Annotated in this window: 89 protein-coding genes, 1 tRNA gene and 3 pseudogenes (1 of these 93 only partly in view); 29 read left to right on the top strand and 64 right to left on the bottom strand. The window is 55.5% G+C overall.

Annotation, left to right across the window (positions count from 1 at the left end; translation table 11 throughout):
* Positions 1 to 707, bottom strand: partial view of a cystathionine beta-synthase gene (locus KCQ76_RS08480; protein WP_046202954.1) — the 5' portion only. It extends 676 nt beyond the left edge of the window; only the first 707 of its 1,383 coding nucleotides appear in the window; the start codon lies at positions 705 to 707; its stop codon lies beyond the left edge, outside the window.
* Between the two features lie 70 nt (positions 708 to 777).
* Positions 778 to 3,660 carry an excinuclease ABC subunit UvrA gene (gene uvrA, locus KCQ76_RS08475; RefSeq protein ID WP_046202955.1) on the bottom strand — a complete coding sequence of 961 codons (2,883 nt, stop codon included), beginning with the start codon at positions 3,658 to 3,660 and terminating at the stop codon, positions 778 to 780.
* 346 nt (positions 3,661 to 4,006) lie between these two features.
* Here uvrA and KCQ76_RS08470 point away from each other — a divergent pair, with 346 nt between their 5' ends.
* Both KCQ76_RS08470 and KCQ76_RS08465 read left to right on the top strand, forming a co-directional pair.
* Positions 4,007 to 4,600 carry an MBL fold metallo-hydrolase gene (locus tag KCQ76_RS08470; RefSeq protein WP_235428824.1) on the top strand — a complete coding sequence of 198 codons (594 nt, stop codon included), beginning with the start codon at positions 4,007 to 4,009 and terminating at the stop codon, positions 4,598 to 4,600.
* Between the two features lie 100 nt (positions 4,601 to 4,700).
* The gene (locus KCQ76_RS08465) at positions 4,701 to 7,124 is read left to right on the top strand and encodes a HelD family protein (RefSeq protein ID WP_046202956.1); all 2,424 of its coding nucleotides are present in this window, start codon (positions 4,701 to 4,703) and stop codon (positions 7,122 to 7,124) included.
* Here the strand turns inward: KCQ76_RS08465 and KCQ76_RS08460 are convergent.
* From KCQ76_RS08460 to KCQ76_RS08440, 5 genes are all read right to left on the bottom strand, one after another.
* Positions 7,100 to 8,101, bottom strand: coding sequence for an alpha/beta hydrolase (locus KCQ76_RS08460; protein ID WP_046202957.1), 1,002 nt, complete (start codon positions 8,099 to 8,101; stop codon positions 7,100 to 7,102). The genes KCQ76_RS08465 and KCQ76_RS08460 overlap by 25 nt on opposite strands.
* 137 nt (positions 8,102 to 8,238) lie before the next feature.
* Positions 8,239 to 8,679, bottom strand: coding sequence for a universal stress protein (locus KCQ76_RS08455; protein ID WP_012731464.1), 441 nt, complete (start codon positions 8,677 to 8,679; stop codon positions 8,239 to 8,241).
* A 121-nt stretch (positions 8,680 to 8,800) separates the two neighbouring features.
* A complete protein-coding gene (gene uvrB / locus KCQ76_RS08450; RefSeq protein ID WP_046202958.1) occupies positions 8,801 to 10,990 on the bottom strand; it encodes an excinuclease ABC subunit UvrB in 2,190 nt (729 codons plus the stop codon).
* A 119-nt stretch (positions 10,991 to 11,109) separates the two neighbouring features.
* The gene (gene coaE, locus KCQ76_RS08445; RefSeq protein WP_082089878.1) at positions 11,110 to 12,072 is read right to left on the bottom strand and encodes a dephospho-CoA kinase; all 963 of its coding nucleotides are present in this window, start codon (positions 12,070 to 12,072) and stop codon (positions 11,110 to 11,112) included.
* 174 nt (positions 12,073 to 12,246) lie between these two features.
* Positions 12,247 to 13,551 carry an acetyl-CoA C-acetyltransferase gene (locus tag KCQ76_RS08440; RefSeq protein ID WP_012731461.1) on the bottom strand — a complete coding sequence of 435 codons (1,305 nt, stop codon included), beginning with the start codon at positions 13,549 to 13,551 and terminating at the stop codon, positions 12,247 to 12,249.
* 110 nt (positions 13,552 to 13,661) lie between these two features.
* On the opposite strand from KCQ76_RS08440, the gene KCQ76_RS08435 reads away from it, so the two are divergent.
* Positions 13,662 to 15,005 (top strand): 3-oxoacyl-ACP reductase, encoded by a 1,344-nt coding sequence (locus KCQ76_RS08435; protein ID WP_046202959.1) that lies wholly within the window; start codon positions 13,662 to 13,664, stop codon positions 15,003 to 15,005.
* A gap of 1 nt (position 15,006) precedes the next feature.
* A complete protein-coding gene (locus KCQ76_RS11105; protein ID WP_052723072.1) occupies positions 15,007 to 16,041 on the top strand; it encodes a MaoC/PaaZ C-terminal domain-containing protein in 1,035 nt (344 codons plus the stop codon).
* Between the two features lie 130 nt (positions 16,042 to 16,171).
* On the opposite strand, the gene KCQ76_RS08425 is transcribed toward KCQ76_RS11105, so the two are convergent.
* From KCQ76_RS08425 to KCQ76_RS08395, 7 genes are all read right to left on the bottom strand, one after another.
* Positions 16,172 to 18,283: a glucose PTS transporter subunit IIA gene (locus KCQ76_RS08425; protein ID WP_046202960.1), complete on the bottom strand. Its 2,112-nt coding sequence runs from the start codon at positions 18,281 to 18,283 to the stop codon at positions 16,172 to 16,174.
* Positions 18,284 to 18,561: 278 nt separating this feature from the next.
* Positions 18,562 to 20,028 carry a 30S ribosomal protein S1 gene (gene rpsA, locus KCQ76_RS08420; protein ID WP_046202961.1) on the bottom strand — a complete coding sequence of 489 codons (1,467 nt, stop codon included), beginning with the start codon at positions 20,026 to 20,028 and terminating at the stop codon, positions 18,562 to 18,564.
* Positions 20,029 to 20,317: 289 nt separating this feature from the next.
* Positions 20,318 to 23,092 carry a DNA polymerase I gene (gene polA / locus KCQ76_RS08415; protein WP_046202962.1) on the bottom strand — a complete coding sequence of 925 codons (2,775 nt, stop codon included), beginning with the start codon at positions 23,090 to 23,092 and terminating at the stop codon, positions 20,318 to 20,320.
* A gap of 109 nt (positions 23,093 to 23,201) precedes the next feature.
* Positions 23,202 to 24,308 (bottom strand): sulfurtransferase, encoded by a 1,107-nt coding sequence (locus KCQ76_RS08410; RefSeq protein WP_082089879.1) that lies wholly within the window; start codon positions 24,306 to 24,308, stop codon positions 23,202 to 23,204.
* 206 nt (positions 24,309 to 24,514) lie between these two features.
* A tRNA-Leu gene (locus tag KCQ76_RS08405) sits at positions 24,515 to 24,588 on the bottom strand.
* A 180-nt stretch (positions 24,589 to 24,768) separates the two neighbouring features.
* Positions 24,769 to 25,656, bottom strand: a complete 888-nt coding sequence (locus tag KCQ76_RS08400) for an SGNH/GDSL hydrolase family protein (RefSeq protein ID WP_046202963.1) — start codon at positions 25,654 to 25,656, stop codon at positions 24,769 to 24,771.
* 244 nt (positions 25,657 to 25,900) lie between these two features.
* On the bottom strand, positions 25,901 to 27,223 hold the full coding sequence (locus KCQ76_RS08395) for a threonine/serine exporter family protein (protein WP_052722310.1): 1,323 nt from the start codon (positions 27,221 to 27,223) through the stop codon (positions 25,901 to 25,903).
* A gap of 224 nt (positions 27,224 to 27,447) precedes the next feature.
* On the opposite strand from KCQ76_RS08395, the gene KCQ76_RS08390 reads away from it, so the two are divergent.
* The 10 genes and pseudogenes from KCQ76_RS08390 (at position 27,448) to KCQ76_RS08345 (ending at position 40,477) form a co-directional block, all read left to right on the top strand.
* The gene (locus tag KCQ76_RS08390) at positions 27,448 to 28,785 is read left to right on the top strand and encodes a DUF4921 family protein (RefSeq protein WP_046202964.1); all 1,338 of its coding nucleotides are present in this window, start codon (positions 27,448 to 27,450) and stop codon (positions 28,783 to 28,785) included.
* A gap of 135 nt (positions 28,786 to 28,920) precedes the next feature.
* Complete coding sequence (locus tag KCQ76_RS08385; RefSeq protein WP_012731451.1) at positions 28,921 to 29,226, top strand: urease subunit gamma; 306 nt, start codon at positions 28,921 to 28,923, stop codon at positions 29,224 to 29,226.
* An 18-nt stretch (positions 29,227 to 29,244) separates the two neighbouring features.
* The gene (locus KCQ76_RS08380) at positions 29,245 to 30,441 is read left to right on the top strand and encodes a sirohydrochlorin chelatase family protein (protein ID WP_052722311.1); all 1,197 of its coding nucleotides are present in this window, start codon (positions 29,245 to 29,247) and stop codon (positions 30,439 to 30,441) included.
* Between the two features lie 33 nt (positions 30,442 to 30,474).
* On the top strand, positions 30,475 to 32,664 hold the full coding sequence (ureC, locus tag KCQ76_RS08375) for an urease subunit alpha (protein ID WP_082089880.1): 2,190 nt from the start codon (positions 30,475 to 30,477) through the stop codon (positions 32,662 to 32,664).
* A gap of 28 nt (positions 32,665 to 32,692) precedes the next feature.
* Complete coding sequence (locus KCQ76_RS08370; protein ID WP_221914841.1) at positions 32,693 to 33,496, top strand: urease accessory protein UreF; 804 nt, start codon at positions 32,693 to 32,695, stop codon at positions 33,494 to 33,496.
* A 32-nt stretch (positions 33,497 to 33,528) separates the two neighbouring features.
* Positions 33,529 to 34,176 carry an urease accessory protein UreG gene (ureG, locus tag KCQ76_RS08365; protein ID WP_046202966.1) on the top strand — a complete coding sequence of 216 codons (648 nt, stop codon included), beginning with the start codon at positions 33,529 to 33,531 and terminating at the stop codon, positions 34,174 to 34,176.
* A 3-nt stretch (positions 34,177 to 34,179) separates the two neighbouring features.
* Positions 34,180 to 35,235 carry an urease accessory protein UreD gene (locus tag KCQ76_RS08360; protein ID WP_146003177.1) on the top strand — a complete coding sequence of 352 codons (1,056 nt, stop codon included), beginning with the start codon at positions 34,180 to 34,182 and terminating at the stop codon, positions 35,233 to 35,235.
* A gap of 143 nt (positions 35,236 to 35,378) precedes the next feature.
* A complete protein-coding gene (locus tag KCQ76_RS08355; RefSeq protein ID WP_046202967.1) occupies positions 35,379 to 37,061 on the top strand; it encodes a purine-cytosine permease family protein in 1,683 nt (560 codons plus the stop codon).
* Positions 37,062 to 37,284: 223 nt separating this feature from the next.
* Positions 37,285 to 39,078: a hypothetical protein gene (locus tag KCQ76_RS08350; RefSeq protein WP_046202968.1), complete on the top strand. Its 1,794-nt coding sequence runs from the start codon at positions 37,285 to 37,287 to the stop codon at positions 39,076 to 39,078.
* A gap of 123 nt (positions 39,079 to 39,201) precedes the next feature.
* A pseudogene (locus KCQ76_RS08345) lies at positions 39,202 to 40,477 on the top strand (amidohydrolase).
* 123 nt (positions 40,478 to 40,600) lie between these two features.
* Here the strand turns inward: KCQ76_RS08345 and pyk are convergent.
* From pyk to KCQ76_RS08260, 18 genes and pseudogenes are all read right to left on the bottom strand, one after another.
* Positions 40,601 to 42,028: a pyruvate kinase gene (pyk, locus tag KCQ76_RS08340; protein WP_046203140.1), complete on the bottom strand. Its 1,428-nt coding sequence runs from the start codon at positions 42,026 to 42,028 to the stop codon at positions 40,601 to 40,603.
* Positions 42,029 to 42,186: 158 nt separating this feature from the next.
* Positions 42,187 to 42,996 (bottom strand): prolipoprotein diacylglyceryl transferase, encoded by an 810-nt coding sequence (lgt, locus tag KCQ76_RS08335; protein WP_231725397.1) that lies wholly within the window; start codon positions 42,994 to 42,996, stop codon positions 42,187 to 42,189.
* A 118-nt stretch (positions 42,997 to 43,114) separates the two neighbouring features.
* On the bottom strand, positions 43,115 to 43,918 hold the full coding sequence (gene trpA / locus KCQ76_RS08330) for a tryptophan synthase subunit alpha (RefSeq protein WP_046202970.1): 804 nt from the start codon (positions 43,916 to 43,918) through the stop codon (positions 43,115 to 43,117).
* Positions 43,918 to 45,216 carry a tryptophan synthase subunit beta gene (gene trpB, locus KCQ76_RS08325; protein ID WP_180962432.1) on the bottom strand — a complete coding sequence of 433 codons (1,299 nt, stop codon included), beginning with the start codon at positions 45,214 to 45,216 and terminating at the stop codon, positions 43,918 to 43,920. The genes trpA and trpB overlap by 1 nt, the downstream gene beginning before the upstream one ends.
* Positions 45,217 to 45,264: 48 nt before the next feature.
* On the bottom strand, positions 45,265 to 46,080 hold the full coding sequence (gene trpC / locus KCQ76_RS08320) for an indole-3-glycerol phosphate synthase TrpC (protein WP_046202972.1): 816 nt from the start codon (positions 46,078 to 46,080) through the stop codon (positions 45,265 to 45,267).
* Between the two features lie 112 nt (positions 46,081 to 46,192).
* On the bottom strand, positions 46,193 to 47,011 hold the full coding sequence (locus tag KCQ76_RS08315) for a TIGR02234 family membrane protein (RefSeq protein ID WP_052722313.1): 819 nt from the start codon (positions 47,009 to 47,011) through the stop codon (positions 46,193 to 46,195).
* A gap of 193 nt (positions 47,012 to 47,204) precedes the next feature.
* Positions 47,205 to 48,782, bottom strand: coding sequence for an anthranilate synthase component I (locus KCQ76_RS10895; RefSeq protein WP_046203142.1), 1,578 nt, complete (start codon positions 48,780 to 48,782; stop codon positions 47,205 to 47,207).
* A gap of 129 nt (positions 48,783 to 48,911) precedes the next feature.
* Positions 48,912 to 50,018 (bottom strand): annotated as a pseudogene (hisF, locus tag KCQ76_RS10890) (imidazole glycerol phosphate synthase subunit HisF); the annotation flags it as partial.
* Positions 50,019 to 50,151: 133 nt separating this feature from the next.
* Positions 50,152 to 51,024: an inositol monophosphatase family protein gene (locus tag KCQ76_RS08305; RefSeq protein WP_046202973.1), complete on the bottom strand. Its 873-nt coding sequence runs from the start codon at positions 51,022 to 51,024 to the stop codon at positions 50,152 to 50,154.
* Between the two features lie 73 nt (positions 51,025 to 51,097).
* Positions 51,098 to 51,835: a bifunctional 1-(5-phosphoribosyl)-5-((5-phosphoribosylamino)methylideneamino)imidazole-4-carboxamide isomerase/phosphoribosylanthranilate isomerase PriA gene (gene priA / locus KCQ76_RS08300; protein ID WP_046202974.1), complete on the bottom strand. Its 738-nt coding sequence runs from the start codon at positions 51,833 to 51,835 to the stop codon at positions 51,098 to 51,100.
* Between the two features lie 42 nt (positions 51,836 to 51,877).
* Positions 51,878 to 52,690, bottom strand: coding sequence for an imidazole glycerol phosphate synthase subunit HisH (locus tag KCQ76_RS08295; RefSeq protein WP_046202975.1), 813 nt, complete (start codon positions 52,688 to 52,690; stop codon positions 51,878 to 51,880).
* Positions 52,691 to 52,692: 2 nt separating this feature from the next.
* Positions 52,693 to 53,349: an imidazoleglycerol-phosphate dehydratase HisB gene (gene hisB, locus KCQ76_RS08290; protein WP_235428819.1), complete on the bottom strand. Its 657-nt coding sequence runs from the start codon at positions 53,347 to 53,349 to the stop codon at positions 52,693 to 52,695.
* Between the two features lie 5 nt (positions 53,350 to 53,354).
* Entirely contained in the window at positions 53,355 to 54,515 is a 1,161-nt protein-coding gene (locus tag KCQ76_RS08285; RefSeq protein WP_236881218.1) for a histidinol-phosphate transaminase, read from the bottom strand.
* A gap of 193 nt (positions 54,516 to 54,708) precedes the next feature.
* A complete protein-coding gene (gene hisD, locus KCQ76_RS08280) occupies positions 54,709 to 56,040 on the bottom strand; it encodes a histidinol dehydrogenase (RefSeq protein WP_046202976.1) in 1,332 nt (443 codons plus the stop codon).
* A 61-nt stretch (positions 56,041 to 56,101) separates the two neighbouring features.
* Positions 56,102 to 56,638 (bottom strand): hypothetical protein, encoded by a 537-nt coding sequence (locus tag KCQ76_RS08275; RefSeq protein WP_146003176.1) that lies wholly within the window; start codon positions 56,636 to 56,638, stop codon positions 56,102 to 56,104.
* 47 nt (positions 56,639 to 56,685) lie between these two features.
* On the bottom strand, positions 56,686 to 57,006 hold the full coding sequence (gene bsaP / locus KCQ76_RS08270) for a biotin synthase auxiliary protein BsaP (RefSeq protein WP_231725387.1): 321 nt from the start codon (positions 57,004 to 57,006) through the stop codon (positions 56,686 to 56,688).
* Positions 57,007 to 57,015: 9 nt separating this feature from the next.
* Entirely contained in the window at positions 57,016 to 58,080 is a 1,065-nt protein-coding gene (bioB, locus tag KCQ76_RS08265) for a biotin synthase BioB (RefSeq protein WP_082089884.1), read from the bottom strand.
* Between the two features lie 110 nt (positions 58,081 to 58,190).
* The gene (locus tag KCQ76_RS08260; protein WP_046202978.1) at positions 58,191 to 58,916 is read right to left on the bottom strand and encodes an Rv0361 family membrane protein; all 726 of its coding nucleotides are present in this window, start codon (positions 58,914 to 58,916) and stop codon (positions 58,191 to 58,193) included.
* 235 nt (positions 58,917 to 59,151) lie between these two features.
* Here KCQ76_RS08260 and KCQ76_RS11100 point away from each other — a divergent pair.
* From KCQ76_RS11100 to KCQ76_RS08220, 10 genes and pseudogenes are all read left to right on the top strand, one after another.
* A pseudogene (locus KCQ76_RS11100) lies at positions 59,152 to 59,244 on the top strand (TetR family transcriptional regulator); the annotation flags it as partial.
* Positions 59,245 to 59,317: 73 nt separating this feature from the next.
* Entirely contained in the window at positions 59,318 to 59,563 is a 246-nt protein-coding gene (locus KCQ76_RS10880) for a hypothetical protein (protein ID WP_235428826.1), read from the top strand.
* Complete coding sequence (locus KCQ76_RS10875) at positions 59,557 to 59,979, top strand: hypothetical protein (RefSeq protein WP_235428827.1); 423 nt, start codon at positions 59,557 to 59,559, stop codon at positions 59,977 to 59,979. Before KCQ76_RS10880 ends, KCQ76_RS10875 begins: the two co-directional genes overlap by 7 nt.
* 10 nt (positions 59,980 to 59,989) lie before the next feature.
* Positions 59,990 to 62,305, top strand: a complete 2,316-nt coding sequence (gene glgX, locus KCQ76_RS08250) for a glycogen debranching protein GlgX (protein ID WP_235428820.1) — start codon at positions 59,990 to 59,992, stop codon at positions 62,303 to 62,305.
* Between the two features lie 60 nt (positions 62,306 to 62,365).
* Positions 62,366 to 64,033, top strand: a complete 1,668-nt coding sequence (locus tag KCQ76_RS08245; RefSeq protein ID WP_052722315.1) for an exonuclease domain-containing protein — start codon at positions 62,366 to 62,368, stop codon at positions 64,031 to 64,033.
* A 480-nt stretch (positions 64,034 to 64,513) separates the two neighbouring features.
* The gene (locus tag KCQ76_RS08240) at positions 64,514 to 65,404 is read left to right on the top strand and encodes a fructose bisphosphate aldolase (protein WP_046202979.1); all 891 of its coding nucleotides are present in this window, start codon (positions 64,514 to 64,516) and stop codon (positions 65,402 to 65,404) included.
* Positions 65,405 to 65,620: 216 nt separating this feature from the next.
* On the top strand, positions 65,621 to 66,535 hold the full coding sequence (locus KCQ76_RS08235) for a hypothetical protein (protein ID WP_046202980.1): 915 nt from the start codon (positions 65,621 to 65,623) through the stop codon (positions 66,533 to 66,535).
* A 49-nt stretch (positions 66,536 to 66,584) separates the two neighbouring features.
* Positions 66,585 to 69,107, top strand: a complete 2,523-nt coding sequence (treY, locus tag KCQ76_RS08230; RefSeq protein ID WP_060941948.1) for a malto-oligosyltrehalose synthase — start codon at positions 66,585 to 66,587, stop codon at positions 69,105 to 69,107.
* Positions 69,108 to 69,184: 77 nt separating this feature from the next.
* On the top strand, positions 69,185 to 70,255 hold the full coding sequence (locus KCQ76_RS08225) for a GTP pyrophosphokinase (protein WP_046205226.1): 1,071 nt from the start codon (positions 69,185 to 69,187) through the stop codon (positions 70,253 to 70,255).
* A gap of 157 nt (positions 70,256 to 70,412) precedes the next feature.
* Complete coding sequence (locus KCQ76_RS08220; RefSeq protein WP_156441630.1) at positions 70,413 to 70,562, top strand: hypothetical protein; 150 nt, start codon at positions 70,413 to 70,415, stop codon at positions 70,560 to 70,562.
* A 28-nt stretch (positions 70,563 to 70,590) separates the two neighbouring features.
* Here KCQ76_RS08220 and KCQ76_RS08215 read toward each other — a convergent pair whose 3' ends face one another.
* From KCQ76_RS08215 to KCQ76_RS08200, 4 genes are all read right to left on the bottom strand, one after another.
* The gene (locus KCQ76_RS08215) at positions 70,591 to 70,992 is read right to left on the bottom strand and encodes an Hsp15 family ribosome-associated heat shock protein (protein WP_046202982.1); all 402 of its coding nucleotides are present in this window, start codon (positions 70,990 to 70,992) and stop codon (positions 70,591 to 70,593) included.
* A 9-nt stretch (positions 70,993 to 71,001) separates the two neighbouring features.
* On the bottom strand, positions 71,002 to 71,238 hold the full coding sequence (locus KCQ76_RS08210; RefSeq protein ID WP_046202983.1) for a hypothetical protein: 237 nt from the start codon (positions 71,236 to 71,238) through the stop codon (positions 71,002 to 71,004).
* 125 nt (positions 71,239 to 71,363) lie between these two features.
* Positions 71,364 to 72,320, bottom strand: a complete 957-nt coding sequence (locus KCQ76_RS10870) for an ABC transporter substrate-binding protein (protein WP_221914839.1) — start codon at positions 72,318 to 72,320, stop codon at positions 71,364 to 71,366.
* Between the two features lie 33 nt (positions 72,321 to 72,353).
* Positions 72,354 to 73,115, bottom strand: a complete 762-nt coding sequence (locus KCQ76_RS08200) for an IMPACT family protein (protein ID WP_046202984.1) — start codon at positions 73,113 to 73,115, stop codon at positions 72,354 to 72,356.
* Positions 73,116 to 73,192: 77 nt separating this feature from the next.
* Between KCQ76_RS08200 and treZ the strand changes: the two genes are divergently transcribed.
* A complete protein-coding gene (gene treZ / locus KCQ76_RS08195) occupies positions 73,193 to 75,376 on the top strand; it encodes a malto-oligosyltrehalose trehalohydrolase (protein ID WP_052722317.1) in 2,184 nt (727 codons plus the stop codon).
* Positions 75,377 to 75,481: 105 nt separating this feature from the next.
* Here treZ and dnaE read toward each other — a convergent pair whose 3' ends face one another.
* A complete protein-coding gene (gene dnaE, locus KCQ76_RS08190; protein ID WP_046202985.1) occupies positions 75,482 to 79,060 on the bottom strand; it encodes a DNA polymerase III subunit alpha in 3,579 nt (1,192 codons plus the stop codon).
* A gap of 301 nt (positions 79,061 to 79,361) precedes the next feature.
* Between dnaE and KCQ76_RS08185 the strand changes: the two genes are divergently transcribed.
* Positions 79,362 to 80,858 carry a type III PLP-dependent enzyme domain-containing protein gene (locus tag KCQ76_RS08185; RefSeq protein WP_236881213.1) on the top strand — a complete coding sequence of 499 codons (1,497 nt, stop codon included), beginning with the start codon at positions 79,362 to 79,364 and terminating at the stop codon, positions 80,856 to 80,858.
* Positions 80,859 to 80,896: 38 nt separating this feature from the next.
* On the opposite strand, the gene rarD is transcribed toward KCQ76_RS08185, so the two are convergent.
* From rarD to lspA, 4 genes are read right to left on the bottom strand one after another with little or no spacing between them, the layout of a single operon-like run.
* Positions 80,897 to 81,775: an EamA family transporter RarD gene (rarD, locus tag KCQ76_RS08180; RefSeq protein ID WP_046202986.1), complete on the bottom strand. Its 879-nt coding sequence runs from the start codon at positions 81,773 to 81,775 to the stop codon at positions 80,897 to 80,899.
* A 31-nt stretch (positions 81,776 to 81,806) separates the two neighbouring features.
* Positions 81,807 to 82,916, bottom strand: coding sequence for a hypothetical protein (locus KCQ76_RS08175; RefSeq protein WP_221914838.1), 1,110 nt, complete (start codon positions 82,914 to 82,916; stop codon positions 81,807 to 81,809).
* Positions 82,909 to 83,850: an RluA family pseudouridine synthase gene (locus tag KCQ76_RS08170; protein ID WP_012731408.1), complete on the bottom strand. Its 942-nt coding sequence runs from the start codon at positions 83,848 to 83,850 to the stop codon at positions 82,909 to 82,911. Before KCQ76_RS08170 ends, KCQ76_RS08175 begins: the two co-directional genes overlap by 8 nt.
* A 19-nt stretch (positions 83,851 to 83,869) precedes the next feature.
* Positions 83,870 to 84,346 (bottom strand): signal peptidase II, encoded by a 477-nt coding sequence (lspA, locus tag KCQ76_RS08165; RefSeq protein ID WP_046202988.1) that lies wholly within the window; start codon positions 84,344 to 84,346, stop codon positions 83,870 to 83,872.
* 79 nt (positions 84,347 to 84,425) lie between these two features.
* Here lspA and KCQ76_RS08160 point away from each other — a divergent pair, with 79 nt between their 5' ends.
* Both KCQ76_RS08160 and KCQ76_RS08155 read left to right on the top strand, forming a co-directional pair.
* Positions 84,426 to 85,364, top strand: coding sequence for a DUF6263 family protein (locus KCQ76_RS08160; protein WP_231725396.1), 939 nt, complete (start codon positions 84,426 to 84,428; stop codon positions 85,362 to 85,364).
* A gap of 10 nt (positions 85,365 to 85,374) precedes the next feature.
* Positions 85,375 to 86,376 carry an asparaginase gene (locus tag KCQ76_RS08155; protein ID WP_046202989.1) on the top strand — a complete coding sequence of 334 codons (1,002 nt, stop codon included), beginning with the start codon at positions 85,375 to 85,377 and terminating at the stop codon, positions 86,374 to 86,376.
* Here the strand turns inward: KCQ76_RS08155 and KCQ76_RS08150 are convergent, their stop codons facing one another.
* On the bottom strand, positions 86,377 to 87,879 hold the full coding sequence (locus tag KCQ76_RS08150; RefSeq protein WP_046202990.1) for a DNA polymerase IV: 1,503 nt from the start codon (positions 87,877 to 87,879) through the stop codon (positions 86,377 to 86,379).
* A gap of 72 nt (positions 87,880 to 87,951) precedes the next feature.
* On the bottom strand, positions 87,952 to 91,194 hold the full coding sequence (gene ileS, locus KCQ76_RS08145; protein ID WP_221914845.1) for an isoleucine--tRNA ligase: 3,243 nt from the start codon (positions 91,192 to 91,194) through the stop codon (positions 87,952 to 87,954).
* A gap of 64 nt (positions 91,195 to 91,258) precedes the next feature.
* On the opposite strand from ileS, the gene KCQ76_RS08140 reads away from it, so the two are divergent.
* A complete protein-coding gene (locus tag KCQ76_RS08140) occupies positions 91,259 to 91,522 on the top strand; it encodes a hypothetical protein (protein ID WP_146003173.1) in 264 nt (87 codons plus the stop codon).
* Between the two features lie 66 nt (positions 91,523 to 91,588).
* Here KCQ76_RS08140 and KCQ76_RS08135 read toward each other — a convergent pair whose 3' ends face one another.
* The 21 genes from KCQ76_RS08135 to KCQ76_RS08035 all read right to left on the bottom strand — a co-directional run bounded on the left by KCQ76_RS08135 (position 91,589) and on the right by KCQ76_RS08035 (position 115,283).
* Positions 91,589 to 91,783 carry a hypothetical protein gene (locus tag KCQ76_RS08135; protein WP_046202992.1) on the bottom strand — a complete coding sequence of 65 codons (195 nt, stop codon included), beginning with the start codon at positions 91,781 to 91,783 and terminating at the stop codon, positions 91,589 to 91,591.
* Between the two features lie 106 nt (positions 91,784 to 91,889).
* Entirely contained in the window at positions 91,890 to 92,942 is a 1,053-nt protein-coding gene (locus tag KCQ76_RS08130; protein WP_046203154.1) for a DivIVA domain-containing protein, read from the bottom strand.
* 343 nt (positions 92,943 to 93,285) lie between these two features.
* Positions 93,286 to 93,591: a YggT family protein gene (locus KCQ76_RS08125; RefSeq protein ID WP_046202993.1), complete on the bottom strand. Its 306-nt coding sequence runs from the start codon at positions 93,589 to 93,591 to the stop codon at positions 93,286 to 93,288.
* 58 nt (positions 93,592 to 93,649) lie between these two features.
* Complete coding sequence (locus tag KCQ76_RS08120; protein WP_046202994.1) at positions 93,650 to 94,174, bottom strand: cell division protein SepF; 525 nt, start codon at positions 94,172 to 94,174, stop codon at positions 93,650 to 93,652.
* Between the two features lie 28 nt (positions 94,175 to 94,202).
* Positions 94,203 to 94,952 carry a YggS family pyridoxal phosphate-dependent enzyme gene (locus KCQ76_RS08115; RefSeq protein ID WP_046203155.1) on the bottom strand — a complete coding sequence of 250 codons (750 nt, stop codon included), beginning with the start codon at positions 94,950 to 94,952 and terminating at the stop codon, positions 94,203 to 94,205.
* 99 nt (positions 94,953 to 95,051) lie between these two features.
* A complete protein-coding gene (pgeF, locus tag KCQ76_RS08110; RefSeq protein ID WP_046203156.1) occupies positions 95,052 to 95,795 on the bottom strand; it encodes a peptidoglycan editing factor PgeF in 744 nt (247 codons plus the stop codon).
* A gap of 75 nt (positions 95,796 to 95,870) precedes the next feature.
* Entirely contained in the window at positions 95,871 to 97,286 is a 1,416-nt protein-coding gene (ftsZ, locus tag KCQ76_RS08105; RefSeq protein WP_046202995.1) for a cell division protein FtsZ, read from the bottom strand.
* Between the two features lie 236 nt (positions 97,287 to 97,522).
* Positions 97,523 to 98,365: a cell division protein FtsQ/DivIB gene (locus tag KCQ76_RS08100; RefSeq protein WP_046202996.1), complete on the bottom strand. Its 843-nt coding sequence runs from the start codon at positions 98,363 to 98,365 to the stop codon at positions 97,523 to 97,525.
* Positions 98,366 to 98,406: 41 nt separating this feature from the next.
* Positions 98,407 to 99,969 carry a UDP-N-acetylmuramate--L-alanine ligase gene (gene murC / locus KCQ76_RS08095; protein WP_046203157.1) on the bottom strand — a complete coding sequence of 521 codons (1,563 nt, stop codon included), beginning with the start codon at positions 99,967 to 99,969 and terminating at the stop codon, positions 98,407 to 98,409.
* 103 nt (positions 99,970 to 100,072) lie between these two features.
* A complete protein-coding gene (gene murG, locus KCQ76_RS08090; RefSeq protein ID WP_046202997.1) occupies positions 100,073 to 101,176 on the bottom strand; it encodes an undecaprenyldiphospho-muramoylpentapeptide beta-N-acetylglucosaminyltransferase in 1,104 nt (367 codons plus the stop codon).
* Positions 101,177 to 101,249: 73 nt separating this feature from the next.
* Complete coding sequence (gene ftsW / locus KCQ76_RS08085) at positions 101,250 to 102,905, bottom strand: putative lipid II flippase FtsW (protein ID WP_231725385.1); 1,656 nt, start codon at positions 102,903 to 102,905, stop codon at positions 101,250 to 101,252.
* Positions 102,906 to 102,910: 5 nt separating this feature from the next.
* The gene (gene murD / locus KCQ76_RS08080; protein WP_373369115.1) at positions 102,911 to 104,380 is read right to left on the bottom strand and encodes a UDP-N-acetylmuramoyl-L-alanine--D-glutamate ligase; all 1,470 of its coding nucleotides are present in this window, start codon (positions 104,378 to 104,380) and stop codon (positions 102,911 to 102,913) included.
* A 34-nt stretch (positions 104,381 to 104,414) separates the two neighbouring features.
* Positions 104,415 to 105,512: a phospho-N-acetylmuramoyl-pentapeptide-transferase gene (gene mraY, locus KCQ76_RS08075; protein ID WP_046202999.1), complete on the bottom strand. Its 1,098-nt coding sequence runs from the start codon at positions 105,510 to 105,512 to the stop codon at positions 104,415 to 104,417.
* A complete protein-coding gene (locus KCQ76_RS08070) occupies positions 105,512 to 107,041 on the bottom strand; it encodes a UDP-N-acetylmuramoyl-tripeptide--D-alanyl-D-alanine ligase (RefSeq protein WP_046203000.1) in 1,530 nt (509 codons plus the stop codon). The genes mraY and KCQ76_RS08070 overlap by 1 nt, the downstream gene beginning before the upstream one ends.
* Positions 107,042 to 107,093: 52 nt before the next feature.
* Positions 107,094 to 108,674, bottom strand: a complete 1,581-nt coding sequence (locus KCQ76_RS08065) for a UDP-N-acetylmuramoyl-L-alanyl-D-glutamate--2,6-diaminopimelate ligase (RefSeq protein WP_046203001.1) — start codon at positions 108,672 to 108,674, stop codon at positions 107,094 to 107,096.
* Between the two features lie 76 nt (positions 108,675 to 108,750).
* Positions 108,751 to 110,673, bottom strand: coding sequence for a peptidoglycan D,D-transpeptidase FtsI family protein (locus KCQ76_RS08060; RefSeq protein ID WP_046203002.1), 1,923 nt, complete (start codon positions 110,671 to 110,673; stop codon positions 108,751 to 108,753).
* A 222-nt stretch (positions 110,674 to 110,895) separates the two neighbouring features.
* Positions 110,896 to 111,795 carry a cell division protein FtsL gene (ftsL, locus tag KCQ76_RS08055; RefSeq protein ID WP_052722320.1) on the bottom strand — a complete coding sequence of 300 codons (900 nt, stop codon included), beginning with the start codon at positions 111,793 to 111,795 and terminating at the stop codon, positions 110,896 to 110,898.
* Complete coding sequence (gene rsmH, locus KCQ76_RS08050; RefSeq protein WP_046203003.1) at positions 111,792 to 112,964, bottom strand: 16S rRNA (cytosine(1402)-N(4))-methyltransferase RsmH; 1,173 nt, start codon at positions 112,962 to 112,964, stop codon at positions 111,792 to 111,794. The genes ftsL and rsmH overlap by 4 nt, the downstream gene beginning before the upstream one ends.
* Positions 112,965 to 113,165: 201 nt before the next feature.
* The gene (gene mraZ, locus KCQ76_RS08045) at positions 113,166 to 113,597 is read right to left on the bottom strand and encodes a division/cell wall cluster transcriptional repressor MraZ (RefSeq protein ID WP_012731383.1); all 432 of its coding nucleotides are present in this window, start codon (positions 113,595 to 113,597) and stop codon (positions 113,166 to 113,168) included.
* A gap of 696 nt (positions 113,598 to 114,293) precedes the next feature.
* Entirely contained in the window at positions 114,294 to 114,686 is a 393-nt protein-coding gene (locus tag KCQ76_RS08040) for a DUF3040 domain-containing protein (RefSeq protein WP_046203159.1), read from the bottom strand.
* 207 nt (positions 114,687 to 114,893) lie between these two features.
* Positions 114,894 to 115,283 carry an SAV_6107 family HEPN domain-containing protein gene (locus KCQ76_RS08035; RefSeq protein WP_052722321.1) on the bottom strand — a complete coding sequence of 130 codons (390 nt, stop codon included), beginning with the start codon at positions 115,281 to 115,283 and terminating at the stop codon, positions 114,894 to 114,896.
* Positions 115,284 to 115,343 lie beyond the last annotated feature (60 nt).

Genomic DNA, 115,343 nt, shown 5'->3' with positions numbered 1-115,343 from the left:
TCATAGGCGTCGGGCCACATATCCTCACCGACTCCTTCGATGAGATACGGGCGTCCGGAACCACCCGAATAGACCGAGCCCTCGGGATCAGCACCAATGACTTTGACTGCCCCGTCCGAAACCTCCTTGAGGAAACGCCCGGTGCCCGTAATTGTTCCGCCCGTGCCCACTCCTGCGACGAAGTGAGTAATTTTCCCGTCAGTGTCCCGCCAAATTTCTGGCCCGGTGGATTCATAATGGCTAGCAGGCCCATTCGGGTTGGAGTACTGATCGGGTTTAAAGGCTCCGGGTGTTTCGGAAACAAGGCGATCTGACACTGAATAATAAGAGTCCGGACTATCGGGCTCCACGGCCGTCGGGCACACAACGACTTCAGCACCGTAGGCGCGAAGAACATCGATTTTGTCTTTGCCCACTTTGTCAGGGCAGACAAAAATGCACTTGTATCCTCGCTCTTGGGCAACCATCGCTAAACCGACTCCGGTATTTCCCGACGTCGGTTCGATAATGGTTCCGCCGGGCTTAAGTTTTCCTTCTTTCTCCGCAGCATTGATAATCTTTTTCGCTATGCGGTCCTTAGAACTTCCGCCCGGGTTAAGGTATTCAATTTTGGCTGCAACTAAGCCCGCTCCATCCGGAACAACAGACTGCAGCTGCACTAAAGGCGTATCACCAACTGCCTCAGTGATATGTTTCAACAGTTTCATGGGATCGAGTATAGAAACCCCAATCCCAATCAGTTAGACCGACCGGTCTGTAGATCGGATGTAGCTGTAATTACTTACTCTTTCCGGGAAGCATATCCGCCAAATATTTCGCAGTATAGGAACCAGTTTCTTCCCGACGGTCCACGAGATCTTCGGGCGTTCCTTGATCGACGACACGTCCACCGCCGGCACCGCCTTCTGGCCCCATATCGATGACCCAATCTGCCATCTTGATGACATCTAGGTTGTGCTCGATAACGATGACGGAGTTCCCTTTGTCGACGAGGCCCTGAATCACGAGCATGAGCTTCCGAATATCTTCAAAATGCAACCCGGTCGTTGGCTCATCAAGGATATAAACCGTCCGCCCACGAGAGCGTTTTTGCAGTTCGGAAGCTAATTTAACGCGCTGAGCTTCACCGCCGGACAACGTCGTTGCCGACTGCCCCAAACGGACATAACCCAGACCGACGTCGACAAGAGTCGCGAGATACCGGTGGATAGAGGTGATCGGTTCAAAGAAGTCGGCAGCCTCAGAAATGGGCATATCGAGGACTTCGGCAATGTTTTTGCCCTTATATTTGACCTCAAGAGTTTCCCGGTTATACCGCGCGCCATGACAGACTTCACACGGAACATACACGTCGGGGAGGAAATTCATTTCAATCTTAATTGTCCCGTCGCCTCGACATGCTTCGCACCGTCCGCCTTTAACATTGAAGGAAAAACGACCGGCTTTATAGCCGCGCACTTTTGCCTCTTGTGTTTCGGCGAAAAGGTTACGAATCTTGTCAAATACTCCCGTATATGTCGCAGGATTTGATCGCGGTGTCCGACCGATCGGACTCTGATCAACCTGCACCAACTTGTCCAGCTGATCCAGCCCCTCAATCCGACGGTGACGACCGGGAACGACGCGGGCACCATTCAAGTCTCTCTGCAGTGTCGATGCGAGGACACCATTCACCAAAGACGACTTACCTGACCCTGATACTCCAGTGACAACGGTCAAAACGCCGAGCGGGAAAGATACATCGATATTTTTTAGATTATTTTCTTTAGCCTCAATGACTGTGATGTGACGGTCTTTATCGAGTTCTCGACGCTTGTCTGGAACGGCCAACACCCGTCGACGGGACAAATAGTCACCCGTTAACGAGTTCTTACACTTCTCGATGCCATCCGGTCGGCCCTGATAGACCACTTCCCCACCATATTCACCAGCACGAGGGCCAATATCGACCAGCCAATCCGCTGTACGAATCGTTTCCTCATCGTGCTCGACAACAATGAGAGTATTTCCCAGATCGCGAAGCTGTTCCAGAGTGGCGATCAATCGTTGATTATCGCGCTGATGGAGTCCGATCGAAGGCTCGTCAAGAACGTAGAGCACGCCCGCCAGACCTGAACCGATCTGCGTCGCTAGGCGAATACGTTGGGCTTCTCCACCGGAAAGGGTTCCAGCCGAACGAGATAGTGAGAGATACTCCAGTCCGACGTCGAGAAGGAAAGTCAGTCGCGCCTGGACTTCCTTGAGCACTCGGCCGGAAATCATTTCCTCACGGGAGGAGAGCGTTAACGAATTTAAGAACACCGAAGCGTCCGAGATAGATAAATCACTAAGCTCCGCGATGGATAACTCCTGATTGGTGCCATCCGAAGAATCTCCAGCGATCTTGACCGAGAGGACCTCGGGCTTTAAACGAGCTCCATGGCACTTCGGGCACGGTACCTCACGCATATATGCCGTGAACCGCTGTTTTTGCGAATCAGACTCTGCCTGGTCTATCCGCCGATGAAGAAATGGCATGACCCCTTCAAACGGCGCGCTATATTTCCTTACCCTCCGATAAGCATTGCGATAACGAATGGAAATCTGATGATTCGATCCATGCATGATCGTCCGCTTCTGGGACGCAGTCAGGTCTTTCCACGGCGTGCTCGGAGATACTCCCAACTGCTGGGCTATCGCCTCCACCATTTTTGAATAAAACGTTGAATGGTTACTCACCCACGGTGCGATGGCTTCGACAAGGGGCTTTGTATCGTCAGGAATCACTAACGATTCATCAACGGTCAGCTTGCTCCCTAACCCATCACATTCGGGACACGCTCCGTATGGCGAGTTGAACGAGAACGTTCTCGGTTCTAGTTCATCAATGGCTAGTGGATGACCATTCGGGCATGCCATCTTCTCGCTAAAACGTCGGAAACGATAAGGATGATCGTCATCTAAGGAGACAAAATCAAAGATGACTACCCCATCAGCAAGATTCAATGCGGTTTCGACGGAATCAGTTAACCGCTGCTTCTGAGTCGGTTTTACTGACAGACGGTCAATAACAACTTCGATATTATGTTTGACCTGTTTTTCCAATTTAGGGACATCAGAAATGTGATAAGTCGTTCCATCTACGCGGACGCGAACATATCCCTGTGCTGAAAGATTCTCGAATAAGTCAACAAACTCCCCTTTTCGTGTCCGCACAACCGGAGCCAAGATTTGGAATCGGAGTCCTTGTTCCATATCCATAATCTGGTCAACAATTTGTTGCGGTGTCTGACGCTCAATAACTGCACCACAGGTCGGGCAGTGCGGGATGCCAATGCGCGCATAGAGAAGCCGGAGGTAATCATAAACTTCGGTGATCGTCCCCACCGTTGAACGCGGATTATGGTTCGTTGACTTCTGGTCAATGGAAACAGCCGGTGAGAGTCCCTCAATAAAATCGACCGCCGGTTTCTCCATCTGGCCGAGGAACTGACGGGCGTAAGAGCTCAATGACTCGACATAACGACGCTGCCCCTCAGCAAAAATCGTATCGAAAGCAAGGGATGATTTACCGGATCCGGATAAACCCGTGAAAACGATGAGTTCGTCTCGAGGTAAATCGATATCAACACCTTTTAAGTTATGTTCACTGGCTCCCCGGACGATCAGTCGATCTGCCACAGATTTCCCTTCTTATACCGCTCATTAATGGTTTGTGAAACGAATACCGCGCTATTCTACGACCAGTACAGGCAACCCCGCACACAGCGTCACGAAAAAGACCTAGGGTGGACGCATGAGTACTTCCAGCAACACTCCAGAAAACTCGGAAACGTCACACGCAAACACGGATAACGCGGCAGCTCGTACCAACGAACATATAGTTTTTGGCTCGTACACAGGGCATATTGACGGCCCTCGGCAGGCTCAACGATTGGCCTACGAGGCCCCACCTCAATCCCGCGATGGACAGCCCACCTCATCCGAGGCAAGCGTCATATCTATTATCAAAACTTCCGTGGGATCCATGGACAATTCCTGTTATCTCCTGGCAGTGGATAAGGATGCGGTCCTCATTGATGCGGCAACTGACGCGCCTTTTCTCCTTGATCTCGCCGATGCCGCGGGTGTGAAGATAATGGACGTTATCACTACGCATTCACACTATGATCACGTCGGAGCCCTCCAAGAGGTTCTCCAGCAGACTGGGGCACGACATCATGCGTCCGCCGGGGATGCACCTGATTTACCTGCCGATGCTGACCGCGTCGCCAAAGATGGAGAAAGGTTCGACCTCGCCAGTGAGAAGCTAGCTGGCCTTCACTTGTCCGGCATTACTCTCCACGGCCACACACGTGAGGGCCTGGCCATAGCCTTTGACCCGCAATCTTCGCTCGGTATTAAAGCACCAGTTCACGTTTTCACTGGCGATTCACTCTTCCCCGGCGGGGTCGGAAAAACGTCGTCACCGGAGGCCTTCAACCGTTTATTAGACGACGTTACCCACAAGCTCTTCGATGTGTATGATGGGTCAACCTGTATCCACCCGGGCCATGGGGACGATACGACACTGGGTGCCGAATATCCTCATCTCGCCGAATGGCGTGGGCGTGGGTGGTGATCAACGCAACCTACCCCGTGGGCGAACAGTTCTCACGCCCACGGGGTTGATCCGTCACGGATGATTGCTTCGAAAGACCCCTACGTTTATTGGAGAAAAAGTGGGAACCCCCACGACCGATTCTGAACAATCCGCCATCGCCTATGAGCAGCGTGTTCTCGACTCACTCTTCACCTACATCGATCGTGAACGTCGACTCTCTGAGGAGAAACTGAGTTCAGTTCTACGCCGGCGTACTCATGATCCTCGTGGTCTCGTCGAACGAGAAACGGCATATAGCACGTTGCATGACCGGCTTACCATGCTGTCCTCAGCCGAAATTGGCCTGTGTTTCGGCCGTATCGATGTTGTCGAAACCGATGGCGAGGAACCGGAAAACCCATCTCCGGACAACCCTGAGCTGGATCGACGCTACATCGGGCGGATCGGGTTGTCCGATAAAGACGACGATTATCGGACTCTCCTCATGGATTGGCGCGCCCCGGGGGCACGGCCTTATTACTTGGCGACGACTGCACACCCGGAAGGTGTGGCCCTACGACGCCACTTGCGGACGAACGGACGCACGGTAACGGGAGTCAGCGACGAATACCTTGACGCTGAAGCGCTCAACGCGGATGGCGTTAACGCGGACTCATCCCCACGCGGTGCAGGCGACGAATCCCCGCTGCTCTCAGCGCTCAACGCCGCCCGCACCGGGCATATGACTGACATCGTCGCAACAATTCAGCGTGAGCAAGATACCATCATCCGTGATCCTTACCGCGGAGTCACTGTTGTGGAAGGTGGCCCCGGAACTGGGAAAACGGCAGTAGCCCTCCACCGTGTCGCATATCTGCTGTACACATGGCGAGACGTCCTCTCTCCCACCGGCGTGTTAGTCATCGGGCCTAATAGGACGTTTATTGACTACATTTCGCGTGTTCTTCCGACGCTGGGCGAAGGTGGCGTTGTCCTATCGACTATCGGCGATCTCTACCCCGGAGTAACGTCGTCGCGAATTGACGCTGAACTCAGCAGAGAAGTCAAAGGATCCATTGAAATGGTGGAGATCCTAACTAATGCCGTGAAGAACTATCAGCTCGTTCCCGACGAAACGACGTCGTTAAGTGTGGACGGACACCACTTGGACGTCACGCCCGCGATGGTTCGAGCTGCGCGGACGCGGGCTCGTCGTTCGCGAAAAGCACACAACCAGGCGCGCGGTATTTTTCAAGACAAATTCCTGGACCTTCTCGCCGACGCCTTTGCCGATCAAATTGGCGAAGACCCATTAGGCGGGAACAATCTCCTCGATGCCGGCGACCGGATTGCGCTGCGGGAAGACCTGGAAGAGGAGCCTGCAGTCATCGAATTGATGGACAGTCTGTGGCCCGAGCTGGATCCGATCGACGTGCTCGCAACGCTCTTCAGTGACGAGAGTGCACTGCAGCACGCGACCAATGATTATGACGATCTCACGCGTGAGGCTCTCCGCAGAGCCGACGGGCGGAGTTTTTCCACCTCAGATGCTGCACTTCTGGATGAGCTCGCAACGATTATTGGCCTTGCTGATATCGACGAGCAGAGAGCGAAGGAAGAGCGCGAGCGGTCCAAACGCATAGCTGAGGCGCAGGACGCCCTCGATATTTTGGCTGGGTCGGCGTCCCAAGACGTTGATGATCAATTCGATCCCGAAATACTCATGGCCTACGACATCCTCGATGCTGCTGCGCTGGCGGAACGCCAACGTGTCCGGGATAATCGGACGACGGCCGAGCGTGCTCAGGAAGACCGACTGTGGTCCTATGGGCATGTCGTCGTCGATGAAGCGCAAGAGCTCTCCGCGATGGAGTGGCGGATGGTGATGCGTCGGTGCCCTAACCACTGGATGACCTTGGTCGGCGACACCGCGCAAACAGGAAGCCCAGCTGGGGTGGAATCATGGTCGGATACGCTGGAACCGTTCGTCCAGTCGCGGTGGCATCATCATCGGCTGACGATTAACTACCGGACTCCCAAAGAGATCACCGACGTCGTTGACCACATACGCCATCATGTGGCGCCTGATACTTCGTCGGACATTGCTATTCGTTCCAATAGCCGACACCCCACCATGGTCTATGTGCCCGAGTTGGACTCATGCCGTGCCACTAACGCTGAAAGCGCGGGCCATGAGTTAGCAGATTCGGATCACGGCCGCGAGCAAGCCGCTGTTGTCGACAAACTGCGACTCGTCATTTCTGATGTTGCACGATCAATATCGTCAGAGCGCACCATCGCCATTGTGACTGCAGCAAACAACCCTGATCTTCATTCCTACGTCAACCAGGCTGTACAGCAATTAGGCCTCGATCACTCTGTGAGTATCTTGGATCCGTCGGAAACGAAAGGGCTGGAATTTGACGAAGTAATCATCATTGAACCTGAAGATATTGCGCATACGGCGGTCCAAGGGTTTCAAGATCTCTATGTGGCTGCTACGCGAGCCACACAGGGTCTCACCGTTATGTACTCAGGTCAGCCGATGTTCGAAAGCGCTTGATTCATCACACCTTGATCCCAGGCCATCCTTGACCAGGTGTCCCAGCCGTGAACACCTATGGGATCCAGGCGGTAATCAATGTTGACCCCTGCTGCGCGAGCTTGGGCGACAAACTCCGCTGTTTGGACGGTCGCCCCAGCTTCCATGGGGACACCTTCAGTGACGGCGCCGACCAGGTTATCGCCGTAATCGGCAAGAGGATTGATCACACCTGAAGCCGACGTCACGATGATAGGCATCGTCAAATTCTGTAGATTCTCCGAGGGATTAGCCGCCCGTCGATTAGCCAGATTGAACCAGGGCACCGTGTTCACGCCCTCCATCAGAAACGGCTGAAGATCGGTGGTTAACCACTGGTCGGGCATCCTGGAATCGTAGAGGCCGGACATAGCGAGAACGCTCCGGTAAAAATCGGGGCGTTGAGCTGCCAAGCTCATCGCACCCCAGGCTCCCGCCGAGATGCCGGTGACTAGAGTATGCCCTGCTCCCCCACCTGGAACCCCGAAATTGGTGGCAAGATATGCGGGTAATTCTTCAGAAAGAAAAGTCTTATATTTGAATACCCTGCCATCAGCAGTGGGATGATCCCAGTCAGTATAGAGGCTTGCCGAATCCCCCGCGGGGAATACCAAGGTGGCATCCGCCGAGTCCATGTGCTCTAAAGCGTGCCCATCGGTCAGCCACTCATTCGTGTCATTTTTAATACCCATGCCGCCAAGAAACTGGACCACACGTGGGTTATTGGCAGTATGCGAGGGCCGGATGACTACAGAAATGTCTCGGTTCATTGCGGCGGAATGAACAGAGCACTTCACAGCCGTGTCCGCAAAGGGGGCACACCTTTGCCCCGCCGGAGCAGCCGACGCATGGGGCGACGATTGTGGCGCTTGCAAAGCCGGCACACACACCATCGATGCTGCTAAAACAGCACCGTACAAGCGTCGGCGGGTACTACGAAACAATCCAGTGGGGAGCATGCGTCGATCTTATAACGGAGTAACCCCACGGCAAGGGGATGCTTTATTTTGGCACCCAATCAGGTGTAGCGAACTAGGAGCCAATTCCGGCCGGAAATGACGTACCGGCTTCGTCTACATCATGTTTTAGCTAAGTCTTAGTCAACCGTGTGCACGATCATGACATCGCAATTTGATTGACGAGCCACGTCGGCTGGAACCGATCCCAACAATCGTCCGGTCAGAGAGTTAATTCCTCGGTTTCCCACGACCAGGAGATCGGCGTCGACCTCTTTTACGATGGCCATGAGCGCTTCGACCGGTGTTCCCTTCCGAACTGCCGTTTCAATGTTGGTTGCACCGACCCGGCGCGCCGCTTCTACCGCGCTTTCTAGGTTTTTACGTGCGGGGTCGTCGCCAAGGACGGTAACAGAATCTTGGCGGAGGGTCTTCGAGGCTTCTTCTTGGTTTTCGTAGTAGGCGCAACCGATGGTTACTGTGGCGTCCAAGGCCGCTGCGATTTCGGCTGCGCGCTCGACCGCGAGAAGCGACGACTGAGACCCGTCTGTACCAACAACGATTGTCGAGTATTTGCTCATTTCTACCTTCCCAACCTCATTTGTCGACGATGTCGACGGTAACCTTAGCTTTTATGGTACGTCACTTCGTTGTACTTCACTCAGTGACATTGCGCGGGCTGAAGCCACTGGGCTGTTGACACTATTCAACTCCGGCTTCAGTGATTTCCTTGAGTTCTTTCTTGACGCCAACAAGTTCGTCACGGAGCCGCGCGGCGAGTTCGAATTTCAGGTCTCTCGCGGCGTCGCCCATTTGTCGGGTTAAATCATCGCGAAGACGGACAAGGTCATCGCGGGTCATTTCCGTGTAATCCGGTTCTTGGTCCCCGGCGAGTGCAGCATCGGAGGTCAATGAAGCGGTTGACTGAGCCTTCTGACCATTCGCATTCGCAGACGTGTGTGCACTGCCTCCGGCAGTCGTTGCACCAGCGGACTCGTGGTCGTCGGCTTCGCTCTCATTGTCATAGACCTGATCGAGAATGTCGGCAATCTTCTTCCGCAAAGGCTGAGGATCAATGTTGTGCTCTTTGTTAAATGCGATCTGTTTTTCCCGACGTCGCTCAGTTTCGTCAATTGCCTGAGCCATGGAATCGGTGACAGTATCCGCGTACATGTGGACTTCGCCGCTGACATTTCGGGCGGCACGGCCGATGGTCTGAATTAACGACCGCGTGGAACGTAGGAAACCTTCTTTATCGGCGTCGAGAATGGAAACAAGGCTAACTTCGGGGAGATCGAGCCCCTCTCGCAAGAGGTTGATGCCGACGAGAACATCGTATTTTCCGAGCCGCAAGTCCCGGAGAAGCTCGACGCGCTGCAGGGTATCGATGTCCGAATGGAGATAACGAACGCGAATTCCGGCGTCCGCCAGGTAATCCGTGAGATCTTCAGCCATCTTCTTGGTCAACGTCGTGACCAGAACTCGTTCATTCTTGTCTGTTCGTTGACGGATTTCTTCCATGAGATCGTCGATTTGGCCCTTTGTGGGTTTAACCACAATCTTGGGGTCGACGAGACCTGTGGGGCGAATGACCTGTTCGACATATTCACCACCCGCGGCTTCCAACTCATAGTCGCCGGGGGTAGCAGACATATATACGCATTGGCCTTTACGTGCGTCGAACTCGTCCCATGTGAGAGGCCGGTTGTCGATGGCGCTCGGTAGGCGGAAGCCGAAGTCGATGAGGTTTCTCTTGCGCGACGCATCTCCCTCAAACATTCCACCGATTTGAGGAACCGTGACGTGGGACTCATCAATAATCGTCAAGAAGTCCTCTGGGAAGTAGTCGATCAGCGTTGCCGGGGCGCTACCCGCTTCACGCCCATCGATATGGCGTGAGTAGTTCTCGATTCCTGAGCAGAACCCAACTTGTTCAATCATTTCCAGATCGAACTCTGTTCGCATTCGCAACCGCTGAGCTTCGACAAGCTTCCCTCGATTTTCAAGATCTGCTAATCGATCTTTCAATTCCGCTTTAATAGCTTCCTCAGCCTTCGCCATACGCTCGGGTCCAGCCACATAGTGTGTTGCCGGGAAGATTCGTAATTGATCATGGTTATCGATCACTTCCCCAGTCAAAGGATGGATCGTATGAAGGCTATCGATCTCGTCTCCAAAGAATTCGACACGAACGCCCACCTCTTCATAGGCAGGAATAATATCGACGACATCTCCTTTAACCCTGAATGTGCCGCGTGTAAATGCAACATCATTACGCGTGTATTGGACGTCGACCAACAGTCGGAGGAATTGGTCTCTGTCGACTTCCTCTCCGACGCGAAGAGGGATAGAGCGATCTAAGTACGACTGCGGAGTCCCTAACCCATAGATACACGACACCGAGCTCACAACAACGACATCGCGCCGTGATAAAAGATTAGACGTGGCTGAATGTCGTAAGCGCTCAACGTCTTCGTTAATCGAGGAATCCTTTTCGATATAGGTGTCAGTTTGCGCGATATAGGCTTCTGGTTGGTAATAGTCGTAGTAACTGACGAAGTATTCGACCGCGTTATTCGGCAACAGTTGCCGTAGCTCATTGGCTAGCTGAGCTGCCAACGTTTTATTCGGGGCCATAACTAATGTTGGTCGCTGTTGCTTCTCAATGAGCCACGCGGCCGTCGCAGACTTCCCTGTGCCCGTCGCCCCCATCAAAACAACGTCGCGCTCACCGCGACGAAGCCTTTCATCAATTTCCTTGATGGCCTGGGGTTGGTCTCCCGCAGGCTCATAATCGCTAACAACCTCAAAAGGTTTGCTCGTCCGCTCGATGTCTCCGACTGGGCGAAACTCTGATTGCGAAAGGATGGGATGTTCTGCAGCGAATGCCATAACCGCGAGTGTAACCCTCATTCCCCGATGACGCGGTTTCGCACTAGACCATGGAAACGATCACCAACAATCCCAACTAAATAGCGCAGACAGTCCCAAAATCAGCCCATCCATCGTGGTTAAAGGCGGATCGTTGCTGGGTCGATGGGGTCTCCGCTCCTCCACACGTCGAGGGGATACTCGGTGTCATCGAGCACACGTTGGTCGTCGCTCTGGAAGGCTTCGCTCCCCGACTGGCGGCTAAAGCCCAGCCATGAAAGCTTTTCACGAGTACTCCCATCCACTCCACCGGAGCCCCCTTCACCGGAAGCGTGCCGGGACACTGAAGCAACCAGTGGCTTATCAGGATCCCCACCAAACTCAACGTCTGCTTCCGGCCCGAAGACCCACTCGGCCCGCCGCCGGAAACGTTGCTGACGACCCTGACGGTGGAACAGCACGAGACTATCCGTCTCACGGCTGGCACTCTCATCGTGTTCAGTCACACGCCCCCATTGAGCCAAACGGGAATCCCATAATTTATCCACCGACTCCAGAAGATGATCAGGTGTGCCTGAGTTATCCACAATGACGTCGGCGGATGGAGTTCGATCTGCGTCCGACAACTGTGCCCTGATTCGCTGCCGTGCATCATCTTCATCGAAACCCCGTTGCGCCACCAGCCGTTCAACTCGCGTGTCTTCGTCGACAGTCACGACCACAACCAAACCACACATTCGGTCCAGGTTGTTCTCGATCAGCAAGGGCATATCAAACACGACGATCGACGCGTCGGCAGAAGCACGAAAGAGTTCATATGCCCGCTCATGAATCCGTGGATGCATGATAGCGTTCAACGCCTCCGTGCGGTCCTCGGAGACAAACGCGCGCCGGGCCAGTTCTTTACGGTCCAGGGACCCGTCGCTCATGAGAATGTCGGAACCGAATTCTTCAGAGAGCTCCAGCAAAGCGGGTTCTCCCGGTTGCACGATCTCACGGGCTATTTTGTCGCCGTCGACGACGATCGCTCCGTGATCAGACAACCTCTTTGCGACAGTGGATTTACCTGAGCCAATACCGCCCGTCAGACCGACCACAACCACTTTTTCTCACTCTTTCATGCTTTTCTAATCCACGACCGCCAAGGCCGGCATCGTCGGAACCTTGACTACCTCTCGACTGTCAAGGCCAAGACCTTGTCTACCACGACTGCGCACCGCTTCAGGGCCGAAAATAGATTTCCTGCTTGGTGGATAAACACCGAGCAGGAACGGCGATTACCGTTCGAGAATCGCGGTCACGCCTTGACCGCCCGCAGCACAAATGGATACCAATGCGCGGCCGGATCCCTTCTGCTCCAACAGCTTGGCTGCCGTCGCCAAGAGACGGCCACCGGTCGCCGCAAACGGATGACCAGCCGCCAAAGACGACCCCTTAACATTCAGCTTGGAACGATCGATGGCGCCCAGCGGCTCGTCCAAGCCCAAACGCTGCGAGCAGTATTCGGGAGACTCCCAGGCCGCGAGCGTCGCCAGCACCTGGGAAGCGAAGGCTTCGTGGATCTCGTAGAAATCGAAGTCCTGGAGCGTCAGACCATTACGACGCAGTAACCGCGGAACCGCGTAGGTCGGGGCCATCAACAGCCCGTCGGGCGTCAGCCGCCCGCGTCCATGAACAAAGTCGACGGCGGCAGTTTCAGAGTCAACAAGATGTGCCCTGACAGGGAGATTGTGCTGCTCCGCCCAGTCCTCGGACGCTAACAAGACCGCAGAGGCACCATCGGTAAGCGGTGTGGAGTTCCCGGCAGTCATAGTTGCCCGCACACCGTGACGTTCGGCATCCTTCTTACCGAACACAGGCTTGAGCTTTGACAGTTTTTCCACTGTGGAATCCGGCCTCAAGTTGTTATCTCGGCTCAGCCCCAAGTACGGCGTAATGAGGTCATCAAAAAAACCTTCGTCATAGGCAGCAGCAAGTTTCTGATGACTTGAGGCAGCAAACTCGTCCTGCTGCTGGCGGGAAATCCCCATTTCACGAGCAGTAATGGCCGCATGATCCCCCATCGACAGACCCGTGCGGGGCTCCCCATTGCGGGGCTGCTCAGGAACAAGCAGTTGCGGCCGAATCTTCCCCAGAAGCTTGAGCCGCTGGCCCGTCGTTTTGGCCGTAGAGGCCTTAATCAACAGCTTCCGGAGGTCATCATTCAGCGCGATTGGCGCGTCGGAAGTTGTATCAACACCACCGGCTATGCCGGAATCGATGCGTCCCAGCGATATCGCATCTGCCACCTGAATCGCCGCAGCAAGTCCCGTGCCGCACGCTTGCTGGATATCAAAAGCCGGCGTATCCGACGCCAAGTGCGACCCAAGGACACATTCCCTGGTCAAATTGAAGTCGCGCGAGTGCTTAAGTACTGCTCCCGCGGCAACCATTCCTAAACGCTCATCCTGCAGGTGGAACCTGCTCACCAATCCATCGATGGTGGACGTCAGCATATCCTGGTTGGACGCATTCGCGTACCGCCCGTTCGAACGCGCGAACGGAATACGGTTTCCGCCGATAATTGCTACCTTACGAGTCATAGGTTGCCCCTCTCTGAGATTCATATCACTAAAACTCTCTCATATTGTGTATGTTCACCGTAGGCTAATTGAACAGAAACTCGTAAAACGTATCCACGAAGGGATTTTCCATGTCTGACAGTTACGCACAGTTCGTCAATTCGGGGGCAGGATCGCTGCTCGCATCGAAGCTTGGATTACCCAAACCGGAAAAACTCCGCCGGTTTGAACCTGGCCAACCCCCTCTAAACGGGCCCATCATTGTCACGGGATCCGGGTCTCTGGCATCCTCTATCCGGGAGCTTCTCGAGCCGACGTACACCATCATTGACACTCGGGACGACGGCTCCCCTGCAACCGACGGAAAAATCGCTGGCCTCGTTATCGACGCCACAGGCTTCGCCACCCCTGCCGATTCGCTCGAGTTGTATGAAACCGTGAACCCGGTCATTCGAAAGCTAGCTCCGTGCGCACGCCTCGTCGTCATTGGACATACCCCAGAGAGCACGACAACTGCGTCGGCGCGCGTCGCACAGCGAGGACTAGAAGGTTTTACTCGGTCGCTGGCTAAAGAGATGCGGAGGGGTGCAACTGTACAACTGGTCTACACCGAGCCGAACACCCCACTGAGTAGCCTCGAATCCACGTTACGGTTCCTGCTATCCGGGAAATCTGCCTACGTCGATGCTCAGGTGATCCGGCTGAACGAAGCCCCATCTCCCTCGGTTGACTGGGACCAGCCTCTCAAAGGGAAGATTTCTGTCGTCACGGGTGCGGCCCGCGGAATTGGAAAGACGATCGCGCAAACTCTCGCACGCGATGGCGCCCACGTGATTTGCGTCGATATTCCCGCTGCGGGTGAAGCACTGGCTGAAACCGCAAATGAGGTCAACGGAACGTCCCTTGGCCTCGACGTGACTGCGCCCGACGCGGCCGACGCCCTTGCGCGCCATGTCAAAGAACGGCATAAGACCGGTATCGACATCATCGTCCACAATGCCGGAATTACCCGTGACAAGACGATGGCTGGCATGGACGACGCTCGATGGAAATCCGTCATGGCCGTCAATATCACTGCCCCGCTGACAATTACCGAACGTCTTCTCGAGCTCGGGGCCATCAACGACAACGGTCGCGTTATCGGTGTCTCCTCGATGGCAGGTATTGCCGGTAATAGAGGACAAACCAACTATGCCTACAGCAAGGCAGGAGTCATCGGTTTCGTTGACTCGTTTTCAGAGTCTGCCGGCCACGGAATCACTGTTAACGCGGTCGCGCCCGGTTTCATCGAAACGCAGATGACCGCGGCGATCCCGGTCGTTACCCGCGAGGTCGGGCGTCGGCTGAATTCTTTGCAGCAAGGTGGGCTGACCATCGACGTTGCAGAGACGATTGCATATTTCGCGTCGCCCGCGTCGGAGGCGATTAACGGCAACATTGTCCGCGTGTGCGGACAGTCAGTCTTGGGGGCATAACGTGAACGCATCATCTAGTAACGGACTCTCCACCGGAACGACCCCCAGCACCGCGCCCCAGTCGGCTGCAAGCACTGACGGCATCGACACTGATTCTCTGAAAGAGAAAACCATTGTTGAGCTCGACAGAATCCCATCGCTTGGGGATGAGTACCGACGAGCATTGCGCGGACTTCTTCCCGGCGTCCCGTTTTTTTCGAATCGTTCTTCTAGTGGCAAAGGCTCGGTGACCACCGCCCCTTCTCGCGAGTATCGCGTCAATGGGGTCACGATCGATTCCACGAACCTTGCTGAATACTGCGCCGCATGTGGCCTTCGCATCAGCAACGACGTGCCGCTGACGTATCCGTATGCGGTGACTTTTCCCCTCGTGATGAATGCGATGAACTCGCCGGATTTTCCCTTCCTGACAGTCGGGACTATTCACATTCGCAATGTCATCGAGCAGTATTCCCCCATCGCGGTGACAGACAGCATCGATGTGGCGGTGTACACGGAATCGTTGCGACGTCACCGTCAAGGTTTACTGATAGACATCATCACCGAGGTGCGTCGCTCGTCGGCACCCGACGACGTGGTCTGGCGGCAACGATCAACCATGCTGTCGAAGGGCAAAGCTCCCGAGGGGCAACTCCCCGATGATAACTATTCACGAATGAGCGTTGATCTTCCGGAAGACCCGACGACGATCATGCGAGTGTCGACCTCGGACATTAAGAACTACGCCAATGTTTCGGGCGATAAAAACCCGATTCACGTCTCCAGGTTGGGGGCTAAGGCGTTCGGTTTCCCTGCGACGATCGCTCATGGGATGTGGAGCGCCGCTTCGTTATTGAGCGTCGTCGAGGGCGAGATCCCCTCTCGAGCGCGCTACACCGTGGAGTTCGGTAAGCCGATTATCCTCCCTGCAGTCCTGGCGGCATATTCCTCCCGCCACCCACAGAATGACTCAAACGGGCTCTCCTGGGATTTGCGCTATTGCAGTGCGAAGGATTCGTCGAAGATCAATGTGACTGCTCAATTGGCAGAAATCTAAGCGGCCCGTCTTGTAATGGCGGGACACACAAAGAACCCCGGCAGGGTTCCACAATCGACGAGATCGTGGACATCCTAAGCCGGGGGTTATCTATCTCAATACGCGAAACGTGGTGGTCCGCGAGGACGGCTTACGCTTTCACGTCTTGGTTTTTACTTTCCTGAGATTCCTTGTCCTGTGTGCTTTCTTTTGGCACCAGGTTCAAGAGGTCTTCCCCATGCGAAATCTCGCCAGTGGCAATAGTGTCAATTCCGCCAATTCTCTTCCAGTTCGTGATGAGAACCGGGGTGACATCTGGGTGACCGGCCTTCGCAATCTTTTCTTTGTCAAAGGTCATGAGTTTTTGTCCGGCCGATACGCGGTCGCCGCGCTTAACGAATGACTCGAAGCCTTCGCCTTTCATCTCGACCGTATCGACTCCGACGTGAACGAGGAGATCCACACCGAGGTCGAGTTTGACGCCAATCGCGTGTCCTTGAACAGCGAGGATCTTTCCATCGCCGGGGCTATAAATGGTGTCGCCTGTTGGCTCAATAGCGACCCCGTGGCCTACTGCTCCAGCTGCGAAAGCGGGATCGGGTACATCCTTCAAGGGGACAATGGTTCCGTCGAGAGGAGCAACCAGTACTGAGGTTTCCGTGAGAACTGGGCGCTTCTTCTTCGTGGCGGTCGACGTCGCTTGGGCCTGCGATGACTCAGTCTGAGTTTCGGCCCCTGCCACGGCCCCGGCTGGAACAGAAGATGCTGCAGACGAAGCCGAAGCTCCCTCGGTCTGATTAGCAGCCGCCACATTGTCTGCCTCTTCATCAGCGGCAATCTTTGCGCGGACTTCTTCCTTCTCTTCCTTTGAGCGGTAGTCGAAGAAGACGACCAGGAAGAATGAGGTAAAGAACGCCACGACGATACCAATGGTGTATCCGAGCCAAGGTTGGAATGCCGGGATCGTCAAGATCGAGGTGAAGACGAAGGCATTGGCTTTAATGTTGAAGATGCCCATGACCACGCCACCTGTAAAACAGCCAGCGAGTAACCGCGGATACGTCTTCTTGAATCGAAGAACAATACCGTACAACGACGGTTCGGAAATTCCACCAAGAAGACCGGCCATCAAAGCACCAAGCGAGACCTGTTTCATGGCCTTATTGCGTTCACGGAATGAACGGTAGAGAACACCCGCAACCAACCCGAAGCACGCGAAGTTCCAGGCACCCATGGGGCCTTGGATGAAGTCGTAGCCGAGGGAGTTGATGTTCTGAATCATGACGGCGTTCAGCGGCCAGTGCAATCCAAGGGGCACAATGAACGGGTACAACAGCGGAACGACGACGGACAGAATAAACGGCGAAAAGTCATTAATGGCTTTAAGAGCGTTTGAAATGCCGTTACCCAGGCCGATACCGAAGGGGCCAAGCAAGAATGCTGTGGCTGGGATCATAATGATCAGCGAAAAGAACGGCACGAACACCATTTGGACCGCTTCAGGGATGACCTTCTTCAGACCTTTTTCAACCCAGTACAACGCGATGGCCGCGATCAACGGCGGGAAAACCTGACCGCTGTATTCATTCAACACCATCGGAAGGCCAAAGACGTGAACGACGTCTTCACGGTTACCTAGACTCATGAACTCTGGGCTCATGAGGGCAGCGGGAATAGCTGCGCCAACCCATTCGTTAGCGCCTAGTTTCCGAGCAGCTGTTGCGCCCACCATGATCGGCAGGAAGTAAAACACCGACTGGTACATGGCGTGCATGAACTGGTACGTCGGCGGTTGATTCTCTGCACGGAAATCCTGGATCCCCATCGTGTCGAGGAGGACGAGGATCGTGATGATCAGTGAAGCACCGAGGAGAGCCCACAGGATTGGCCGGAACGTGTCAGACAGGAACTCGAATGCGTAATCGACCCAGCCGAACTTTCCGCGGACTCCTCCGTATTCTTTCTTGGAGGATTTTTGCCGATTGCCGCCGCCTTCAGCGCTTTCCGCAACACCCGGGAGCTTGATCAACTCCTGGTAATAATTGGCGACTGCACCCCCCATGACGACCTGCAGCCCGTTGTCCCCCTGAGGAACAACACCTAGTACTGATCCATTCTCGTCGAGGGCTTCTGTATTCGCTTGTGACCGATCATTCAACTGGAACCGCAAGCGAGTCGCACAGTGCGTCACTGACGCTATGTTATCCGCCCCACCGATATTATCCAGGATGAACCGTGAGGTGGTTTCGGTTTGCGAAGCCATCACAATCCTTTCGCATTTATGTCCGATTATGTCTGTTCGGACTGTGTCCGAGATTATCGTACCCCCTATATGCTTGGTTTAATAGCGATTCTTTGTGAGGCTTGCCACAAATTGTGGCTATTAGTTACAAACCACACTATCGGGCTTGATGATAACCACCGACGACAAAAATCCCCCTACCCACACGGATAGGGGGGATGGACCACAGTAACGAGTCTGTAGTTGTGAGGCTGGGTTTAACAGCCTGTTTTTAGTCCGAACGAGTCATCAATCCGGATCTAGTTTTCACCACCGGCGAGCTTCTCACGCAACTTAGCGAGCTGCTCATCAGAAGCCAAGGAACCGGAGTCATCTGCAGCGCTCTGCTCAGCTGGCGCGGAGTCACCCTCAGACTCAGAGGAGTAACCCGAGGCTGCGGCTTCCTTTGCCTCTGCGGCACCGGCACGGTGACGCTCGATCTGGGCGGTGTGCATCTCGTGACGACGCTCCGACTCCGCGTACCGAGCTTCCCACTCGGCGCGCTGCTCTTCGAACCCTTCGAGCCATTCGTTGGTCTCGGGATCGAAGCCCTCGGGGAAGATGTAGTTCCCCTGCTCGTCGTAAGAATCGGCCATTCCGTACTTCGACGGATCGAACTCTTCGGTGTAGTCCTCGTCAGCCTGCTTGAGGGAGAGGGAAATACGGCGACGCTCGAGGTCGATGTCGATGACCTTGACCATGACTTCTTCGCCGACGTTGACGACCTGATCCGGAACTTCCACGTGGCGTTCTGCCAGCTCGGAGATGTGGACCAGACCCTCGATGCCCTCTTCAACGCGAACGAATGCACCGAACGGAACCAGCTTGGTGACCTTGCCAGGAACAATCTGGCCAATAGCGTGGGTCCGGGCGAAGACTCGCCACGGATCTTCCTGGGTGGCCTTGAGCGACAGGGAGACACGCTCGCGATCCATGTCGACATCGAGAACCTCGACGGTGACCTCGTCGCCAACAGCGACAACCTCTGACGGGTGGTCGATGTGCTTCCAGGACAGCTCAGAAACGTGAACCAGACCGTCTACGCCACCAAGGTCGACGAATGCGCCGAAGTTGACGATAGAGGAAACGACGCCCTTGCGGACCTGGCCCTTCTGAAGCTGGTGCAGGAACTCGGAACGAACCTCGGACTGGGTCTGCTCAAGCCATGCACGACGGGAGAGCACAACGTTGTTGCGATGCTTGTCGAGCTCGATGATCTTCGCTTCCAGCTCTTGGCCGATGTAAGGCTGAAGATCACGCACGCGACGCATCTCGACCAAGGAAGCGGGGAGGAACCCACGAAGACCGATATCGAGAATTAAGCCGCCCTTAACAACCTCAATAACGGTGCCGGTGACGGGCTCATCCTTCTCTTTAAGTTCTTCGATGGTGCCCCAAGCGCGCTCGTACTGTGCACGCTTCTTCGACAGGATCAGACGACCTTCTTTATCCTCTTTGGTGAGAACGAGAGCGTCGATCTCGTCGCCGACCTCAACTACTTCGTTGGGGTCGATTTCGTGCTTGATGGACAGCTCACGTGAAGGAATGACACCTTCCGTCTTGTATCCAATATCAAGAAGAACCTCATCGTGATCAATTTTGACCACAGTACCCTCGACGATGTCACCATCGTTGAAGTACTTGATGGTGGAGTCGATGGCAGCGAGGAAATCCTCAGTGGAGCCAATGTCATTGACGGCTACCTGAGGGGTTGTAGAAGTGGGCATATGTTAAGTGCTCCGAAACGGATTGTAATCGAAAAACGGACAGGAACGAGCGCGTCACACATGCAAAGAGCCATTCCGTTTCGCGAAGGCTCTTCAGATGATTAACCTCTTGATCTCCTACCGGCAGTGTGTTCCCGTGGCCGTATCATGGCCGCCAGCTGGAATACCGCGACCATATACAACCGAGTCAACGTCGATAAGAAAAGGGAAATAAGAGGCGGACACACGCGCGTCCTAAAATTTATCTCATTTTCCCTGCACTGGCAAACTTTCCGCTGGTGGAAGGCTGCTAATGGCCTGCTTCATTCCAATCGGCACCGACTGCCATTCCAACCTCGAGCGGGACAGCAAGTTCGATAGCCTCATCCATTTCTCTCTGAATAATGCCTCTCACCTGCTCAAGCTCACCATTCGCGACCTCGACGTCGAGCTCATCGTGAACCTGAAGTAGCACCCGTGATGCCAATTTTTCTTTTTCCAACGCAGCATCGACTCGGATCATCGCGACCTTAATAATGTCTGCCGCGGTACCTTGAATCGGAGCGTTCAGAGCTGCGCGTTCAGCATTCTCTCTCGCCTGCCGATTCATGCTGGCGAGGTCTGGCAAATAGCGCCTTCTCCCGAGCATGGTCGACGTATACTCATCTTTCCGTGCACGATCGACAACTTCATTCAGATAGCGCCGCACACCGCCGAACCGTTCAAAATACTTAACCATAATTTTCTTCGCCTCTCTTACAGAAATATCCAGCTGCTGCGAGAGACCATATTCCGACAGTCCATAGACAAGGCCATAGCTCAACGCTTTGACTCGCCGTCGTAACTCAGGGGTTACCTCGCTCACCGGCACATCAAAAACCTGAGAACCGACGAAATTGTGCAGGTCTTCACCACTGCGATAAGCCTCAATGAGGCCTCGATCCTGCGAGAGATGAGCCATAACACGCATTTCGATCTGCGAATAGTCTGCAGTTAATAACGCTTCATACCCTTTACCTGGGACAAAGGCCGCACGTATTTGACGTCCCTCCTCTGTACGGACCGGAATATTCTGAAGATTAGGGTCAGTCGAGGACAAACGCCCCGTGGCAGTCGCAGTTTGGTTGAAAGTCGTGTGAATACGCCCGTCTGACGCGATCGCTTTAATTAAACCATCAAGAGTGCTGACCCTTTTTTGATATTCCCTATGCGCCAAAAGATGGTCGAGGAACGGGTGCGGATGCTTCTCAGCTAATCGTTCGATGGCTTTAGCTGCAGTCGAATATCCCGTCTTTGTTTTCTTTGTCTTAGGAAGTTCCAGTTTATCGAAGAGGACCTCTTGTAATTGTTTCGGACTTCCTAGATTCAATTTAGGCATGTCGACAAGAGCACGGGCTTCCTCAACTTCTTTGGCCAATTTTTCGGCCGTTGAATCCCTCAACGCCGTCATGCGCTCCCTGTTGACCTTGATTCCAGCGCGCTCCATGCCGAACAAGATCGGGACGAGCGGGATTTCAAGGTTTTCGTAAATTGAGTACAAACCCGCCTCATCGAGCTTCTTCGCCAGTTCAGCGGCAAGCTCAAGAGGTGCTTCCGCATTATCGGCCAACTTAGCCCACTCAGGCCACGAAATCCCGGTAACTGATCGGTCATCCTCACCCTCTGACAGTTCCTCCACTTCTAACGACATTTGCCGTCCGGAACGGTGTTCTTCCTCCCATGACACGACGTCATTGTCATAGAGGTCTCGTCCAAGATGGCGTCGCACAACACTCTGAAGATCGAAGCTCGCTAAGTCAGGACGAATTAAGTACGAGGCGAGCCTCGTGTCATGTTCAATGTTCGAAGCGGTAAACCCTTCGCTACTTAACATGTGAAGAAGACCCTTGCCATCGTGTACCACGATTGGACGGTCGGGACCCTGAAGCCATTCCTTCAGTGCGTCGCGGTCATCATCCGTTATCCGACTCATGTTGATGATCGCCGTTTGTTTACCCTGTGTAATAGCTAGGGCCTTCATGTCTGGCGAAGATGGGAGCTTGCTTCCCCACGCTGCGACCCCTGCGGGTTGGTGATCGGTACCTTTCTCCAACCACTGACGGATCTCCCCTTTTTTCAGACCTACACGTTCATAGGACATTCGCTCATGGCGGTTGTCACCCTCCGCTGATCCACCTTGTGTCAGAATGACGGAAAAAACCCTCTCTCGGAGGTTCGTCCCGAACTGAACATCATCGAAGAAGTCGTTGACGTCATTTCTTGCTGACGGGCGGATTTCGCAGTCCTCGGGGCTGCACTTGATGGGGAGGTCACGGACCATTTCGGTCAGCTCGCGGGCTTGAATCACAGTGTCAATATCCCGCCGAAGTGCATCACCGACTTTTCCGCCGATGTCGTCGATATTGTCAATTAAGTTATTAAGTGACCCGTACTTGTTTATCCATTTCTGGGCGGTTTTAGGCCCTACCCCGGGTACTCCTGGCATATTGTCAGAAGTGTCGCCCCGTAAAGCTGCAAGGTCCGGATATTGTGTCGGGGTCACCCCGTACTTTTCTTCCACAGCGCCGGGAGTGAACCGAGCGAGGTTGCTGACTCCGCGGAGCGTGTACAACACGGTCACGTCATCGGTAACGAGTTGCAGTGAATCCCTGTCACCGGTGCAGATATAGGTGTCAAAGCCCTGCTCGTGGCCCTGGGTAGCGAGCGTCGCAATGACGTCATCAGCTTCGTATCGTTTGTAATCGACGGTGGTGATTCCAAACGTTTGTAATGACTGACGAATGAGCTCAATTTGTCCTTTAAATTCCGGAGGTGTTTCCGGACGCTGGGCCTTATAATCAGCGAATTTTTCAGATCGAAAAGTGGGACCAGCCAGGTCAAAAGCTGCGGCGATATGGGTCGGCTTCTCTTGTTCGAGAAGGGTCACCAGCATGGATATAAAACCATATACAGCGTTCGTATGCTGACCTGACGAATCAGTAAACTTGTCGGCCGGTAACGCGTAAAAGGCGCGGAAAGCCAGAGAGTGGCCGTCGAGAAGAAGCAACTTCTTCTTCGTATCCTCAACCTCGTTGGCAGACACCATGTACTAGGACTCCTTCGCTCTTATTTTCTGTGGCTGGTCGGTGGTTATTCTTCTTAAAATACGACGTGAAACATGGCGGTTTTACATGCGACGACGTACGCACAGACCCTTACCGCGCAGCCCCCTGGGAGATCGGCCGATCGGTTGCCGAGTACTGCGACCACGATCCGGGATACAACCGAGCTTGAATTCCCGCATGAGCCAACGCCACGATTTCATGAGTGGCGGTGACTCCAGATCCGCAGTACACAATGGGTGATTCCGCCAACGATTGCCCCTCCCGCTTCTCGACGCCAGCATCATTCAGACGGGACGCCACATGGTCTGAGTCAAGGAAGTACCCTTTATCATCAACGAGATCACCGTGGAAAAGGTTGAGAGCTCCTGGAATATGCCCAGCGCGACTATCCATCGGTTCATTATCCCCTCGGTAGCGTTCTGGTGCGCGAGCATCAATAACGATTCCCTCGCCGGGGGACGCTGCCGCGTCATCGATAGAGACAATCCATTCGGCATTGAAAGGCTCCGCGGTAAAGGCTCCCGCTTCCTCTGGCTCAGTCACATCGTCACCATCATCAAGGAAGTGCTCAGCCAACTGTCGACTCCCCTGCCCGGTCTCATCGGTCTTATGCGCCTGTTCACAATACTCGATCCATGCGTTAAGCCCTCCATCCAAGACCGCGGCTCGGTGTCCACTCGCCCGTAAGAGCCAGACTAATCTCGACGCAGATGCTCCGCCTGCATCGTCGTAAGCGACAACGATGGTGTCATCCGCGATTCCACTGACTTCCATGGCTGCAGCAAAGCTCTCCTCTAAGGGCAGTGGATGCCTTCCTTCTTCTTTCGAAGCCGGTCCGGCGAGCATGCTATCTAAATCGATGAAGACCGCGCCTGGGATATGTCCCTTTTTGTACGCGTCATATCCTGAACGTCCATCCAGGTACCACCTCACATCAGCGACAACGACGGGGCATGAGGCCAAGGGTTGTGACCGATATAGATCCTTACCCTCTTCCTCTTCGCGGAGGTATTGTTCGAGACGACGGCGCTCTGCTTCAGAGAGGTCATCTGGATGGGCCAAAGCACGCTCGATCCATTCTGATTTCCGACGAGCGGCCTCTCGTTGAGCTTTTCGCTGATGTTCGTGGGCCGCGGAGTCGTGTTGGAGCTTTTGCAGTTCCTGAACGGAAACGACCCAAGGCAACTCATTGTTCATGATTCCATGGTACGAAATGCAACAGAACCGTGCGCTATCGATCTGGGGTGAGGATAATAAGAATTTTGGATATCCCCGTGTGGCTCTATTTTGGCTCTGAAAGAGCTGAGTGAGATATAAAAGATAAGGCCAACACCGTGTGACACAAGCCACGCCTACCAATTTTCCGAAGTAAAAACCGCTGGTAAAACGCTTAAAAAGACTAGTGCCCCGGGTGAGACTCGAACTCACACTGGACGGGTTTTGAATCCGTTGCCTCTGCCAATTGGGCTACCGGGGCTGGGGTCCGGCGGATGCGATTGCTTACCGTCTCCGACGAACACGGGGAAGAAGTATACGGGACCCTACTTCAACAAAGAAATCGGCCGGTCAGGGTGGGAATTTTAACCAAACTAGTTCCACACCCTGTACTACCGCGAGTTGAGTCCCGAATAGTTAAAGGACTGTACTACTACCTGATTTAGACCTGTGCGGAAATCGCATCGGCCATACGTTGCTGTCCAGCAGCGGTTGGGTGGATGGGGAGCGTGTTATCGGGCAGACCAAGCAACGAGCTGCTTGACTGGCTGCCGATGCCACCGTCGCACCAACCCTTTTCCTCGTTCGGAGGAGCAACATACTTCACGCCAGTTTGCTGAGCAGCTTCCTTCATGACGTTGTTCACTTCGTCGATGGTTTCTGCAATGTACGCACGTTCATCACGGGTAGCGACACCATCATTGAGGCACCAGATGTCGGCTTTCGCAGCGTTCATGTATCCAGTGATCACGACCTCCGCATTCGGAGCACGGTGCTTGATGTCGTTAATGATGTCTACTTCGCGCTGCAGCAGGGTACGACCGTCGGGACCGGGTCCGTAAATCGACTGCTTCATGATTGCCTGGGTGTTCGTCCGGCAGTCCACGCCTAGCCCGGTCACAGCCCGGAAGAAGCATGCAGGGAAGGCAAACGCTGTACCGGCGTCGTTACCACCGAGTGTGAGAGTCACCAATTTTGTATCGGGCGTGACACGCTCGCGTTGTCCCGTCAACGCCGAGAATGGAAGGGCATGGTTCTGAGGCAAGTCGTAGTTGAACGTGAATGCCCACGCGCATGTTGCGTCATCCAGTTGGAGTCCACGTTGCTGAGCCAATTTGTGAGCGTAGTTATCAGTGGATGCCACACACCCCGGGTTCTTGGTGAGCTCCGGAGTGGTCAATGAACCCACCGAAGCGTACGAGTCACCCAATGCGACGTATTTGTCACCTTGTTCAAGAGCGCTAGCAGTTGGTGTAGATGCCACAGCTCCCATCACTGCTGTACACACAGCCAAAGCAAGCGAACCGACGATCTTCTTCGGAGATTTCATTTTTCCTTCTTCCAGGCGTGCCAAGGGACGACTAATTCTAAAATGATAGCAACGCCAAACAGAAATCACAGCGAATCTGCAGCTAAACTCGTTAAACAGTAGCGGGTGACAACGGCTCCATAACTTGCGCTACCACGGCTTTTACCGGCCACAACTCATCCCCCATTCGGTTGTAGCCACCTCCCCTGCTACCAGCATTTTCGCAACCGTCGTAGCTTCGCTCTTAGATATGCTTACGCACCTTTTAATCAGCCGAATGATCGGGACGACGCGCAAAATCGATATACCGATGCCGAGCCCAAGAGTCATCGGCAGCGAGCCGCGCAATAACCAGACCCGCCGCAATGGCAAAAACCTGCAACGATGCTGTCACCGTGTGAGTGAGCGCGTCGTTAATATTGCCGTCATTAAGGTAATAAATTCCTCGGAACATTTCCGTCCCTGGAATCATGATGACGACTGCCGGTATCGTCACCGTGATACGTGGAATATACGAGCGATCACGAATTAGATTAGCTATTAATCCGACGCACAGTCCCCCAATTAATCCCGCAACCTGCGTCGGAATCCCTATGAATAAACAGGTAAATTTAACGACGTTCGCAATCGCACCCACTACCGCTGCAATAGCAATCATTCGTCGTGATGAATTGAAAAGCATGGCGAAACCGGCAACACCACAAATACTGGCTATTCCGGCAACGATAAGCCATGACCACTCGGTCGTCCCACTTTGAGCCGGCACTGACGGCTCAAGCCCCGTGCATGCGGAGACAATCCACGCCGCCATGGTTGCTGAGACAATGATCTCAAAAGCGTAAACAAAACGCTCCCACCCCGCGGCAATATCTAATCTGGCCAGGTCAACCAAAGCAGTAAACAGCGGAAAACCGGGAATCAAGAACAACATAGCCGCCACATAGCCCTGGCCCAGCGTCTGCTCCGACCGCCCCCAGGGAGTCACGAAGAAGAGCTGACTCAAACCGAAATACACCAGACAGGCCACTATTCCGGAAACCGCTGTCGTCCCTAATTGATTGAAATGCTTACGCGCAAAATACATCCTTACGGTTTGACCAAATAAGGCGCTAATAGCAACTGCTACAGCCGAATCAAAACTAAACCGATTTAAAATTGCGAACGCCGAACATGCCACCGCCGCAGCACAGGCAAGTGCAACCCGATTCCACCTGGTTCGTCGATTGTTTTCTATTTTATCGAGCTTTTCGTGGACCCACTCTGCGGTAATTTCAGAGGGAAGATGGTGAGTCAGATCTTCGACAGCTTCAATAAGAGAAGAATCGACGCCGTACTTCTCTAAAGTACTGATTTCCGTTCGGAAGTTATTCCCTCTGCGCCCGGTAAAGCGGATACTCGACATCGTGATCGACGCGTCGAACCGATCGAAGCCCAAGGACCGGGCCGTGCGTTTCATCGCCCGAATAACTCGATATACGTCGGTCCCAGCAGAGAGCAAGATCTCCCCCACGCGTAACACAGCATCCGCATCGATCCCCATGCGGGGGTCACGCTCGTGGGGAATAAGCTGCTGACCTTCAGTATCCACTATTCATCGCCCTTTAATGTCTATAGCCGTTGTCTTTTCTTCTTTTTTCCGACAAAACAAGAAATGACCAACACGGTCCAATAATGTTTTAGCAACCGTGCTCATTTAACACCGACATAAGCGCGAGTTAAACACCGACGCACGCGTGAGCGCCGAAACGGCTCCGTCATGTCGTCGGGAACCAAGGTCGCGATCATGTCATCCACCCGCTAAAGTTTTCGCTCGTGAGTACTCCTGTCGCCCTGCCTCTCGCACCTCTAACAACTCTTGCCGATGGAACCATCAAGCAGGTCAACCCTTTTACAGGAACCGAAGTGTGGACTGTACCTGGGCGGGGGAACCGACCAATCTCGCACCCCACCCCAGAAGAGCACCCGGTCACTCCACACGATCGCGACCATGAGTGTGTATTTTGTGCCGCACGATATAGAGAGACTCCTCCGGAGAAAGCACGAGTTGTCGTCGACAACAACAAGTGGGCGACCCTCTACCGGTTAAAAGAGAGTCAACTGAATGACTCAGTCGCCGAGTTCAGGCGTGTTCCCAACCTCTTTGAGATTCTCGGATACGAATATTGGCGCGCAAACCACGGGTTCGCGATGGATCCGGAAACCTCAACCCACATGAACGATTACCTCAGCGAACCTGCAGGAAGGCAACATGTGCTGAACATTATCGCGACACGTCTACGCTCCGCGGGAACACCTGAATCGGAAATCAAAGACACGCCGGAAGCCGAGCTTCTCAAGCGCGCACCCGCCTACTTTGCGGGTGGACACGACGTCATCGTGGCCCGTCGGCACTTCACTGACGACGCCACCTCGAGCGGCCAACTCGCCTCCAGCGGCACGTTAACGCCGGAAGAGCATTACCAATTCATCAACTTCACTGCTGACGCAATGCGGGACCTCTATTCACGCAACCGCTACGCACGATATGTCGCTGTGTTCCAAAACTGGCTGAAGCCTGCGGGCGCAAGTTTCGATCACTTACATAAGCAGCTCGTCGCTATCGACGAGCGCGGGGCACAAGCTGAGCTCGAGATCGCGCGGCTACGGTCCAACCCCAATATGTACAACGAGTGGGCCGTTGATTATGCCGGCTATCACAATTTGATCATCGCCGAGAACACCCACGCCATCGCTTTCGCTGGGTTCGGGCACCGCTACCCGACTATCGAAATTTACTCTCGATCAGCAACCTGTGAACCGTGGAAGCTCAGCGAAGAAGAAATGCGAGACATGAGCGACCTCATTCACGCATGCCACGCGGCAACCGGCTCGGACGTCCCGTGTAATGAGGAATGGCACCACAAACCAATTGACCTCGATATCCCCATGCCATGGCGAGTAATGATCAAATGGCGAGCATCAAACCTTGCCGGTTTCGAGGGATCGACCAAGGTATATCTGAACACTATTTCGCCGGAAAATATCCGGCAGCGCATGTCGAAAAGGCTTAGCCAATTGCGCGAGGAAGGTCGACTGGCTGATTCAGTTCTTATCGCGGGCGAATTGACGTACCGCCGTAATTCGCTGAAATACAATCCGGCTCTTCGGTAAAGATTTACATACTCGCAACATAAAACCAACGATTCATTCTTCACATGATGGCAACGTGAGTGGCGACCATCATGTCGAGCCAGGGTTGTACACATCACACCCGGAGCTTTGTTGCGCGCGTAAGGAGCCATATCAATGAATCTCTCTCCTCGTGAGACAGATAAATTATTAGTATTTCTTGCAGCTCAAGTGGCTCAACGCCGACGGGAACGGGGTGTCAAACTCAACCACCCCGAAGCGATTGCTCTAATTTCCGACGCCGTCATAGAAGCAGCACGCGATGGGAAGAGCGTGGCCGAAGCAATGCACATCGGGACGACGGTCCTCACTGCCGACGAGGTGCTGGACGAAGTCCCAGACATGGTCTCGCTGGTCCAGGTAGAAGCGACTTTTCCCGACGGAACAAAACTCGTCTCCGTCCACGACCCCATCCGCCACTAGACGCGCCGGGAACTACCGATGATTATTCTTTTTTGTGGCGCCGAAGCCCACAATGACGAGCTCATTCGCGAAGTAGCCAGCCGACTCCATCAGTTCCGTCTAGTCGATGTAGCCGAAATTGACACAGCTGGAACGGGCTCAGCGGCCCGTGACTCTATGCCAGGCGGTCATAATCTCGAGCCGATCGTTCTCACTCATTCAACAAGTGAAGTAGCACGAGCCCTCACCGCCGGGCATCACGAGAATCTTTCAAGCGACGATGGCCATTCACCGTCGACCTCACCTGATAATCAGCCTCCCACTGTCATCATCCCTATGACTGCGGGACGAGACCTCCACAGCATTACAGCACTAGCGCAAGCGATCCAATGGTGGAAACGCAGCCGGCCTTCAGCGCGAGTAATTATTTCTGATCCGATCGGGAACTCAACGACACGCGTATCGGCTCTACGTGCAAACATGCGCTCCCATCCAGCACATTCGTACGTCGTCGTATCAGTAGCTTTAGATCCTTTTTTCGACGCCGATCTGTTTCGTGATGCCCGGTTAGCATGGCAGTACAGCAATTCTGAGACTTCTGTGGCCTTTGATGGAGCGGCTCCGGGCCTTCCGGAGGCTATTCACCGTGCTGAGATTCTCTTCGAGGACCAGATGGGCAACCAGGCGAACGAGTCCGGCGTGGAGCGAATCGTCGTTCTTAGAGCAGACCTTCTGCCGCCGAATAAGGGCGGTTATCAAACCGATGGACGAAGCTATCACGAGGTCGCGTTATGGTCGCCGTCGGCACTCGCTGTGCTGATTGAGACAAATGTTGTTCGTGCTCGTGAGGCTGCTGCCGACGTATTCAATTCCTCGGCGGAGAACGATGCAGCTCATGGCATTGATGGCAATCAATCCTCTGACGATCCGTCATCACGCCACGGTGGCCAGTTCTTCCCCGTCGTGGGATTGGAAGAGGCACTGTGGGCTGATCATGACTCGGGCTTCGCGCATAGTCATGCCCATGATGAGGATGACTCCGAGGATGGGCATGCTCACTCACACATACATCCCCACTCCCACATTCATTCACACCACCACCCTCACCCCCATACGCACTCGCATACGCATTCCCATGGGCATGCCCACCACCATCATGTCGGGCATACCCATTCTCACGGCCACTCACACAACTACCTTCACGAACACGAAACGGGTTCGTCTCAGGGCTGTTAGAACAATAAATCGCCACGCAATCACGAGGACATCATGAGCACTGCAAATAGATATATCTACGACGACGGAACAATCACTATTAACCCGGGTAAAAGGACACTCACGCTACGAGTCACCAATACCGGGGACCGGGCCGTACAAGTGGGAAGCCATTTCCATTTCTTCGAAGCCAATCGCGAATTACTCTTCGATCGTCATCGGGCATGGGGTATGCACCTCAATATTCCAGCGGGATTAGCTGTCCGATTCGAACCCGGCGATTCGAAAGAAGTTCAATTAGTTGATTTTGGTGGGCGCAGAATCCTGCATGGCTTTAGTGCTTTGGTGGAAGGTGACCTCGACGATCCTGCCATTCGTGAGCAGGGTTTCCAGCGCGCACAGGAGCGCGGTTTTAAAACAGAATCTGTACCTGACGACGAGTTGCCCGCCGACCGGGGTCCGTACTCTATTTCCAAAGCGGAATATGGTTCCATTTATGGCCCGACGACGGGCGATCGCATTCAGCTTGCCGACACCAACCTCGTTATCGAATTAACTGATGATGCTAATTCGCGATCGTATGGGGACGAATCGGTCTATGGCGGCGGCAAAGCCATTCGAGATGGGATGGCGCAGGACACTCAAGCTTCTGATGCGGAATCCGTTGACACTGTTATTACGAGTGCGCTCATCGTTGATGCGATGACGGGGATCATTAAGGCCGATATCGGGATTAACGATGGGCGAATTGTCGGAATTGGCAAGGCGGGGAACCCGCATACCCAGGATGGCGTTGACCCTCAGCTAATCATTGGGCCCAATACTGAAGTTATCGCAAGCGAACACCGAATTGTGACTGCCGGCGGGATTGATTCGCATATCCATTTTATTTCTCCTCAACAAGCCGAAGAAGGATTATCAAACGGAATTACGACGTTTTTCGGCGGCGGAACCGGTCCTGCCGAAGGAACAAAAGGGACTACCTGCACGCCGGGAGAAAGTTCCATCGGCATGATGCTGCGAGCTGCCGACGATATGCCGGTCAATATCGGAGTGCTTGGCAAAGGATCGGGCTCGCTTCCCGAAGCTTTAGAGTCGCAAATTGCAGCTGGGGCCGCAGGATTAAAGATTCATGAAGACTGGGGAGCAACACCAGCCGTGATTGATAACGCTCTCAAGGTCTGCGACAAGCACGATGTTCAGCTTGCCATCCATACTGACACGCTAAACGAAAGCGGATTCTTCGAAGACACTCGCGATGCCATCGGGGACCGAACCATTCACACCTTCCACTCCGAAGGCGCTGGTGGGGGTCATGCACCCGATATCCTCCGTGTGACGGGAATGCCTTCGGTGCTCCCCGCGTCAACGAACCCCACTCTCCCCTACACGGTCAATAGTGCCGAAGAGCTCCTCGACATGGTGATGGTTTGTCACCATCTGTCTCATGACATTCCGGAGGACGTATCTTTCGCGGAATCCCGCGTCAGACCCGAAACTATCGCTGCTGAAACGGTTCTTCACGATAGAGGGATCATTTCAATTTTCAGTTCGGATTCACAAGCGATGGGCCGTGTTGGGGAGACCTGGACCCGTGCTTTTCAAACTGCACACCATTGCAAAGCAGAGCTCGGTCCTCTCCTCGAGGACTGCCAACCAACCCCTGAGCACTCGGCGTCAACTGAGTCAACAGACTCCACGGACACAGAGTCCACGTCACGCAATGACAACCATCGCATCCTTCGCTACGTCGCTAAAGTGACGTGCAATCCCGCGATCGCCGCCGGGGTCAACGACTACATCGGGTCATTGGAAGTCGGAAAATTCGCCGATATTGTTCTGTGGCCGGTGTCGTCGGTTGCTGCAAAACCGCAGCTCGTGATTCGCAGCGGTCACATTTGCTGGTCCCTGATGGGCGACCCCAATGCCTCTCTCCCTACCCCGGAGCCAGTCGTGTACCGACCCATGTTTGGCAATCGCGGTCATGCGCTTCCCCACAGCCGGATCACGTTCATGTCTTCCGAAGCTATTAACGACGGTGTGCCCGACAAGTTGGGCCTCACCAGCACTGTTTTGCCCGTTCACGGTTGTCGACACATTGGAAAGAAGGACATGGTGAGGAACTGTGAGCTACCGGAAATCACCGTGGACCCCGATACTTACGAGGTTCGGGCCGACGGTGAACCGCTCACCATCGCGCCCGCTAACAAGCTTCCCTTAGCTCAACTGCACTACTTGTTCTAACACGACACATCGGTGACAGCTTTGAATCATGTCTTCTTCCAATAATCTCGACGCGACCGTGAACAGCACTGATAGGTCTGGACGGCAATCGATGTTTCCGACCTTCCTATCAGCCCTCCAATGGACAGACACGGCGTTCCCTTCGGGAATATACACGCTCTCGCACGGGCTCGAAGGGCTGTCTCAGTGCCACTGGTTAGACAGCGCTTCTCTCACAGACACTGTTCGCGAGCTTATTACCGGCGTCGTCGCCCCTACCGATGGAATTGCAGCGGCATTGGCGTGGACCTGGGCGCAGGAGTGGCGACGATCCGCATCAGCCGCGATGCCCGCGAATAGCTCTACACACTCCACAACGGGGACACTTCGAATCATCGACGAGGTCCTCTTGGCAACAAAACCTAGCGATAATGCACGACGCGGGAGTGTGCGCGTCGGAAAGCAATTATTGTCGATGGCCGACGACGTGCTGCACCCCGATGACGACACACCGGTAGGAAAACTGATCAGCGACGTACGCAAAGGAAATGTCATAGGTAACCAGGCGATAGTCGCTGGAGTCATTCATCATCACAATGGATTGTCTCAGGAAATGGCGGTGTCCTGTGAACTGTTCTCATTCGCGGCTGGAGCCTGTTCCGCGGCGGTTCGATTAAGCGTGGCTGACCATATCAGTGCCCAGCAGGTTGTGAATGAGGTGGGATCAGACATCGCCGAATGTGTACAGATGTGCTGCGATTCATCCGTTGACGATATAGGAACACTAAGCCCTGCTTTGGATGTCGCGTGTGCGGCACATGAATCCGCCCCCGCGCGACTATTTATTAATTAATTATTACTAGTACGAAATGTGAGGATTTCGCTATGGCACAGAATGACCCAAGCCATGAAGAACACCCGATTTATCGCATCGGATTTGGCGGTCCCGTCGGCTCAGGAAAGACAGCAATTATCGAGGCACTCGTGCCCACGTTGATCGAGCAAGGTCATAGCGTGGGAATCATCACGAATGATATCTACACCCAAGAAGACGCGAACCACATCCGTCGGGAACTAAATGGAATTCTCGACCCGGCGCGAATTGTCGGGGTAGAAACAGGATCCTGCCCCCACACGGCTGTCCGGGACGATCCGACGATGAATTTGATGGCGGCGGCAGAGATGGTCGAGCGCTTCCCGGATATCGACACTTTGTTGTTCGAATCGGGTGGCGATAATTTAACGCTTACTTTTTCACCGGCGCTTGTGGAAACATACGTGTTTATTCTTGACACGGCGGAAGGTGACAAAATGCCTCGGAAACGGGGACCGGGTGTCACGGAATCGGATCTTCTCATTATCAATAAGACGGATATTGCGCCCTATGTCCGGTGTGATCTGGACAAGATGGTCGCTGATGCGAAAGAGGTGCGAGGTGGTCTCCCCGTGTTACCGACGAATGCGTTAACGGGTGATGGGCTCTCCGAGCTTGCTGAGTTTGTGGAAACACAGCGAAAAGCTCACCAGGGGTAGGGCGTGGCACCCCAGACCACAGTGGAGAGCAACATCTCCTCCCCCACCTTTGCTTCCCTCTACGACGCGGCGGCTACGCTTCCCATTCCGCCAAGGATCGCCAAGGAACTCCGTAGTCAGCCAATGTCCGGTGACCACAGGGCACTTCCGGTCGGTTCCCCTGGCAAAGTCGGTTTTCTGTACGCCAGAGTGGACTCACCTGAGGATAAGTCGGTGGGGAAAAGATCAGTCGTCGCGGAGAAAATCGCGAAAGCTCCGCTTGCTCTTATGCGGCCGCTGTACACGGACCCGCACCAGCCTGGCACACCGCTGCTCTACATCATGACGACGGGTGCTGGGCTTGCTCACAATGATCGGAACCTCGTCGATATTCGCGTCGGCGAAACAAGACCGGCGTCGGCTCTTATCACCACTCAGGCGGCGACGCCTATACATCGAATGGATGTGGGGCTAGCGATACAACACGTCAACCTGACTGTTGGCCCGGGAAGCACTGTCGAATACATGCCTGACCACGTGATCCCCTATGGGGGTTCCCGGGTTCATCTGTCTACGAGAGTAACCGCTGCTCGAGAGGGTTGCGCGATAGTCAGCGATTGTGTTGTGGCGGGAAGGCTCGGTCGCGGTGAGTGGCACCGCTACGACGCGTTGTCCATGGAAACACGAATCGATCAACCGCGTGCCAACCACCCGCATGATTTCGCGCAATTAAGGGAATCCGACTGCAGGCCGCTCGTTATCGATCGCGGACTATTGCGACCGCATACGGGCAGTCGGTTGCTCGGCATGCGCAACTATGGTGCATGGTCCAATGTCTGGATAGTTGCGCCTTCACCGCAATCTACTCGGGTGCTTCTCGACGTGCTCCGATGCTTGCCCAAGTCCGATTTTCCGGCATCAGTTCGGTGGGCTACATCTACTCTCCCCTACGAATCCGGGGTCTGGGTGCGGATTCTTGCTGCCACTGCTGATGAGGCACGAATCGCTCGCGACCGGTTGTGGACCGCGGCGCGGGAAACCCTTCTTTCGGCACCAGCGCCGCGGTTGCGGAAGTACTAATTCTTTACACGTCTTCGTCCCCCGGGTCGCTGGTGATCATTTCCGCGCGGTAACGCGTTGTTTACCTCGGTCACCTAATATTCATACAGTTATTCATACAGTGGGAGCGCGTTCGTGACATTAGCCCCATAGTTTACGTGTCTATGACGATGACAGACACTACCCCGGTACGTCCCGCGACGACGCCGGTCACTCCCCAGAACGCTCCCGCTCCTCACCAGTCCCAATCCAATTTCGGTGACGACTATCCCCTCCGGTTCGCACCACGGCACTACCGGACCTGGGCAACGTCCGCAGTAGCAGCGTCGGCACTTGGTGGCATCGCGTATCTCGCTGATTTCTCTATCGGAGCCGGGATCGGAATTGCGCACGGAACAGTGAACGCAGTCGGCGGAATTCTTATTGCAGCGGTATTAATCTTCCTGTCGAGCTTTCCCCTCGCCGTCTATGCAGCTAAATACAATCTAGACCTCGACCTTATTACACGGGGAAGCGGATTCGGCTATTACGGGTCGGTCGTCACAAATATCATATTTGCTTCGTTCACCTTTATTTTCTTTGCCACTGAAGGTTCAATTATGGGACAAGGGCTCAAAATGGGTCTGGGAATCCCACTATGGGCCGGGTACTTGGTCTCTTCGCTGATCGTCATCCCACTGGTCATGTATGGGATGAAGTCCTTATCAAAGATTCAGAAAGCAACGAATCCACTGTGGATCGTAATGATGGTGCTGCCCCTCATCGTCCTGATTATTCAGCACCCATCGAGTGTCCATACTTTTGCTCACTACGCCGGAAATGGGCCCGGCCATGCGGATTTCGCATCCATGATGTTGGCTGCGGGTGTCTGCCTCTCATTGACAGCGCAAATTGCCGAAAACATCGATTACATCCGTTTTATGCCACCCAAAACCCCGGACAACAAACGCAAATGGTGGACCGCGGTCATCCTCTCAGGACCCGGCTGGGTTATCTTCGGAGCCACCAAGCAAATCATCGGCGTTTTCCTCGCAGTGTACGTCATGGCTGTCCTCAATGACTCTCCTGGAACGGCCAGCGAGCCCGTCCATCAATTCTTCGCCATGTACACGAATATGATGCCAACCTGGCTTGCTATCACCCTCGCCGTGATCCTCGTCGTCATGAGCCAAATCAAAATTAACGTCACAAATGCATATAGCGGTTCACTCGCGTGGACCAATGCATATACACGCTTAACTCGTCGCTACCCCGGCAGGATCGTTTTCGTCTTTGTCAATGTCGGTATTGCGCTATCTCTCATGGAATTCAATATGTTCTCCATGTTGAACTCCATTCTTGGCTTCTATTCCAATGTCGCTATCGCGTGGATTTTCACGGTGGCATCTGACATTGCAATAAACAAATATGTACTTGGCATTTCTCCCCGCTATCCAGAATATCGTCGCGGAATGATTTTCCCGATCAACCCTGTGGGAATCGGGGCGCTCTTACTTTCTGCCACCACCTCAATCGCTGCGTATTTCGGCGTCCTCGGCGCGACCATTCAGCCCTACTCGGCACTTCTCGCAGCCGCCATCGCGGTCGTCGCGACGCCACTAATTGCCATCATCACCCGTGGGCAGTTTTATCTTCGTCGAACCGACGACGGCGTAGACTCCCCTCTTTTCGATGATCACGGGAATCCGTCGGATGAGCTCTTCCGATGCTGTGTCACCGGAGAAATGGTTGAACGTCCCGATGTTCTCGCGTCCGCTGTCCCTTCCCCTACAGGTGAAAAGCAGTACATTTCCTCATTGGCTCTTACCACCGATCGGCAAGGCCGTCATGTTCTTCCGGTTGAGTAACTAACTACAACGGGGGGTATCTCGGTCATCGACTACCCCTGTTTTCTGCTTTCTCGATACAGCTCAGTGCACCACAACATTTCGCATTGTTACAGTAAATAGGGTAAAGCCGTTAAAAAGGTTCCATTGCATACAGTTTTGCCTACAGTTTCCTCGTTCACGCACTGTTCTGTCGTCGCACGATGGGGACACCACTGGTGTTTCAACCCGCAGGAGAAAATACATGTCATCCTCACGTCCTTTTGCCAGACCAGTCACTCGCCGGACATTCTTAACGACAGTGGGCGCGGCCGTCACAGCACTCGGAGCTGCCGGAGTAGCCGGAAGCCTCAGCGGCTGTTCAAGTAGCTCAGGCGGTGGAGGCAATGACACTGTCTCAACGAAGAAGGTCTCGGACAAAACGGACGTCATCGGCGACGACCCCACAGGCACCAAGACGAGTTCGACATTCCTCGACTCAGCAAAAGCCGCTGTCGTCACTGGACCCAATGCCGATTCCGCCACGCGCGCACGGGCCTGCAACCTGGCCGCCAGTGCTGGAGTTCCCGTTTTCCTCATCGACGCGACTAACGAGGACGACTCCCGCAAAGACATTGAGTCCGAACTTGGTCGATTGGGAGTCGACGACATTGTCACCCTTAAAGGCGATTCACTCGGCTCGCTGTCTTCGTCGGCGAAAACTCACGAAACGACGCCTGATTCGTGGCCAGATGGATTAGACAAAGGTCAATACTCTTTCCGCGACCTTGTGGTTATTCCGGATGCCCCCATTGAGGGCGACGGATCCGGGACTGCGCCGGCAGCGGCGGCCAGTGCGGCGGCGAGCACATCGAGTACCACAAGCTCGTCGAAGCCGTCATCCAGCGCTAAAAAGAGCGCGAACAGCAGCGCACCGAGTACTCCCAACCTTCCCACCACATCCGATGGTGCACCGTACACTCCCCGCCCGATTCTCACAGCACCGTGGAACCCGGACAGTAAAGCGGACAAAGAGCCCGACTCTGATGGACACGTCTTCGTCGCTCCCGACACGAGCCCCGCAAGTTTCACGAACGCATCCGTCGCCGGCCGGAACGTCGTCCGCCTCCCCGCAGCCGACCCCCGCGCCACCCATGAGTCAATCGAGATCGTCAAAAAAGACGACCATGTCATTGCGTTGGGCGAATTGTTCGGCGACAAGGACACGCTCTCTCGTCGTATCGACAAAGCCAAGAGCATTGACAAAGAACAGCCAGGTGGAGGCGGACTCGTCACGCCTGGCCGGCACATCGTTGCACTTTACGGCTCCACCGACGGACCCGATCTCGGGTGCCTCGGGGAGCAAGGAAAAGATGCGTCCGTCGCCCGGGCGAAGAAGATGGCCAAGAGCTATGAAGCCTTCACAGACCAACCTGTGACCCCGGCGTTCGAAATCATCGTGACTGTTGCGTCGTCGGAACCAGAAAAGGACAACTCGTACAGCCGCTTCATCGATTCCGACACCGTCGAGCCGTGGATTGATGCTATTAACAAAGCCGGCGGGTATGCGGTCATTGACCTTCAGCCTGGGCGCATGACCCTCCTGGAACAGGCAAAGAAGTACGAGAAGCTGCTCAAGAAGCCCTATGTCGGACTGGCACTCGACCCCGAGTGGCGCCTCTACGGCAACGAACTGCCCATGGAGCAGATCGGTCACGTCGATGCCCAGGAAATCAATGACGTTGTTAAGTGGCTGGACAAGCTCACTGAGGACAACAAACTGCCACAGAAACCCCTGGTCGTTCACCAGTTCAAGGTTCATATGATTCGCAACCGCGACAAGATGATCCCTGGTACCGATAACATTGCGATGGTTATCCACATCGATGGCCACGGATCGCAATCCATCAAGCTGGATACCTGGCACGTGATCCAGCAGGATTTGAGCCCCGAGATCAGCCTGGGGTGGAAGAACTTCTACGACGAAGACAAGCCCATGCTCGATCCGAAGGACACGATGGCGATTAAACCTCGCCCGGACTTCATTAGCTATCAGTAACTCACCCGCTGCCCCGGGGCAGATTGCTGCCTGACTCTATCGAGCATGGTGCGCCTACACTGGTAAAACACATCGCGTTCGATCAGTGAACGGATACGGTTCACCAGAAGATGGAGGAAAAGAATGACAAACACTACAGACATAGAATCCATCGCTCATGTTCATGCCCCAGGTGCAGCCATTGCGGAGTTGCTTGATGCCAACCCGGCCGACCTCAGTTGGCAGCAAGAGTTCTATACCTGGATGCATTCTCATCCCGAGTTATCTGAACGCGAAGAACAAACTGCGATTGCCATACGAGAGCGGTTATCTCACTACAACTGCACTGTGTCGCGTCCCATAGGTGGGCATGGGCTCGTGGCAACGATAGGGGCCGACGATTCTCTCGCGCGCGGATTTCGACGCCTTACCCGTCACCGAAGATACCGGCGCGCCCTACGCTTCCACTGTGCGCACGACTGGGCGTGATGGCAACGAAACTGGTGTCATGCATGCCTGTGGGCACGATATGCACACCACCGCTTTGCTCGGGGCGGTCGCTATTCTCGACGCGACACGTCAGCGCTGGTCAGGAACCTTCCACGCCCTGTTCCAACCTGCCGAAGAAGTCACCGCTGGGGCGGGCGCCATGGTCCGCGATGGCCTGGCCGACGAGATTTCACGCCCTGACCTCTGCCTGGGCCAGCATATTGTTCCCGGAAAAGCCGGCACGATTATGAGTATGCCGGGGGCCGCCCTCGCAGCGTGTGACTCCATCACGGTCACCATTCATGGAACGGGTGCTCACGCGTCGAGCCCTCATCAATCCGTGGATCCCATTTATATTGCGGCACACGTCATTCTTCGTTTACAAGGGATCGTCGGACGAGAAGTCGACCCCGGCGAATTCGCCGTCATCTCTGTCGGGCAAATCCACGCTGGTAATACGAACAATTCCATCCCGGACACCGCTACCCTGACGTTGAATTGCCGGTTCTACAACACCGACGTCCGCGATCACGTTTATCGCGCTATCGAACGAGTGATCCGCGCTGAGTGTGAGGCGTCGGGGTGCCCCACCGAGCCGGACATAGAGTACTGGGCTCACGGCGAACTGACTGACAATGACCCCGCCGTTTTTTCTCATGTCCGCGAGACATTCGATGCTGTCTTTGGGGATTCTTCCATTGATGCTGAGCGGTGGACGGCGTCGGAGGACTTTTCTGAGATACCGCGGCACTTTGATGTGCCCTATTTGTTCTGGACTGCCGGCATCACCCCGGATGAACAATGGGAGAAGCGCAATGAGACGCCCGTCCCCGCCAACCATATGGCGACGTTCCTCCCCGATCTCTCGACTATCTCATCGACGACGAAGGCTGCGGCGGCAGCACCGCTGAGCTTCCTTTTCAAGGAGTAGCGTTCGGTATAGAAAAACCGGGCCGCACATGTAATAGTGCGACCCGGTTTCGCGTTGTGATTGGCATCCGTCACACCCTGCCATCGCGAATCTCGCAATAGCTACGGTGTGGGAACCGACAATCTAGCGCTCGTGGCCTTCGAGGTCTTCACCCAACATGTGAACGTGAATCATGTTGGTGTTGCCTTCAACTCCGGGAGGAGAACCGGCAGCGATGACGACTGTGTCGCCGCGCTCATAACCGTCGATAGCCAGCAGGGCTTTATCGACCTCGGCAACCATCTCGTCGGTTGTCTTGACCTCAGGAGTCAAGAATGTCTCCGCGCCCCACGTGACAGCCAACTGAGACCGCACGGCGGGGTTCGGGGTGAACACCAACAATGGGAGGAAGCTGTGGAGACGAGCCACACGACGTGCTGTATCGCCTGAACTGGTGAACGCAACAACTGCACGAGCATTCAGACGCTCCGCAATATCGCGCGCCGCGTACGACACGACGCCACGCTTGGTGCGAGGAACGTGGCTGAGCGGCGGCACTGTGCCGTCCTGCTCGGCAGCCTTCACGATGCGGGCCATGGTCTTGACGGTTTCTACCGGGTACTTACCGACGGAAATCTCGCCGGACAGCATGACCGCGTCCGTGCCGTCCAAGACAGCGTTAGCAACGTCGGACGCTTCAGCACGCGTCGGACGTGAATTCGTGATCATCGAATCCAGCATCTGCGTTGCCACAATGACTGGCTTAGCGTTTTCACGAGCAATCTGGATGGCGCGCTTCTGGACCATCGGGACGTCTTCAAGCGGAACCTCGACACCCATGTCACCACGGGCAATCATGATGGCGTCGAAGGCCATGATGATCGGCTCCAGGGCGTCGATGGCTTCAGGCTTCTCCAACTTCGCGATGACCGGAAGTCGACGGCCTTCCTCGTCCATGATCTTGTGGACGAGCTCAACATCTGCCGGCGAACGGACAAACGACAGAGCGATAACGTCGACACCCAAGCGAAGTGCGAAGCGAAGGTCCTCAATATCTTTTTCAGATAATGCCGGGACGGAAATATCCATGCCAGGAAGGGACACGCCCTTGTGGTCTGACACGGGGCCACCCTCAGTGACCTCACAGATCACATCGTTGCCCTCAACGGCCTTGCAGACCAGGCCAACCTTGCCATCGTCGACGAGAAGGCGTTCGCCGGGCTTAGCGTCCTTGGCGAGGTTCTTGTACGTCGTGGATACACGATCGTGCGTACCCTCGATCTCGTCAACGGTAATGCGCACCGTTTCGCCGGTTTCCCACATTTCCTCGTGGTTCTTGAACCAGCCCAACCGGATCTTGGGACCCTGGAGGTCAGCCAAAATCCCGACGGCGCGGCCGGTTTCGTCGGAAGCCTGCCGAACCCACTTGTAGTTCTGTTCGTGGTCTGCGTGAACGCCGTGTGAGCAGTTCAGTCGTGCTACGTCCATTCCTGCGTCAACCAGAGCACGGATCTTTTCCGCACTGGCTACCGCCGGACCCAATGTACAAACAATTTTCGTTCTTCTATCCACGAGCACCAGGTTAGCCCGCTCCACCCGGATTAGCTACTACAAAACGGTCGAAATAAGCTTTACGGCGCCACGGCGAAAAACGAAAAAAGTCGGTGACCAGGGAAAATTATTTTCCGATACGGTCACCAAAATCACTTTTTTCCTAGATTTATGCCCGATTATGTCCGAAGTTCTTCGGGGGTCTCGCGACGACGTGATCGCGTCCACACCAGGAAAATCACTGCGCCCACGAAGCACACGGCCGACGTGATGGTATTAATGCGGAGCCCAAACACATGCGTTGCGGTGTCCGCACGCAGAAGCTCGATCCAAAATCGACCTGCTGTGTACCCGGCAACGTACAAAGCAAAAACTCGGCCGCCCCCCAACCGGAACTTGCGGTCAATCCATACGATCAGAGCGGCGATGGCAAAGTTCCACAGCATCTCGTAGAGAAACGTCGGCTGAACAACCGCGATAACGTGGCCGTTCGAATGCCCGAGTACTGGGTCCAGGACACCGTGGTCGTCGACGCGCTCAAAAATCTTTAGCCCCCAGGGCAGATCGGTGGGCCGACCATATAATTCCTGGTTAAACCAGTTGCCTAGGCGTCCAATGCCCTGCGCGACCAAAATCGGTGGTGCCACGGAATCGGCAAACGGCGCCAGTGCTAAGCGCTTCCATCGGAGAACCGCCCAGGCGGCTAATCCACCGCCAATGACGGCTCCCCATATTCCTAGGCCACCGTTGGTGATCTTCCACCAGTCCCCTGGGGTTCCGTTGGGGCCCCAGTAAGTGCGCCAATCCGTCGCTAAGTGGTAGAGGCGGCCGCCGATGATGCCTGCTGGGACAGCGGCAAGTGCCACGTCGAGAACCACCTCGCGGTTACCACCACGGGCGGCATAGCGACGCTGCGACCACAGGACTGCGACGAGAATTCCCACCAGTATCGACAGGGCATATCCGCGGATCGGAAAACCGCCGACCATCCACACACCTTGGGAGGGCGACGGAATAGCTGCCAAAAGCGTCACATCGGGCGAACGCCCACCTAGTCCCACATCGTGAGGAACTAGTCCGTTCTGCTGGACAATAGTGGCCTGGACGTTAGTCACCTCTCACCCCTTCGCTGAGTTCTTTCGCCAACGCCTCGAGCGAGCGGAGCCCGTCCTTCGCAGCGCGGATAAGCGCCGAACCGACGATGACCCCATCGGCATACTGCGAGATCTCCAAGGCTTGCTGCCCATTGCTGACGCCTAACCCGACGGCAACGGGGAGGTCGGTGTGCTCCCGCACGCGATTCACGAGGTCACGCGCACCACTGCTGACCGACTCTTGGGCACCCGTGACTCCCATGTGTGAGGCTGCGTACACAAAGCCATCACCGGCTCCCACCGTGAGGGCCATCCGCTCAGGGCTCGTCGAGGGAGCAACGAGGTAGATAGGCGCCAATCCGTGCTTGTGGCATGCCTCTGCCCAGCGCGCCGATTCTTCGGGGAGGAGGTCGGGAATGATTGTCCCCAATCCTCCCGACTCGGCCAGCTCCTCGGCATATTTTTCCGGGCCATACTGCAAAATCGGGTTCCAGTAGCTCATGACGACGCTTCGACCACCGGCGTCGGTAATCTTGCGAACAGAGCTGAGTGAATCTTTGACGCGAAAACCTGCTTTCAATGCAGCCATGCCGGCTTCCTGGATGACAGGACCGTCCATCATGGGGTCAGAGAACGGAATCCCGACCTCGATGACGTCCGCATAGGACGCCAGGCACGCCATCAACTCGTCAGAGTCGTGCTTCGTCGGGTACCCCGATGGCAGATAACCAATGAACGCAGCTCGTTGTTCACGGCGGGCCTGAGCAAAAAGGTCGCGAAGTGCCCCTGCGGGGGAATCAGAAGAAAATGCCACCATTAGTCCAGCTCCTCCTTGGGTTTAAGGTCAAACCACTTCGCGGCGGTATCCACGTCTTTATCGCCACGGCCCGATACATTGACAATCAGAAGCGGGCCGTCATCTGAATCATGCTCCCACCGATCGGCATACACTCGTGCTGCCGCAAGAGCATGCGCAGACTCAATAGCCGGGATAATTCCCTCGGTCTTACATAAGAGCATGAACGCATCCATGGCCTGTGCATCCGTGATGGGAAGGTACTCGGCACGACCGACATGATGAAGATACGAATGCTCCGGCCCTACTCCCGGGTAATCTAAACCAGCCGAAATGGAATGGGACTCAACGATTTGCCCATCCTCATCTTCCATGAGTGCGGCATACGAGCCCTGGAAGACACCTTCATTGCCTGCGGTAATCGTCGCAGCGTGGCGACCAGTCTCAAAACCGTCACCGCCCGCTTCAGCACCAATGAGCTGAACAGAGGAATCGTCGATAAAACGGTGGAAAAGCCCGATCGCATTCGAGCCACCACCAACACAAGCGACGACGGCGTCGGGAAGGCAGCCTTCCGCCTGCAGAATTTGCTCACGCGCTTCATACCCGATGATTCGCTGGAGATCACGAACCATCTGCGGGAACGGATGGGGACCAGCTGCAGTACCGAAGCAATAGTACGTGTCATCGGCATGCGATACCCAAAAACGCATCGCCTCGTTGATGGCATCTTTAAGAGTCTGGGAACCGATGGTGACAGCTGTGACCTCAGCGCCCCGTAAACGCATGCGCGCAATATTCAAGGCCTGACGCCGCGCATCCACGGCCCCCATGTAGATGTGGCACTCTAAGCCGAGCAATGCACAGGCGGTAGCGGTTGCAACACCATGCTGGCCGGCACCCGTCTCAGCGATGACACGCTTTTTACCCATGCGTTGAGCCAACAAAACCTGGCCCAGGACGTTATTAATCTTGTGGGACCCGGTGTGGTTTAAATCCTCCCGCTTTAAATACACGCGGGCATGAATAGCGTCGGAAAACCGCGACGCATAATACAGGGGCGACGGCCGACCTGAGTAATGGAAATGCAGGTCATTCAACTGCTCAATATACTCAGGATCAGTTCTCGCCTTGTTCCACGCGTCGGTAACTTCGGTAATGACCCCCATCAGGGCCTCCGGAATGTATCGACCACCATACTCACCCCAATGGCCGCAATCATCGGGCTCAGTCGATGTCGTCTCCGCGAACACATCGGCGATAGTAGGCAGATCACTATACGGATTGCGATGAACTGATTCTGAGTTACTCACGCACACCAGTGTGCCTTATCACTCGCATAGACACGGCATCCAGGTGACGGCAGATTATTCAGTGAGATTCTTCGGACATGCCGGGTGGATGCCCGCAGCGACCAAACTCTTGCACGCTAAACCGGGATTACCTGCGGTAACCAGTCCCTCGCCGACCAAGACCGCATCCGCACCGGCACCAGCATAGGCCAGCAAATCATTGCGATCTTTCACCCCCGATTCAGCGACCTTAATGACATCCGACGGCAAACCCGGCGCGATAGTGCCGAACACGGAGGTATCGACATCGAGTGTTTTAAGGTTGCGGGCGTTGACTCCCACGACTTTTGCGCCTGCGGCGATGGCGCGCTCTACTTCCTCTTCGGTGTGAACTTCAACGATGGCAGTCATCCCGAGAGACTCGGTGCGGTCGAGAAGGGACTCAAGCTGAGGCTGCTGCAGTGCTGCCACGATGAGGAGAATGAGGTCCGCTCCATGAACGCGGGCTTCGTGAATCTGGTAAGGGGTGACGACGAAATCTTTTCGGAGGACCGGAATGTCGACGGCTGCTCGTACGGCGTCCAGGTCAGCCAAGCAGCCTTTGAAGCGTCGTTCTTCGGTGAGGCAGGAAATGACTCTGGCACCATTGGCTTCGTATTGCCTGGCGAGTTCGGCCGGTTCGGGGATTCGCGCCAGGCTTCCTTTGGATGGGCTTGCCCTTTTAACTTCGGCAATTACTCCCACACCGGGAGCAGACAATGCGGACATGGCATCGCGAGGGGCGGGCGTGTCGTGCGATTGTGCTTTGATGTCCGCAAAACTGACGCGAGCTTCACGGGTTGCAAGATCGTCTAAGACGCCATCGACGATAGTGTCTAAAACCGAACTCATCTTCGACTCCTCAGCCCGTGTTACATCGGTGTACTTAATCCTAAAGGCAGCACTGACTGGCGCATAAATCGGCACGATGATGCCTGTCTGACATTCCCCGCAGATGTGGACTTTAGTTGTGCAGCCCGCGACGCCGGGCGACATCAACAGCATCGTCTTGTGTTGGGTCAACCCCCGCGTCCATTGCATCCCACAGCACGCGCCCTGATTCTCTATCGTTCTCAAGGTCCGTCGCCAGTGAATCGCGCCGGGCTGAGGCGGTGTCGTATTTACTTCCTTTCACAGTGTCTACTCCTGGCCACAGGAACAGGATGATTGCACCGGCGATGGTGATAACGGACGCGACGAGGGCAAGGATGACCGCTACTTTATGGACGTCGATTCCCGTGACGACGGCCCATTCGGTCAAGGTCTGCGGATCGTTTTTCTTTTGCGTTGCTTGCCCATTGACGAGGAGATTTCGTGCGCGTGTCGTGCTCGGTGAGGTGAGTAGCACATTGAGCGGTGTCCATAAAGACGCGGCACCGATCACCGCCGACACTGCTGCGAGTATCCGTCGACCTGTTCTCTTAAGAACCAAGGTGGCAAGGCATGCTGCAATGAGGGCAATAGCGATCGCGTCAGTGCTGGGGGCCCATGTAGAGCCGACGAGGGTGCGTGTCACTTCACCTTGTTTATCGTCGTTGGCGTGAACGGTCATCCAGGTCATGCGGGATGTTCCACCGATAGCCACCGCCCCAATCGCGACCAGGGCGAGGCCTAACCAGCGTCGCTTGGTTTGAGTAGAACTCGACGTGTCCGTCTCCGTGTCCGCGTTCATCGGCATCGTGTTGACGTCCTCGTGTCCGTGCGCATCGGTCGGGTTTGAGGCCATTTCTTCCGACGCGGCTGCTGCCGTTGCGTCTTCCCGACGCGACTCATGTGAACCCATTGTTCATTCTCCCTAACGTCACCGCACTAGTTCCCTATCGTCACTCGTTTCCCGACGTCACCATGCTCGTCGGGTGTGCCGCCGAGTATCCACCACGTGCTCAATAGGCTACTCAGGGCATATAACGTCGTCACTCTTGGATACTCGCCTTCGGAGACGACGCAGCCAATCCGGAATCCGGGCGGGCGACAAATCACCGAGAGCCATCAACGTCGACAATTGTTTCGGCAGCTGCCGTTGCTCGCAAAACGGCTGCAGCCTTGTTCCGCGTTTCTTCATCTTCGGCAACAGGATCCGAATCGGCGACGATCCCGCCACCGGCCTGGACATACATCGTGCCGTCTTTGAGAACCCCTGTCCTGATGGCAATTGCTTGGTCGGCGTTTCCCGAAAAATCGAAATATCCGACGGTTCCGCCGTAGATGCCGCGGCGAGTGTCTTCCAGCTGGTCAATGATGGTCAATGCGCTGGTTTTGGGTGCCCCGGATAAAGTTCCCGCGGGGAATGCCGCCATGAAGGCGTCGACCGCTGTCATGTCCGGAGCCAACTGCCCCGTGACCATAGAGACCAGGTGCATGATGTGGCTATACCGCTCAATATGGCGGAAATCATCGACTTCGACTGTTCCAGGAATACATACCTTCCCCAGGTCATTGCGCCCCAGGTCAACCAGCATGAGGTGTTCGGAATTCTCTTTCGAGTCGGCGGCTAACTCACACTCAAGCTGCAGATCAGCTTTCCTTGTGGCGCCGCGGGGCCGAGACCCAGCGATGGGGTGCGTCGTCACCACATTGTTGTCGACTGCGATAAGCGACTCAGGCGACGATCCAACGATGGTGAACTCCACCGCCGAAAAGTCGTCCGACGGAATATTCATCAGGTACATGTAGGGGCTAGGGTTCGAATACTTCAGCATCCGATACACGTCACGAGCCCGCACATCCGTGTCAATCTCGAAACGCTGTGACAGAACGATTTGGAACGCGTCACCGGCGCGAATGTGGTCTTTACACAACTCGATCCGGCGCATGTGCTCGTCAGCAGTGCGTTGGCGGCGGACAACCGGTTCGGGCGTCGTAAAACTATTCACCATCGGTTCCCGGGCTGCCTTCAGCCGCTCGGTTAACGAGTCCAATCGGCGGACGGCGTCGTCATAAGCCTCGTCGACATTGTTGTCGGAGCCGTTGAAGTTAAACGCATTAGCAATCAGCCACATCGTCCCTTCATGGTGGTCCAAAGCCACCATGTCCGCGACAAGGAACTGCATCATTTCCGGAATCTTGAGGTCATTGTCGCAGGTATCGGGGATATCTTCGATAAAGCGAATCGCGTCGTGGCCGCAATATCCCACCATTCCCGACGTCATCGGTGGCATTCCCTCGATGGGGTCGGTGTGCAATTCCTTCAGCACGGACTTGAGGGCGTCGAAGGGATTGCCTCCTGTCTGGACACCTTCAGGAGTGGTGCCCAGCCATGCTGCTTGCCCATCGCGGACGGTTAATGCCGATCTTGCTCCTGTGCCGATAAACGACCACCGTGACCAGGAACGTCCCGGTTCAGCCGACTCGAAGAGGAACGTACCTGGCTTGTCCTGGACCAAGGCATTGTATGCGCTGAGCGGTGTTTCTCCGTCGGCTAAGATCTTGCGCGCTACGGGCACGACTCTGTGGTGAGCAGCTAATTCGCGGAACTGTTCCCGCGTCGTCGTTGTGCGGCCGGCTCCGAGATCCGGAACCCCGACGGGTGTCGACGGACGAGCAGAATCGTTCAGTTCCGCGTCGTCTTCAGGCTTTTCAGCCGTGCCGTTAGGCTCACCGGCATTCTTGTTGCCTGACGTATTCTCGACGTCCAACAACCCCGCGTCGGACGTCGATGATGAATCAGTCAATACAAGGTCGCTATCGAAACACGTGTGGGTTCCGGTGTGGCACGCCGCACCCGTCTGATCAACCTTCAGCAGAATCGTGTCCCCATCACAATCCAGCCGAACCTCGCGAACGTCCTGGACGTGACCACTGGTCATCCCTTTGACCCAATACTCAGACCTCGACCGAGACCAGTATGTTCCCCGTCGAGTAGCCAGCGTATAAGCCAATGCGTGGTCGTCCATCCACGCCTGCATCAATACCTCACCAGAATGCACATCCTGGACGACAGCGGGAACCAATCCCCTATCATTGCGCTTCAACCGAGCAGCGATCGACGGGTCCAGTGGGTAGTCGGCGGGACTGGTATGACGGACCTCATGCCCTGCCGCTGCCAAAGCACTCTTCACCTCAGAAATGCTCACATCACCGAAGTGGAAAATCGAGGCAGCTAACACCGCGTTTGCCCCTGAATCAACGGCCGGGGGAAAATGGCTCGCTTCGCCGGCTCCACCCGACGCAATGACGGGGATATGAACCACTTGACGAACGGCGGAAATAAGCTCGCTATCAAATCCTTGCTGAACACCGTCGCTATCCATGGAATTGAGAAGAATTTCCCCGACACCTAATTCTTCACCCCGACGAGCCCACTCGATCGCATCAATCCCGGCGCTTCGGGTACCGCCGTGGGTTGTAACTTCAAAACCACTCGGTTGGGGCGTTCCACCGTCAGGAACGCGCCGGGCATCCACGGACAAGACGACACATTGTGATCCAAAGCGCTGGGAAAGCTCCCGCAGCAACTCTGGCCTCTTAATGGCCGCGGTATTAATGCTGACTTTATCTGCACCCGCACGTAATAGCTGGTCGACGTCGTCAGCGCTACGGACCCCACCACCGACGGTGAGCGGGATAAACACTTCATCCGCAGTGCGTCGAACCACGTCCAGCATCGTTCCCCGTGCTTCCGTCGACGCTGACACGTCGAGGAAGGTCAGTTCATCGGCACCCTCTTTGTCATAGCGGGACGCCAATTCAACGGGATCGCCAGCGTCGCGAAGGTTCTCGAAGTTGACCCCCTTAACGACCCGGCCATGAGACACATCAAGACACGGAATAACTCGGACTGCTACGGACATGAAAACGCCTTTCGGCAATAAGGTAACTATTATTCACGAACGAGATTAATGAATTGCCACGTAAAACAGACACGCGCTAGTAAACCTAGACACGTCCACAATAACTAACCGCTTCACGCGACGACATAACCACCTAGCTTAGTGGTTCGAAAGGCCGTGGAACCGCATGGATCCTCGCTAACAGAGTCGAGTGAATGCTTGGAGATCCTGCAACCAGACCGATTGTTCCAGGTGTCCAAGGCTCACCATCAAGGTTCGTGACAACGCCACCAGCGGCTTGAACTAAGCAGATACCTGCTGCGTTATCCCACAGGTTAGGGCTGAACGTCAGGGTCCCCGCAAAAACACCACCGGCAGTAAAAGCTAAGTCCGCGCCCACAGACCCCGTCACACGCATCCGCGGATATGATTCACCAATACTGAAAAGTAAATTCTGGCGATATTGCCGCGGAACATGACCACGTCGGCCCGACAAAATAGAGCCGAAACCAATTTGGATCACTTCTGGGTCATCTTTCGGCAATGGCGGAAATGGCTCACCATTAACATGTAATGGCCCACCGCGAACAGCGCTATAAAACTGTCCCAACAGGGGTAATGACGTCAACCCAATAACCGGTTCTCCCTTATGAATAAGCGAGACCAAAATGCCGCACATCGGGTTGGCGACGGTGTAATTGGACGTTCCATCCACCGGGTCGATACACCACATTGTTTCGGGCTGCTTACCGCCGCCCATGCTGTTGAGCGAAACATCCCCGGAGGCCGTGGATCCACCCTTCAAACCGAATTCCTCGCCCAAAACGGGGAACCCAGTTTCCTTCACAAGTTGTTCGCGAAAATGCTGTTCTAGTGACAGATCAACGTCGGTTGCGAAATCCTGGAGATCTTCGTTCTTAATGACAGAGGGCTGCGCACCAATATTCACACAAAAAAGATCTTCAGAATCTTTGACTAAGCGCTCGGCAATAGACAAATATGCCACCAAGTCAGAATGTTCAATCACGGGTCCGTCACCTAGCCTTTCACTACCGATTACCCGGGGAGCCTATTTCACAGGCCTCTCAGGAACGGCTCCATCAGGAATCTTGTGCGACTGCTAATGCTTCTTCAAGGGTAAAGTTCCCTGCATACAGGGCCTTGCCGATGATGGCTGAATCAATTCCCTCGTCCACGCAGGCCGCAAGCTGGCGAATGTCGTCGAGAGTTGATACTCCGCCCGATGCAACGACAGCGGCATCTGTGGCCATCGCGACGTCGCGAAGGAGGTCAATATTGGGGCCTTCTAATGTGCCATCGCGCCCGACATCGGTAACGACGAGGCGGGATACGCCCTCCGAATCTAAGCGCTCAAGGACTTCCCACAGATTGCCGCCGTCGGAAACCCATCCCCGACCGCGCAACCGCCACTCGCCGTCGATGAGCTTGGTATCCAAACCGATGGCGACTCGGTCGCCGTACTCCCCGATGATCCGACGACACCACTCAGGATCTTCCAACGCAGCAGTGCCGATATTCACCCGTCGACAACCGGTATCTAATGCCCTGCGCAGCGAGTCGTCATCCCTGATTCCCCCGGATAATTCGATGTTAACGTCCACCCGCTCGATGACATCTTTCAGCAGTTCGTAGTTCGTACCGCGGCCGAATGCGGCGTCCAAATCTACAAGGTGGATCCACTCGGCACCAGCGTTCTGCCACGCCATCGCGGCATCAAGGGGGCGACCATACGTGGTTTCGCTCCCAGCTTCGCCTTGAACGAGACGAACAGCTTGACCGTCGGACACATCTACTGCGGGTAATAACGTTAAAGCCATAGATGAATCATAACGGAGATCACACCTACAACTGATAAAATTTTACAAAGTCTCCACCCAGTTGCGGAGAATCACAGCACCGACCGAACCAGATTTCTCCGGGTGAAACTGCGTCGCCCACAAGGGACCATTTTCTACCGCCGCAATAAAACGACAGTTTTCATGCGTGGACCAGGTCACTTTCGCTGGAGCAACGTGATCATCCGATGCCATATCCCAGTGCTGAGCCGCATAGGAGTGCACAAAGTACACCCGATCATCGGTGGCCACTCCCTTAAACATTCGGGATCCTTCGGGAATGTCGAGTGTGTTCCATCCCATATGAGGCAGCACTTTCGCTGTCAGGCGCTCAACCGTCCCTGGCCACTCACCACAACCGCGAGTACTCAGCACCCCATCATCAGATATCTCTGTCGACGGCACCGTCGGGTCGAGTGGTCGTCCCGTCTCAGGGTCACGGATGACGTCGTCACGTCGGCCCGAGGTCGCGTCGTCTCCATTAACTGGAGCATCTGCCCCATGGAGGGCCTCTGCGTCGTCGTGGACACCGTCGGCAAACTCGACTCCGCTATCGAAAAGCACCTGCATACCAACGCAGATGCCAAGCACAGGACGGCCACCTGCGAGGCGCTGACCGATCAAACGTGGGCCATAGACCGAGCGCAGGCCCTTCATGCACGCTGCGAATGCGCCGACTCCAGGAACTAACAATCCGTCGGCGGCAAGAACACGTTCTGGATCAGCGGTAATCGTGACCTCGGCCCCTGCGCGTTCGATAGCGCGTTCGGCGGATCGAAGGTTTCCCGAGCCGTAATCAAGGATTGCCACTGAAGGACGTGACGTGCTCTGCGCCATATTTACAGTGCCCCTTTCGTGGATGGAACACCATGAATTCTCGGGTCACGCTCAACGGCCTCGCGGAGGGCGCGGGCAACTGCCTTGTATTCAGCCTCCGTAATGTGATGCGGATCGCGTCCATAAAGAACGCGGACGTGTAAAGCAATACGCGCGTGGAAAGCGAGAGATTCGAAGAAGTGCTGGTTAATCACGGTTGCATAGTGATTACCAATCACCGTATTCATCATCTCTTGGGGCTCACCGCGCGTGACGCAATACGGTCGTCCCGACACATCAACGACAGCTTGGGCTAGCGTCTCATCCATCGGGATAAAACTTGACCCGAATCGGCGGATACCGGCTTTATCTCCCAAAGCTTCGTGTAATGCCTCGCCCATAACAATGGCCGTATCTTCCACGGTGTGGTGAGCATCAACATCGATATCACCCTCTGCTTTAACTGTTAAGTCAAAGCTGCCGTGGGTTCCCACCGCATTCAGCATGTGGTCGAAGAATGGCAATCCCGTCGAAATGTCAGTAGCGCCAGAACCGTCGAGGTTAATGTCAACGGTGATTCGCGATTCTTTCGTCTCGCGCTCACAATGGCCCCGTCGGGAGGGGAATTCTCCGCTATTTCTTTCTTGCTGATTCAGACTCTCGTCATTGTTATTGCTCATATGGTTCACCGTAACCCGTTGTGTTCACTCGCATACTGGCCAGCCGCGGAAAGGAACTCATCATTCTCTGTCGGAAGTCCGATGGTCACCCGCAAATATCCGTCGACCCCTACATCTCGGATGAGGACTCCACGATCAAGGAACGCCTGCCACGCTGCTTGTGTGAGCTCGCGACGTGACGCATCTCCATTAGCGGGCGCCGTGCTAGAGGAGTTCGTTGACTCATCGGGAATGACTTTAAAGAAAAGGAAATTAGACTTACTCGGGACAACAGAGAATCCCAGTTTCTGCAATGAATCCTGAACCCGCTCACGTTCGCGAATTATTTTTTCCACCGAGGACAACGTATCGGAAGAATACCGTAGCGCGACAGTCGCAGCAGCCTGCGATAATGCCGATAAGTGGTAAGGAAGCCGGACCAACATAACAGCTTCGACAAAAGCTGGAGCAGCGACAAAATACCCCAACCGACCACCAGCGAAGTCAAATGCTTTACTCATCGTTCGGGATACGACGAGTCGGTCAGGATAATCCTTCAACAATTCACATGCGCTCGGGCCATCATCGAATTCACCATAAGCCTCATCAACAATGACGATGCCATCAACGTCTGGATCAGAAACAACATCCAGCAGGACCCGAATATTATCCAAACTTGTTGTACCGCCAGTCGGATTATTCGGCGTCGTAATAAAGACAACCGACGGACGGTAGTTCTTAATAGCCGCAGTCGCTTCGTCGATATCAATAGAAAAGCCACGAGCTTCTTGTCGTGGGCATTCGACGAACTCCGTGTGCGTCCCAGCGGCAAGAATTGGGTGCATGGAATAACTGGGAGTGAACCCTAATGCTCGCCGACCAGGCCCTCCAAAAGCCTGCAAGAGCTCTTGAAGAACCTCATTGGACCCATTAGCAGCCCATATGTTGTCTTCATTCACAGCCACACCGGTTTGTCCCGACACATACCGCGCAAGCTCCTGGCGCAGAATAATGAAATCACGCTCGGGATAGCGGTTAAGCCCCGACGCCACCTTTTCCACTTCTTTAACGAGATCGGCAACTATTCGTGGCGACGGAGGATACGGATTCTCATTCGTATTTAATCTGACGTCGAGCTCTAATTGCGGGGCCCCATACGCAGTTTCCCCGCGGAATTCTTCACGCAGAGGTAGGGCATCAAGCGTGACATTTCCTCCTAATGTGTGGGACTTATCGGCGGTACTGTTCTCACCACTGCCACGTGATAATTTCTGATCATCATTCGTCGGTGCCACTATGCACTCTCCCCTTTTCTATCCACGTATGGTTGCGAAAAAACTTCGCTCTTCCGCCCCTATCCGTCTCCTTAATTCGTTAGGGTTACTTATTCCCGGCTGTAAGGTCCTCGAACCGAGCACGTACTGCTTCACCATGCGCCGGAAGCTGCTCCGCATTTGAAAGAGCGACGATAGTATCGGCCGTGCCTTTAAGCGCAGCTTCATCGTATTCAATGACATGAACCGACTTGACGAAGGTATGCGTCGATAAACCGGAGCTATACCGCGCCGATCCCGATGTGGGAAGAACATGGTTTGATCCAGCGGCGTAATCCCCCAGCGGAACTGGTGAGAAAGGCCCGACGAAAATAGCCCCCGCATTAAGGATCTGAGCTGCATCCTCACGGGCATTGTGTGTCTGAATTTCGAGATGCTCGGGCGCATAAGCATCAGCCACCCGAATCGCAGCTGGTATGTCGTCGACAAGAATGATGCCAGACTGTTTACCCTGCAAAGCCTGAGCGACACGATCGGTATTCCGGGTAATTGAATACCGCTTCTCTACTTCTTCATCAACTTGCTGAGCAAATGATGCGGAATCCGTTATCAAAACGCTAGCGGCCATCGGATCATGCTCCGCCTGGCTAATGAGGTCATAGGCGACATGAACCGGATCAGCAGTGGAATCAGCGATAATTGCTATTTCCGTCGGTCCCGCTTCTGCATCAATCCCAACGACACTACGACACAAGCGCTTCGCTGCGGTGACGAAAATATTGCCTGGCCCGGTCACCATATCAACCGGCACCAATGGATCATCTGCTCGCTCGTCACCATAAGCCATGAGAGCTATTGCCTGTGCGCCGCCAACCGACCACACTTCATCAACACCAAGAAGACCACACGCAGCAAGAATCGTCGGGTGTGGCCATCCACCACATTCTTTTTGCGGAGGCGAAGCAACGACGAGCGAACCGACCCCTGCCTCCTGCGCCGGCACAACATTCATAATGACACTCGACGGATAAACGGCCTGTCCACCAGGGACGTACAAACCAACTCGGCCGATCGGGATGAATTTTTCAGTCACCACACCGCCCTCGGTGACAGAAATAACGTTGTCAGTGGGCTTAATCGCAGCATGGACCCGTCGAACGCGCTCGATGGCGTGTTCTAATGCCTCTCGCACGGACACATCCAGGGACTCCACAGCGTCGGCAATCACGTTGTGCGGAACTCGGATGCTCTTCGGTACAACACCATCAAAACGCTGCCCATACTCTTGTGCAGCCCTTACGCCGTTTTCCTGCACGGCCTCAACAATGGGCTGAACTGTTGGAATCACTGAATCGATGTCGGTCCCACCCCGAGGCAAAGTGGCACGAAGTTCACTAACAGTCGGGTGAGTTCCACGCATGTCGGTTAGGGCAAGCATTGTTATCCTTAAGTTTTGCCGGGGCCTACGAGACGGCCATTACTGCTTCTTTCGTGTAATGCTAATCTACCGTGCTGTTGTGACGCTCAAGAGAAGGCACTTCATCAGGAAAATCCCCCTTCCCCACGACAGCCGCACACCAATATGTCAGTGACGCCAATAACGGTGGGACAGCAAGAGCCGCTCCTGGAGTAATGTGAGGAGCCCACGTAATAGTTTGGCCGGAATGAACATCGTCAACATCCGGGAGTGGGTGCAAGCTAGAAGCGACAGCGTTTCCCACGTCGGTAAAAATAATCCCCCCGAGCATCGCCACTATAGCTAGGAGCCATATCATGGCTGGACCACGCGAACGTGGCGCCCATCCCCACGCTGCCAGTGCACTGCCCATCGACAGCACAAAAAGGCCAGCAACGAGGGTTACAAAACCGGTAAACTCTCGCCCATCTTGAGTCGGATCTGTCGACAGGTAACCACTGTCCACCGTGGCGGCGGAAGTTGGAATGAAAATTCCCCACACGCATCCACCCACGGCGAAGACAGCAAGGATAGTCACCAAAACTATCAGGGCACGGCGATACCGCTCAGAACGTAACACCGGAACCATTATAGGGGTGGCCACAATAATGGGGATGCGTGGTCAATTTAGCGATGGGGGTCGAGGAGAACAGAATCTAGCTCCCCGTGCCTCGAGCAGACCGCAGTCCATCCATCTGGGCGAACCTGGACCACCATTCGTCGACCACACAACTGGCAAAATCGTGGTGCTTCGAGCCCCGCCCTCATGGAGGGTGAATAGTGGGGAGTCTCGCCGGTACTGAGTTCAGTTCCAGTGAAAGGATCGTAAAGGGGTTTGTCGCCAGCGATGATGGCATCCGCCAACTCGGTGGAGGCAATTTTACGGGGCCGACGCCGAACGGGCTTCTTCTTCGGTACTCCCTCGCGAGCAGTGGTTACTTCCGACATTGCGCCACCTTAGACAGTCGCATTCAGAGCTTTAATCGGCAGGTGCAACCGGTTAAGCATGTCGACGTCGGTTTCCTGGGGGCGACCCAGCGTCGTCAAGTAGTTACCGACGATGATCGCGTTAATGCCACCGAGGAGGCCTTTTTCTGCGCCCAGGTCGCCCAGGGTGAGTTCTCGTCCACCGGCGAACCGCAAAATGGTCTTGGGCAGTGCTAAGCGGAAAGCTCCAATGGTCTTGAGCGCTTCGTTCGATTCCATGACTGGACGGTTGGCGAAGGGCGTGCCGGGGCGAGGATCAAGGAAGTTCATGGGGACTTCGTCGGGGCGGAGTTCAGCCAATTGAGCAGCGAACTCTGCGCGTTGCTCAACGGTCTCCCCCATTCCCACGATGCCGCCACAGCAGACTTCCATGCCTGCGTCACGGACCATCTCGCAGGTCTCGCGACGCTTCTCCCAAGAGTGGGTTGTTACCACGTGGGGGAAGTAGCTCTTCGCGGTTTCAAGGTTGTGGTTGTAGCGGTGGACCCCTGCCTTCGCCAGGCGTTCTACTTGCTCTTTGGTGAGAATGCCGATGGAGGCAGCAACTTCGATGTCGACTTCTGCTTTAATCGCAGCGATGGCCTCTTCAAGCTGGCTCATCAAGCGTTCGTCAGGCCCTTTGACGGCGGCAACGATACAAAATTCCGTCGCGCCCGTCTTTGCTGTTTGTTTAGCAGCTTCCACAAGGGCCGGGATATCGAGCCACGCCGACCGGACAGGCGATTCGAAAAGTCCCGACTGTGCACAGAAGTGGCAGTCTTCCGGGCACCCACCCGTTTTCAGGGAGATGATTCCTTCTGCCTCAACTGCATCGCCACACCAGCGCAGCCGAACCTCGTGCGCCAGAGCAAGGAGTTCGTCGATACGATCGTCGGAAATCGTCATCGCCCGAACAATTTCTGGTTGAGAAAGCCCTTCTCCACGCTCAAGGACCTTTTCGCGGGCCAGGTCCAAAATGTCTTGTTCGGCCGAGGCTGTATCAGTGCTGGTAGCCGACTGACTTGTTCTTGTCTGTTGCGTCGTGTTCTCCGACATAATGCTGTACCTCCATAACCGTGGTGATTCTCCGGATAACCACCATCGTTGTGTTCAAGGTTATTCCATTCCTGAACACTGTTCAATGAGACACAGCAAGGGGGTAATTTCTAGTCAGAGCAGACTTTCCACTGACCATCTTCCTTGGTGAACAACATCGTCCCCGTCGAGGTCGCACCATTGAACGTGGTGTTTACCGACGCAGTCGCCCGGTCACCGTCGACTTTGATGTTGGAGATGTTGTTAAATTTCGGGATCGACCCAGCTAAGCCCATCTTGTCAATTGACTCATTGGGCAGAGAATTGATGTTCTCGTCAGAGAACACTTCCGGATGGGCAGCAATGCGATCCTTGCATGTATAGGCTTTCGTGCTTTCGTAGTAGTGACGCACGGTTCCGGAGGTATCCCCGTAGTGGCCAAGAGCATCCTTAATGCTCTCCACGTCTTGTTCACTACCAGGCTTTCCGTTGATCGGCTTGGGCCCACTTGACGGGGTTTCATTCGAGTCTGGAACGGTGGGAATATCCGCACCGAGTTTCGCACCACCAGACTGCTGATCACCGGCGGCGTTATCTGACTGCGTTGCGGGCGGCTGTGTTGCTTCAGCAGACGATGCGGGTTTCGCAGAAGAACTACTCGACGATGCCTGCGCTGCCGAAGAACTCGTTTCATCATCCGACGATGACCCGTGTGAACAGGCTGCTAATGCCCCACATAGCGATGCAGTCATGAGCGCGGCCCCCCACCGACGTACCTGCGCGCGAGACCGTCCCCTTTTATCGCCCTGATCCGCAGCCTGTACCTCATCTGCTTCTGACAACACTACATCTGGCACGACACATAGCTCCTTTACCACTAAGATACCGCGGTCATTCTACCTTTCCTACTATTAATATCCGCATATTCCCCAAAGCTTCCAGGGTTCTCACAGAGTTTTGACACCTTAGCGCGACACGTCCACTGGCGACACGCTAGCCGACGTCGAATACCCCGGCGACGATTGCCGTCATTGCGAAAAACTACGCTACTTTGCTCGAAACGCAGTCCACGAACGGTTTATCTTTGAAGGCATGCAGCTCACAACGACGGCGATCATCACGAGTGCTCTAAACATTCTGCACGAGTACGGGTTAGGAGATCTCACGATTCGGCGACTCGCCCGCACCTTAGACGTCGCCCCAGCTGCACTGTACTGGCATTTTCCCAACAAGCAGGCCCTCCTCGGTGGAGTAGCTGATGAGCTTCTTTCCCCTCTGGATGACCTTAAGGAGCGACTTCTTAAAAGCGTCGATGACGACGAAGGATCGCACGATTCCGAATTATCACCAATATCGGATGACGTACCGGCGACGACGTCGCAACCCCCTCACCCTCAATGGTATCGACATGCATATATATTCTGCGCCGGATTTTACCGACAATGCATCTGTTGTCGGGACGCTGCAGACCTCATTTCAGCCGCACTACCAGCGGGAATGGTAACCAACGACCCTATCGCCGCATTGTCGCAAATCCTACGTTCTTCTCTTCCTGATGACGACGAGAACGCAATCCTCGACGGCTCAACAACGCTCATCTCCTTCATCCTCGGTCTCGCCATCCGTGAGCAAACAGCGGCGGAGGCGTCGAAAATTGTTGCCTCTTCAGTTTTCACTGCCGACGATGACCACGATGGAAACAACGACGCATCATCCCAAACAGACGACGATGTTTCTTACTCCGCATCAAGCCATCCACGTGCTTCTGAGTGGGACGAACTGCTGACACGTAGCACTGCGAATATTGGCGCGTGGAGAGCACTGCTCAGCGCAAGCGCAAATGCAGGATTACGAATCATCCTCGACGGAATAGCTCAATCTCACGCGGGGAAATCATGGTTTGTCCACCCTCCCCGCTAAAATTAACGTCATGACAAATACACAGGAGCAGGCTTCCGAGAAGATCGTCGATAATGACCACGAGGCCCCAACGATATCCGGGCAAGCAACTTCTCCAGCCACAGATGACGCCACAGACAACGATCGATCGTCGGCGACATCCTCCGATAACGCCCCTGACCCCGTCGTATGGCCGGGAAACTCATACCCTCTGGGATCAACATACGATGGCTCGGGAACGAACTTTGCTCTGTTCTCAGAGGTCGCCGACAAGGTAGAACTCTGCCTGATTGACAGTGATGGCGCCGAGACCCGCATTGATATGCGCGAGGTCGACGCCCACATTTGGCACTGCTATCTACCCGGAATTATCCCAGGACAACGCTACGGCTACCGCGTTCATGGCCCATGGGACCCGCATCAGGGCCTTCGCTGCGACCCGTCGAAAATACTGCTCGATCCCTATGCAAAGGCTTTCGATGGGAAATTCGACGGCGACGCTTCCCTGTTCAGCTATGACATCGATAACCCCGATGAACGCAATACTGACGACAGCTTGGGCCACACCATGTTGTCCGTCGTCATCAACCCCTATTTCGATTGGGGGTCTGATCGGCTACCGCGGCACCCGATGAACAAGACCGTTGTTTACGAAGCTCACGTCAAGGGCATGACCATGACGCACCCTGACGTGCCCGAGAATTATCGCGGTACCTACGCTGGCCTTGCTCACCCCTCGATCGTCAAGTACCTCAAAGACCTTGGTGTAACGGCTATCGAGCTCATGCCTATCCACCAGTTCTATCAGGACGATCGGCTCCACGAGCTCGGTCTCAGCAACTACTGGGGATACAACACCTTCGGCTTCTTGGCGCCTCACCAAGATTACGCAGCTGCCAAGAAACCCGGCGCCGCTGTTTCTGAGTTCAAGAACATGGTGCGGGCTTTCCACGACAATGACATCGAAGTCATTCTCGACGTCGTCTATAACCACACGGCTGAAGGCAACCATATGGGGCCGACGCTGAGCTTCCGGGGTATCGACAACGCGGCCTATTATCGCCTGGTCGATGATGACCGTCAGCACTATATGGACTACACGGGTACGGGAAATAGTCTGAATGTCCGGCATCCCCACACGCTGCAATTGATTATGGATTCGTTGCGGTACTGGGTTACCGAAATGCATATTGACGGATTCCGCTTCGATCTTGCGTCGACCCTCGCGCGTGAACTTCATGATGTCGATCGGCTGTCAGCGTTCTTCGACCTTGTGCAGCAAGATCCCATTGTCAGCCAGGTTAAGCTCATCGCCGAGCCTTGGGATGTGGGCGAAGGCGGCTACCAAGTCGGAAACTTCCCCGCCATCTGGTCAGAATGGAACGGAATGTACCGGGATACTGTCCGGGACTTCTGGCGCGGCGAACCTGCAACATTGGGTGAGTTCGCTTCACGGTTGACGGGATCGTCAGATCTGTACGCTGCAAATGATCGACGTCCTACCGCGTCGATTAACTTCGTAACCGCGCATGATGGGTTCACCCTCCATGACCTCGTCAGCTATAACGAGAAACACAACGAGGCTAATAAGGAAGAGAACCGCGACGGAGAATCTCACAACCGATCGTGGAATTGTGGCGTTGAAGGCCCCACGGATGATCCCGACATTATCCAGCTGCGGGGCCGTCAAATCCGAAACTTCTTGACGACGTTGCTGCTCAGCCAGGGCACGCCCATGATCTGCCACGGCGATGAAATGGGGCGTACCCAAAATGGGAACAACAACGTCTACTGCCAAGATTCGGAATTGTCGTGGGTGGATTGGTCCCAGGCAACAGACAATAAAGATATGATTGACTTCACTCGACGGTTGATCGAGCTGCGCAATGATCACCCCGTGTTCCGCCGTCGGAGGTTCCTGGCCGGTGGCCCGTTGGGGTACGACGTGCAAGATCGAGATATCGCGTGGATGACCCCCGCCGGAACGCTCATGACGACGGCCGACTGGGATCATGACTTCGGACGGTCTCTCATGGTTCACCTCGGCGGAGAAGCGATTGCTGAACCCGACGAGCAGGGGCAAAAAATCTTCGATGATTCATTCATCTTGTGCTTCAACGCGCACCATGAGCGGATAGATTTCACTCTTCCGAAAGATGATGCGGTGAAGGCATCGCGCGATCCAGAGGACACGGATCCGTCGCGCCTCTGGAGCGTCGTCGTCGATACGTCGCTGCCCACTGGATTCTCCGAAGATGACCCGGATGTCTATAAGCCCGAATCAACCGTTCCCGTTGAGAGCCGATCTGTTGTCGTGCTGTGCCGGCGGCGCCGTCACTCGGCATAGCATTCGGCATAAGGCTACCTGCCATCGCTCGGCGTAAAACTGGTTAGAGTGGAGTGCACCATGACGAATTCCGACACTGATATTTCTTCCCCGGGAACTGAAATCCCAGCTGACGCTAGTTTTTCGCAAATTCAGACCGACGATGAGACGACGCCCGCTGAGTATGTTGCCGCAATCCCGATCCTCGGTGGCACGGCATATATCAGTGAAAGCGGGGTCACGATCTCACGGATCCCCGCTGCACAGATTTATCTTGACCCGGAGACGAAGATCGATCGGGATTCAATTCGTGGTTGGTCACGGACCGACCCCACCCCACTTGAACCAGGTTTTATCGATCTATTCCTGGATGGCACTCCCCCGATATCGCGAGGGCGCTCGCGATTCGCGCCTAACGCTCTCCGATTTTCACCGGCTCACTCCGTCGACACATCCATTATTGATTTCGCTAATGAAGCCCTCACTGCGATGCAGGCTGATGACTTGGAGAGCTTGCGTCGGATAGCACGGGCCGTTTCTCATCAGACGGATTCACGGTCGGCATTTGGCGGTCTAGCTGGCAGCAGTGAACGGAACAACAGCACAGCCAGTCTCAGCGCAGAAGGCAACCAAGCAAAATCAACTGAGAAGAAACAGGACGATAGCTCTTCCGCGCGGGATAACAATGCTCAGCGCAGTGGTTTTCCTCAGACTGCCGATGGGAAACTAGACTCCCGTCCGCCCTCATTTATTGCTTTTGACGTCGAAACGGCGAATGAAGCTAATGGTTCGATCTGCCAATTCGGCGTCGTCGTCTATCACGAGGGGAAAGAAGCTGAATCCCACACGTGGCTGTGCCAACCACCTTCGGCGTGGCCAGATTTCACGCCGGCGACCACCGCAATCCATGGGATTACCCCTGATAAAGTCGCCAATGAGCCGTCGTGCCATGACCGGTTAGAGCAACTTGCAGAGCTCCTCAGGAAAGAAAACCTCCCTATCGTCGCCCACAATGCCAAGTTCGATATGGTCGCCCTCCGGGACGCCGCTCGGGCAGAAAAAGTCGACATTCCGGACATTACTTTCGCCTGCACCTACCTCCTTGCACGCGCGCTCCACCCCGAGCTTCCTAATTATAAATTGACGACGGTGGCTCAATCGGCGGGTTCGGACGCATTTCATCATCACGATGCCCTGGCAGATGCTCGCGCGTGTGGCGAAATCATGCTGAGTTTGTGCGGAATTTTTCCTCGCGACACTGAGCCGCCATCAGACGTCCAATCGATGGCGGAGGTCGTCGAATCGGCGGGCTACACGTTCGGAACAGTGAAAGACAATTCGCTGTCACTTTTCCGGAAACCGCGACGATCTCGGTCGGATCACCAGCAGTCATCACGAAATGGGCAAACGCGGGGGAACCGTGGCCCTTCCAACTGGGAATCCGTTGCTACTCCCCGTGACATCCCTGAGACGAATACCGACGCCGACCCCAATGGACCGCTCTTTGGCAAAAACGTGACGTTGACTGGGGAATTCTCTCCGCTGGATAAGGGACAACTGTGGCAAGCGATCGCTCAGGCGGGCGGAACCGTCGGCAAGAATGTGACGAAGAAGACCACTCTCCTTGTCTGTGGAGAATGGAATGGGAAGACGTCGAAACAGAAACGTGCTGAGGAGCTTCAGGAAAAGGGACAAGAGATCGAGATCTGGAATCAAGGCCAACTTCTCGATGCACTAGATCTCAATTAAGGATCGACACCTGGTTCCATGTTTTCCTTCGAGGAGATTCTTCAGGTTCACAGTTGAGACGCGGGGATCGAAGGCCGGGACCTCACCACCGGAGCCTGAAAAGGGACGGGTTGAGCCACATAGCCTGGGTTACACCCCATATAACTCTGTGAGGTTTGTCACAACTTTTTCTCATGCGTCGCAATGCCCGAATAGGGCGATAATGTGCCCGATTAGTTGCGGTTAGCTACGAATGGGCATTACCGCACGTAAACGAACTGACACTCGTCGCAAACTCCACTTCTGCCCTTATCCCACTGCTGTAATCAACGCGCACGACGGTGAAAACTCGCCAAAAATGATCGCAATTTTTTGTCCGATCGGTGTTCATTCAGACATTTTCGGGCTACCATAGAGCGCGACAGATGATCTCCCACAAATAACGGAGAACGTCTACACGACATCGACGTTGCCCATGATGGCAACATAGAAGGAGTTGTAATGAACCAGGAGCAGGCCACTCGCATGACTGAGGCCAAGGGCTTCATCGCTGCCCTTGACCAATCCGGCGGATCCACCCCGAAGGCGCTTCGCGCTTACGGCATCCAGGATGACGCATATTCCTCTGATGCCGAGATGTTTGATCTTGTCCACGCTATGCGTAGCCGTCTGATTACCTCTCCATCCTTCACCTCCGAGAAGGTACTCGCAGCCATCCTGTTCGAAATGACGATGGACCGCGAGATTGAAGGCATTCCTACCGCCCAGTACCTCTGGGAAAAGAAGGGTATCGTTCCGCTTCTCAAGATCGACAAGGGTCTGGCCGACGAAGAAAACGACGTTCAGGTCATGAAGCCCATGCCTGAGCTCGATAAGCTCCTCGACCGTGGCGTCGAGAAGGGCATCTTCGGCACCAAGGAGCGTTCGGTTATTAACGCTGCTAACGCTGAGGGTATCCAGGCTGTTGTTGACCAGCAGTTCGAGGTTGGTAAGCAGGTCCTAGCCAAGGGCATGGTTCCCATCCTTGAGCCCGAGGTCACCATCTCCATCGACGACAAGAAGGAAGCTGAAGAGCTTCTGAAGGCTGCCCTTCTGAAGGGTCTGGATGACATTCCCGAGGGCCAGCAGGTCATGATTAAGGTCTCCATCCCGACCGTCGATAACTTCTACGAAGACCTCATCAACCACCCGAAGGTTATGCGTGTTGTAGCGCTGTCCGGTGGTTACGAGCGTGACGACGCTAACGAGCGCCTTTCCCGCAACAAGGGCCTCATTGCATCGTTCTCTCGCGCTCTCCTCGAGGGACTGACCGCTGATCAGTCGCAGGAAGAGTTCGACAACACCTTGGCTACCACGATTGATGGCATATACAAGGCTTCGATCGCAGGCTAATAGCGACAACACCAGGACTAACTCAGCCCATTGGTGATGGAATTACGGGTGGCAGTGCAGCTGTCACCCGGTTTTTCTATGCGTGGGAGTGTGCGCAGTGTGGAAGCGCCACAGCGCAGTAGTGCCACGCAGCTCTGTAGCGTCACTTCAAAGTGTCCCTCGCCACATATTGAGGTCGCTGGGAACCACACGACGGTCGCGTCGTCAATAAGGAGCATGACACCTCATCAGGCAACTGATTCGCTTCTTTCTTCCCGTCCCGCTTCGTCATTCGATGTAGACAAAACACGCTCTAACACCGGCACACTGAGCAGCTCACTGGGCGATGCGCCCATGCAGAGCCACCAACTCGAACTGCAACCACTGACTCAGGTCTCGCAGTACCGCGACGCGCTCGTTCACCTCGGTGCAGGTCTTGTAGCCCGGCTCACTGATAAACACGGGACGCCCGCCGATCGGGATAGTCTCACGTGCCCAGCGAATCACGCGTGGGGCAGCGCAGCAGATAATTTCCTGGAGTTCTTCTCTACGGAAAAAGGCCTACGAATTCACTACCGCTCTCTTGACGCCACTATTCCAGGTGCAACGGGGTGGGAACTTCGCACACCACCTCCACCCCCACTGGACAGTTGCGACGATTCATCGCTGCAGTTAGAGGCATCATTTCAATCTCGGGCCCAGAGCACCATGACTCGTCCGCAATCGGATGGAGAACAAATAGTACCCAACGCTCATGCCTGGCTGAGCCACCCTATCCTCATGCGAATTCTCCGGGACTACCTCCATGAACAATGGTCTCGTCCCACGGTGATCGGATGCATCAATAACGGAAATCTCATCGCCATACCCATCAACGACACACCGTCTGTTCTCCGTGTCCATCAATGGTTAAACAACCATTGGCCCGATAGTACGTTTGAGGTCTTCCGCCAGCTATGGAAGATTGACAACCGTTTTCCTGAACCCTGGGCCTTTCCGGAAAAGCAAGTACAGTGGAATCCTGGATCGAGCTGTAGCCAAACTGCGCCCATGCTGGACACATCAATCCGCGCAGGTGACAGTGCTCTGTCGCGTCACAATGCCTACGTGCCCACACCGCCTGGCAGCTATTACGGTGCCAGAGAACACTAAAGCCGTGGACATCAACCATCCCACGGGACAATGAGGAAAGAGGTAGACCATGCCACGCCGTTCACTCTCAGCCACGTACCGGCTGCAACTGCGCGGCCCGGATGCAGATCCGCACGGGCGGTCTTTCACATTTGCCGACGCCAAAGCCATCGTGCCATACCTCAACGAACTGGGTGTCTCTCACCTCTACCTCTCCCCCATCCTGACCGCTCCATCGTCGTCGAACCATAATTACGACGTCATCGATCCCACCGAAGTGAATCCCACCCTGGGAGGACGCGAGGGATTCGAGGAATTAGCTCAGGCAGCGCATGAGGAAGGATTGGGAATCATCATTGACATCGTTCCCAACCACTTGGGTATCGACGTACCTAAAGAAAATCCGTGGTGGTGGGACGTCCTCACCTACGGGGAAGAATCACGATTCAACTCCTATTTCGACATCGACTGGTCCCCCGGCAACGGCGCCGATGGGAAGCTAGGCATCCCGGTTCTCGGCAGCCCCGACGACGTCAATGCCATCACTATCGTCCCCGTCGATGAGGACAACGCGCCTGCTCATGTAGAAGGCAGTGGTGAACCCTGCCGATTCCTCCTGGACTACTACGGCAACTACTTCCCTGTTCGCCCCGGTACAGAAGGAGACGACCCCCTCGAAGTCCTCTCAAAACAGCGCTATGCCCTGCGGTATTGGCGCGATGGTGTCATCGGCTACCGTCGTTTCTTCTCTGTGAACGGCCTTGCGGGAATCCGACAAGAAGATCCCGTTGTCTTCGAGCACACACACCGGGTACTTCGGGAACTCATCGCGGCCGGCTTTATCGACGGTGTCCGCGTCGACCATCCCGACGGGCTCGCCGACCCGTTCGGTTATTTGTCACGTCTTCGTGGCGTCGTGGGTGATCATCGATTACTCCTCATCGAAAAGATCCTCGGCAACGCCGAGCCTTTGGATCCGCGGCTCGACGTCGACGGAACGACCGGTTACGACGCGCTTCGTGAACTGGATGGCATCTTTATTAACCGTGCTGCTGAAAGGAGCCTGGGTGCTATCGCGCAGGAAAGGTCTGAATCGACCTGGGATTCCGACAGTTATGAGTCCGCCATCGTCGCTCTGAAACGCGATGTCGCAACGAATGAGCTGGCTGCAGAGGTCCGCCGACTGGCACGCGCCATCCGGCATGACAACTGGTCAACCATCGGCAAGGATGTCACCGATGAGGAACTGACGCTGACCGTCACCGACGTTATTGCCCATATGCCGGTCTATCGTGCCGATTACCTATCGCTTTCGCGATTAACCTCCACTGTTATCCGGAAGATGGCCCACGATAACCCCGAGCGGAGCGCGGCCCTCGACCTCATGACAGCAGGTCTCATGAGCTACGGGGAAGCCTGGACACGATTCGCCCAAGTATGTGGTGCAGTCATGGCGAAGGGGGTTGAAGATACTGCCTTCTATCGCGCGTGCCGGTTAATCGCTCTTCAAGAGGTAGGGGGTTCACCTGGGCTTTTCGGTGTGTCAGCGGCTGAATTCCACCTTCTCCAGTCCGAGCGGGCAAATTTGTGGCCGCGGTCCATGACGACGCTGACAACCCACGACACGAAACGTGGTGAAGATACCCGTGCGCGGATTATCGAGCTCACTGAAATCCCCGATGATTACCGGGGCTTCTTGAACGAATTAGACACCCGCGCTCCTGCTCCGGATCCGGCGACATCACTGTTCTTGATTCAGAACATTATCGGCGTGTGGCCAACATCGGGTCGGATCGACTCACAGCTCATCGATCGACTTCACGAATACGCCACCAAGGCTGTGCGCGAAGCCGGCTTGCACACCGAGTGGACAGATGTCAATGAGGAATTCGAAACGTCCATCCACGAATGGATTGACTCGCTGTTTACAGAAGAGACGGCAGAATTCATCACCAGCTTTGTGCAAAAGATAGCATCAGCTGGGCATATCGTCAGTCTGTCACGGAAACTACTTCAGCTCCTCGCCCCCGGGATACCTGATATTTATCAAGGCACTGAGTTTCCCGAAGACAGTTTGGTCGATCCCGACAACCGCCGTTTCGTCGACTATCACTTACGACGGGCCGCCTTGGCAGAAATCCGCGACGCTGTGTGGCTCGGCGCTCATGTGTCATCACCCGAGGGCCCTAACGTCAACGACATTCCCCTGCTTCCTGATTCCCAGGCTCGCAAGATCGCGGTCACAGCTGTGGCACTAGCGGTTCGTCGCGAACGCCCCTATAGCTTTATCGGGGCCTCCTACGTCCCCGTTTTTGCGCAAGGTCCGTCTGCTCATCACGCTATAGGCTTCGCACGAGGTAGCCGCCATACCGACGTGGACGTCGTCGTTCTGGTCACGCGAAAGCCACTCGAACTCGAACGATCTGGTGGATGGAAAGACACGGCACTATCCCTTCCGGACGGACGGTGGACCGACCGGTTTACGGGTGAACGGTACAGCGGCGACATTGCTCTCGCGGACCTCTTCCACCAGCATCCGTACACTGTTCTGGTTCGTGACACACCGTCATTGCCCGACGAATCTCCGCGCTAAGTTCTAGCCAGACTATGTACTGTCCATAACGGACCACCCGTCGTCACGGATCATACGAAAGGAACCTTTACTCAACCTTGTCCCACCGCCACCACAAGCCGCCCAAGGAAACCTCGAGGCAGCGCGAGGCACGAAAGAAATACGCGACGTGGACCTCCGCGCACCCACTTGCCGCGAAGCAATTCGCTCACACGATCGAGGATCTCCTTGGTGATTCCGGAATAGCTTTCGACGCTGTCACTGCCCGAATCAAAGCGCTGCCCAGCCTGTTAGACAAGGTAGAGAAGAAAACTGCTACCGGTGAGTGGTTCTTCCCCCACGGATTCGATGACGCCTACGACTTTATTGGTGTACGGGTAACAACTTTTCACTCCACTGAGATCCCGGAAATCCGTCGCGTACTCGAACAGCACTTCCAGATCGACCGTGTCGTCGACAAAGCAGCTGAAACCCGAATAGCTGGCGGGTTCGGTTATGGTTCTCTGCATCTCATCTGCCGGATCCCAGACATCACCTCTGACTCCACCAACATTCTGATTCAAGAATTAGCCGAATATTCAGGGCAAATGATGGAAGTTCAAATTCGGACTGTCCTTCAACACGCGTGGGCTGAATTTGAGCATGATGTCCGCTACAAGGGGCCAAATACGGGAAGCGATCCACGAATTGATCGGGCATTCACTCTTGCTGCCGGTCTTATCGAATTAGCCGACCAGCAATTCGACCAAATTGCGTCCATTGCCAACCAAACTCCCCGAGCAACCGATAGTTCCGACGATGCGTCGCTCTCTCCGGAGATTCTGCCGGGCGTGCTTACGGTCATCCTTGGGCCGCTTTTCCCCCGCTCAAAAAGCGAATACTACCGCTACGCGTACGCAATGTTGGCGGCCCACGGGATCACCGACGTCGGTGGTTTACGTGAGCTCCTGTCCGACGACCTTGCCGAGGCGGTCAGGGCAGTCATGCACCCAGATTTTCCTCCAGGGCAAGTCCGCATGGTCGATGATGTTCTCTTGGCACGATATGGGCGTGACCATATCAAGAAAACTGTCGATATCGGGGATCACGGTGAGACCCGCTCGGGCCGCTTGGGCAACCGATGGAAAAAACTTCTTGATGCTGGACTCGGCGCGGCAAGCAAATCGTAGTCTCACCCATTATAGTTAGATTATCTGACGAACTGCGGGTCACCGCTATACTCGACACATCACAGAAGGACTATCACGATTAATCGCCATCCCACCTCATGAACAACGGAGTTCACCCATTACTTCCTCATTACACCGTCAGTGAAGGAGCAGAAAGATGAAATTCCGCGCACAAGACGCCATCCTGATCCTTATTTCAGCGATCTTTTCCCTAGCGTTCTTCCCGCCCAAGTGGGCACTCGTTGTTTTCATCCTCCTTGTGCTCGTCGCCGTCGGGCTCAAGTACTGGAGTGAGCGAAAACAATAAACTAAGCGCCCATCTTCTGATTAGGTCTTTACCGACGTCCCCGCAGCTTCTCCATTTGCCGACGCTCTTTCTTAGTGGGACGGCCAGCACCACGATCCCGGCGCGGCATGGACGCAAGTATTTCGGGTGATGGTGGTGGCGGGGAATGGTCGATATAGCATTCTCGTGCTACGGCTGCGCCTACACGTTTGGTGGGAGTTTTGACGACTTCGACAATGAATTCCCGGTGATGTGACCATGCGCGAACAGTGTCGCCAGGGACGACTGTTTGTGCCGGTTTGATTTGTTTGCCGTTGACTTTGACGTGGCCAGCACGGACTGCGCCGGTGGCAGCGGTGCGGGTTTTGTATAGGCGGACAGCCCATACCCATATGTCGGTACGAACAGCGGAGGTGTTGTCCGCTGCGGAGCTGTGTTTCGTCGGTGACATGACCAGGTTTTATGTCCACGTATCTTCGTGCTTGAGGATTTTCATGACTTTGTAGCCATCCCATGCTCCAGCGGCAACGATGAGAATGCTGATAATGATGAAGAATGTCGAACTTGCTACTGCGCTGGTAATCAGCGCGATAATTCCGACACCGGCGAAAATGGCGCCGCGGGCGGAGTATTTTCTCACATCAGCTTTACGTTGTGCGGGTGAGGCTGCGACGTATCGATCAACCTGAGAACTCATGCTTACACTCTAGCGAAGAAATGGTCACCCGATTTTTGATAGTGCCCAGGGGACGGACAGGGGGTTTGGCATGCTCATGGCTGTTCCGAGTTCTTCTTGGAGAACTTGAGTGCGGCCTTCCTGCGCTACGTCGAGTGAGCTGAACACAGGGTCGTGGAGAAATGCCTCGCTTTTCCTGCGTAATCAATGACGAAAAGTTTGTCGAGACCTCGGAAGATGTCATAGTTTTCGGCCGATATTTCGTGGTAGAACGCCGAACTCTGGCCGCCAGAGCCGTCCCCTTGAACCGATTGAGGGATGGTGTATCCCATATTCGTTACAAATTGTCCCCGACCCGCCGAATCATCGTAAACAGCGGCTTTACCATCGTATGGCATGACGATGGCAGCCTTTTTGTTCTGGATGTCGGGGTGCTTGTCTCGGTATTTCTTAAAAGACTCCTTTACTTTTGCGATCAGCTTGCTTGCTTCCCCTTCCTCATCAACAGCTCTACATACTTCTTTAATCTGTTCATCCCAAGGAATTTCGTAGTCCTGGTACTTATCGGAGTGTGTTGCAATCGGCGCGATGGCAGAAAGACGCTGATGAGCTTGTTTATCTACTGCCGTATTGATCGCCATAATTAAAGACGGATTTTTGTGGGCAATCGTCTCAAGCACGGATGTTGAGAATGCTTCTTGAGTACTATCCAAGACGATGGGGAAATCATGAATATTCCGCGACTGTAAAGCCTCGCGCGTCCAACTGTTGAGAGCCTTCGGCTGAACACCGTACGAGGTAGTTATCACGGGGATAATTCCCAACGCTATAAGAGTGTCTCCATCACCCATTCCTACGGCAGCGACGCGGCTGTCTTTCCCCTTCGATCCTTTCTGGTTAGCTCCCGACGATTGTCCTGCGGAATCATCTGACGAATCTGAGGAACATGCAGCGAGCCCCCAACCCGCTGCCGCAATAAAGCTGGCTCCTGCGACACGAAGAAATGAGCGGCGGTTTATTCCCGGACGTCCGGGCTCGGGATCGGGCCGCCCAACACGACCGCCGGTTTTACTTGTCTGGTTTTGAGATGCGGACCCGTTCACAGCCGAACCGTCACTTTCTGGCAGCATGAGACCTTAGGTGGAACTTTCTCTCCATGTTATTCCGGTTTCATAGGCATTGAATACCCCTTGCGTTAATGCGGCTACTGCAGATACCACGGCATCGACATCGCTTGGGGAAACGACGACGTTGATCTGCGCGATGTTTCCGCTATCCCCGCTACCCTCGTTGCGCTGCGTTGAATTTGTATCCAGTGGATGTGCGTCCTCAGGCGCACCCGCCCCGTACACAGTGGGTTCTACTGACCAGTCATCGCTGCGGAGCGCCGATTCCACGCGGCCTGCGTCGGAAATCGAAACAATAAAGGTAATGCGTAAAGCACGACGACGTCGCGATGTCGGTGCTACAGATACTGTCTGCGCCACCGAATCTGAGTAGGCGCGCACCAGACCGCCCGCCCCCAGCTTGGTTCCACCAAAATATCGGACGACGACTGCGCACACGTTGGTAATTCCCGATTCGCGCAGGACATTGAGCATCGGCTGACCCGCCGTTCCTGCAGGTTCGCCGTCGTCGGAGGAACGCTCAACGAGCATCAGTGGTGCATTCACCTTGTCCGGCATGTCATCAGCTTCATCTGACGCCGCGGTAATAAACGCAGTGCAATGATGACGAGCATCGGGGTATGCCTTACGAATATTAGCAATATGCTTGCGCGCATCATCCTCTGAGTCAGCTCGCCGAAGATGACAAATAAAACGTGATCGTTTGATTTCCTGCTCAGTGGTGTAGTCCCGATAATCCCGCGGGACGACATACGACGGCTGGGTGCTCATAAGAATTTATTGTAAAGCTGGCCTGCTCGCTGAGAACTGACCTGCTCTCCCCGGCATAAATCCCCTACCCTAGATATATGGAAAACACCAGGCCCGCCCAATCCACCGAGACCACAACATCCCCGGAACGCTATTTCCGTTTGTGGTCGCCCGACGCCACCGCCGCACGTGTTCATGTGCGGCGCCTTCATGGACAACAAGACAGTTCCAGCTCACGCGGGCATAGTTCGTCGACACTTACCGCGTCGACTCCTACAGAATCCGACGGCATCACCAGTGACGCCGACACAGTGATCTATCCCTTGCATCGCACCGGGGAATGGTGGATCTCCGATATCCCGGCACAACCCGGTGACCGGTACGCCTTCTCCGTCACCACCGATCCCGCTGCCAGCGACGACACAGAGTCGGGCAAGGATAGCGATGCTATTGAATGGGTCGGGCCGTTTCCTGACCCGTGTTCCGAACGACAACCGGACGGCGTCCACGGATTCAGTGAAATATGGGAGCCCACATACGAATTCACCTGCACCCAGTGGCGTGGCCGCCCCTTGGAAGGATCCGTCCTCTACGAGCTTCACGTCGGAACTTTTACTCCCGAAGGAACATTCGACGGACTCATCGGGAAGCTCCCTTACCTCAAGGATTTGGGGGTAACGACGATTGAGCTCATGCCTGTCGCTCCGTTCGGAGGCACGCGGAACTGGGGTTATGACGGGACCAATTGGTTTTCCGTCCAAGAGTCATACGGCGGGCCGGATGGTCTGCGGAAATTGGTTGATGAGGCCCACCAGCATGGCATGGCAGTATGCCTTGATGTCGTCTATAACCATTTCGGCCCGGACGGATATTATGGCGGCGCGTTCGCGCCCTACACCTCAGGCGGTTCAACCGGGTGGGGCGAGGTAGTCAACCTCGTCGGTGATCATTCAGACACTGTCCGGCGCCTGATCATGGACGCGATCCGGCGCTGGTTCACCGAGTTCCGTATCGATGCTCTACGGCTCGACGCTGTTCACGCGTTCAACGACCCGGGTGCCCACCCGATCCTGGAGCAGATGAACGACGTGGCGCGGGACGTGACAGCCCGTACCGGTATTCCCCGCACGCTCATCGCGGAATCAGACCAAAATGATCCGCGGATCGTGAGCCCCGTCGCAGCCGGCGGCTATGGGTTGGCTGGCCAATGGTGTGATGATGTCCACCACGCCATTCATTCGGCGGTCTCCGGTGAACACCACGCCTACTATGGCGATTTCGGCTCTCCCCAGGTTCTTGCTACGGCATTAACCCGCGCCTTCTGGCATGATGGCCGCTATTCGCAGTTCCGTGGCCGGACGCATGGGCGGCCGATCCACCATGCGACACAACCCGCGTCGTCCTTTGTCACATATACGACGACTCACGATCAGACTGGCAACCGCGCCGCCGGCGACCGGCCGAGCATGAATCTCACGCCGGAGCAGCAAGTCGCAAAAGCAGCGCTTGTTTTCACTTCTCCCTACACGCCCATGCTCTTTGAAGGCGAGGAGTGGGGTGCCTCCACACCATTTCCGTTCTTTGCTTCGCATGAATCCGATGAACTTAATGAGTTGACCAAGGAGGGGCGCAAGCGCGAATTCGCACGCGCGGGATGGAGTGACGACGCCGTGCCTGACCCGTCTGCGCAATCAACATTCGACTCCGCGCGGTTAGATTGGGACGAGCTCACGGAGGGTTCTCATCAGGCCATCCATGATGCGTACCGGAAGCTGATCGCAATGAGGGAAGATTTCCCTCTCCTGCGCTCAGGGAACTTCGCGTCCATCTCAGTGTCCTGGCATGACGATAGCGGAAACCCTGCCGCGGCAGCTCACGGAGCCGATGTCAATGCCTCGGGAGCACTCTCAACCCCGCCGGTTGTCGACGAATCACCGGGACGCGGTAGGTGGATCCGGGTAGATAGGTTCTCTCCCGTCACGAATACGGCTGTCCCTGCCGGTGGGGGTAACACAGCATCGGCCCAGGCCGACGGAGAAAACGCCATATCTGCCTTCATCAACCTTGCCGACGAGCCAGCTGAGGTTCCACTCCCCCACGGCAGCGATATTAACGACTGGAATGTCATCTTCCGGTTTGGTGCGTCGGGAGGAAAAGAAGCGTCGTCACGAACGGACACGGCAACCGCTCCGGAGACGTCGGCCGAGGATAAAAGCGCTGGTAAAGACGAGAAAACACGCGTCACGCTAGCCCCTTGGGAAACGATCATTGTTGCGCGATAGGTCGGCACATTGAGCCAACACGATAGGCCAGCCCAGTAGGGGATATTCAGACTCCCTAGGTCAACACTGAAACTATCGACCTAGGGAGTTAGCCATTAGAAACGACTAGGCCACAATGCCAGCTCCCAACATGGCTTTCAGATCACCCATCAGAGAACTCGAACGGTCAACTCGCAGGTGGTTGCCCAGAACCATCATGGTGGAGTTGGCACCGTCGACAAGGGTCAAATAAACATCGGAGTCGCCCTTATTCTCGACTAAAACTTTCTTTAGCCGGGCAATATTCTCCTTAGTGCATTGGTCAGTGCGCATCTTCAATTTCAGCGGACTCCCTTTGCCACCACCATTGAGGCTCAAATCTGCTTGGGTGAGGTCATCACAAAAGACACTCATCCGGTCATCACGATATTTAATATGCGCCTTAGCTTTAATAATCGTGTCTTCCACAATGAGCGGTGCCACTAATGCATAGAGTTTATTGAAAACGAGGATATCCACAGAAGCGCCATTATGGTCCTCAATAGTGACAATGGCCCATGGCGAACCATCTTTCTTGGAGAAACGACGATCCACGGCGGAGATAATTCCGCCAATAACGATGTCCTGTTTATCCTTCAGCTCACCCGACAGCACGGTGGTCAGTGGCGTATCCGTCTGAGCAGCTAATGTCTCTTCATACCCGTCAAGCGGATGTCCTGAGACATACAACCCGAGCATTTCGCGCTCTAGAGCCAACTTATGCTTACGGTCCCATTCCTGGTCAGGAACCTCAATGGAAAAGGCCGAATCCTCTTCCTCAGCTTCCCCACCTAAACCAGCGAAAAGATCGAACTGCCCCTTATCCGCGGCCTTCTTAGTTGAAGTGACAGAATCGACCGCATCCTCATGGATCAAATAAAGACCTTTACGCGGGTGCCCCATGGAATCGAATGCGCCAGCTTTGATCAACGATTCCGTCACTCGTCGATTACACGCAATAGTATCGATCTTATTCAAATAGTCAGTGAAGTCTTTAAACGCACCTTTCTCCCGTCGCGTCGAGACAATCGACTCCACGACATCTTCACCAACATTGCGGACAGCGCCGAGACCAAAGCGAATATCTTTACCGACGGATTGGAACGTGTATTTCGACGAATTCACGTCGGGAGACAACACATCAATACCCAAATGACGGCAATCCGAAAGATAAATGGCAGACTTATCTTTCTTATCCGACACCGACGTCAAAAGAGCCGCCATGTATTCGGCTGTGTAATTTGCCTTCAAATATGCCGTCCAGAAGGACACTAATCCGTAACCGGCGGCGTGAGACTTGTTAAAGGCGTAACCAGCGAACGGAAGAATAACTTTCCACAGCGTATTAATAGCGTCGTCCGAATAGCCGTTCTCTTTCATTCCGGCTTCGAAACTGACACGCTCTTTCGCCAGAACCTCGGGCTTCTTCTTACCCATCGCTTTTCGGAAGCTATCAGCTTGGCCCGCGGAATAATTGGCTACCTTCTGCGAGATCTTCATGATCTGCTCCTGGTAGACAATCAGGCCGTAGGTCTCCGCCAGGATGTCCCGAAGCGGTTCCTCCAATTCCGGGTGAATCGGGGTTATCTTTTCACGCCCGTTCTTGCGGTCAGCGTAGGACCAGTGCGCACCCTCACCCATCGGGCCTGGACGATACAGCGCCAACGCCGCAACAATATCCGAGAATTCGGTTGGTCCCATGCGTTTGAGCAGCTCACGCATACCACCACTATCCAGCTGGAACACACCGAGAGTATCGCCGCGCGAAAGCAACTCATACGTCGGCTCGTCGACAACAGAAAGACCCTCAAGGTCGAGGTCCTCTCCCCTGTTTTCTTTGATGTTCTCGATGCAGTCGCCGATAACGGTGAGGTTTCGCAGCCCCAGGAAGTCCATCTTCAACAGGCCAATGGCCTCACACGCCGGGTACGGCCAACCAGTAATGATCGCCCCATCCTGGGCACGCTTCCACATGGGGATGTGGTCCAGCAATGGCACCGACGCCATAATCACAGCACAGGCGTGAACACCGGCCTGACGGACGACGCCCTCAAGACCCCGAGCCGTATCGAAAATCTTCTTCACATCGGGATCAGTTTCGATGAGCTGGCGAACCTCAGCGGCCTCACTATAACGGGGGTGCTCCGGATCGACGATGCCGGACAAAGGAATGTCCTTCGCCATGATCGGCGCCGGCAGGGCCTTCGTAATCCGCTCCGCCATTTGGAAACCCGGTTGCCCGAAATGTGCGCGAGCAGAGTCTTTCAACGCCTGCTTCGTCTTCACTGTGCCGAAGGTAATAACCTGAGCGACCTTGTCTTCTCCCCAGTTATCTGCTGCGTAACGGATCATCTCACCACGGCGACGATCGTCGAAGTCGATATCGATATCAGGTGCCGACGGACGCTCAGGATTAAGGAATCGCTCAAACAACAATCCGTGCTGGAGCGGATCGATATTCGTAATGGTCAACGCATACGCGACCAGCGACCCTGCAGCTGAGCCACGGCCGGGCCCCACACGAATACCGACCTGGCGCGCGTGCTTGATCAGATCGGCCACGACGAGGAAGTAACTGGGGTAACCCTTAAAATCGATGACTCCGATTTCGTACTTGGCTCGGTCGGTGTATTCCTGTGGGACGGGCTGACCCTCGAAGCGCTTTTTCAGGCCTTGTTCAACTTCGTGAGTTAGCCACGACGTCGGCGTGTAGCCTTCCGGGACGTCATACTTTGGCATCCGGTCGTGGGTGTGGGGTTCCCAAATTTCGCTGTAATCCCCGACGCGCTCAGCGATAAGCAAGGTGTTATCGCACCCACCGGGGACCATGTCGTCCCACGTATCTCGCATCTCCCGGGCCGATTTCAGGTAGTAGCCGTCACCGTTGAAGGCAAAGCGGTTACCGCCTTGGTCCAAGGTGGGTTCGTTCATCGTCGAACCCGTTTGCACACAGAGCATCACTTCGTGTGACCGGGCCTGATCCTTGGTGACATAGTGGCAATCGTTCGTCACCAGCGGAGGAATGTTGAGCTTTCGGCCAATTTCTAACAACTCATTACGGACCCTCTGCTCGATCTCGATGCCGTGGTCCATGAGCTCGAGGAAATAATTGTCTTTCCCATAAATGTCCTGCCATTTGGCGGCCGCTTTGAGCGCTTCGTCGAACTGCCCAAGCCGGAGGCGGGTTTGGACTTCACCCGACGGGCACGCCGTCGTGGCAATGATCCCTTCGGAATGCTCTGCGATCAGCTCGGCATCCATGCGAGGCCATTTACCAAGCTGCCCCTCATAGGACGCCATCGAGGACAGGTAAAAGAGGTTTTTCAGTCCGGTGGCATTCTCCGCGATCATCGTTTGGTGCAGGTAGGCGCCCGAGGCCGACACGTCGTCACGCTTCTGGTGGGCTTCACCCCACCGAACGCGCTTTTTATTAAAGCGGGAGTCGGGGGCCATATAGCATTCGACGCCGATAATGGGCTTGATGTCGTTCGCCGTCATGGCGCGGTAGAAAGCGTCGGATCCGAACATGTTGCCGTGGTCGGTCATTCCGACTGCCGGCATGTTCTGCCGTTTTACTTCATCCACCAGCAGGTCAACCTTGGCCATTCCGTCGAGCATTGAATACTCGGTGTGGTTATGCAGGTGAACAAAGGAAGAATTGGCCATGTTCGCGATCATAGGGGGCATTTCTAGCGTGGTCGAGTGTCCAGGTCAGGGCATTTTTGTAGCGACGTCACCCGCGTCGATAGGTCTTCTCTCTGGAGCATTTGCCGTCTTTTCGAGAAAAACCGCACGCTCTACTCCAAGAACCGTTAATGTGACTGCTATCACTTCACAGTTTCCGTCTCAGGGCCGTCACTGCACCGTGAGCGTCTTTCCAACGCACGGTCTGCGAGAGGCTCCCGACGGTAGAGCACACACGTACACCATCGACCCGTGAAAGCAACCCGAACGAAAGCAGGGCGTCATGAACTCCCCGAAATCAACACCGTCCTCGTCGCAATCGAATAGTGAAGCATCAACGCGATTGTCCAACGCGTTCACTGCAGCAAAGCGTCGGTTAAACTCTGCCTTCTCTGCAGCAGACGATGCCACGGAGCGCGCGCGGAAAAGCGGCGGAGTCATCGTCGAGACGATGAAAGATGGTTTACGACCCAGTGCTCCACAAAGCAGTGTCTATCACCATAACTATGGCGTTCCTCAAAAGGTGCGCGAGGCCGTTGCACGCTACAGTGCTCCGCTCACGGTGCTGGACTTGGATGCTTTCCGTGCCAATGCCGAAGACATGGTGACGCGATCCAATGGCACACCGATACGTGTGAGCAGCAAATCTCTCAGGATGAAGAACGCCATCAAGGAAGCCCTCGCTCAACCGGGGTTTTCAGGTGTGCAGGCCTATTCACTCCAGGAAGCCATTTGGCTGGTGAAAGAAGGAGTAACAGATGACGTACTCATGGGTACCCCATCCACGGATAAAGATGCCTTGCACGAGATTGCTAACGACGAACACCTCGCACGCGCCATCACACTAACTGCGGATTCGCCCGAGCACCTCAATTTTCTCGATTCGGTGACCGATCCGGAAAACCGCCATGAACTCCGCATCTGTTTAGATGTCGATGCTGCCCTCGTGATTGGGCGCGGCATGTACATCCCCGGGCTGTCTTCGGGAGAAGCGACAAAACTGTGGACAACGCAGCCCATTGACAAGGACTTTTCGCTCCGAATCGGAGCACTCCGCTCTCCCATCCATGGAATCCGCGACGCGCAATCCTTCGTCAAAGAAATCTGGGGCCGAAAGAACATGAAGGTCGTCGGAATCCTTGCCTTCGAAAGCCAAATTTCCGACGAAGGCGACGCGGGAACTGGGGTCAGGCCGACGATACGACGAATCATGCAGTCACTGTCCCGCGGTGAAATTGCGAGCCGACGACAAGAAATTGTCAATGGTGTCGATTTCGCCCTGATGTCCGCGGGCCTCGATCAGTTAGAGTTCGTCAACGGTGGCGGCACCGGCTCACTGGACTCGACGGGAACGGAAAGCGCTGTGACGGAAATTGCCGCCGGTTCCGGGCTTATCGGCCCTGGCCTACTCGATCATTTTCGCAGTTTCCAACCCCACCCGGCCTGCTGGTTCGTATTACCCGTTATCCGACGCCCCGGCAAAGGAATCATCGTCGTGGCTGGCGGAGGGCGTGTCGCGTCGGGAACCCCTAGCCACGACAAACTCCCTGTCATCGACTTCCCCACAGAACTGGAATTCGCTCCACGAGAAGGTGCCGGTGAAGTCCAAACTGCACTGATCGGCCCCGCCAGCGATGGCTTGGCCATTGGCGACAAGGTCTGGCTCCGTCATGCCAAAGCCGGAGAGGCGATGGAATGGACGAACTCGGTTCTAGTGGTATCCGGCGGAGAAGTCGTCGATACATGGACGACGTATCGCGGTGAAGGTTTCGCTTTTTAGGTAAAAGGCCTTCACCCGAAGGCCCCTTCCCGCGAAAATTACGACGACGCGGCACGCACGCGATGTGCCCGTTTTCGTGACATCAAGGCCAAGTCTGTGACGAAGAATCCAACGCTAATCCAAATAATGATGAAACCGAGCCACCGGCCAAGGCTGAACGATTCCTGTGTCACGAAAACGGCCCACAGCATTTGCAAAACGGGAGTGAGATACTGCAACATTCCCAAGGATGTCAGTGAAATCTGCTGGGCCGCGTACCCAAAAAGTAGCAAGGGCACAGCTGTGACGATCCCGGCTGTCATCAGTAATAAGGTGTGGCCGATTCCCTCTGAGGTGAATGTTCCGTCGTGTCGCTGCCCCAAAACGAGCAAATATACGATCGCGACTGGAGCAATACATAACGTTTCACACGTTAGAGAAATCATTGGGGTCAGGGGAACTCGTTTTTTCAGCAAGCCATAGAAGCCAAAACTGAACGCAAGGGCCAACGAAATAACGGGAGGATGTCCCAGGTCAACGGTGAGAACAGCGACCGCTACCACGGCAATTCCGACGGATAGCCACTGCAGCAGACGGAGCCGTTCCGCCAAGAAAAATACCCCAAGAAGAACACTGACTAGCGGGTTAATGAAATAGCCCAGCGCGGCATCGGCGACGTGGTCCGAATTGACCGCCACAATGTAGGTTCCCCAGTTCACTGCAATGAGCATCGCGGCAGCGAACACCGTCGCCCATACTCGCCAAGGAATCCTTAGTAGTTTCTTGAACTGTCCGCTGAACAGCACAATGGCGAGCATGAAAACGAGGGTCCATACAAATCGGTGCGCCAAGATTTCCAGAGGCGACGCCGGTTTGAGAAGAGGAAAGAACGCGGGGAACAATCCCCACAACACGTAACATGCCCAGGCCCATAACACGTGAATGATGGTAGCGGAGACCTAAGACTCTTTACAGACCACGATCACCAGTGGGTGAAGGAAGAGTAATGGGGTTCACATCATCCTGGGATGTCGCCGAATCTTGAGACGAAGCCGGGGTATCCTCAAGGCCCGCGATAGCAGGATTCCTTACTCCGATCCGTCCCCACACGGCATCGGAAGGCAGCGCTTCCACAGCAAACGTCTTCTTGCGGATAGCCCGAAGCTGATCCAATGTCCCATACACAATGACACCGGGGATCTCGTCGTCGTTGGACGTGTCTTCGAGCTCATTGGCCCACTGCACCTGGTCAGAAAATAGTTTCTCCAGCGGATACCCGGGAGTCGGATTAGGAATTCCGGAAACCACCCCCGGCCCTACCAACACAGATCCCACTCTGACGTTGCTACCGTCCAAGGCTTCCGCTGCTTTGGCGGGCGTCGTAGGCGGATTAAAGGTCACCAACGCCCAGTGTTTGCTATCTTTCGCTCCCCGACCGGACGACTCCTGGTGCCCCGCACTATCCGAACCGTTATCCGCTTTGCCACTCTCAGCGGTCTCAAACTGCAGCGTCGCATCCGAGCGCTGTTGATACTGCGACATCGTTTCATCCTCGGGGCCAAGTGCGTCGCCATTGATCGCCATGGTCGATGAGGTGGTATCCGGACGGACCATCATAATAATAAAAACGGTCACCAACAGTCCGACTGCCACTAGGGCAGCAATATTCCACCCCATGCTGCGCTCACCAGCAACCTTTGCAGGGCTGACCTCCGACGTCTGATCCCGACGCTGGCCTGAGACTTCAGATAACGGCTCTTTAGCGACGGAATTGGGGCGTTGAGCTCCCCAGTTAATACGGCTTGTCGACGAGGAAAAAGCGGTCGACGAAAATGACGAGGAAACGGTCGACGAAGGAGTCGTCGACGGAGACGAGGCGGATTGAAACGACGAGGATGAAGGCTGCGTAGATGGAGAAGCACTAAACGATGACGACTCATTGGCCTTCACGGAGGAACGTGACGACGACCGCCCCGCACCTGGAACCCATGACGCCGATCCAGAACGTCGCGAGGTGGATCCACGACTGTGCCGGTTGTGACTGCGTGGGTCATAGCTATGACGGTTGTGGCTATCCATCAAGCATCCCGTTATCACGCCGGAGCGTGGTTAAAGCGTGATCCAAATCCGCAGGATACGGGGATTCCACCACCATGTAATGGCCATCAGGATGGGTAAAACCTAGCGAAACCGCATGGAGCCACTGCCGTGACAGGCCCAAATGCTCCGTCAACTTCGGATCAGACCCATACATCGGATCACCGCAACACGGGTGATGCAGCGCAGAAAAGTGGACGCGGATCTGATGCGTCCGCCCCGTTTCGAGATGAACCGACACCAACGTCGCTTCCCGAAAAGCTTCCATAGTCGAATAATGCGTCACCGCTCGTTTGCCATCTGAACGGACAGCGAACTTCCACCCTGCACCAGGATGCCGAGCGATAGGCGCATCAATCGTGCCCACCGTCGGATCCGGATGTCCTTGGACCAGGGCGTGGTACGTCTTATCGACGGTGCGATCCCGAAACGCCTGCTTGAGCAGCGAATATGCCCGCTCCGACGCCGCAACAATCATCACCCCGGACGTACCTACATCAAGACGCTGGACAATGCCTTGCCGCTCCGGCGGCCCCGACGTCGACACGCGGAATCCAGCGGCACGGAGTCCTGAGGTCACGGTCGGTCCATCCCACCCCATCGTTGGATGAGCAGCCACCCCCACCGGCTTATCAACGACGATGACGTCGCTATCGCTGTACAGAATGTCCATGCCCTCGACCTCACGAGCAGGCTCATCTGCGATCGACCGCGACTCCGGCAGAGTGACATCCAACCACGAATCCGTCGTCAAACGATCGGACTTCGACGCCGGAACACCGTCGATAAGAATGTCTCCCGATGATGCGAGATCGGCAACAACCGTGCGAGATAGGCCGAGCAACTTTGACAAGCCCGAATCGACGCGAAGACCATCGAGCCCCACGGGAACAGGCATGCGCCGAGAATCACGCATTATTTCACTCACCTACCTATTATTGCGCTTCTCTCTGTCTACCACCGAAGAGAACCCCAGCAATATAAAGCACCACACCAATGGTGATCGCCGAATCTGCCAGATTGAAAATTGCGAAACGACCCACCGAAATGAAGTCCACCACGTGCCCGACACCGAAACCGGGACTCCGAAACAGGCGATCCAGAAGATTACCCAGCGCACCGCCACCGATCAGACCGAAAGCTAGCGTTTCCCACCTCGCCTTCATGCGTGGTGCCCACACCAGCACGGCAATGACGGCGAGGACCTGGATCACGGTGAACACGATCGTTGCACTGCTGCCCATACTAAAGGCTGCCCCCGAATTACGGATGAGGTACAGACGAAAACCCGGAATGATCGTATACGCGTGTCCGGGTGTAAGAACCACCACAAGGAGCGATTTCACCAGTTGATCAACAATCGCCACCGCCGTCACGATGCCCAGGACAATCCATCGATTCACGCAGACCATAGTAACGGAGTGTCGCCCTATCACCCCATGCCGCTACGTCATGTCCAGGGTCGTCGGTAAAATTGACGACGTGAATGTCATGCTCCGTCGAATCGCTGCCGCTGGAAGTGCCGTACTCCTCTTATTCGCGACAGGTTGTGGATCAGATAGTAACGATGCGAAAAAAGAGAATTCCGCCACCGTGAACCTGGAGGCAACCGTCGTCACTGTGACAAACCCGGGGGAACAACCGCAGTCAAAGCTCACATATGACCTCAGTGACTCTGACCAGCACGGAACGATGGACGTGACACAAGGGTTCGGGCAGGAAACCAATGCCGACAAGGTGCCGGACGTGACGTCTACGACGATGACACTGCCCTACACTGCGAAACGCGACACCATCACACTCGGAAAACCAACTGGGTCTAACGACAAGCTCAATTCCGATATCGCGACCGCCCAAGGGTTCACGCTGAAGACGAATAATTCCCCCACCGGCATTAAGTCTGGAGCAACCTTCACTGCCCCTGAGAAGGCGACAGAAACTGCGCGCGCCTCCATTGAACGCGCGCTCACGCAATACCTCTCTACCCCCGTCGTGTTCCCCGCTAATCCGGTGGGAATCGGGGCTCAATGGGACGTCCGGATTAAAGTAAACGACCCTTCACCTGCCGTGAAGACGATTACCTACACCCTGAAGAAGCATGACGGCAATACCGTCGAACTCGACGCCAGCGTTCAACAACGCCCTAGCACTACGTCCCTTTCGCTATCGGAAGCACCTGATGTGCCCTCCGGTACGAAGGGCTCGCTGGATGTCAAAGACTCGTCAACCAGCACTCACGTTGGCAAAGTCACTGTTGACCTGACAAAACCGATTCCGGTCAAGGGCTCCATCGACACCACGACGATCACGACCTATGCCGGCGACACCAGCGGACAGTCTGACGACAAGTCGCCCGCACCCGAGAAAAACTCAACGGCGAGCGGGACGTCGATCGTTCAGAAGAATCAGCGCGCGATGACGTGGAAGTAGGTTACCCATCATGCCAGTTCCAGCTAGCACACCCGACGACGCGACCGCGTCACAACAGGAGACGTCCGCTCAGCCCTCTGCCACGCCCCCGCGCATCGTTATTCTCGGCACCGGGGGCACAATTTCCTGCACCCACGACTCGTCCGGGGCGCTGGTGCCAACCTTGTCGACACAACAACTCGTCGACCCGGTAGTTCAACGCTTTGAGAGCAACGTCATCGTTGAAGCGCGTGATATCGCACAGCTCGACAGCTCCTCAATCACATTCGACGATTACGACACCATCAACGCGGCTATCAAAGAAGCGCTCAGCGACCCTGAGGTCACCGGCGTCGTCGTCACGCACGGAACCGACTCGATGGAGGAATCAGCCATCGCGGCTGACATTGTTCACAATGATTCCCGTCCGGTCATTTTCACTGGTGCACAACGGCCCGCCGACCACCCCGAGGCCGACGGGCCCGGAAACTTGTTCGAGTCAATTGTCATCGCAACAGATAATTCTGCTCGCGACATTGGAGTGCTCATCGTCTTCGGACATGCGGTCATTCCCGCACGTGGAGCGGTGAAATGGCACACATCCGATCCGCTTGCTTTTGCGACCAACGCACCCGATGAACCACCGCGGCCGCGCCCGTTGCCCAAGGTCACATTCGCAGGGCATCGTGTCGACATCATCCCGGCATACCCTGGAGCCGACGCCACCCTGTTGAACGCGGCTATCGACGCCGGCACCGAGGGACTCGTTATCGAAGGCATGGGCGCGGGAAATGTCGGCGACGCCTTGGCGACGGCGATCACATCCGCGCTGAAACAAGGAATTCCTGCCGTGATGGCGAGCCGTGTCCCGCGAGGGAACGTCAATCCCTTATACGGTGGCGACGGAGGTGGACTGACTCTCTCTCGGCAGGGTGTTATCGGTGCCGGATGCGTTCATGCTGGTCAGGCGCGAATTATCCTTGCTGCGGCCATTGACGCTGGGGTTCATCCGCAAACGCTATTTGACGTGTGATCATTCACCATCAACTAGCTCTAGCCAGTCGCCCCACTCAAGGCTATCGATGGGATCTGCACGAGTGAGCTCCGGCGTATCGACTGGAAAACTTCGTACTGGCCCTTTCCCCGTCGTGCGCGTTTCGAACCGAACACTCACCACGCCATGTCCCGAACCTTGGACCCACCCGTGACCGTACTCAGGATGATAAACATCGATCGTCGCAGGCCACACAGATGTTTCCGTGTGGGACGCATCCGTCGGAGCACCATCGAACCCAGATTTCTCCGAGTCCTCTTCCGTCGAGGCATCCACGAGTTCGTCACTATCAACGGAGGCCGTCGGAGTATTCGCCGCTGACACAACTCCTGCTTCGAAATCACTATCAGCCTCCGTAAGGGCTCGATAGTCTGCTCCCTGTGACGGATCGAGATCCGGGAACAATGCTTCCTGACGAGCAGATTCCAGCCCCGACAGGGACACTCCAACCAGGCGAACCGCACCAAAAACAGCAGGATCGTCGGCGAGGCGGCTGGCCACGCGGTACAGCACGTCCCAATCCGTCGTCGAAAATGGAAGGGTTTCTGACCGTGTGTGCTGCTCGAAATCGGCACGCTTAAGTTTGACCGTCACCGTGCGGGCCCCACGACCATCATTCATGAGACGACGGTGAGCCTTCGTCAAGGCCGCACGTATGCCTTCGTCCACCCCATCCAAGGTGGTGACGTCGTCGCTGAACGTCGATTCCGACGACACTTGCTTCGCTTCCGCCCGCGGCGCAACAGGGCGTGGATCATGGCCCTGAGCAAGCAACCACAAGGCTGGCCCATTTGTTTTCCCCAACGTCATTTCCACATCGGTTCTGGACATACGAGCAAATTGCTCGATCGTCCTCACCCCAATGTCGGCCAATTTAGCTTCCGCTACCGGGCCAATTCCCCACAGCTTTCGCACCGGCAGCGGATCGAGAATAGCGTGCTGGTCCTGCACCGGAATGACAAAGGTTCCATCGGGCTTGGCCAAACCCGACCCTATCTTGGCGAACTGCTTCCCAGCTCCGGCTCCCACCGACGACGGCAGCCCGGTTTCCTCCCTAATGCGCTTCCTTAGATGTCCAGCCCATTTGCGCACTTCATCGGGAGTGGCGCCACTGAGTTCGTCCGGCTCCATGAAGGCTTCGTCCACGCTGAGCTGCTCAATCAGCCCGGCCTCTTCGCGAAGAATCTCCATCACCCGTCGGGACGCGGTTTTATACACATCAAAACGCGGCCTCACGGTGATCCCGGAGTACCCGACTAAGCGACGGGCACGCATCATGGGCATCGCGGAGTGCACACCGAACACGCGAGCTTCATAGGAGGCTCCGGCGACGACCCCACGACCAGACACTCCGCCCACTAATACTGGGCGGCCACGCAGCGTCGGCCGGGTTAATTGCTCACACGAGGCAAAGAAAGCATCCATGTCGATATGGAGAACCCACCGATGCTGGGTGGCATCGTCGTGCGTGGTGTTCACCATATCTCTACAGATGTCATCCCTTCTGACTAAAGCCACTCGCCCGGTATGAGAGCGCTCTTATGCCCGTCGACGCTATGACGCGTCGGAGTTGTCGCGTCGAAGATCAACCGCCACCGAGGCAAAGCAGCCATCCGACAAATCTGTGGCCTCAGACGGAGCCTCCGATGCGGCCTTGATCTCCACCGAGGTCGCCAACACTTCAGAGGCGATGGTGTCCTTCTGGGACTTCACCATATCGACCTTGTCGTCGGGGACGTACATCGTCAACGCGATGCGGTCAGAGACGTTCAGCCCTGCCTGTTTGCGGGCCTCCTGAATTCCGCGAATCCGGTCGGCCGCCCAGCCTTCGACTTCGAGTTCCGGCTTCATCGTGGTGTCGATGACAACCAGGCCCTCAGTTCCTTCGATTTCAGCAGTCGTGTCTGGGTTCACTGCAACGAGACGACGCGTGAATTCGTCGGGCTTGAGCTCAATACCGTCGGCGCGAAGAACGTCTCCGTCAACGGTGTAGTCACCCGCCTTCACTGCCTTGATCGCCTTCTGGACATCTTTGCCCAGACGGGGGCCGGCAACGCGAGCGTCGACAACAGCTTCAAAGCGTCCCACGGAATTAACATCGTCGGTCAAGATAACATCCTTGACATTGACTTCATCGCGAATGATGTCCGCAAATGGCTCCAAGGACGACGAATGAGGCATTGCAACGGTCACCGACAGCAAGGGCAACCGGTTACGCAAGTGATGGGCCTTCCGCAAAGACGACGCCGCCGAGCACGCGGACCGCACACCATCCATAGCCTTGACCAAGTCAGGATCCGATGGGATGGCATCAGACGACGGCCAATCAGCCAGGTGCACCGAACGCCCACCAGTCAGGGCACGCCACAGCACCTCCGAGAGCATCGGCAACAGTGGCGCAGTCACACGGGTCAGCGTTTCCAGCACCGTATACAGCGTATTAAAGGATTCCGGCTTGACTGTATCTCCAGCCCAGAAACGATCACGTGACCGACGCACATACCAGTTGGTCAGCGCATCGCAGAACCAGCGCACCTCATCCGTCGCGCGCGCAACGTCAGTATCGTCCAAAGCCTTCGTGACTTCGTCGATAGTGTCATGCAATTTAGCGAGGATATACCGGTCCAGAACATTCGTCGACGACGTCGACCACTCCGCCGGTTTCGAGGCGTACAGAGCAAGGAACGAATACGCGTTCCACATTGGGAGCATCGCCTGGCGCACGCCCTCACGGATACCTTCCTCGGTGACGATCAGGTTTCCGCCGCGAAGGATCGGCGACGACATCAAGAACCAACGCATCGCATCCGACCCGTCGCGGTCGAACACTTCGTTGACGTTCGGATAATTGCCCTTCGATTTGGACATCTTCAAACCGTCATTACCCAGGACAATTCCGTGGGCGACGACGCGTTTGAACGCTGGCCGATCAAACAGCGCTGTTGCCAACACGTGCATCGTGTAGAACCATCCGCGCGTCTGGCCGGAGTATTCCACCACGAAATCCGCCGGAGCATGCTTTTCAAACCATTCCTGGTTCTCAAAGGGGTAATGAACCTGGGCGAAGGGCATCGATCCTGACTCAAACCAGCAGTCGAGAACTTCTGGCACGCGGTGCATCGTCGACTTGCCCGTCGGATCGTCCGGGTTGGGGCGAGTCAGCTCGTCAATGTAGGGGCGGTGCAGCGACTCCGGACGTGTCCCGAAATCTCGCTCGAGTTCGTCAAGTGAACCGTAGACGTCGACACGCGGATACTCCGGGTTATCCGAGACCCATACGGGGATGGGTGAGCCCCAGTACCGATTTCGGGAGATGTTCCAATCGCGGGTACCTTCGAGCCACTTCCCGAACTGCCCGTCGCGAATATGCTCTGGGAGCCACTCAACTTTTTCGTGGTTGAGCTCGACCATGCGGTCGCGGAACTTCGTCACTGACACAAACCACGACGGCAATGCCATGTAGATCAGTGGCTGGCCCGACCGCCATGAGTGCGGATACGAGTGCTCGATCGTCTGATGGCGCACGATACGCTTGGCCTTCTTTAAGTCCTTGATGATTTGCTTGTTCGCATCAAAGACCAGTTGGCCTTCATAATCCGGAACCTCAGACGTGAACTTCCCGTCAGCATCCACGGGGATAACCAGCGGGATATCAAACTGGTTCGTCGTGTTCATATCGTCTTCACCAAAAGCCGGAGCCTGGTGAACGATACCCGTACCATCTTCCGTCGTGACGTAATCCGCCGGGAGGATCTGGAACGAGTTCGGATTATCTTTGAAGTAATCGAAGATCGGCTCATAGGTCAGGCCGACGAGGTCGCTCCCCGGGTGAGTCGAGAGGACTTTATAGTCCTTACCCAGTTCTTTCTTGTAGGCCCCGACGAGGTCTTCGGCTAGCAGAACGCGTTGACCTTCGAACTCGTCAAGCCCGGTGCTGCCCACCTCAACCTCGACGTAGGTCACATTTGGATTAACAGCCAGCGCCAAGTTCGACGGCAGCGTCCACGGCGTCGTCGTCCAGGCAAGGGCCAAGGCGCCGACCAGACTGCCGTCGGCACTAGTCCCCTCTTTCACCCCGGTGATCGGGAATGTCACCGTAACGGTGGGATCTTGACGCAGCTTGTACGAATCGTCGAGGCGAGTCTCCTGATTTGACAGTGGCGTGTGCTCAGCCCACGAGTACGGAAGGACGCGGAACCCCTGATAGATGAGCCCTTTGTCGTAGAGAGTCTTGAAGGCCCACATCACCGACTCCATGAAGTCGAGGTTCATGGTTTTGTAGCCATGCTCAAAATCGACCCACCGAGCTTGCCGGGTGACGTACGCTTTCCATTCCTCGGTGTAGCGAAGGACGGACTTCGCGCAGTAGTCATTAAAGGCTTCGAGCCCCATCGACTCGATTTCGCCTTTGTCCTTGATGCCTAGCTGCTTTTCTGCCTCAAGTTCGGCGGGGAGACCGTGGCAATCCCACCCGAAGACACGGGCAACTTTCTTGCCGCGCATCGTCTGATACCGGGGGATGATGTCCTTAACGTATCCGGTGAGCAAGTGCCCGTAGTGGGGCAAACCATTCGCGAAGGGAGGGCCGTCGTAAAACACATACTCCGGGGCATCATCGCGCTGGCTAATTGATTCTTCAAAGGTGCGATCTTTCTTCCAAAAATCAAGCACCTTGGGTTCCATATCGGCAAAGCGTGTAGATCCCTCTGCTAGATCGACACGCGGGTATGCGCCACCCGCAGGAGTCGCATCCTCCGGGTTCCTGGGAGAATCAGACTTTGTCTCCGACGTCGACATGTTATCGGTCACCCTGGCTCCTCTTATCTAGGCTGTCATAACAACGAATGACGTAGCGGAGCCGATGGAACGGGTACCTGTGGAAGGCGAACCGCGCTTCATCGAGCTCAGCATTGCTCGGCCAGGGACGCTCACGCGCGGTACCACCCTGATTGGATATGGCCTTACCACGGACCATATCCCACTCATTAACGACGTTGACGGTGCCGAACCGCTCGGTTCTACTGGGGCACCACATCTGCACTGCTATGACGATGAGAATCGCCACCACAGTGCGGTTCTGGTACCTGTTCTTCCGAGTCGCTCCCCGGAGATAGCCGGATCATAGCGGACGAACAAAACTATACGGGATTATCGATGATGCTAAAAATTTACAACCGGGAACGCGCGTTCGTTATTCCCCGGTCACGGATTTACCGCTCTTCCCAGCGCGCTCTTTTCGTTTAACGATGATATCGATGATGACGATAAGAACTCCTATAGCTCCTACCACGATGCAGGCTATTGCCCACGCTTTTGATGCCAACACCAGGGCAAGAACGAGAAAGGCAAAAGCCACAACGGCTAGAAGCAGAGCTAATACGGTCATAACCACATCCTTCGTTTGTCACCAGCCTAGCAAATCCAAATAAGACAAAAATTAACCCACCGCGGGAAACTAGCCCGCAGTGGGTCGATGAAACGAAGGGAACTACCTAGTCATTGGACTCGAGCTGGCCGGCGGGTGCCGCAGAACCACGTGAGTTCAAATCCTCCAACTGGGATTCGAGGAAGGTCTTCAGGCGGGTACGGTATTCGCGCTCGAAGGTGCGAAGCTCTTCGATACGAGCCTCCAGAGCTTCCTGCTGCTTCTTGACGGTGGTCATGATCTCTGCGTGCTTACGCTCGGCGTCGCTACGCAGCTGATCTGCCTTCTCTTGAGCCGACCGGACCTGAGCCTCCGACTGTGCGGTGGCGTCGGAAATCATCGTCTCCGACTTCTGCTTAGCATCTGCCACCATGGCCTCGGACTTCTGGCGAGCCTCGGCGATCATAGAATCCGACTTCTGCTTAGCGTCGTTGAGCTGGCTCGTCGAGCGGGACTCTGCATCGGCCAGCGTGCGCTTCGAGGACTCGTCAGCGTCGGAAATGGTCTTGTTGGCTGCGGTACGAGCCTCATCCAGCATGGACTGGGATTCCTGACGGGCGTCGTTGGTGAGACGATCCGCCATCTCCTGGGCCAAGCTTAGGACGCGAGCTGCCTGCATGTGAGTCTCTGCCGTGGCCTCGCCGGTCTCGCTGTCGGTACCGGGGACCGACGACGCAGCCTGCGCGGGCTGTTGCGGCTGGCTTTGCTTCTCAGACTCGAAGCGAGCCCGAGCATCTGCCTCGGCCTGCTTGCGAGCCTCAACCAACCGTGCTTCGTACTCGGCTTCAAGGTTCTGGCGAACTTTCTGCTCAATGTCTCGGCGGAGCGACTGTTCCAGTTCACTGCGAACCTGGTTCTCAATCTCCGCACGGAGAGCGCCCTCATCAACCGAGGACCCAGCACTTGGTGCCGATGCTGCAGACGATGAAGCAGCATCACGAGACTCTGTCGAGTTGCTTTCTACGGCACTCTTGAGTTCAGAGTTTTCATCAAGCAGCTCACTGAGAGTGTCTTCGACAAGGTCGAGGAACTGGTCAACCTCATCCTCGTTGTAGCCACGCTTGCCGATCGGCGGCTTGCTGAACGCTACATTATGCACATCAGCGGGAGTCAGCTGCATGGAAATTCCCTTCACTTTCATACGGAAAGCCAACCGCCGTCCACCACACGCGGTGGACTCGGATACCATCCCGAGTTTCTATCTGTCTCTGGAAACGCAGTTGTGAGATCTACTTTAACTTCATTGATAACGCTTTACACGTTACATCGCCGAGAAATGTTCTGATCACAACAGCCCCGGCAACCTCAGCAGCTCGTAGCTACTACCGATTAGCCGTTGCTATCTACTGCGACCCCAAAATATTCGATTAACGTCGTTAGTCTACCGCACTATAGCGCATATAGCGTATCAAGTGTCCCAATTTTTTCGCCAGTTTCACGAAAAGCTGGCCACTCGTGCGGAATTAGTACAAGCCGAACACGCCCGTCGGTCGAAATATCATCGCAATAACTTCCAGCGCGAAGAACAAAACGAGGACTGATAAGTCCAGGCCCACGCCGCCCCCAAGGTTGAGGGGAGGAATGAGTTTTCTCAGGGCTTTGACCGGCGGGTCTGTGACAACAAAGAAAGGCTCCGCGGCCAAGGCAAACCACCGCGGAGGCCGCCAAGACCGGGAGAAACTGGCGATCATTTCAACGACGATCCTGACGATCAGGATGAAAGAGTAAATCCGCGCGATCGTATAGATAGTAAGCGAAAGAGCAGTCACACGTGTCCTTTACCGCATTAACAGATAATTTCGATTCAGCGTACCGGACGGACGAAGCTTAGAGAGAGTCGGACTCTTTCAGCTGCTCTTTCTGCTCGTCATCCAACCTGACGCCTTTCGGAATCAGCGCAAACTTGCGCGGAGTAAGTTTCTCGGTCCTCGCGTCGAGCGCAATCTGAATCCCCGCGGCAAAGTCGGCAACACGCTGCGCCTGGGACTTTTCCATCGCGGATACGTCGTACACGACGATGTCGCCATTGCGGAACGCCTCCCCAATTTGGCGGGCTTGCCGGAACGAGGCCAGGGTTATCCGCACAATCTCGGGCTCACGAGGTGTCTCTGTAGTCGTCCCCCGGGATTCCAGCGTCGAGGAGGAGTAATAACGGGATCCACCGTAGCTACTCCCCGACCGATAACCATAGGAATCGCGGGAATAAGAGTCGGCGTGGCGCTCACGCTCTACGGGGCGATCGTCGTAATCGTCGTAGTCCTCGTAATCATCGTCATAATAACTATCGCGTTTATAGTCTTCTACAGGCTGAAGGCCGAAGAATTCTTTCACTTTATCCATTGAGCCGGCCATAGTAAGAGTCCTTCCTCCGTTGATATGCTCACAAAGTTACTGGCCTAGAGCCAAGAATAGCTGTTCCGACACGCACAACTGTTGATCCGGCCGCAATCGCATTTTCTAGATCGCCCGACATCCCGGCCGACAAACCCCCGCGACCTCCGTGCTTCTGGCGAATGGCCTCAGATAATTCAGAAGCGCGGGCAAAGACCTGTGCTGAATCATCATCACGCGGCGGCACCACCATCAGTCCCTCAAGGGTGAGATACTGCGACGAATTAACGGCGTCAGCAAGGGAATCGAGATCATCTTCCTTCGCTCCCCCACGAGACGGATCGCCGTCGGCACTCCACTGAATAAAAACTGGGAGCTGATCGACGTTCTCGTGCTCACTACTTACACGGTCACCGGCGTCTAGAGCGCGCTTCATGCCGTTATCAAGCCCATGAACAATTTTGAGGCGATCAACAGTGTGAACCCGGTGAGCCCACCGTGCAATGTGATTGGTTTTCTTCGACTGCACCTGGCCGATCATGTCGATATGAAGGCCCACCCCCGCTTCATGGAGCCGGTGGGTTTTATCACGCGCTTCCTGCTCACGGTTTTCACCCACCACGGTGACTCCACAGTCCACTAACGCCTGGAGGTCCTCGTAGGGGTGAAACTTTGTGACCGGCAGTAACTCGATATCTTTAGGATCCCGCCCCGCTGACTCAGCTGCGCGTGCAATGCGACGGGATATCTCGTCAAGGCGGGACGACAACTCCGCTTTTCGCTCCTCGTAGGTAGCCACCACCAGCCCATTCCTTTCCAGCTACTCACATTATTTGCCTGCCAGCGACCTCTTCGCCGGTCAGCCACGCACCCGCTTGTCAGCGACAGTGACGCGATCTTATGTCCACGCCGCCGACGGCAGCCACACTGCGGCGGCCTGCCTACCTGTCGTGCCATCACGCCTGTACGAGAAGAATGTTGCGTCCTCGCTAATCGTGCACCGGGGATCCGCATCAATCGCCGTGACACCCATGCTCATTAGTTGACGAACCAGCCCTCGTCGTAAATCGAGGCTCGGAGTTCCCCACTGCGTGGTGCTCGATGACCCGGGCAGGTGCTGCTCTACATCACGGACCATATCAGCGGGCACTTCGTACCGCTCTCCCGACGCGGCCGCGCCCATCAGCGCGTGCATGTGTGCCGGCTTGGCCCCACAGCGGATCATCGTTTCCACCGTCGCTTTGACAATTCCGTTGCGCGCGCCCAATCGACCAGCGTGAACGGCGGCAACAATGCCGGATACGTCGTCAGAGAGGAGCAACGACACACAGTCTGCAGTGAGTACTACCAAGGCTAAGTCACGTTCGGTCGTGACCATCGCATCCGTTGCCTCGATTGGGCTTGTCATCGAACTATTGACGACGGTGATCGTCGGTGAATGAATCTGTTCCATGTAGAGAACACGATCCATGGGAAGCCCCAGAACCTGAGCAAAGTGCTCGCGGTTCTCGGCGACGGCAGCTGGGTCATCGCCGACGTGGTCACCGAGATTGAATGATTCATAGGGCGCACGGGAAACCCCGCCGGCTCGCGTAGTCATGACTTTGCGAACGCGACGGGGTTCTGGAGTGGGATTGTTAATCGTCACGCCATCCTTCTGTTTCTTTACGACTTGTTTCCGATGACCCGGATTCTTCACGCTGGCCCGGATTCTTTTTTAGGAGAAGGGCAGATCCAGATCGTCATCGTCGTCGTCATAGTCGTTACGGGAGTCATTCCCCCGCTGCGGCTGCGTCCCACCACGCTGCAGATCGGATTGCTCCTCGGAGAAGCTATGCCGACTACCGGAGGTAAAAAGTCCGCGGTTTGCCTCGGACTGGTAGGACCCACCGCTGCTCTGGGGACGCCCAGCAGATCCGTCGGACTGTCCATAAGGCTGCCGAGAGCCGCTCTCCCCTGAGCCTCCAATCGGTTGCGATCCGGAGGAAGCTCCGAAACCACGGTCCGCAGAGCTGTGCTCACGGCGCTGGAAGGAGGACGTCATCTGCTCACGAGCGCCCGCGGAACCCGACGGTGACGCGCTCGCCGGCTGGCCAGAGAACACGTCACGAGCATTCGATTCCCGTGGTGCAGGTGTCGTTTGGGAATTCGCCGGCTGGGCAGCGTGAGCGCCGCTCGACTGCTCGGTGCTGTCGTCAAACCCGGTAGCGATCACGGTGACTCGAACCTCGTCGCCGAGGTTTTCGTCGATAATCGTTCCGAAAATGATGTTGGCGTCGTCAGAGGCCAAGTTGGCAACGACATTGGCTGCATCGTTGACCTCGAAGAGGCCGATGTCCGAGCCGCCTGCGAAGGACAACAAGACACCGTGGGCGCCCTCCATGGTGTTTTCCAACAGAGGGGAGCTAATGGCCAGTTCGGTAGCTTGAGCGGCACGCCCTTCACCACGGGCAGCGCCGATTCCCATCAAGGCCGAACCAGCATCCGACATGACCGAGCGAACGTCGGCAAAGTCAACGTTAATGACACCCGGGGTGGTAATCAGGTCGGTGATGCCTCGGACACCATTGTGGAGAACTTCGTCAGCCTGGCGGAATGCCTCCATCATGGAGACGTTCTTGTCGCCCATCTGAAGCAAGCGGTCATTCGGAATGACAATCAACGTGTCACACACTTCGCGCAGAGCTTCGATCCCCTCAAGAGCCTGCTTCGTACGGCGCGGCCCTTCGAAGGTAAACGGACGGGTCACAACGCCGACGGTCAACGCGCCTTGCTTCTTCGCGATGCTCGCGACCACCGGGGCGGCGCCGGTTCCGGTTCCACCACCTTCACCTGCGGTGACGAAGACCATATCTGCACCCTGCAGGGTGGATTCAATCTGGTCACGATGATCCTCGGCAGACTTCCGGCCTACCTCAGGGTTGGCGCCAGCCCCCAGACCACGGGTCGCTTCGCGGCCGATGTCAAGCTTGACGTCCGCGTCAGTGAACATAAGCGCCTGAGAGTCGGTGTTCACGGCGATGAACTCGACTCCCTTGAGGCCATCTTCAATCATGCGATTGACAGCGTTGACGCCGCCGCCGCCAACGCCAACCACTTTGATGATGGCGAGGTAGTTATCCGATGTCGTCATGGTTGTAGGGCTCGCCTTTCGTTACACGATCTGTCGCTATCGAACTGTACGGTCTGCGCAAAGACTACAGGATGTTGCCACCTTTATTGCAGAGGCGCAGCGGCCCGTAGCAAAGAATTTTATTTTTTACGTTTCTATAATGCTTCTGAACAGACCAAACACGTGGTGACTAATCCATTCGGCGTGTCGCAAGTCTAAACCTCAACTTTAGGCTTTACCTGCAGTTATGGTTCACACTATTCCTTGACTGAGACCTGAGCCGGGTTGGAAACATCCCATACACGTCCTTCTCGCTGAAGCACGGCCTTCGTCGCTTCTGCTTTAGACGACGCATTATTACTCGTTCCCCATTTCACTGTTTTCTCGTCTTTGAAAACTAACGAAATATTATTTTCATTCTGGGCATCAATATGGTCAATATCGCCGACGATACCCGGCGCGTGCTCGTGAACAGCCTGGGCGACGTGTGCCACTGCACGTGCAGTCTCTTCATCGGGAGAAGTGTTCCCATCCAGCTTCAACGCCCCGTCCGGATGAGGGGAAACGTCGAACTCTCGCCCGTTATCGTCGAAAAGATGATCGCCATCATCATCAACGTAGAAAGCGACGGTTGCTTCCTTCACCGAAATCGAGATAGTCCGCGGCCAGGAGCGCTCCACCGTGGTCTTCGTCACCCACGGCAATCCGACAACATGTGACGCTGCGGCATGAGTATCAATCCGGGTCATATTCTGGCCCTCATGGATCCCCGAGGCGGCAATGATGTCTTCTTTCGAGGTCTGCTCATTACCTTTCACGGAAAAAGAGGACACGGTCAGGATGGGAGCGATGCGGAGAACCACCGCACCGACTACAAGGAGAAGCACGATAATGAGAGCTGCTCCCCACCACCGACGGCGACGTCGGCGACGGCTCTCACCCTGCGATTCTTTACGGCCACCGGAATGAATGACACGTGAGTGCTCCCTCTCTTCGTCAGAATCGACGGGGGAACCAAAATTGTCGATGGGTCCGCTGCGCCCCGGCTGTCTGCCTTTAGCGCCAGCGTTTTTACGCGACGCTTTTCGTGAGCCTCTCACTAGTTCTTCCTACTTACCTCTCACCCAGGTCACGTCTTAACCTACTGCACCGGTTCATGCAATGCTGCAACAATTGGATCTGCCAGCATAGTCACGGTTCCTGCGCCCATCGTCAAAATGATGTCTCCCGGCCCAGCGATACTACTCACCATGCGAGGAACCTCATCGACTCGATGAGCGGCGTGTGTCGGAATAGTCATCTGATCAATGATCAGGTCACTCGTCACTCCCGGAATGGGCTTTTCACGGGCACCATAAATGTCCATCACGATGGCCTCGTCGGCGAGGGACAAAGCCTCAGCAAATTCCGAAGCGAATTCCTCAGTTCGGGAATACATGTGGGGTTGGAAGACGACAATTACTCTGCGCTGGTGGCCTTCCACAGAATCCATTGCCTGGATCTTTTCCCGCGCTGCGGTCAAGACCGCGCGCACCTCGGTCGGGTGATGGGCGTAATCGTCGTAAACAGATGCTCCCTCGTAATAACCGTGTGCAATGGTCCCATGTGATTCGAACCGACGGCGCACGCCCTGGAAGCCGTTGACACCACTCACTGCACGCTCACGGTCAGCCCCGACAAGAACCGACGAGACAATTGCAGCGACAGCATTGAGAACCATGTGTTTTCCGGGAATGTGCATCTCAACGCGGTGCGTGCTCGTTTCCGCCTCATTCGGCTCGCCAGCGGAGTCCTCGGCCGACGCATGTGCGGGTAGAGAAATACGGATCAGCGCATCCGTGCGGTCAGGCTTAGGGGTGATCTCCGTAATTTCCGCCCCCACCGCGATCGACGGATGGCGCGTACACGCATCACTCGTTCCATAACCAATGACGTTTATTCTGTTCCCTTGCTGCACAATCCGCTCAGCCAGTGCCGCAGCGTGCGGGTCATCCACGCAGACCACCAAATACCCGCCATCGACGATGCGATCCGCAAACTCATCGAAAACGTGAATATACGATTCTTCGGAACCATAAAAATCGAGGTGATCGGCCTCAATGTTGGTCACCACCGCAACATTGGGTGAATAGGTTAGCAACGACGCGTCGGACTCATCTGCCTCAGCAACGAACACTGAGCCCGTGCCATGATGCGCATTCGTCCCGGTCGTCGAAAGCTGCCCACCAACAGCGAAACTGGGATCCATACCTGCCTGTTGCAGCGCAATCACTGACAGCGACGTCGTCGAGGTTTTTCCATGAGTCCCGGCAATGAGTAAAGCATCGTGGTCAAGCAGAAGTGCGCCTAAAACGTCGGATCGCGTGACCACGGGGATTCCGCGTTCACGAGCGCTCACCAGTTCCGGATTGTCCTGGGGAATAGCAGCAAACGAGGTCACCACACATGTCGGCGTATCGCCCGTCAAGTCCAGGTTCTCCGCCTTATGTTCCGTGGCAATCACGGCTCCGGCGGCTCGTAAAGCCAGGATGGTGAGCGAGTCTTTCATGTCCGACCCGGTGACCGTATATCCGCGGTCTAACAAGATCCGGGCCACCCCAGACATGCCCACACCACCGATGCCCACCATGTGGACATGTCGGAGTTCATCGGGGGTTATTGCATGTGCCGGATTGACACGTCGGGCATGACGCTCTAAGTGCATGGTGTGCCCAGCGTCCTTCGTCTGCCCGCTGGTTTCGTCGTTATGTGCCACTACTTCGCTCCTTGACTGTGAACAGGTAATTAGGGGAACAGCTACATGGATGTCATCGAGCTGCTGCAATAACGCGTTGAGCTATGTCATCGGCGGCATTGGGGTTGCTGCTTTTGGCCGTTTGCTCCGCCATCACCGTTAAGACATCAGGGTTCGTGATCATGGGAATCACCTTGTCGACGATGGTCTGGCTGGTGAGGCCGTCGTCGTTAATGAGTATGGCCCCGGAATTGTCCACGATGGGCTGGGCGTTCAACGCCTGCTCACCATTGCCATGCGGGAGTGGCACATACACGGCCGGAAGTCCGACAGCGGACACTTCTGCGACGGTCATTGCGCCGGACCGGCAGAGAATCATATCTGCCGCGCTCAATGCCAAATCCATCCGCGAGATATAGGGGACGCCGATATAGGGCGGAGTTCCATCCTGGCGATCAACGTCTATTGAGTTTTTCTTCCCATAGGCGTGGAGTACCGAGACCCCCGCCTCACCGAGTTCGCGTGATACGCCGGAGACCGCGTTATTGATGGACCGTGCCCCCTGGGAACCGCCTGTGACCAGCAACACTGGCGCGTCGGGATCCAAACCGAAATACTCACGGGCCTCTGTACGAAGTCCTGACCGATCGAGCGAGCTGATCTCTGATCGGACCGGGATCCCCACGATCTCCGCGGAAATACCTGACCCTTCAACGGCGGCTAAGCCACGTCCCCCTAAGCGAATTCCCAACTTATTGGCCATACCGGCTCGCGCGTTCGCCTCATGCACGAAAAATGGGATGTGGAGGGATTTGGCCGCGAGATACGCGGGGGCCGAGACATAGCCACCGAACCCGATAAGAACGTCGGCGTTGACATCGCGCAAAATGTCTTTTGTTTGGTTGACCGCCCGACGGACACGGTGTGGAACAGAAAAAAGTGCTTTATTAACTTTGCGTGGGATTGGTACTGGGTCAATCAGCCGCAGGTCATAACCACGTTCGGGGACCAAAGTTCCTTCGAGCCCCTTCATCGTCCCTAATGCTGTGATCCGTGCAGAGGGCACACTGCGACGAACCGCGTCGGCAACTGCCATCGCGGGCTCGATATGACCGGCAGTGCCACCACCAGCAACAACAACGGAGAGCTCTCCGTCCGTATCCTGTGACCTCTTCATACACCCACCTCAGGAATAGCGCTACATCATCGACGTAGCCTTATTTGTGCCTTAAAAACGTGCCTCATTCATATTAACGACGAGTCCCGTCGTCGAACGGTCCAAAGGAACCATTCGTCGTACCGTAATCAGATTGATACGTACGCCGACTGCCGTCTCGGGACCGCCGACGAGGCTCACGGTCATGGGCCCGTTCCCTTCGTGGGGTCGCAGATCCCGAGCTTGGCTGCCTATTGACGTCATTACGTCGACTACGGGGTGACCCGTTCCGGCGAGTCACCGGCTCTCCGAACCTTTGAACCTCGTGGTGTCTGTCTGAGAGCGAACCTCGTCGCGACGATCCCGAACGGCCACCGGATCTCCCTCGCACACCAGCAGTCTTCCGAGAACCGTTACCATTCCGCGATCGCGGATCGTCGTCGTCAACCCACGGGCCTCGGCGCAGCGTTGAAGGATCAAACGCACGCGGTTCCGGGAATCCCAATAATTTATCGACTACGGGGCGGCCGTAGGTCTGCATCGACGACACTGTCTCAGGCTCATGTCGGGCGCAGTTAAGAAGCAACCCCATCGATACCAATGTGATAATGGCCGACGTTCCGCCGGATGAAATCAACGGCAGCTGAATACCGGTGACGGGAAGAAGGCCCGTCACGTAGCCAATGTTGATAAATGCCTGGATCACAATGCCTGTGGTGACCGTCGCAGCCATGAGACGAAGGAACGGATCCGCCTGGTTTAACGCGATGCGCATTCCTACCCAACCCAAGAGGGCGAAGAGGAGGATGACAATGCTAGCACCCAGGAATCCCATTTCTTCACCGACAACGGCGAAGATGAAGTCGTTTTTCGCCTCGGGAAGGTAAAACCACTTGGCACGCGATTGGCCTAGTCCCTGTCCCAGGAAAGAGCCGTCGCCCAGGGACAAGAACCCCTGGTAACTCTGGTACGCCGTGCCTTGTGTATTGGGGAACTTACCAAAGAGGGTTTCTCTAAACACTTCGACGCGGTTGGACCGATACCCGGCCGTCAAGGTCAGAAGAACAGCGAGGCCCAAGCCGCCGGCGATGATCGTCGTCGTGACCCACTTGGGCACACCCACAAACCAAGCCAGAGCGAGGAAAACGATCATAACCGACGCAACCATGCCGAGGTCACGCTCAAGGGCAACAAGAACGATCACAAGCACCACAATCGCGGTGAAAAATCCCAAGACCTCGCGGATTGACCGCGCGTATAGCGCTCTCTCGGACAGAACTGCAGAGCCCCAGACCGCGATGGCTAGCTTGGCAACCTCTGACGGCTGAATGGTGACAGGCCCCAGGACGAGCCATGATTGGGATCCCATCTGCTGAAGACCAGTTCCCAACCCAGGAATCAGAACCAAGATCAACAGAATAACCGCGAGCCCCATCGCCCAGGGTGAAATTTTCTTAATGGTGGCCGGGGACATTCGGATGGCGAAATACAGACCGACGAGGCCAACCACGACCATTCCGGCTTGTTTGAAGAAATCCGTCCACACACTGTTGGAATCTGCCAGCGACGATGCCATCGAACTGGACAGCACCATCAAGAGCCCCACACCGGTCAGAATCGCTGTAATCGCGGCAAGGATGTAGTAGTCAAACTTCGGCGTTGATGTCGCAGCATCAATCTTGCCGACGACTCCTTCCCACCATGATCGCGCACGGCGAGACCTCGTTCCTTGGTCAGATTTCACTGTCACGATCCCTATCCTTCTGTACCGCGCCCATAACGACGAGCAGCTTCAGCGAAAAGGTCGCCACGCTGGCTCATCCCCGTGTACATGTCCAAGCTAGCGGCAGCGGGCGCGAGGAGCACCGTGTCACCAGGTTGCGCCAACCGGGATGCCGCCTGAACGGCTTCATTCATCGCGATCACTGGATCGGTCGACGTAATGACGGTCAAAGGAATGCGGGGATGAATGGTAGCGAGACTCTGGCGAATGATCTCTCTATCCTGCCCCAAAACAACCGCGGCCGAAATACGGTCGGCATTCTTGTGAATGAGATCATCAATCTGGGCACCTTTGAGCTGCCCACCTGCAATCCACACGCATGACTCCACCGCACTTAAAGCTGCGTCCGTCGCGTGAGGGTTGGTCGCCTTCGAGTTGTCAATCCATCGGATGCCTCCAGCTTCATAGACGACTTGTCCACGGTGCTTTTCGACGACAAAAGAAGACAGCGCTCGAGAGATGGCGTCTGGCCCCACGCCCTGTGACCGGGCGATGGCTGTGGCCGCGAGCGCGTCCGCGATGCCAGCCGGACCGGGGGGAGAAATTCTTGTCGCATCTGCAATATCCACACCCTCTGAGTGGGCGGGGACGCACGCGCGGTCAACGATCTTGCCGTCGATCACCCCAACTTGGCCTGCGCCGGGCTCCCCCATCGTGAATTCGATAACACGACGAGCCGGAGTGTCACCGCTGGAGGGGGTTGAAGAAAGTTCCATGTGCCGCTCAGCTTCGCGGCACACACGCTCATCATCTGCATTGACGACGATGACCGGCCCTCGGTACACCCGCGCTTTATCCGCCGCGTAGGCGTCCATCGAGCCATGCCAATCAATATGGTCTTCTGCAAGATTTAAGACGACACCGGCATCAGGGGTGAGCGTCGGCGACCAGTGAAGCTGGAAACTGGAGAGTTCCGCAACCATGACGCTGACCCGCGGAGTCTGTGTTAGCGCAGTCCCTACTGCTACCCCGATGTTCCCCACTGCCTCAGCAGCTGCTCCCGATTCGGCCATCATCGATGCGAGCATCGCCGTGGCAGTTGTTTTACCATTCGTCCCGGTGACGGCTAACCAGGTGCGTGGTTCTCCAAAGCGGCCGTCACGATCGGCGCACCACGCCAGTTCAACGTCACCGATGACCGGGATTCCTTGCTCCTGCGCGTCGTGCAATAGGGGCGTGTCCGGCCGCCATCCTGGCGACGTCACAATCAGCGATGCTTCGTCGAGACGAGAATGAGCCTCCTCGACGGTCATGGCAGATCCCCCGTGGCGGTCTGCAAGCTCACTTGCTGCAGTGAAGTTGCTATCAATGATGCACACCGACCACCCGAGTTGTGTGCCTAGGTCAGCTGCGCCTCGGCCCGATACCCCAGCGCCAGCAATCCAAACTGGGCCTTGAGGTTGAGGAAGATATGACGATGATGTCTGGACGTGAGACATAATGATGTTCTCTTTCCGTATGGGGTCTCGGGTTTGATTAGGTCCACCCTAACCAGTCAGCGTAAAACATACTCACCCCAGCGACGGCGAACATCGCCGTGAGCAGCCAGAAGCGGACGACCACGGTCGTTTCCGCCCATCCTCCGTTTTCGAAGTGGTGGTGGATGGGTGCCATGCGGAATGGCCGTTTACCTGTTGACCGGAAACTGACAACTTGAATAACAACGGAGATGGTTTCCGCGACAAACAAAGCGCCGATAACGATCATCAGCAATTCGGTCCGCGAGGTCACAGACAAGCCGGCAACGAGTCCACCCAGGGCCAGCGATCCGGTGTCGCCCATGAAGATTTTCGCCGGGGCTGCATTCCACCACAGGAAGCCGAGGCACGCGCCTAATCCGCACGCTGCCAAAATGGAGAGATCAAGGGGATCTCGCACCTGGTAGCACGCGACCGACGCATTAGAGGCACACGAGTTACGGAATTGCCAGAAGGTCATGATGGAATACGCGGCCATCACGATCGCAGTTGTTCCTGCAGCAAGGCCATCGAGACCGTCGGTAAGGTTCACGGCATTGGACCAGGCAGTCACCAAGATGTAGATGAACAGCAGGAATATGAGGGTTCCAATAATGCCGCCGCCAATTGCGAAATCAAAGGTATCGATATCGCGGACGAAGGATAGCTTCGTCGAGGCGGGCTTCAGACCATGCTCATTGAGGAACAGGAGGCACAGCACACCGAAACCGATGGCGAGAACGGCCTGGCCCAGCAGCTTTCCTTTTTTGTTCAGGCCAAGGTTCCGCGCCTTCGCCAATTTGATGTAGTCGTCAAGGAAGCCGAGGAAACCCATTCCGACTGTCAGGCCGAGAACTAACAGCCCTGACGCTGTGGGTTTGTAGCTCGACGGGGTAAGAACAGAGGCGAGGTGCGCAAGAAAATACCCACCTACGATGGCGACGATGATGGCGATACCACCCATCGTGGGAGTTCCGCGCTTTCGCAAATGCGATCGCGGGCCTTCCTCACGGATTTCCTGCCCCAGGCCTTCGTCGGAAAAACGACGAATCAAAATCGGGGTAAAAAGAATTGCAATAATAAAAGAAACGGCGCCGCCGATGATGATATGAACCATTACTCTCCGTTCCCTTCATCCTGACCGGACAAAAGCCCTTCCGCGACTCTCCACAGTCCATCTGAGTATGAAGCCTTGATAAGGACAACATCGTCCGGACGAACTGACGACCACACATTATCGACAGCTGCATCGACGTCGTCCACGTGGGTGACATCAACGCCCGAATCCTTAGCTCCGTGCGCTAAAGCTCGCTGGTTAACACCATTGCCGACGACAACAACGTGGTTGATCTGGTGTTGGCCAAGCTCTTCACCGATCGAGTAGTGCTCGTCGGTGGCAGAGGCTCCCAATTCACCCATTTGGCCTAAGACTGCCCAGGATTGGGCATCTTCGCGCGCCTGAACGGTGGACGCCAGTGCGGCGATTCCTGCCCGCATCGAGTCGGGGTTCGCGTTGTACGAATCGTTGATGATGGTGACCCCGTCACGCCGGTTGCGCACATCCATCCGATTCGCGCTCGCCGCAGTGTGGTGCGACAGCGCTGTGGCGACTTCATCCACGGACATCCCGACGGCGAATCCCACGGCCGCGGCTGCGAGAGCATTCGCAACTTGGTGTTGCCCATACACCTGCAGCTGCACGGGGGCGGACTCCCCCGTCGGCATGGTCAAGGTAAAGGAAGCCCGGGCGGAGCTATCGAGGACGACATCAGTGGCAATGACAGCGTCGTGGCCACTCGGGTTATCTGCGGCTTGGTTATCAGTGGCTTCTCCAGACTTCACCGAAAAAGTGATCACACGAGCCGAGGTCCGTGGTGCCATGCCCGATACCAAACGATCATCGGCGTTGAGGATCGCAATGCCACCGTCGTCAGCCGACGGCAAGGCTTCGAAGAGTTCACCTTTGGCTTGGGCAATGGCCTCTCGAGAGCCAAATTCGCCTAAATGAGCCGTACCAACGTTAAGAACTGCACCAATCGTCGGAGGCGCAATCCGCGCCAAGTGAGCGATGTGGCCAATTCCGCGGGCACTCATTTCGGCAACTAAGAATCGCGTCGATTCGGTGCATCGCAAGGCCGTGTAGGGATGCCCAATTTCGTTATTAAAGGACCCCGGTGGTGCCACCGTCTCCCCTTGCGTACGAAGGATCGTCGCAATCATGTCCTTTGTCGATGTTTTCCCGGCAGAACCCGTCACTCCGATAACTCGTAAGCCATGGTGAGCAACTAATTCGGTGACCGTGTGGTGGGCCAGCTTGCTAAGAGCAGCCAATGCCGCCTCGCCTTCCCCATCACGGTCATATTCCAGCGCAGTGGCATTAGTTTCCACGTGCTCAACGTGAGGAATGATGACGGCAGGTACACCCATATCACGTGATAGCAGGGCGAGAGTAGCGCCGTCTTTAATCGCTTGGGCGGCGAAATCGTGGCCATTGACCCGGGCACCCGGCAATGCCAGAAATACTGAACCCGGGGCAATCTTCCGCGAATCGAATTCGACGGGCCCTGGTACTACCGCGTCGGGGTCAATATTGACAAGATATCCGCCGGTAATATCCGCGAGACGCCCCGCCGTCATGGGAATCATGGTTGGCTACCTCTTTCACTACGCCCGTACATGTGATGGCACATAACTACTTTTATTTCTCCACCGAGCTATTGAGTTTATCTTCGATGCTTCGGCGCGTTTCGACCCGATCGTCAAATGGATGAGTTGTATCACCAATCAGCTGGCCAGTTTCATGCCCTTTACCTGCGACGATAACTGCGTCACCCGGCTGGACCCACTGGATTGCTGCGCGGATCGCTTCTCTGCGATCACCGATCTCACGAATGGTAGGCCGATGCTCCGAACCCTCTGTTTTTACTTTATTGCGAGGTTCGTCCGCACGGTCAACATCTACATGGTCAGCAACTTCCTGCGCCCCTGCCACCACTTGTTGGCGTATCGAGGCTGGATCTTCACTACGCGGATTATCATCGGTGACAATAACTAGATCGCTGCGTAGCGCTGCTTCACGTCCCATGATGGGACGTTTCGAATGATCCCGATCTCCGCCGGCACCGACGACGATGGCAATCCGGCCCCGCACATGTGCACGAAGCGTATCCAAGACGGCAGCGATCGCCCCCGGTTTATGGGCGTAATCCACGACGGCCATAAAATCCTGACCACAATCAATACGTTCTAACCGGCCGGGCACGGTCACCGTCGAGAGACCCTCAATGGCGTCCTCGGCTTTCATCCCGGTCTTCACGAGGAGCCCCATCGCCAACATCGCATTAGCGACGTTAAAACGGCCAGGCATCGGTATATGTAGCGTCATCCCGTTCGCGCCGAAGCCGTACAGCTCGGCCGTCTGCACACCGTTATCCATGACGGAGGATGGCCCAGCCCACACGTCCGGCTGAAGCGACGCGTCATGTTCCGACGCAGCTTCCGTCGACACCGTGAACGGATGTGGCAGCATCGTCGCTAATCTCTGCCCCCACGGATCATCAATGCATACGACGGCGGTCTCCGCATGCAGGGGCGAATCCTCCTTGAACAGCCGCGCTTTCGTCTGGAAGTAATCCTCCATCGTGGGGTGGAAATCCAGGTGATCCTGGGACAAATTAGTAAATCCCGCGACGGAGAAATGAGTCCCCAATACACGACCCAACGCGATTGCGTGACTGGAAACTTCCATCACCACATGCGTGACACCACGCTTTTTCATCATCGCGAAAAGTGCTTGAAGGTTAGGAGCTTCTGGGGTGGTGAGAGTCGAAGGAACCTTCTCCCCATTAATCCTGGTACCCGTCGTACCGATCAGCCCAGTTGAAATGCCGTGATGAAGGAGAGCAGCTTCCACCATGTAGCTCGTGGTGGTTTTACCTGCCGTCCCAGTAATACCGATCACTGTCAAGTCGCGGGAAGGGTGATCATAAACAGCCGACGACACCGCCCCGAGCACGGCACGAACATCATCAACGACGATAATCGGTAGGTCCTCACGCGTGACCTTTTCTATCCCATCGTAATCAGTCAAGACCGCTGCTGCCGATGAGGAGTCCGCAAATTGTGCGCCATGAACATGGAGCCCAGGCACCCCGGCAAAGAGCCCCCCTTCTGGCAAAGCCTGAGCATTAAGCCCAATATCCGTGACGACGAGGTCCGGGTCATCAGCCCGAATGAGGCGGCCACCCGATATTTCTGCAAGTTCTTGCAGCGTTGCCATGACAATCTCCTTGATCACGATCTAGACGGCGACGGATAACGCGATAAACGATGCTTCCAACAGTAGAAATCTTGAGCTACCCTGCCTGCAACAAGAGGGTGTCACCTGGTTCTTTCGACGGCGGGATGTTGTAGCGGTTAAGCGCCCACGATGCGATGTCGTGGAACAGCGGCGCTGCCGACTGACCACCTTCACCATGAACGCCGCGAGCCGGGTTATTCAGCATGATGGCAACAACGAAGCGTGGATCGTCGGCCGGAGCGATTCCGGCGAAAGTGATCCAGTATTTCGAGTTGGAATATGCTCCGGTGTCCGGGTCAACCTGTTGGGCTGTTCCGGTCTTACCTGCAATTTGATACCCATCGATGGCCGCGCCGGGGCCTGTACCCTGCTGGTTTCCGCTGTCCTTCTGGACAACCCCGCGGAACATGTTGCGGACCGTTCGTGCCGTCTGGGCACTCACCACCCGCGTTTCACTGGGAGCGTCAGTGGACACTTCTTTGCCGTCGGGGTCTTTAATGCTCTTCACTATCCGAGGCTCGATACGCACCCCGTCATTGGCGATGGTTTGATAGATGCTCGCCATCTGAAGGAGGGATGTTGAAAAGCCCTGGCCGATGGGGAGGTTCGCAAATGTACCGGCTGCCCACTGGGAGCGCGGAGGCAGAAATCCGCTGGTCTCGTTGGGCAGTTCGACTCCCGTCGCCTGTCCGATCCCGAACTTATTCAGGTAATTATTAAACGAATCTGGCCCGACCCGCTGCGCAAGCATCAACGTTCCGACGTTGGACGACTTACTGAAAATACCTGTCGTGGTGTACGGAGTGACGCCGTGATCCCATGCATCCTTGACAGTAACGCCGGAGTCATTAATTGACCCTGGTACCTGCAGAACTTCGTCTGGCGTGGTTTTCTTGTCCTCAATCGATGCAGCAGCGGTAATAACCTTGCCGACCGATCCCGGTTCGAAGGGGTTACTTATCGTCCGATCCCCAAACTGCTTGCCTTCTTTGAGCTGCTTCTCGATGTCGCCGTTCGGGTCAATCGTTCCCGTCGTCGCCATGGACAATATGTGGCCTGACTTGGCGTCGAGCACCACCGCACTAGCGTCCTCTGCACCGGAATTGGCTTTGGCTTGTTCCAGGCTCTGCTGCACGAAGGTCTGCATGTCGTTATCCAAGGTCAGCTGATAGCTATCGCCATCAATCGCCGGGTGTTCATCGCGACGAGAACCAGGGATTGCCATTCCTTGGGCCGCTATGTCGACGGTATAACTTCCGTTCGTCCCCTGAAGGTCAGAGTCTTGCGAGAGCTCCAGCCCGAATTGGCCCGATCCATCCTGGCTTATCTTGCCAAGAACGTTTTCGCCGATAGCACCATTCGGGTATTGGCGGACGTCTTGCCGCTCTGCTGTAATCTCTGGATACTTCTTAACGATCTTTTCCGCTTTATCCGGATCGACGTTTCGCACCAGAACGGAGTAATCATCATCGGAGGTTAATTTCTTTTCAATATCCTCCGACTTCACATCGTCCGCTTTGTCGTCGTCACCGATCATCCGAGGAAGATCGTCGGCAATGTCCTTCATGCGCTGATCAGGATCTGGGTAACTATCGGGGTTAATCTCGTGCCGCTTCTCCATGAAGCTGCGCAATTTGTTCGGATGCACAGACAGCAATGATGACTCCATTGTGTAGGCAAGATCCTCACCGTTGGCGTCCGTGATAGTCCCACGTCGAGCCGGTTCGGCAATTTTTACCCGACGCTGTTCCTGAGCCTGAGACGACAAGTTGGGCCCGATGATGAGCTGAACCCATACCAAACGCAAAATAAGGACGATCAGTAAAGCGATGATGATCGCCCGAAGAAGATTGAGGCGCCGCATGGCCGCCTTGGCACCTGTTATTAACGACGTCCCCGCCATGCTGTTGCGTAACGATGCATCAGGAGAGCTGCCTGTCCTGGGATTCCGGGGCCGACGAGATGAACTGTTACTCATGGATTCTCCGGTCCCCCTTCTCAAGCCTCATTTACCTGATCACCACATATCTTCTACAGATTACTGCCGCCACCTAAAAGGTGGACGATGTTCCGCACTCGCATCCGGAACCCTCGCAAAATAGTACACAAGCAACCTGACACATCCGGTTCACCTCACACCACCCATCCTGACCTGCGACGATCAGCAGACCAGACTGTGTCCGAGCAGTCCTAGATAGTTCTAGGGCGTCGGCACGGCAGCATCGCCAGCCAGTGCGGCTTCGGGGGCGGGGTTGGCGTTGTCCGCCTGGTCTGCAGGCAATGGAGCTTCGCGGTCAAGCCCTTCACCCTGACTAGCAGCCTGGTTATCACCCTGTGCCGCTACTGCCCCAGCCGTATTGTCCTGGTACGGAGCCAATTGCGCTGGTCGGTTGTTGTCACGGCCTGACGAGGAAGAAGACGTAGCAGACCGTGACGTATTTTTCGTTTTCTCGGGATCCGAAGAGGCCTTCGCCTTGGGATCCGCACCGCTATTGATGTCGTGAATCTCGTGCGTCTTTGAAGGATCGGCGGCCCTATTCTCAACCACGGAACCGTCGGGGTTAACGGTCATAATTCCCGGCTGATCAGGCACAACCATGCCGTCCTCCGACGCCTTCTTGGCAACTTCAGAGTCCGAGCTTGCGTTCTTGACGTCGCGATGCAGTCCTTCCAACTCGTTATCCAGAGTTGTCTTCTGATCTTTCGCTTTCTGAATGGCGAACGACTGTTGCGTCGTCACTCCAGAAAGGTACATCGTGACGCCCACGCCGACGCCGATGAACAAGATACATACGACAATGAACTGGATCGTGGTCCTCTTGACTCGTCGTTCTTCGGAAACGACGCGTCTGCCTCGGACGGAAATGACCTGACGAGAGCCCATTCTCTTCGCGGCGCTCGTCCTCTTTTTCCGCGCTACGGACGTACTCGAGGAGCGGAGGTTATTTCCTTCCCGACGCGCCCGAACCGGCGTTTCTGCTCGTCGGTCACGTGTGGCGGTCCGCGTCAACGTCGCCGTAGAGGCGCGCCCCGCGGTGTCGACGTCATGGTCGTGGCTTGCCCTTCGAGCTGTTGTTCCAGCTCCCGTCAAGGTAGTCATTGTTCTCCTTCGACGTCTTCGCGGTGTGAAATGCTCTGTTGTGCGGAAGAGACCAGGTGTTCTCTTCCCGTTCGGTGGGCCTCGTGCCGGGATTCTGATCGAGCTGAATATGTGGTGGATGATCCCGTGGCCCTCGCCGGAGTGCTGCCCGGCGGCGGGCTCGAGTGCGAGTAGCCTGTTCGCTCTATGGCACGGACGCGGACCGAATGTGCGCGCGGATTCTTATTATTCTCCTGCTCATCGGCCTTTTCAGAACCCCGCGTCACCACGTGGAAATCGGGGGCGCTGTTGGGCAGATCGATAGGAAGTCCCGGAGGAGTCTTCGATTCGGTCAGCGCCGCCAGTTCCCTCTTCACAATTTTGTCTTCAAGGCTTTGGTAGCTCATGAACACTGCCCGGCCACCAAGGTGGAGGTAGGAGCAGACTTTCGGAATGACGCGGCGCAAAGCATCCAGCTCAGCATTGACCTCAACGCGCAAAGCTTGAAAGGTCCTCTTCGCTGGATGGCCCCCATGACGGCGGGCCGACGCCGGAATTGTTGCGTAGATAAGGTCCACTAACCGCTGCGACGTGGTCCAGGGTTCTTTCTCACGTTCACGAACAATGGCGCGAGCGAGAGACCCGGCAAAGCGTTCATCGCCGTATGTTTTTAAGATGCGGGCCAGCTCGCCGTGGCTATACGTATTAAGGACATCGGCGGCAGTTTTGCCCGTCGACGTATCCATCCGCATGTCCAGCGGACCATCGTCACGATAAGTAAAACCCCGGTCCACCTGATCTAACTGCATCGACGACACACCAAGATCGAAGAAACCGGCACTGAGACCGTGCGCGTGGAAGGCATCGACAACTGGATGATCAGCATCGTCTAATGCCTCATCAAAGTTGTCGAAACGGGCATGTACTGGGTAGAACCGGTCCTGAAATCGAGACAGCCGCTCAGTGGTCCGGGAGAGTTCCTTCTTGTCGCGGTCGACTCCGATAACCATTGCCGACGGGAAACGCTCCAGGAAGGATTCGGTGTGCCCGCCAGCTCCGAGGGTGCCGTCGAGAATGACGGATGGTGTCGAGTTCTCTGATGATTCTGTGACCGTGGGAGCTATCAGCTCAACCATGCGTTCCAGCATGACGGGAACGTGACCATGCGTACCAGTGTGGCGGTCGGCCATTGTCCCCTCTTTCATCGTCGCGGTCAGAATATTGGGCGGTCGTGGTGATGGAGAGGAATGTAAACAGGGCCCTACCCGCTCAGCGCCTGGTGTTGGGGAAGTACATCAGGATCCAAACGGGCAGAGGCCTGCACACATTCCTTACACTCGCTGTAGCTCATTGCGACGTTCGACCATGTGGGTGATGAGCTCAAGGAGTCCTTAGAGGAAATCCATGAAGGCAGCGTCGTCACCGTTGGCGTAGCTTTCTTCATGTTCGGCTTGGTACTGATTCCACGACTCCGCATTCCAGATTTCGACGAAGTCAACAGAACCAATCACGACGCATTCTTTGCTTAACCCTGCGTAGCGACGATGATCAGGCGAAATCGTTATTCGCCCATGACCATCAACAGATTGTTCATCCGCGCTGGCCGCTAAGTTACGCACAAATGCGCGAGCCTCCGGGTTCGTTCGAGATGCAGCAGCGGCTTTGCGAGCGCGTTCGAGGAACACGTTGCGCGGGTAGATGGCTAATGAATGGTCTTGGCCTTTCGTCACCATCAAGCCTTCTGCTAACTCATCGCGAAACTTGGCCGGAAGAGTCAAGCGTCCTTTGTCGTCCATCTTGGGGGTGAAAGTACCGAAGAACATGACCTTCGGACTCCTTCCCTCAACATCGACGACCCACATCCAGTCGATTGCCGTGTCGTTGTCAGCGCCGGCCGCCAACAACGACAGTCATCTACAGAATTAGTGCGACGAACTTACCTTGTCCGCCATTGGCACCCACTTTAACCCACTCTGCCCCACAACGCACCATTGGCACGACGCTTTCAGCAAATCTTTAGCTTTTTTTCATTATGACAACGCGACCCAATCACAGGCCACACTTGTGATACTACGCCATTTTAACCCGCTGAAGTGCAGAAACACGCGATAAATTGCCACAACAGCCGATGCCGGAAACGCCGATCGAACCTCTTGACGGGCCGGCACCATCCAGCCCCGGTGAGGGCACACCCGAGATAACAGAGCGCAATGAACAGCAAGAAAGTACGCGATAGCCGTGCCACTTCAGGCACATAAGTTGATTCACTCCCCATCAGCCAGAGAAATAACCTCATTTTCAGCGAAAAGCTGATAATCCTTGAGTCGGTGTGGGGCAAAGTGGGGGATTTTTGAGAATTGGTCTGAAACATACGAAAAAGCCCTGGTGGTGAGCTTGTCCACTCACCACCAGGGCTGCAGTGTCTTGTTAGACAGTTTTACGTTGTATGGGAAGCCTTTCGTCGAACCTTCGGCTCCCATACGCGAAACTCAGTTCACATATAGGAATCACGGTGGGGTTTAGCGCTCGAAACGTCGACGGAAATTCTCTTCCATACCACCCGAGCGACTACCCAACGACGATTTACGAGCTTTCCGTTGTTTCTTCGCCGATTTGTCGGAACGATCCCCCATTTCGAGTTTCGACGAGCGGTCACCGCGTAATCCGATCACGCCGGCGGCGAACATCACCAAGAAACCGGCGACCGACATCACGACAAACCACAAGCTCAGTTGCGAGAGAGCTATACCGCCAACAAGTAAGACGAGGCCAAGGATCAGCAGAGCAACGACTTTGACGAAGGCGCCACCACGCTGGATTGACCCGACGTTTTTACCAAAGTCTGGGTCTTCCTGATACAGAGCATTCTCGATTTCGTCGAGGACACGCTGCTCTTGCTCTGAGAGGGCCACAACTCCTCCATTTTCCATGAAAGTACCGTTTTCTACCTGGCATAACGCAACAGGTGCCAAAACAGTTCCGTTTATAACTTCATTGTAACCACCATGTACCCCCATTTCTCCACCCCGGTGCACGAAACAATGAATGCCGTCACCCTCAACCCCCGGAAGGCGCTCCCCACACCCCTTTTGAGTCAACCTCGTTAACGCCTCCAGGCTTTAAGCGGCAGCCGGTATCCATGCATACCGATCATTCACAGCAGCGCGGAAGTCCAAAACGAGCTGCTCAAAACGCTCAACATAAGCAACCGTCAGGGACGGAGACAATCCCAGACGAACGCGTTCTTTTATGGGCGAATACTGCCGGAAGACATCTGCCCACGGGGCCAGCTGCCCGCCATAACGAGCAAGCAAAGTCCATGCGTCACCCTTAGGCTTCCTTTTTCGGCTCGCAATAGCATCCTCGATAACAGCTCCAGCGAGGCGGAGCGCTGCGTAATAAGAGTCCAGCAAGCGCCGTTCCAATTCATCCTGGCTGACGTCGTCAGTCTTGTTAGCCAGCAATGCATCCGCTTTCCTGAGAAAACTTACCGTTGCCGCATTCATCATGATCCACTCCTTGGAGCCGTCGTCTCTACATTTTCGGGCAAGCAGTGCGATTACCGAACA

The organism is Corynebacterium parakroppenstedtii, from assembly GCF_019754935.1.
In the GTDB taxonomy this organism is placed as follows: domain Bacteria; phylum Actinomycetota; class Actinomycetes; order Mycobacteriales; family Mycobacteriaceae; genus Corynebacterium; species Corynebacterium parakroppenstedtii.
This window is presented reverse-complemented; position numbering and strand designations above follow the sequence as displayed.

Excerpts from the sequence above, each read along its gene's own strand:
- KCQ76_RS08470 (WP_235428824.1), top strand. The coding sequence starts at position 4,007 with ATGGACAATTCCTGTTATCTCCTGGCAGTGGATAAGGATGCGGTCCTC.
- KCQ76_RS08460 (WP_046202957.1), bottom strand. The coding sequence starts at position 8,101 with ATGCTCCCCACTGGATTGTTTCGTAGTACCCGCCGACGCTTGTACGGT.
- KCQ76_RS08455 (WP_012731464.1), bottom strand. The coding sequence starts at position 8,679 with ATGAGCAAATACTCGACAATCGTTGTTGGTACAGACGGGTCTCAGTCG.
- uvrB (WP_046202958.1), bottom strand. The coding sequence starts at position 10,990 with ATGGCATTCGCTGCAGAACATCCCATCCTTTCGCAATCAGAGTTTCGC.
- KCQ76_RS08440 (WP_012731461.1), bottom strand. The coding sequence starts at position 13,551 with ATGACTCGTAAGGTAGCAATTATCGGCGGAAACCGTATTCCGTTCGCG.
- KCQ76_RS08435 (WP_046202959.1), top strand. The coding sequence starts at position 13,662 with ATGTCTGACAGTTACGCACAGTTCGTCAATTCGGGGGCAGGATCGCTG.
- KCQ76_RS08425 (WP_046202960.1), bottom strand. The coding sequence starts at position 18,283 with ATGGCTTCGCAAACCGAAACCACCTCACGGTTCATCCTGGATAATATC.
- rpsA (WP_046202961.1), bottom strand. The coding sequence starts at position 20,028 with ATGCCCACTTCTACAACCCCTCAGGTAGCCGTCAATGACATTGGCTCC.
- polA (WP_046202962.1), bottom strand. The coding sequence starts at position 23,092 with ATGGTGTCTGCCAACGAGGTTGAGGATACGAAGAAGAAGTTGCTTCTT.
- KCQ76_RS08410 (WP_082089879.1), bottom strand. The coding sequence starts at position 24,308 with ATGAACAATGAGTTGCCTTGGGTCGTTTCCGTTCAGGAACTGCAAAAG.
- KCQ76_RS08400 (WP_046202963.1), bottom strand. The coding sequence starts at position 25,656 with ATGAAATCTCCGAAGAAGATCGTCGGTTCGCTTGCTTTGGCTGTGTGT.
- KCQ76_RS08385 (WP_012731451.1), top strand. The coding sequence starts at position 28,921 with ATGAATCTCTCTCCTCGTGAGACAGATAAATTATTAGTATTTCTTGCA.
- KCQ76_RS08380 (WP_052722311.1), top strand. The coding sequence starts at position 29,245 with ATGATTATTCTTTTTTGTGGCGCCGAAGCCCACAATGACGAGCTCATT.
- ureC (WP_082089880.1), top strand. The coding sequence starts at position 30,475 with ATGAGCACTGCAAATAGATATATCTACGACGACGGAACAATCACTATT.
- KCQ76_RS08370 (WP_221914841.1), top strand. The coding sequence starts at position 32,693 with ATGTCTTCTTCCAATAATCTCGACGCGACCGTGAACAGCACTGATAGG.
- ureG (WP_046202966.1), top strand. The coding sequence starts at position 33,529 with ATGGCACAGAATGACCCAAGCCATGAAGAACACCCGATTTATCGCATC.
- KCQ76_RS08355 (WP_046202967.1), top strand. The coding sequence starts at position 35,379 with ATGACGATGACAGACACTACCCCGGTACGTCCCGCGACGACGCCGGTC.
- KCQ76_RS08350 (WP_046202968.1), top strand. The coding sequence starts at position 37,285 with ATGTCATCCTCACGTCCTTTTGCCAGACCAGTCACTCGCCGGACATTC.
- lgt (WP_231725397.1), bottom strand. The coding sequence starts at position 42,996 with ATGGTCGGCGGTTTTCCGATCCGCGGATATGCCCTGTCGATACTGGTG.
- trpA (WP_046202970.1), bottom strand. The coding sequence starts at position 43,918 with ATGGTGGCATTTTCTTCTGATTCCCCCGCAGGGGCACTTCGCGACCTT.
- trpC (WP_046202972.1), bottom strand. The coding sequence starts at position 46,080 with ATGAGTTCGGTTTTAGACACTATCGTCGATGGCGTCTTAGACGATCTT.
- KCQ76_RS08315 (WP_052722313.1), bottom strand. The coding sequence starts at position 47,011 with ATGGGTTCACATGAGTCGCGTCGGGAAGACGCAACGGCAGCAGCCGCG.
- priA (WP_046202974.1), bottom strand. The coding sequence starts at position 51,835 with ATGGCTTTAACGTTATTACCCGCAGTAGATGTGTCCGACGGTCAAGCT.
- KCQ76_RS08295 (WP_046202975.1), bottom strand. The coding sequence starts at position 52,690 with ATGGCGCAGAGCACGTCACGTCCTTCAGTGGCAATCCTTGATTACGGC.
- hisB (WP_235428819.1), bottom strand. The coding sequence starts at position 53,349 with ATGAGCAATAACAATGACGAGAGTCTGAATCAGCAAGAAAGAAATAGC.
- hisD (WP_046202976.1), bottom strand. The coding sequence starts at position 56,040 with ATGCTTGCCCTAACCGACATGCGTGGAACTCACCCGACTGTTAGTGAA.
- bsaP (WP_231725387.1), bottom strand. The coding sequence starts at position 57,006 with ATGTCGGAAGTAACCACTGCTCGCGAGGGAGTACCGAAGAAGAAGCCC.
- bioB (WP_082089884.1), bottom strand. The coding sequence starts at position 58,080 with ATGTCGGAGAACACGACGCAACAGACAAGAACAAGTCAGTCGGCTACC.
- KCQ76_RS10880 (WP_235428826.1), top strand. The coding sequence starts at position 59,318 with ATGAGCTTCTTTCCCCTCTGGATGACCTTAAGGAGCGACTTCTTAAAA.
- KCQ76_RS10875 (WP_235428827.1), top strand. The coding sequence starts at position 59,557 with ATGGTAACCAACGACCCTATCGCCGCATTGTCGCAAATCCTACGTTCT.
- glgX (WP_235428820.1), top strand. The coding sequence starts at position 59,990 with ATGACAAATACACAGGAGCAGGCTTCCGAGAAGATCGTCGATAATGAC.
- KCQ76_RS08245 (WP_052722315.1), top strand. The coding sequence starts at position 62,366 with ATGACGAATTCCGACACTGATATTTCTTCCCCGGGAACTGAAATCCCA.
- KCQ76_RS08240 (WP_046202979.1), top strand. The coding sequence starts at position 64,514 with ATGAACCAGGAGCAGGCCACTCGCATGACTGAGGCCAAGGGCTTCATC.
- KCQ76_RS08235 (WP_046202980.1), top strand. The coding sequence starts at position 65,621 with ATGACACCTCATCAGGCAACTGATTCGCTTCTTTCTTCCCGTCCCGCT.
- treY (WP_060941948.1), top strand. The coding sequence starts at position 66,585 with ATGCCACGCCGTTCACTCTCAGCCACGTACCGGCTGCAACTGCGCGGC.
- KCQ76_RS08220 (WP_156441630.1), top strand. The coding sequence starts at position 70,413 with ATGAAATTCCGCGCACAAGACGCCATCCTGATCCTTATTTCAGCGATC.
- KCQ76_RS08215 (WP_046202982.1), bottom strand. The coding sequence starts at position 70,992 with ATGTCACCGACGAAACACAGCTCCGCAGCGGACAACACCTCCGCTGTT.
- KCQ76_RS08210 (WP_046202983.1), bottom strand. The coding sequence starts at position 71,238 with ATGAGTTCTCAGGTTGATCGATACGTCGCAGCCTCACCCGCACAACGT.
- KCQ76_RS08200 (WP_046202984.1), bottom strand. The coding sequence starts at position 73,115 with ATGAGCACCCAGCCGTCGTATGTCGTCCCGCGGGATTATCGGGACTAC.
- treZ (WP_052722317.1), top strand. The coding sequence starts at position 73,193 with ATGGAAAACACCAGGCCCGCCCAATCCACCGAGACCACAACATCCCCG.
- dnaE (WP_046202985.1), bottom strand. The coding sequence starts at position 79,060 with ATGGCCAATTCTTCCTTTGTTCACCTGCATAACCACACCGAGTATTCA.
- KCQ76_RS08185 (WP_236881213.1), top strand. The coding sequence starts at position 79,362 with ATGAACTCCCCGAAATCAACACCGTCCTCGTCGCAATCGAATAGTGAA.
- KCQ76_RS08175 (WP_221914838.1), bottom strand. The coding sequence starts at position 82,916 with ATGGATAGCCACAACCGTCATAGCTATGACCCACGCAGTCACAACCGG.
- KCQ76_RS08170 (WP_012731408.1), bottom strand. The coding sequence starts at position 83,850 with ATGCGTGATTCTCGGCGCATGCCTGTTCCCGTGGGGCTCGATGGTCTT.
- lspA (WP_046202988.1), bottom strand. The coding sequence starts at position 84,346 with ATGGTCTGCGTGAATCGATGGATTGTCCTGGGCATCGTGACGGCGGTG.
- KCQ76_RS08160 (WP_231725396.1), top strand. The coding sequence starts at position 84,426 with ATGCTCCGTCGAATCGCTGCCGCTGGAAGTGCCGTACTCCTCTTATTC.
- KCQ76_RS08155 (WP_046202989.1), top strand. The coding sequence starts at position 85,375 with ATGCCAGTTCCAGCTAGCACACCCGACGACGCGACCGCGTCACAACAG.
- KCQ76_RS08150 (WP_046202990.1), bottom strand. The coding sequence starts at position 87,879 with ATGGTGAACACCACGCACGACGATGCCACCCAGCATCGGTGGGTTCTC.
- ileS (WP_221914845.1), bottom strand. The coding sequence starts at position 91,194 with ATGTCGACGTCGGAGACAAAGTCTGATTCTCCCAGGAACCCGGAGGAT.
- KCQ76_RS08140 (WP_146003173.1), top strand. The coding sequence starts at position 91,259 with ATGGAACGGGTACCTGTGGAAGGCGAACCGCGCTTCATCGAGCTCAGC.
- KCQ76_RS08135 (WP_046202992.1), bottom strand. The coding sequence starts at position 91,783 with ATGACCGTATTAGCTCTGCTTCTAGCCGTTGTGGCTTTTGCCTTTCTC.
- KCQ76_RS08130 (WP_046203154.1), bottom strand. The coding sequence starts at position 92,942 with ATGCAGCTGACTCCCGCTGATGTGCATAATGTAGCGTTCAGCAAGCCG.
- KCQ76_RS08120 (WP_046202994.1), bottom strand. The coding sequence starts at position 94,174 with ATGGCCGGCTCAATGGATAAAGTGAAAGAATTCTTCGGCCTTCAGCCT.
- ftsZ (WP_046202995.1), bottom strand. The coding sequence starts at position 97,286 with ATGACGACATCGGATAACTACCTCGCCATCATCAAAGTGGTTGGCGTT.
- murC (WP_046203157.1), bottom strand. The coding sequence starts at position 99,969 with ATGCACTTAGAGCGTCATGCCCGACGTGTCAATCCGGCACATGCAATA.
- murG (WP_046202997.1), bottom strand. The coding sequence starts at position 101,176 with ATGAAGAGGTCACAGGATACGGACGGAGAGCTCTCCGTTGTTGTTGCT.
- mraY (WP_046202999.1), bottom strand. The coding sequence starts at position 105,512 with ATGGTTCATATCATCATCGGCGGCGCCGTTTCTTTTATTATTGCAATT.
- KCQ76_RS08070 (WP_046203000.1), bottom strand. The coding sequence starts at position 107,041 with ATGATTCCCATGACGGCGGGGCGTCTCGCGGATATTACCGGCGGATAT.
- KCQ76_RS08065 (WP_046203001.1), bottom strand. The coding sequence starts at position 108,674 with ATGGCAACGCTGCAAGAACTTGCAGAAATATCGGGTGGCCGCCTCATT.
- KCQ76_RS08060 (WP_046203002.1), bottom strand. The coding sequence starts at position 110,673 with ATGAGTAACAGTTCATCTCGTCGGCCCCGGAATCCCAGGACAGGCAGC.
- ftsL (WP_052722320.1), bottom strand. The coding sequence starts at position 111,795 with ATGACTACCTTGACGGGAGCTGGAACAACAGCTCGAAGGGCAAGCCAC.
- rsmH (WP_046203003.1), bottom strand. The coding sequence starts at position 112,964 with ATGGCCGACCGCCACACTGGTACGCATGGTCACGTTCCCGTCATGCTG.
- mraZ (WP_012731383.1), bottom strand. The coding sequence starts at position 113,597 with ATGTTCTTCGGTACTTTCACCCCCAAGATGGACGACAAAGGACGCTTG.
- KCQ76_RS08035 (WP_052722321.1), bottom strand. The coding sequence starts at position 115,283 with ATGATGAATGCGGCAACGGTAAGTTTTCTCAGGAAAGCGGATGCATTG.